Origin of the sequence: Serratia sp. MYb239, from assembly GCF_002966855.1 — a bacterium.
Lineage (GTDB): Bacteria > Pseudomonadota > Gammaproteobacteria > Enterobacterales > Enterobacteriaceae > Serratia_B > Serratia_B rhizosphaerae.
On record NZ_CP023268.1, the window covers coordinates 4756833 to 4872175 of the forward strand.

The following is a 115343-nucleotide window of genomic DNA, read 5'->3' on the forward strand; positions in this document are numbered from 1 at the left end:
GCTGCGCGGCCAACGCGGCCCCAACCGCCATATTCCGATTATCGGCATCAGCGCCCAGACGCCGGAGCTGCTGACGCTGGAGCAACGCGCGCTGTTTGATGATTACCTGATAAAACCCGTGCGGCTGGAAGCGCTGTCCACCGCACTGTCCGCCCTGTTCCTTAAAGGTTAAAACAGCGCTGCAGCGCGGCTTCAATCACATGCAGCCGCACCGGTTTTTCATACGGGCCAAGCACGTCATAATCGCGCATCGCCTTGGCGATTTCTGACTCGCGCAGCCCGGTGCCCAGTTGGCCGGTCAATACCAATACCGGCGCATCCGGGTTATCAGAGGCGCGAATCGCTTCGATGCATTGCTCGGAGGTTTCCTGCCCGATCAGCCAGTCAACCACGTAACCGTCGAACAGGCTGCGGCTCAGCGCCTGTTTGAACGTCTGAACATCGTAAAAAGCAACGGTGTTAAAACCGCGGCTGTTCAGGTATTTGGCCAGTTCATCCGCCGCCTGATGCGAATCATCCAGCACCGCGATGCTTAACCGCTCATCGTCGACATTCGTCGGACGAATCTCGATCAGCTCCACGCAATAGCGGCTGCCGGCCGGCGCCTCATCGGCCCGGTAAATCACCCACTTTTCGTCTTCCTGCTGCGCGACATATTCAGAAAAACGCCCGCCGCTGACTTCGCTGCCGATGTATGCCACGCAAGGAATCGTCATCCCGGCCGGCGAAAAGATGGCATCTCGTGCAATAGTTTGCGCAGGAGGCTCATTCTCCACGTTGATATCCACAATGGCCGCCGGCGTTTCGTCCAGCGCCGCCGCGACGCTGTTGATCTGTTCCAGCGTCCAGGGGCTCTGCCCTTTCAGCTTGCGGTGGGCATGGGAAAAACTTAGCGCCAGAATACGGCTAAGCTCCTTTGCTTGCTGACGTTTACCGATCCCGTGATGAAGAAAGAGTTCTCTGACCCGGTTTGCAATCGACTGCGAATCGAATTTTTGATGATTGTTATCCATTTTTTCCTTCGATTTTTTCTAATTTTTCAGTCGCTTTGACATGTTATCGTGTTCGAACATCATTCAATATTAGCATCATATGCAAGATTAATCTCAAACATTGCTTGACACACCATGTTTTATAGTCAAACATGGTATCAAAAGCTACACACAGCAACACACTATAAAAATAAAACACCAGTACTTATAACCATAACGACACCAGGGAAACTCGTTCAGGTTGCCGGTTCTAAAATACAGTATGCATTAGGACAACGGCACACCGTTCAGAGTAAAAGCCTTTATCGCTAATAATAAAGATGTACCCCCCATTGAACCGGCTCCCATCAGGGGGCCGTTTTTTTATGGGATTTTACCGGTAGGAGAGGAGATTAGGGCAACTTTTCTGCGGAAAAAAACAGGATCGCCGTTGGCGACCCTGTTTTTAAGGATGGATATGCCTGGGATCAGAAGCGCCAGGTGAAACCGGCGTTGACGCTGTTGTCCTGATGACGGTCCGACAGCAACCCGCCGTAGCCCAGCGACAGCGACGCATTCTGGCTCACCGCCACGTCCGCGCTGGCCTTCAGCAGCAGGCCGTCGCGCGATACCGGCACGCTGTTGCTGACGAACGCCGCATCACCGCCGCGGAACTTCAGCCCGGTGCCGCGCTCCAGCTCGCCGTACTGATGCTGCCAGCCCGCCTCGCCGCGCAGCGTCACCGCCGTTTCACGGCTCAACTGCCACTGATGGTCCGCACGCAGGCCCAGCGTCGACACCGTGGCGTCCGTGTGCTGCTTGTCGCCGTGCAGCGCCGCTGCGCCGCCGTCTTCGCTGATGCCGTTGTTCTGGAAGTTGATGTACGCCAGATTGGCGAACGGCTCCAGGTTCACCCATTCGCCCTGCACGCTATAGCCCGCTTCCGCGAACAGCTGCTCGGTGCGCGCGCTGTATTTCGCCGTCGCGCGGTCCGACTGCAGCCCGTAGTTCACCGAGCGCGCCGTATCAAACCGGTGCCAGGTGTAAGACCCACCGGCACGCAGCGCCAAATCGCCGTACTGTTTGCTGCCGTATACCGCCAGGTGGTAGTTGTCGCTGTCCGCATTCGAGCCGTAGCCGCCGTCCAGCGAGGTGCGGGTATAGCCGGTCGCCACACCCAGACGCCAGTCGTCGTAGGCCGAATCCAGACCCAGCAGCACCCCGTAGGTCGAGGCCTGATAGCCGGTGGCGTTCACGTCGCCCGACGCATGGTCCCATGCCCCGACAAACTGCGCCCACGCACCGCCGTCATCCGCCTTGATGTCCTGCGACGTCGCCAGCCCTTCCGCCTGACGCAGGCGGCTGTTCAGCGCATCGCGCAGGTAACGGCTGTCGTTCACCTGCGCCGAGGCGATATCCGCGTGGATCTGCCCCGACAGCTGGCGGAACGCCTGCCGCGCCTGCCCGGCGCTGCCGGAGGCCAGAATGCTTTCATACACCGGGTTGCCCACCGTCAGCGCATCCGCCGCCGCCGCCACCGCTCGCTCGTTCTGCGTGGCCGCCACGCTGGCGAACGCGGTGTCATTACGCGCCACATCCGCCGTCAGCCGGTTGCCCTGCGTGGACAGCGTGGCCGCCAGGAACGGCGAAGTGGTTGTCGCGCCGTCAAACTGGCCGCTGATCCCCTGCTGCGCCTGTAAAATGTCATACTGGCCGATGGCGCTGCCGCCGGCGTCGCCGTTCAGTACGTTCTGCTGATCCAGCAGCATCGCCACTTCGCCGCCGTCGATCTGCGCCGATCCGCCGCTGACGATCCGATCGCTGCTGCCGTCCGCCGCTGCTTCCACCGCGTAGCGCGAGCCGGCGGCAAAGGTCACGTCGTTGGTGACGTTCAGCGTGCCGATCGAGTTGCCCGGCGCCACGACGGCACCGGCGTTGGCGGTGAGTGAACCGATACGGCCCGAGCCGCCGAGCGCCCCGCCGTTCCCTACCGTCACGTCCGACACCAGCGTGCCGTTCACCGCCAGCAGCCCCTGATTGACCAGCGTCGGCCCGCTGTAGCTGTTATTACCGGTCAGGTATAACGAACCGGCGCCCTCTTTGGTCAGGCCGCCATGGCCGGAAATATCGTTCGAATAGACTTCCAGACCACAATGTACATCGTCGCAGATACGCTGATAGCGCGTGCCGCTATCCACTTCCGCCCCCACGCCCGGAATGTTGGCGACAAACTGCGTCGGGCCATAGGCCACGCCATCGGCATCGGGAATGCGGAACGCTTCCGGGATATCCTGCTCGGTGTAGAACATCCCCGGCCCGTTAATCGCCTTGCCGAGGTTAATCATCCCCCAGCCGTACAGCGCGTCAATACCGGGTGCTCCCATATCGGTGGCGGTGGTTTTCAACACATCGGCAATTTGCGCCGTCGACAGGTAAGGGAAACGCTGCAGCAATACGGCAACCGCGCCGGTCACGTGCGGCGTCGCCATCGAGGTACCGTTTTTATTGCCGTAGTCCGACGTCAGCTGCTGTGGATCGGAACCGTTGGCCACCGCGCTGTAAATTTTGCTGCCCGGAGACGCAACGCAGAAGCTGGCGGTGTAACCACAGCGGGATGAGAAGGAACTGAGGGTGTAAGGCACGCTATTGGCCGAGGCATCATCCTGCGCCACGCTGGCGACAGTCAGCCAGTTCGGCGCAATATCCGGCACAAAATAGCCCAACCCGCTGATGACGTCCGGCTGGTTGTAGTTACCGTCGTTGCCCGCGGCAAACAGCACCAGAATATTGTGGCGTGCGGCATCGATCGCCCCCTGATAGCCCGCGCCGGCCAGGCTGCCCAGCAGCGGCTTCACCTGATTGAACTGCTCTTGCGCATCATGGAATTCAAAATGCAGCGCATCCGGATCCTTACCGCCGTCGGACAAGAAATCCGGAATGCTAACGCCCCAGCTGTTATTAATCACCCGTACACCGCTTTCGATCATCGCCTGCCAGCCGGCGTTGGTTACCGCGCCGTCCAGCCCCAGAAACTCGCCGTAGGCCGGACCGTCATTGTCGTTGTCCACGCTGATAATCTGCGAATCAAACGCCACGCCGTGCATCCCCGCACCGTCGCGGTTGGCGGCAGCGATCCCCGCCACATGCACACCGTGATTGCTCAGCGTCTCGCCGTTGTAGAAATGGAAACTGCCGTCGAAATAGAACGGATCGCCGGCGTTAATGCCCGGCCGGTGGGGATCGGTATAGGCGCGAATGCCCTGCGTTACCACATTGATCAACTTGCCGTCGCCGGCAAACTCGGGATGCTGGTTATACACTGGCGTATCCAGAATTCCCACTTTTTGTCCTTTGCCGGTGTAGCCGGCAGCGTAGGCCTGGTCGGCATGAATCGCCCCCAGCCCCCAGTCGGCGTTAAACTCGTCGCTGCGCCAGCTGGCCGGGTCTCCGACTTTCCCCTCGTTTGCCTGTACGCTGCCTGCAGCTAACAGTGAACACAGTAAGGCATTCAGTTTCCATGTCGGCTTTTTCTTTCCTGTAAATGCTTTCATTCCCGTTACCTTTGATATTTGTTCTGCACGTCACATGGGAAATCGGGCCGCCCGAACGGGCGGCCCTGAGTTTAAGGATGGATAGGCATGAGATCAGAAACGCCAGGTGAAGCCGGCGTTGACGCTGTTGTCCTGATGACGGTCCGACAGCAACCCGCCGTAGCCCAGCGACAGCGACGCGTTCTGGCTCACCGCCACGTCGGCGCTGGCCTTCAGCAGCAGGCCGTCGCGCGATACCGGCACGCTGTTGCTGACGAACGCCGCATCACCGCCGCGGAACTTCAGCCCGGTGCCGCGCTCCAGCTCGCCGTACTGATGCTGCCAGCCCGCCTCGCCGCGCAGCGTCACCGCCGTTTCACGGCTCAACTGCCACTGATGGTCCGCACGCAGGCCCAGCGTCGACACCGTGGCGTCCGTGTGCTGCTTGTCGCCGTGCAGCGCCGCTGCGCCGCCGTCTTCGCTGATGCCGTTGTTCTGGAAGTTGATGTACGCCAGATTGGCGAACGGCTCCAGATTCACCCACTCGCCCTGCACGCTGTAGCCCGCTTCCGCGAACACCTGCTCGGTGCGCGCGCTGTATTTCGCCGTCGCGCGGTCCGACTGCAGCCCGTAGTTCACCGAGCGCGCCGTATCAAACCGGTGCCAGGTGTAAGACCCACCGGCACGCAGCGCCAAATCGCCGTACTGTTTGCTGCCGTATACCGCCAGGTGGTAGTTGTCGCTGTCCGCATTCGAGCCGTAGCCGCCGTCCAGCGAGGTGCGGGTATAGCCGGTCGCCACCCCCAGACGCCAGTCGTCGTAGGCCGAATCCAGACCCAGCAGCACCCCGTAGGTCGAGGCCTGATAGCCGGTGGCGTTCACGTCGCCCGACGCATGGTCCCATGCCCCGACAAACTGCGCCCACGCACCGCCGTCATCCGCCTTGATGTCCTGCGACGTCGCCAGCCCTTCCGCCTGACGCAGGCGGCTGTTCAGCGCATCGCGCAGGTAACGGCTGTCGTTCACCTGCGCCGAGGCGATATCCGCGTGGATCTGCCCCGACAGCTGGCGGAACGCCTGCCGCGCCTGCCCGGCGCTGCCGGAGGCCAGAATGCTTTCATACACCGGGTTGCCCGCCGCCAGCGCATCCGCCGCCGTCGCCACCGCTCGCTCGTTCTGCGTGGCCGCCACGCTGGCGAACGCGGTGTCGTTACGCGCCACGTCCGCCGTCAGCCGGTTGCCCTGCGTGGACAGCGTGGCCGCCAGGAACGGCGAAGTGGTTGTCGCGCCGTCAAACTGGCCGCTGATCCCCTGCTGCGCCTGTAAAATGTCATACTGGCCGATGGCGCTGCCGCCGGCGTCGCCGTTCAGTACGTTCTGCTGATCCAGCAGCATCGCCACTTCGCCGCCGTCGATCTGCGCCGATCCGCCGCTGACGATCCGATCGCTGCTGCCGTCCGCCGCTGCTTCCACCGCGTAGCGCGAGCCGGCGGCAAAGGTCACGTCGTTGGTGACGTTCAGCGTGCCGATCGAGTTGCCCGGCGCCACGGTGGCGCCGGCGTTGGCGGTGAGTGAACCGATACGGCCCGAGCCGCCGAGCGCCCCGCCGTTCCCTACCGTCACGTCCGACACCAGCGTGCCGTTCACCGCCAGCAGCCCCTGATTGACCAGCGTCGGTCCGCTGTAGCTGTTGTCGCCGGTCAGCACCAGCGTGCCGATGCCCTGCTTGGTCAGGCCGCCGTGGCCAGAGATATCATTGCTCCAGATATCCAGGCCGCAATGGACGTCATCACACACCCGTTCAGTCGGTTTGCCCCGATCGAGCACCGCGCCGACGCCGGGCAGGTCGACGACGAACTGACCTGAACCATAGGCCACGCCTTTTTCATCCGGCACGCGAAATGCTTCCGGAATATCCTGCTCGGTGTAGAACATCCCCGGCCCGTTAATCGCCTTGCCGAGGTTAATCATCCCCCAGCCGTACAGCGCATCAATACCGGGATCGCCCATATCGGTGGCGGTGGTTTTCAGCACCGATGCCACCTGCGCGCCGGTCATATACGGGAAGCGCTCCATCAGCACCGCGATGCTGCCGGCAACGTGCGGCGCGGCCATTGAGGTGCCGCTGTACTTGGCGTAACCGGTGGTCAGATTGTCCGGGGTCGTACCCTCAATGACCGAACTGTATACCTTCGTCCCTGGTGCCGAAACGCAGAAACTGGCGGTGTAACCGCAACGGGAAGAGAAGGTGCTGATAGCATAATCGCCCGTGCCGTCAGGATCCTGCAGGCTGGCGACCGACAGCCAGTTAGGCGCGATATCCGGCACAAAATAGGCCAGTCCGGCCATGGCATCGGGGTTATTCAGGTTATCGTCATTGCCGGCGGCAAAGATGGTGACGATACCGCTGCGCGCCGCGTCAATCGCCCCCTGATAGGCGCCGCCCGGTTTGGTGCCCAGAATCTGTTTGATCTGCTCGAACTGTTTACGCGCATCGTCGACGGTAAAGTGGGGATAGGCCGGATCGGATCCGCCCTCGGCAAACTTATCGGTGATGCCGATCCCCCAGCTGTTATTGATAATCCTTGCGCCGCTGGCGATCAACGCATCCCAGCCGGCCTTGTATACCGCCCCGTCATTGCCGAGAATAATGCCGTCTTCCGGGCCAGGGTCGCCGTTCTCCGCGCTGATGATTTGCGCATTGAAGGCCACGCCGTGCATTTCTCCGCCGTCACGGTTACCGGCGGCAATACCGCCGACGTGCGTACCGTGTGAACCTAACTCGCCGTCCGACCCTACGCTCGGCGTCCCGTCATAGCGGAAGTCGTCCCCTTTCTTGACCGGAATATAAGGGTCGGTATATTCGCGCACCCCTTGGGTCACCAGGTTGATCACTTTGTCCTGGCTGGCAAACTCCGGGTGCTGGGCATAAACCGGCTGATCGAATATTCCCAGCTTGACGCCTTTACCGGTGTAACCGGCGGCGTAAGCCTGGTCGGCATGAATCGCCCCCAGCCCCCATTCGGCAGTAAATTCATTACTACGCCAGCTGGCCGCATCGCCTGGCCGACCATTTTCCACATAGGAGGCGGCCTGCGCCCCGCTGCCAATCACCGCTAAAAAACAGGCGATGGCGCTTAATTGCATACGCTGCTTCACCGGTGCGGTATACGCCGTCGGCGCCCGCACCGGTTTATTCTCTTTACGTTTACTGTCCATCCCAGATACCGTCCATTGTTGTTTGCAAATGTTTTATTGGTTTTATGTGTTACGTTTCTGTAACACCAAATAAATAAAGCACAACAATGGCCATTTCGCCCGGCAGGCAAAAACGACGGTAAACGCCATTGCGACAAAACATTCCGCTGGCCGGGGAAAGAAAAGGGAGGTGGAAAAGTGAGGGGTACTAATTATCGCATGGCATTAATCTTATTTGGCGGGGAGCGGCTATAAATATAATCGCATGATTATTAGTGAGTTATCAAATGATTTGTGTACAAACTATTTGCCTAAAATAAGATATAAACAGAATATGGCGTTAGTTATTATCAGTAAAAATTATAACTACATAGCCTATTCATTTAGTGAATAATTCTACATTCAACGCCGGCATCACGCTAAAAATGGATTATCCTGCTGGTTATTTTTTGCTGTTGCGCACATCTTCTTCGGCCTGACGAATAATCGCCTTCGCCATCCACTGAGTCACGTCCTGAATACCGCTCAGCTCCAGTCCCCAAATATCTTTCAATACCAGAAAAACTTCTGAACCGTAAATCAGTGAAAAAGCGTGGATCACGCGCTGCAGCGCCTCCGGAGGCAATTTATCCTGCAACGGCTCTACCGCCAATTTCAGCAGGCGTTTACGGTTACCACGCACGAATTTCTCCCCCGGCGTGGCATTGGCCCACTGTTGCAGGGAAAGTTGCAACGCCGCACGCAGCGCGCCTTCGTGCTGCTCCATTTGCGGGTAAGCAAACGCCAGCAACTGCTGAATGCGCAGCAGCGCATCGTCATCATTTGGCTCCCACTGCAAAATCGGCCCCAGACTTTCAGCCACCACGGCGGTAATCAGGGCGCTTTGCGTCGGGAAATAGCGATAAGCGGTAGCGCGGGATACCTGCGCATGAGCCGCCAGTTCGGTAATCGACGGGAACGCGCCGTCATCGTACAGCTCCATCGCGCTGGCAAGCAGCAATTTGCGCGTTCTGGCGCGCGTATGGGTTAGGGGTTCATCCCGCGGTGCGGGAAAAGCGGATAGCGACACATCGACCTCACACAAATCATGCCGGCTCACAGGCGGCATAATGAAAAACCTGACTGGCAGGATCCTGGCCCTTCCAGCGTCGCAAAAGCGAACTATAAATACAAAAAATGAGACCCTCGTCTCATTTATCGTCAAAAAAGGCTTGCATTAATGATACTGCCGTCTCATTATGTATATAAATTCATCGGCTGTATCTTATTGTATCAACATCAGGGTTCCAAATTAATATTATAAGTTATCATTAGAAACAACCAGTTCGGCCCTCATAGCCGACCTTTTTTCAGGAACAGACGATGAGAAATACCCCAACCTTTGTCTATATTGCTACCACAGCAGATACCAAAGGACAAGAGTTGGCGTATGTGCGTGGTTTGATTGACAGCCTCGGTTTACCCACCATCACCGTCGATCTTTCCACTCACAACATGCCCGCACGCTACCCGGCCGACATTTCGGCGGCCGACGTAGCCGCTTTTCATCCGGAAGGCGCAACCGCCGTCTTTTGTCATAATCGTGGTCAGGCGATCGCCGCCATGGCCATTGCTTTCGAACGCTTTATGCTGTCGCGCAACGACGTCGCCGCTCTGTTGGGCATGGGCGGCTCCGGTGGCACAGCCATGATCACGCCGGCAATGCAGCAGCTGCCTATCGGCCTGCCCAAGCTGATGGTCTCCAGTATGGCTGCCGGGGACGTTTCCGGCTACGTCGGCGCCAGCGATATCGCCATGCTGTATTCCGTGACCGACATTGCCGGCCTGAACCGTATTTCACGCAAGGTGCTGGGCAACGCCGCCCACCAGATCGCCGGCGCGGTGCGTTTCCATACCGATGAAGACGTGCTCAGCAAACCCGCCACCGGTTTGACCATGTTTGGCGTGACAACGCCGTGCATCCAGGCCGTGACCCGCGCCATTGAGGCGCAATGGGACTGCCTGGTGTTTCACGCCACCGGCAGCGGTGGACAGGCCATGGAAAAGCTGATCGACAGCCAGCTATTGAATGCGGTGCTGGATCTGACCACCACCGAGGTGAGCGATTATCTGTTCGACGGCGTGCTGGCCTGTAACGAAGACCGTTTTGGCGCTATTGCCCGCACCGGTATTCCCTGCGTGCTGTCCTGCGGTGCCATGGATATGATTAATTTCGGCCATCCCAAAACCATTCCGGCACGCTATGCCGACCGACATTTTTATAACCACAACACCCAGGTGACGCTGATGCGCACCACCGCTGAGGAAAATGCCCATATCGGGCGTTGGATTGGCGAAAAGCTGAACGCCTGCCCGGGGGAAATCCGTTTTGTGGTACCGGAAGGCGGGCTCTCGTCGCTGGATGCGCCCGGCCAACCTTTTTGGGATCCGCTGGCGCTGCGCGCCTTTACCGACGCGCTGGAACAAACTCTGGTGCAGACCACGCGACGCCGGCTGATTAAAACGCCCTATCACATCAACGACGCACGGTTTGCCGACATCGTGGTGGCGCAGTTTCATGACATCACCACGGTGAAAAAAAATCACTAAGGCCATTGTTCTCGCCAGGATGGCGCATGGCAAAAAAATATAAAAAAAGGCCAGAATAATCTGGCCTTGTTATTTTGCACATCACACTATTAATTACTCGGCAGCCTCGTGCTGCGCTTTCATTTTATTCATGTGCTCCATCATTTTCTTTTCGTGTTTCTGATAATTCTCATTGTATTGTTTTTTCTGCTCTGGCGTTAACAGGTTATACATTTTATTTTCGGCCTTGGCGCGCGCCAGCATGCGTTCGGACTGCGCTTTGCTGATAGTGTCAATTTGCGCTTTGGCTTTGGCTTCATCAAAGCTGTCGGAAGCCACTAACGTATGCAGCGCCTGACGCTGCTCTTTCATGCCATGACCGCGATTCTGGTGCGCTTCTTTCATGATGTCGCGCATTTGCTGGCGCTGCTGCTCGGTCAGGTTCAGCCCCGCGAACGGGCCGCCTTTCCCCTTGTGGTGCATCATTTTCATCGGCGCGCTATCTGCTGCCGCGGTGGTGGCGGTATCGGCCGCAAAAGCCATAGAAGCAGAACCCAGCGCCAGGGTAGAGGCAACAAATAAAGCAGTCAGTTTACGCATAATTATTTCCTTAAAATATTCTTTATCAGGAGCGCTGTACTTAACAGGCTCATCGTGTCGTCGGAGATAATAATAGGCTCAAGAATATAGATTAATGCGAAGGAGTGTAAACTTTTTAAAACCAAAAAAGGGTTTATTCATCAATTATGAGCAAATTATGGAGATAGCGTCTGCCCTTTGACAAGATGTATCCCATAACGAAAAAAAGCGGGATAAATAAGGTAACACGCGCTGATTAATTGCGCAGTCTAATTTACCTCAGCGTCTGGTTTTTATCACTTTTAATGTGCGCTACCGCACATGAAGCCCGCAAAAACGCCAATTCCCTTCGTCGGGGTCAAATCCATGGCCGGTTTGGCTATAATGGTGAAGGTTATAGGTTTTTATATAAGGAAAGCGTGACGTAATGCCTACAGGATCCGAGAACACTTCCCAACCGCGCCAAACGGAAGAATCAGCCAAGCCGCTGATCGACATCAAGACCGGGAACCACAAAATTGACAAGGGCATCTCCGGTTTTTCCCGTCTGGTTGAACATATCAAGGCCAGACCGGGCATTGCCCACCTGCTGCGCGCGGCCGAGCGCTTTAATGACCGGCTGGGCAGCCAGTTCGGCGCCGCCATTACCTACTTCTCTTTCCTGTCGCTGATCCCCATTCTGATGGTGTCGTTCGCCGCGGTAGGTTTTGTGCTGGCCTCCAATCAGGACCTGCTGACCGAACTTATCGACAAAATCGTCGGCAGCATCAGCGACCCGACGCTGGCCAATACGCTGAAAAACACCGTCAATACCGCCATCCAGCAGCGCACCACCGTTGGCCTGACCGGTCTGGCGCTGGCGCTCTACTCCGGTATCAGCTGGATGGGCAACCTGCGCGAAGCGATTCGCGCCCAGTCGCGCGACGTCTGGGAGCGTAATCCGCAGGATCAGGAAAAAATCTACTTTAAATACACCCGCGACTTTATCTCGCTGACCGGTCTGGTGGTGGCGCTGATCGTCACGCTGTCGCTGACCTCAATCGCCGGTTCGGCGCAGGCGGCCATCGTGCGCGCGCTGGGGCTGGACGGCATCGACTGGCTGCGCCCGGCGATGACGCTGATTGCGCTGTCCATCTCCATCTTCGCCAACTATCTGCTGTTCCTGTGGATTTTCTGGATGCTGCCGCGCCACAAACCTAATAAGAAAGCGCTGTTCCGCGGCACGCTGATGGCCGCCATCGGCTTTGAAGTGATCAAGTTCGTGATGACCATGACGCTGCCGCAGGTGGCAAAATCTCCGTCCGGCGCGGCATTTGGATCGGTGATCGGCCTGATGGCCTTCTTCTACTTTTTTGCCCGCCTGACGCTGTTTTGCGCCGCCTGGATCGCCACCGCGCAGTATAAGGACGATAAATCACCATCGGCCAAGCCATAACGGCAGCCGGCCAATCGCATGAATATACCGGTCATCAGCCTATGACCGGTTTTTTATGCCAAATAAGCGCGCAGATATCAGAATATAAATCTAACTAACGGCTGACGTTTCAGCCAAAAGCAGCACAACACACTACCCATCTACTTTTCTTTCCGCCTTTTCCAGCCATTCCCACTGCTTTGCCTTATTTTTGTGACGTTAAACTCCACAGATAAACACAAAGGTAAAACTTTAATCTTATTAAGCGTTTATTTCCCGCATTGTACAAAGTTACGCCATTGAAAAGGGGTTTTGCTGTGGCATAAGATGGCCTTTTACATAATGAAAACATAAGAAATAACTATGCAAGCCACCATCACAACATCCGCCGACGCCAACGACGCGTCCGCACCAATCAATTCCCGGGGAAAAGTGCTGGTCGCTTCGCTGATCGGCACCGCTATCGAATTCTTCGACTTCTACATCTACGCCACCGCCGCGGTATTGGTGTTCCCGCATATCTTCTTCCCGCAGGGCGACCCGACCACCGCCACCCTGCAGTCGCTGGCGACTTTTGCCGTCGCCTTCGTCGCCCGTCCGATCGGCTCAGCGCTCTTCGGCCACTTTGGCGATCGCGTCGGGCGCAAGGCTACGTTGGTCGCCTCGCTGCTGACCATGGGCATTTCCACCGTGTTGATCGGGCTGCTGCCGAGCTATGAAACCATCGGCATCTTCGCCCCGCTGCTGCTGGCGCTGGCGCGTTTTGGCCAAGGTCTGGGGCTCGGCGGTGAATGGGGCGGCGCGGCGCTGCTGGCGACCGAAAACGCCCCGCCGCGCAAACGCGCGCTGTACGGCTCCTTCCCGCAGCTGGGCGCGCCGATCGGCTTTTTCTTCGCCAACGGCACCTTCCTGCTGCTCTCCTGGCTGTTGACCGACCAACAGTTTATGGAGTGGGGCTGGCGCCTGCCGTTTATCCTTTCCGCGGTGCTGGTGTTGATCGGCCTGTACGTGCGCGTATCCCTGCATGAAACGCCGGTGTTCGCCAAAGCGGTGAAGGCCGGCAAGCAGGTGAAGATCCCGCTCGGCACCCTGCTCAGCAAACATCTGAAGGTCACCATTCTGGGCACCTTCATTATGCTGGCGACCTATACGCTGTTCTATCTGATGACCGTCTACTCCATGACCTACGGCACCGCCGCACAGCCGCTGGGCCTCGGCTACTCACGGGAAAGTTTCCTGTGGATGCTGATGCTGGCGGTGATCGGTTTTGGCGTGATGGTGCCTATCGCCGGCCTGCTGGCGGACGCCTACGGCCGTCGTAAAACCATGGTGGTGATTACGCTGCTGATGATCGGCTTCGCCTTCCTGTTCCCGACCATGCTCGGCTCTGGCAATCAGGCGCTGGTGATGGCTTTCCTGCTGTGTGGTCTGAGCATTATGGGGCTGACCTTCGGCCCGATGGGCGCGCTGCTGCCGGAGCTGTTCCCGACCGAAGTGCGCTATACCGGGGCTTCTTTCTCCTACAACGTCGCCTCAATTCTTGGCGCGTCGGTCGCGCCCTATATCGCCACCTGGCTGAACGCCAACTATGGCCTGTTCTACGTCGGGATGTATCTGGCGGCAATGGCGACGCTGACGCTGCTTGCCCTGCTTTTGATGAAAGAAACCCGCCACCAGTCGCTGTAACCACCTCAGTGGCCCGCCTCCTGCGGGCCGCTGTTTTCTGTCATCAAAAGCGTTTATCCTGCCTTCTTTATTCCCAATTCGGATACCGATGATGACACTGCGCCGCCGGCTATTACTGCTGTTCATCCTATTGGCGCTGGTCATTCTTGCGCTCTATCTCTGGCTGAAGCCCGCGCATCCCGACGCACTGTGGCGCATCGTCAGCCAACAATGTCTGCCGAATCAGCAGCAGCACAACAACCCGGCGCCCTGCGCGCAGGTCGACCCGCAGCACGGCGCCGTGGTGTTTAAAGATCGTAATGGCCCGTTGCAGTACCTGCTGATGCCGACGGCAAAAATCACCGGCATTGAGAGCCCGGAGCTGCTGACACCGACGGCGCCCAACTTCTTTCTGCTGGCCTGGCAGGCACGCCGCTTTATGGCGGAAAAATACGGTAAACCTATCGACGATGCGGCCATTTCGCTGGCCATCAATTCCGAATATGGCCGCACGCAAAACCAGCTGCATATCCATATCTCCTGCCTGGCGCCGACGGTGAAAAAACGTCTGGCGCAGGCAGAACAAACCTTCACCCCACGCTGGCAGCCGCTGCCCGGCGGGTTGTTGCAACACGACTATCGGGTACGGCGGGTGACGCCAGGCGAGCTGGCACAGCAGGGGGCGTTTCGCCTGCTGGCGAGCGGCGTCGCCGGAGCCAGCCAACAGATGGGGCGCTACGGCCTGGCGATGACCGCCTTGCCAAACGGTGATTTTCTGCTGCTGGCCACCGAGCGCAATCTGCTGAGCCTCAACCTGGCCTCGGCGGAGGAGCTTCAGGACCACGACTGTACGCTGCTGCAGCCGCGTCCCTGAGGCGCAGTTACTTTTTCTTCTTCATCTGCTTGAGCACCTGCCCGCACTGATTGGCATCGGCGCCGTCGCTGGGCGACACCAGCGCCAACAGGGCGGCAGCCGGCGTCACCACCACGCCCAGCGCCACGGCCGCCGCTCCGCGCGCAATCAGCGGCCCGGCTTTCACGCCGGCGTCCGGATGCTTAAAGGTGCCTTTCACATACAGCGGCGAGCGCAGCGTCAGCACGCGCATGCCCTTACTCTCCGGATCGATGGACAGATCCAGCCGTTCGCTGGCGAAGTTGGCGTTGCCGGTAATATTGATGATGGCGTTCTCGGTATCGAACACAAACAGCCGCGGCGCAGCCACGCCGCTACGTATACCGACGTCCGCCGCCGCGCAGTTGATACCCACTTCGTCATCGCCGAAGATCTGCGCCACCAGATAATTACCAACGTTGAGGCCCAGAATCTCCATCAGGCTGCGACTGATCATACCGTCGTTAACCAGCAGACGCAGATCGCCGCTGCTGCTGCCCAACAGCGCCGCCACCGAGTTGCCGCTGCCGGTTAACTTCGCATCGCCGTTCAGTTCTCCCAGGCTGCGCTTCATCGATTCCACATTCGGCAGCAGTTTCTTCAACTGGAAATTGCGGGCGTGCATATCCATCCGCCCACGCATCGGCTGCTTGCTGCCGTCCAGCCGCACGGTTGAATTCAGGTTGCCGCCCGCCACACCAAAGCGCAGCGGGTCCAGCAGAATCACGCCGTTCTCCAGCCGCAGATGGGTGTACAGATCGCTTAACGGCAAGGCATCGCCATGCTCAATACGTTTGGCGGTAAATTTGACGTCGGCGTTCATCACGCCCCAGCTTTGGGTGGCAAACGTTGCGACCGGCAGCGCCTTATCCGCCGGCTGCCGCATTTTCTCGCCGCGGCCGGCCTTGGCTGCATTGCTGTCAGCGCCGATCAGCGGCGCCAGATCGGCGAAGCGCAGCTGTTTAGAGAGCACATTACCGCTCAGGCTCGGCCGTGGCCGGCTGGCGACATAGCGCAGATCGCCGTGGATATCGCTGTCGCCAATCTTGCCGCTGAAATTTTGATAGCGATAAACCGCGCCGCCCTTTTCATGCAAACGGGCCGTCAGATGTCCGTCGGTGGCATACGGCGGCGTATTGGGCAACAGCACGCCGGTCAGGCCATACAGATTGCCCAGACTGTCGCCGGAAAACTTCAGCTGTAGATCCAGCCCGCCGAGATTTAACGGGTCGGTCAAGGTGCCCGCTACCGCCACGCGGGTCGCGCCGGAGCGTATATCAGCCTGCAGCGGGAACGGCAGGCCGGCATTCTGTAACGACAGCATGCCGCCGATCTTACCGCTGCCGCTCAGCGGTTCGCCGTTGTATTTGCCTTTTACCTGCCAGCCGAATACATAGTCCGGCGTAATGACCTGGCCCTCCTCCTTCTTGCCGGTGACCTGGCTAAATGGCAGCGGCTTGCCCAGCGGGTCGATCGTCGCCTGGAAATCCGCCTTCAGCGTAGCGTCCTTAAACGCTATCTGGCCGCGATCGAACACGATATCGTGAATATTCACCGACCAGTCTGACGCCGCGTTCTGGTCATCCTGCCCACCGTCGGCAAGGTTGAATGTCCAGTTATTCTCGCCGTTGGCCAGACGCTGTAACCGTGCGTCGGGCCGCTGCAGCCAGATGCGCGGGATCAGCACCTCTTTATGTAACAGCGCCAGGGGAGCGATGCTGAGTTCGACACGTTGCAGGCTGACCATACGATCGCCGGGAATATTTTCCGGATTGCCCAGTACAATATCTTGCGCATGAATGTACGGCCACGGCACCCAGGCGCGCCAGCCGCCCTCTTCCTTTTTGCGCTGCCAATCCACGCCAAGATCGCCGCGGATGGCAAAGGGCCGCTGCAGCTCGGCAGAGACTTTGTCATTAATCGTCGGCTTAAGACGGTTCCAGTCGAAGGTGGTGATAAAGACCACCAGCGCCACAATCACCAGCAGCACAACGCCGCCGATCCCGCTGATTACTTTTCCCGTTTTGCTCATTGTCAGTTCCCTAATATCCGTTGCGTACGGCCGGTTTGGCGGAGATTGATTGACGGCCGTTCTCCCTAAGCCTAGTTAAGGATGCGGCAGAGTTCACCCTTTCGGCCTGCGCCGTCCATGGCGCACATTAAGCAGCAATAACCGATCGTTTGGCGAACGGCGTAAAAAACAAATTAAAACACCATTTCATTTCTATTGACTCCGCACCCCGCAGCCGTAAGACTGACATAAACCCGCACACCTTTATTCAGGGATTATCATGACTTGCAAAAATATTGCCGTTATCGGCGAATGCATGATTGAGCTATCGCAAAACGGCACCGGACTCAGCCGTGGTTTTGGCGGCGATACGCTCAATACCGCCGTCTATATCGCCCGTCAGACAGAACGGCAGGCGCTTAACGTCCACTATGTCACCGCACTCGGCAACGACAGTTTTAGTCAGGAAATGCTGCGCGCCTGGCGGCAGGAAGAGATCGACACCACGCTGGTACAGCAGCTGGAGAATAAACTGCCGGGGCTGTACGTGATAGAAACCGATGAAACCGGCGAGCGTACCTTCTACTACTGGCGCAACGACGCCGCCGCGCGTTATTGGCTCGACGGCCCGCAGGCCGACGCCATTTGCCGTCGGCTGGCGCAGTTTGATTATCTGTACCTCAGTGGCATCAGCCTGGCGATCCTCTCCTCTGAGGCACGCCGCAAACTGATGGCGCTGCTGCATCAATGCCGCGCCAACGGCGGCCAGGTCATTTTCGACAATAACTACCGCCCACGGCTGTGGCAAAACAGAGAAGAGGCGCAGCAGGCCTATCGCGAGATGCTGTCCTGCACCGATACGGCGTTCCTGACGCTGGACGATGAGGATGCGTTATGGGGGCAAATGCCGGTGGAGCAGGTGGTCAAACGCACCCGCAATTTCGGCGTGCAGGAGATCGTGATCAAACGCGGCGCCGAGGCCTGTCTGGTCTATCTGAACGATGAGGCGCCGCTGGAGGTTGCGGCGGTGAAGCTGGCGCAGGAGCAGGTGATTGATACCACCGCCGCCGGCGATTCATTCAGCGCCGGCTATCTCGCCGTACGGCTGAGCGGCGGTGCGCCGCAGCAGGCGGCGGAACGCGGCCACCTGACCGCCAGCACGGTGATTCAACACCGCGGCGCGATTATTCCACGGGCGGCGATGCCGGTCTGACCGGCCGATAAAGCGGGCATCCGCGTGCCCGCAGGTAAATTTCCCTGATGCTAATGGCGCTCATTTCCAGCATACGTGACTATTTTTATTGTGCTATAGCGCCAGAGTATAAATATTTTCCTGACCGCGATCCTAGCTAGACTAAAGTACAGGTTATGGGTCTTTACTTACGCGGGCGCGATTGCCAACGCCGTATTGAGGTGCGTCATGTCAGGAATATTAGCCGGTGCTGCCGCCGCTGAAGGGAAAATAAGAGACAGGCTGAAACGTGAGCTGCGCCATTTTCATGGCGTAAAATACGCCTACCTGCAGCTTGATAAGCTGCGCGCCGGGCAGTGGTTTCTGACCTCTGACTACCCGGAACCCTGGCTCGATTTCTACCAGAAACATCATTACCCGGCATGCGATCCCGTCGTGCAGGCGAGCCGGCATCAGGTCGCGCCTTTTTCCTGGCAGGAAACCTGCGTCACCACACAAGCCCCGCATTACGAGCATATTTTCAGCCAGTCGCGGCGCTACGACATCATCAGCGGCTGTACCTTTGTCCTGCACGATCACACCGATCACCTCACGCTGCTGTCGCTCAGTACGCCGACGGATAACCGTCACGGCGTACAGCAACTGCTGCGCCATCACCGGCAGCGTCTGCAGATGCTGCTGGTCGATACCCACAGCGCAGCTCTCAACGCGGCGGCTGCCCCGCCGCCGGCGCCCTCAGTCATGTTGTCGCCGCGCGAGAATGAAATCCTATACTGGGCCAGCATGGGGAAAACCTATCAGGAAATTGGCCAGATACTGGGAATTAAAACCGGCACGGTGAAATTTCATGTCGGCAATGCCGTGAGAAAGTTCGGCGTACTGAATGCCAAACATGCAATACGGCTGGGGACTGAGCGGCGCTTAATTACGCCGCCGCAAAGCGTCAGCCCATAAAAAAGCCGGCAATCTCTGCCGGCCTGGTATGTGTGCTGCGACGCTTAGCCTGCGACGGCAATGCGCTTCATATCGGTCATATAACCGCGCAGTTTGCGACCCACCGCTTCGATCGGGTGGTTACGCACCGCTTCGTTCACGTCGCGCAGCTGCGCGTTGTCAACCGCGGTTCCCGCCACAGATTTGCCCAGATCGCCCGCCTGCAGCGTGGTCATAAACTCTTTCAGCAACGGCACGGCGGCGTTGGCGAACAGGTAGTTGCCGTACTCTGCGGTGTCGGAGATAACCACGTTCATTTCATACAGACGCTTACGGGCAATGGTATTGGCGATCAGCGGCAGTTCGTGCAGCGACTCATAGTACGCCGACTCTTCGATGATGCCGGAATCCACCATGGTTTCAAACGCCAGCTCAACGCCCGCTTTCACCATCGCCACCATCAGCACGCCGTTATCGAAGTACTCCTGCTCGCTGATTTTGCCTTCAAACTGCGGCGCGTTTTCAAACGCGGTTTTACCGGTCTCTTCACGCCAGGTCAGCAGCTTCACGTCGTCTTCCGCCCAGTCGGCCATCATGCCGCTGGAGAACGCGCCGGAGATGATGTCGTCCATGTGCTTCTGGAACAGCGGCGCCATGATGGTTTTCAGCTGCTCAGACAGCGCATAGGCACGCAGCTTGGCCGGGTTGGACAGGCGATCCATCATCAGAGTGATGCCGCCCTGCTTCAGGGCTTCGGTGATGGTTTCCCAGCCGTACTGAATCAGTTTCTCGGCGTAAGCCGGGTCGCTGCCTTCCGCCACCAGCTTATCGAAGCACAGCAGCGAGCCCGCCTGCAGCATACCGCACAGAATGGTCTGTTCGCCCATCAGGTCGGATTTTACTTCGGCCACGAAGGAAGACTCCAACACGCCGGCACGGTGGCCACCGGTCGCCGCCGCCCATGCCTTGGCGATCGCCATGCCTTCACCTTTCGGATCGTTTTCCGGGTGTACGGCGATCAGCGTCGGCACGCCGAAACCGCGTTTGTACTCTTCACGCACTTCGGTGCCCGGGCACTTCGGCGCCACCATCACGACGGTGATGTCTTTACGCACCTGCTCACCTACTTCAACGATGTTGAAACCGTGCGAGTAGCCCAGCGCCGCGCCGTCTTTCATCAGCGGCTGCACCGCGCGCACTACGGCTGAGTGCTGTTTGTCCGGCGTCAGGTTAACCACCAGATCGGCCTGCGGGATCAGTTCTTCATAAGTACCCACTTTAAAACCGTTCTCGGTCGCTTTACGCCATGACGCGCGCTTTTCGTCGATCGCTTCCTGACGCAGCGCATATGCCACGTCCAGGCCGGAGTCACGCATGTTCAGACCCTGATTCAGGCCCTGAGCGCCACAGCCGACAATCACCACTTTTTTCCCTTTCAGGTAGCCCGCCTCATCGGCAAATTCGTCGCGCGCCATAAAACGACACTTACCCAATTGCGCCAGCTGCTGACGCAGGTTCAATGTGTTGAAATAGTTAGCCATGGTGCTACTCCAGTTAGATGTTGTGTATTACATGTTATTTTCATTCCCCGCCCTGTCTGTGCGGAGATTCGTTAAACTCAATGTATAACAGGATTTGCGTTGCTTAAATTGATATATTAAGAACATCACGTTGCAGTTTCTGCAACGCCAGCGCTGCGAGCATACTGATATGGACTTACGCGATTTAAAGCTGTTTTTGCATCTGGCGGAGAGCCGCCATTTCGGCCGCACCGCCAAGGCGATGCACGTCAGCCCCTCTACCCTTTCCCGCCAGATACAGCGGCTGGAAGAGGGCATCGGCAAACCGCTGTTTCTGCGCGACAACCGCACCGTACAGCTGACCGACGCCGGCGAATTGCTGAAGGTATTCGCCCAGCAGACGCTGCTGCAGTACCAGCAGCTTAAGCACGCGCTCGGCCAGCACGGTCCGTCGCTCAGCGGCGAGCTGCGCCTGTTTTGCTCGGTGACCGCCGCCTACAGCCATTTGCCGCCGATCCTTGACCGCTTTCGCGCCCAGCATCCGCTGGTTGAAATCAAACTCACTACCGGCGATGCCGCCGACGCGGTGGATAAAATCCAGTCCAATGAGGCAGACCTCGGCATTGCCGGTCGGCCGGAAAGCCTGCCGGGCAGCGTCGATTTCACCAAGATCGGCGAAATTCCGCTGGTGCTGATCGCGCCGGCGCTGCCGTGCGCGGTGCGCACTCAGGCCTTTGCCGAGCAGCCCGACTGGGCCAATATTCCCTTTATCCTGCCGGAACACGGCCCGTCGCGGAAACGCATCGAACTGTGGTTCCGTCGGCAGCGCATCAGCAACCCGCTGATTTACGCCACCGTCGGCGGCCACGAGGCCATCGTCTCGATGGTGGCGCTCGGCTGCGGCATCGCGCTGATCCCCAGCGTGGTGGTGGACAACAGCCCGGAGCCGGTGCGCAACCGTATCTCGCAGTTGGACAATGTCTCGATGGTGGAGCCGTTTGAACTGGGGGTCTGCGTACAGCGCAAACGCCTTGGCGATCCGCTGATCGAAGCGTTCTGGCGCCTGCTGTAGCGCCACGCGACGTTTATAAATCGGCCGGGTCGATCTGCTTCATCGCCTCGACTTTCATCAGCCAGTGGTAAAGCGGCTCCAGCTGCTGAAAAGCCTGCGTCAGCATCGGCGCCAAATCGGCGCTGAACAGCTTTTCCACCTGATGGTCCGAGGCCATCACCGCGAAGGATTTGCGCTGATACCAGTGGGCAATCTCCGCCGCCTGGCCTTTGACCAACGGACGCTTGTAACTCTCCCCCACCAGCTCGAACGGCGGCCGGCAGCAGGCAGCCGCCGCCAGAAACTGCTGCGGCTGCCGCTGCAGCGTATGGCGGAACAGATCCATCGTCGGCTTGTTGGCGCTGTAGTAACCCAACCCGTAGCGCAGCATGTCCGGCCCCAGCTCAAAGAAATATACCGGCGCGTCTTTCCAGTCTTTGCTCGGCCGTTTGAAGGTCAGCCACATGCGGCTGCGATAACGGGATTTATCGTGGGAAAAACGCGTATCGCGGTGAATGCGCGACAGCGTTTTGCCGATCGCCGGCCGGGTCTCAAACTGCGGGTCGATCGCCAGCATCGCCGGCGCCAGCTGCTCCACCAGCCGGCGGAACGGCGTTAACAGCGTTTGTTCGTACAGCGCACGGTGCGCCTCAAACCACGCTTTGTCGTTTTCAATCCGCACCTGCTGCAGAAAGTCCAATCCCTGCTGACTAAATCCGGCAAACGACTGCGTCATGGTTTCTCCTGTTGTTTGCACTATCTGCCGCGACGAATCTCCGCCATCTGCCAACGCCGTTTGACAAACACCCGGCGCCGACTGCGAAAGTAAGCCACATACAGATAAAAAATCGTTCGATGGCTGAAAATAAAACCGCCTGCGGTGCCCGCCAATAGCAACACCACGCTGAAGAAACCAGATACACCCATTCCCCAGGCAAACAACGCGGCCAGCAGCGCAACCGGCAGTAGCAGCAGATAATATTTCAGCAATAGCACGCCGCTGTTTTTACCCTGCGTCAGCTGCAGCAGGATTAACGTCATCCACACCGCCAATATGGCCCCGCTGCCCAACAGCGCCGCCGCCGGCGACACGTCCGTGAGGGCAAACGCCATATCCGCCATCAGGCCCATTACGCCCGCTACGCCCGATGCCAGAGCCATCATCAGCCCCATGGTATTACCAATGCCCGGCGGGGCTAGCCGTTGGCCAGGCGTCAGAAAAAGCTGCTCCAGTTCAGGTTCAATGTCGGCAAACACGGCAGGATCGCGCGCTGCGATCTGCCGCTCCATCTCGCGTCCCTGAGCAATCAGACGGGTAACGATCGCCCTAGCCCTGTAGGAAGAAACGAAACGCCGGGTTATCCGTTTCATCATGGCAGTCGTAGCCCAGCGCCGTCAGATGCTGTTCAAACTCCGGCTCGCTTTGCGCCAGCTCGAAGGCCGCCAACACGCGGCCGAAGTCGGTGCCGTGGCTGCGGTAATGGAACAGGGAAATATTCCAGTGGGTGCCGAGCGTATTCAGGAACTTCAGCAACGCGCCGGGAGATTCCGGGAACTCAAAGCTGTACAGTCGTTCGCGCAGCGGCTTGGAAGGGCGGCCGCCCACCATATAGCGCACGTGCAGCTTGGCCATTTCATCGTCGGACAGATCCACCACCTGATAGCCGCCGGCCGTCAGTTCGCTGGTGATTTCCCGCCGTTCCGCATGGCCGCGCGTTAAGCGCACGCCGACGAAGATGCAGGCGTTGTCGGCATCGGCATAGCGATAGTTGAACTCGGTGACCGAGCGGCCGCCCAGCAGCTGGCAGAACTTGAGGAAGCTGCCCTGCTGTTCGGGGATCGTCACCGCCAGTAAGGCTTCGCGCTGTTCGCCCAGCTCACAGCGCTCAGACACGTAGCGCAGACCGTGGAAATTCAGGTTGGCGCCGGACAGCACGTGCGCCAGCCGTTCGCCCTGAATATCGTGCTGCTGCACGTATTTTTTCAGCCCCGCCAGCGCCAGCGCGCCCGACGGTTCGGCAATCGCACGCACGTCCTCAAACAGGTCTTTTACCGCGGCGCAGATGGCGTCGCTGTCGACGGTGATCACGTCGTCCAGGTATTCACGGCACAGGCGGAAGGTTTCATCGCCGATGCGTTTGACCGCCACGCCTTCGGCAAACAGCCCGACGCGGGTCAAATCCACCGGCTGACCGGCATCCAGCGCCGCCCGCAGGCAGGCCGAATCTTCCGCTTCCACGCCGATCACCTTGATTTGCGGCATCAGCTGTTTGATCAGCACCGCCACGCCGGCTGCCAGGCCGCCGCCGCCGACCGGGACAAACACCCGGTCCAGATGCGCATCCTGCTGCAACAGTTCCATCGCCAGCGTGCCCTGACCGGCGATCACCGCCGGATGGTCGAACGGCGGCACAAAGGTCATGCCCTGCTGGCGGGACAACTCCACCGCTTTCGCCTTCGCTTCGTCAAAATTAGCGCCGTGCAGCAACACCTCGCCGCCGAAGCCGCGCACCGCATCCACCTTGATATCTGCGGTGGCGACCGGCATCACGATCAGGGTTTTAATCCCCAGACGGCTGCCGGACAGCGCCACGCCCTGTGCGTGGTTGCCAGCAGAGGCGGTGATCACGCCACGCGCCTTCTGCTCTTCGTTCAGGCCGGCAATCATCGCGTAAGCACCGCGCAGCTTGAAGCTGTGCACCGGCTGGCGATCCTCACGCTTGACCAGCACTACGTTGCCCAGTCGCGAGGAGAGTTTCTCCATGGTTTGCAACGGGGTGACCTGCGCCACCTCGTAAACCGGCGAGCGAAGCACCGCCCGCAAATATTCCGCCCCGCAGGGGGCCTCTGATAGGGGTTGTGATACCGCCATGCCGCTTAGCCTCCCAGCTTGCTCTTATCGCGTACTGCGCCTTTGTCGGCGCTGGTGGCCAGCGTTGCGTAGGCACGCAGCGCATAAGACACCTGACGTTCACGGGACTTCGGCGTCCAGGCCGCATCGCCGCGCGCCAGTTCGGCTTCGCGCCGCGCCGCCAGTTCGCTGTCCGCCACGTCCAGTTTGATGCCGCGGTTCGGGATATCAATGGCGATCGTATCGCCGTCCTGCACCAGCGCGATCAGGCCGCCGTTGGCCGCCTCCGGCGAGGCGTGACCGATGGACAAACCGGAGGTGCCGCCGGAGAAGCGCCCGTCGGTAATCAGCGCGCAGGCCTTGCCCAGCCCCATAGACTTCAGATAGGTGGTCGGATAGAGCATTTCCTGCATGCCCGGCCCGCCTTTCGGCCCTTCGTAGCGGATGACCACCACGTCGCCGGCCTCGACTTTGCCGCCGAGGATTGCCTCCACCGCGTCCTCCTGGCTCTCATACACTTTGGCCGGGCCGCTGAATACCAGAATTTCCTTGTCGACGCCGGCGGTTTTAACGATACAGCCGTCTTCCGCCAGGTTGCCGTACAGCACCGCCAGCCCGCCGTCCTGACTGTAGGCATGCTCACGGGTGCGGATACAGCCCTCCTGGCGATCGGTGTCCAGCGAGTCCCAACGGCAATCCTGCGAGAATGCCTGCGTGGTGCGAATCCCCGCCGGCCCGGCGGCGTACATGTTCTTCACGTCCTCATCCTGGGTCAGCATCACATCATAGGCTTCCAGCGTTTGCGGCAGCGTCAGCCCCAGGACGTTGCTGACGTCGCGGTTCAGCAAACCGGCGCGATCCAGCTCGCCGAGGATGCCGATCACCCCGCCGGCACGGTGTACGTCTTCCATATGGTATTTCTGCGTGCTCGGCGCCACCTTGCACAGGTGCGGCACCTTGCGCGACAGGCGATCGATGTCCTCCATGGTGAAGTCCACCTCACCTTCCTGCGCCGCCGCCAGCAGGTGCAGGACGGTATTGGTCGAGCCGCCCATGGCGATATCCAGCGTCATGGCGTTCTCAAACGCCGCCTTATTGGCGATATTGCGCGGCAGCGCGCTTTCGTCATCCTGCTGATAGTAACGCTTGGTCAGCTCGACGATGCGTTTGCCCGCATTGAGGAACAGCTGCTTGCGATCGGCGTGCGTCGCCAGCAGTGAGCCGTTGCCCGGCTGCGACAGCCCCAGCGCTTCGGTCAGACAGTTCATCGAGTTGGCGGTGAACATACCGGAGCAGGAGCCGCAGGTCGGGCAGGCGGAGCGTTCAATCTGCTCGCTCTCGGCGTCGCTGACGTTGGGGTTCGCGCCCTGAATCATCGCGTCCACCAGATCCAGTTTGATGATCTGGTCGGACAGCTTGGTTTTACCGGCCTCCATCGGCCCGCCGGAGACGAAGATCACCGGAATATTGAGGCGCAACGCCGCCATCATCATGCCCGGCGTGATTTTGTCGCAGTTGGAGATGCACACCATGGCGTCGGCGCAGTGAGCATTGACCATATACTCCACCGAGTCGGCGATCAGCTCGCGCGAAGGCAGAGAGTAAAGCATGCCGCCGTGCCCCATGGCGATGCCGTCGTCCACCGCAATGGTATTGAACTCTTTCGCCACGCCGCCGGAGGCTTCGATCTGTTCGGCAACCAGTTTACCCAGGTCGCGCAGATGCACGTGGCCCGGCACAAACTGGGTAAAGGAGTTGACCACCGCGATAATCGGCTTGCCGAAATCGGCCTCGGTCATCCCGGTTGCGCGCCACAGTGCGCGGGCGCCGGCCATATTGCGGCCGTGGGTGGTGGTGGCGGAACGTAACTTAGGCATGCTCTTTTCACTCCAATAAATACTGTTTTTATACGGGCGGCGAACGAACCGCCCGTTTATTCCCCGGATACAGCAAAGCGCGGGGCTGTGGTGTTGTCTGTCTGGCGTGGTTTGTTATGGGTTGATCGGATCCAGCCAGCCGTATTTGTCTTCGGTGGCGCCGGTAAACAGGCCAAAGAACGCCTGCTGAATCTGCTTGGTGACCGGGCCACACTTGCCGATGCCGACCTGAATGCCGTCAACGCTGCGCACCGGCGTAATTTCCGCCGCGGTGCCGGACATAAACACTTCGTCGGCCAGGTACAGCGATTCACGCGACAGCACCTGCTCACGCACCTCAATACCCAGATCTTTCGCCAGTTTGATAATGGCGTCGCGGGTAATGCCCGGCAGCGCCGAGGAGGTGAACGGCGGCGTGAACAGCACACCGTCTTTTACTTCAAACAGGTTTTCACCGGCGCCTTCCGAGATGTAGCCATGCACATCCAGCGCGATGCCTTCCTGATAACCGTGACGGCGCGCTTCGCTGCCCACCAGCAGGGAAGAGAGGTAGTTGCCGCCCGCTTTGGCCGCAGTCGGGATAGTATTTGGCGCCACGCGCTGCCAGGAAGAAACCATCGCATCGATACCTTGGTCCAGCGCCTCTTCACCCAGATACGCGCCCCAAGGAAACGCCGCGATAATCACGTCTGTCTTGTAGCCGTCCGGTGGGTTAACGCCCATCCCGACATCACCGACGAAGACCAGCGGACGGATATAGGCGCTGACCAGATTATTTTTACGCAGCGTGGCGCGGCAGGCTTCCATCAGCTCATCCACGCTCTGGGAAACCGGCATGCGGTAGATTTTTGCCGAGTCATGCAGGCGCTGCATATGCTCGCGGTGGCGGAACACCACCGGGCCTTTGTGGGAGTCATAGCAACGTACCCCTTCAAACACCGACGTGCCGTAATGCAAAGCGTGTGACATCACGTGTACTTTAGCCTCGGCCCAAGGAACCATCTCACCATTGAACCAGATATAATCGGCTTTCTTCGTCATTGCTCTTTCCTTCTCGCGTCTTAGGCGCGTATTTGTTGTGATGTGTTGTTGTGTTGCTGGATTTCTACGCAGGAGACATCCATCAATTTATTTAACTGGGATGACAGTAAATCTACCGAGCGCTGGCTGGCAACGGTCAATTCGATATTGACCCGGTCGCTGTTCAGGCCCGACGCCATATTCATAGCACAAACCTGGAAGCCGCGATGACGCACGACACGCAATACGCGTTCTAACATTTCAGGGCGAAAACGGGCCTGGATCGAGAGTTGATGCTGCATCATGATACTTTCTCCAACATGGTTTCGTTGCCGGCGCCCGGCGGCACCAGCGGCCAGACGTTTTCGAGTTCATCAATCGCCACCTGCAGCAGATACGGCCCGTCGCTGTTTAACAGCGCGTCGAGTGCCTCCGCCACCTGGTCTTTACGGGTAATGCGCTGGCCGGGGATACCGAACGCGCTGGCCAGCGTCAGGAAGTCGGGGTTATCGGACAGGTTGGTCTCACTGTAACGGCCGTCAAAAAACAGCTGCTGCCACTGGCGCACCATGCCCAGACGCTGGTTATCCAGCAAAACGATCTTCACCGGCAGTTGCTTACGCTTAATGGTGCCCAGCTCCTGGACGTTCATCATGAAAGAGCCGTCGCCAGACACGCAGATCACCGTATCTTCCGGCCGGGCGATCTGTGCGCCGACCGCGGCAGGCACGCCAAAGCCCATGGTGCCCAGCCCGCTGGAGGTGATGAAGTTTTCCGGCCGGTTGAATGTCATGTGCTGGGCGCTCCACATCTGGTGCTGCCCGACATCGGTGGTCACCACCGCATCGGCCGGCATGCGCTCCGACAGCTGTTTCAGCAATAACGGCGCGTAAATCGGCTGGCCCGGGTGATCGTAGCGCCAGGCGTGCATCGCTTTCAGTTCGCCGACGCGCTGCTGCCACTCGCCGATCGTCAGCGGTTGCTGCAGCGCCGGCAGCAACGCCTTCAGATCGCCCTGCAGCGCAACGTGCGCCTGACGCAGTTTGTTCAGCTCAACGGGGTCGATATCCATATGGATAACTTTGGCGTGCGGCGCAAAGGCGTTCAGCTTGCCGGTCACGCGATCGTCAAAACGTGCCCCGACCGCAATCAGCAAATCACACTCCTGCACCGCCAGGTTCGCCGCCTTGGTGCCGTGCATGCCCAGCATGCCGAGATAATACGGGTGTGCGGCGTCCGGCGCGCCCAGCCCTTTCAGGGTGGCGACCGTCGGCATCTGGGTGGCGGCGATAAATGCGCGCAGCGCCGGCACCGCCTGCGCCATACCGACGCCGCCGCCGACGTACAGCACCGGCTTTTGCGCCTGCGCCAACAGGGCGCTGGCCTGTTCGATGCCATCCATCGGCTGGTCGAATTCGTCGTTAACCGGCATCAGGTGCGGCGGTAAATCCGCCTGCGCCAGTTGGATGTCTTTCGGGATATCAATCAGCACCGGGCCGGGCCGGCCGCTGGCGGCGATGGCAAACGCCTCGGCCATGATGCCCGGCAGCGCGTCCAGCGATTCCACCAGGAAGCTGTGCTTGGTGCAGGCCAGCGACAGGCCCAGAACATCGATCTCCTGAAAGGCATCGGTACCGATCAACGCAGAACCGACCTGCCCGGTGATGGCCACCACGGGCACGGAATCCAGCAAAGCATCCGCCAGGCCGGTGATCAGGTTGGTGGCGCCGGGGCCGGAGGTGGCTATGCAGACGCCGGTTTTACCGGTGGCGCGCGCATAGCCGATCGCCGCCATCGCCGCCCCTTGTTCATGACGGCACAGCAGGTGCTCCACCCCGCCGTCATACAACGCATCGTACACCGGCATGATTGCGCCGCCCGGATAGCCGAATACAGTATCAACCCCCTGTGCACGCAACGCTTGAACCACCCACTGAGCACCATTCATAGTTATTTCCCCGCCTTACTTCGAGAATTGCAGGATTTTGTTCTGTTGTTCACTCTCTGCCCCTCACTTCACTTTTCTCTTGCCAATAAAAAACCCCCGGACCTGACGGTGCGGGGGTTCTCTTGCGATTCCGGCTTGTTTTTTAAGCCATTCTTCGTCCAAGTGCAGCCCCGCACGGTGGGATAATAATCACCACCACGCTAATCACGACTAGGCTAATCACTTGGGCAAACGCTTTCATAATAGGTATGTTCACTGTGCTCGTTTCGAACTAATGTCTACAGAGTTACCATAGTCATACTCGATATGACAATACTTTTTTTGCGTTATTATTCTACGCAATCTGGTCATACCTCGAACAAAGTGCTGTATTTTCAAACGTTAACATGTACAGGCGGCGATTCGGCCGCGCCGGACAACGCCTTGCCGCGCGTGTCTTTACCAAACATCACCAGCAGAGTAATCACGATGGCCACCGTACCGGCGATGATCGCCATCGCTAAACCGTAGTTATGGCCATGGCTTTCCGCGATGCTCGCCTGCAGCGTCGCATTCACCGAGGCAATCAAATTACCCAGTTGATAAACAAACCCCGGCAGTACCGCACGCGTGTTGGCAGGCACCAGCTCATTCAGGTAAGTCGGCACCACGCCCCAGGCACCCTGCACCATAAACTGCATCAGAAACGCGCCGATGCCTAACATCAGCGAACCACTGGCAAACGCCCACAGCGGGATCACCGGCAATGCCAGCAATGCAGCGATGACAATGGCTTTTTTACGGCCGATCTTTTCCGACAGCACGCCAAAAAATACGCCGCCGATAATTGAGGCGATATTGTAGCTAATCGCGATGATACTGACGGTTTTTGGATCGAAACCGTGCTGAACTTTCAAGAACGCCGGGTACATATCCTGCGTGCCGTGAGAGAAGAAATTAAACGCCGCCATCAGCGCGACCAGATAAATACACAGTTTCCAATGCTGCTTCAGCACCGGCAGCAGCGCGGTGCTTTCTTTGCGCTGACGCGCTGCCAGCCACACCGGCGACTCCTGCACGCAATAGTAAATAAACGGCAGCAGCAAGATCGGCGCCGCGCCGATCACAAACATACCGCGCCAGCCCAGCAGCTCGAACAACGTGCCGTACACCACCGCCGCCAGCAAATAACCGAACGGGTAACCCGCCTGAAAAATACCGGACATCAGGCCGCGTGAACGGTCAGGAATGCTTTCCATCGCCAGCGAGGAGGCAACGCCCCAGATGCCGCCCATGGCAACGCCGTACAGCACGCGCAGCAGCAGGAAGATGGTCAGCGAAGGCGCGGCGGCAGACAGCAGCTCAAACACGGAGAAGAACACAATGTTCAGCATCAGGATTGGCTTGCGCCCATATTTTTCCGCCGCTCGGCCAAACAGCAGCGCACCGATCGGCCGTACGGCCAGCGTCAGCAGAATCGCCAGCGTGACCTCTTCCATACCGACGTGGAAAGCCTCGGCAATATCGCTGAGCAGAAAAACCAGAACAAAGAAATCAAAAGCATCTAGCGTCCAGCTGGCAAAGCTGGCGATGGCTGCATTGCGTTGCAACGACGTCCAACCAAACATAACGTTATTCCTACCATAGAGTACAAAGTGAATGGGATTCAACGGCAGTCGCCGCGGAGCGGGTGACGGTCGGGGATTGTGTTGATTAAGTGTTTTTTATTTTAATCAATTGTTAAATACACCCATTAACTCTCTGGTTGCAACTTGGTTAGCCTGCTAATTTGTTGCATCATTCATGGAATTGTTAACCAGTATTGCCACACAACTCGCAAAAACCATGTATCTCAATGAAATAATTAACATTAATCTGAATTAACGACGCAATTTCACCAATCATGCCCTGCATTCGCGGCCAGGGAAGCGCATGCTGCCAGCCTGAGTAAGGAGGCTCTATGTCATTGGCGGTTATTTTTACTCGGGCTACGCTGGGCGTTCAGGCACCGTCGGTGACGGTTGAAGTTCATATCAGCAACGGATTGCCCGGATTAACGTTGGTCGGCCTGCCGGAAACCACGGTCAAGGAAGCAAGAGATCGGGTACGCAGCGCGTTGCTCAACAACGGTTTTACCTTTCCTGCAAAACGCATTACCGTCAATCTGGCGCCGGCGGACTTGCCCAAGGAAGGCGGGCGCTACGATCTGCCAATCGCCCTGGCGATCCTTGCCGCTTCAGAACAGATCCCAACCGATCGGTTGGCAAAACACGAATTTCTCGGCGAGTTGGCGCTGTCTGGCGCACTGCGCGCCGTCAGCGGCGCCATTCCTGCGGCGATTGCTGCGCAGCAAGACGGCAGAGGGCTTATATTGCCCGAGGAAAACGAGGGCGAAGTTGGCCTGCTACCGGATGAGGGAACACGCGTTGCGGCACACCTGCTAGCCGTCTGCGCCTTTCTGCAGGGCCAAGGCGAGCTGGCGCTTGCCGAGCCACCTGCCGCTCTGTTCAACGCCTGCCAGGGCGACCTGCAGGATATTATTGGCCAGGAACAGGCCAAGCGGGCGCTGGAGATCGCCGCCGCCGGCGGGCATAACCTGCTGCTGCTCGGCCCGCCAGGCACCGGCAAAACCATGCTGGCAAGCCGCCTGCCGGGGTTATTACCGCCGTTAACCGACCAGGAAGCGCTGGAGAGCGTTGCGGTGGCCAGTCTGCAGCATCAGTCTGCCGGCAAGCTGCCGTGGCGCCAGCGGCCATTCAGGGCACCGCATCACAGCGCATCCATGGCTGCGCTGGTCGGCGGCGGTTCTCTGCCGCGCCCAGGGGAAATATCCATGGCGCACAACGGCGTGCTGTTCCTTGACGAGCTGCCAGAGTTTGAACGGCGCACGCTGGACGCCCTGCGCGAACCTTTGGAGTCGGGAGAAATTGTCATCTCGCGCGCCAGCGCCAAAGTCTGCTTTCCGGCGCGAATTCAGCTGATAGCCGCCATGAATCCCAGCCCGACAGGCCACTATCAGGGCATGCATAACCGTACCCCGCCGCAGCAGATACTGCGCTACCTGGGGCGACTTTCCGGGCCGTTCCTCGACCGGTTCGACTTATCGATCGAAGTCCCCTTACTGCCACCCGGCACGCTGAGTAAACAACAACAGATAGGGGAAAGCAGCCAGCAGGTGCGCCAGCGGGTCATGGCGGCGCGGGAGCGGCAATTACAGCGTGCCGGCAAGATTAACGCCATTCTCGATAAGCCCGAGGTGGATCGCGATTGCTCACTGAGTGATGCAGACGCGCACTACCTGGAAACGACGCTGCTTAAGCTGGGGCTATCCGTGCGTGCCTGGCACCGCATTCTGAAGGTCGCACGCACGCTGGCCGATTTAGCGGGAGAAAAACATATCGCCCGTCACCATCTCAGCGAAGCGTTAGGCTACCGGAGGATGGAGCGTCTGCTGATCCAGCTACATCGCAGCCTGGAATAAAAAAATGGGGCCGAAGCCCCATTCTTTTTAATCATCGCTGTCGGTGTAATCTTCCACCGCATCAGCCTGTGGCTTACCGCCGGACAGAGTATGGAATTTTTTCGGGCGACGCGTGCGTGCCAGATACTTGGTCCATACTTTTTCCTGCTCGGTAACCGGCTCGCGTTCACCGCGGCACACTGCGACGAACAGCTGTTCTTCTTCAGTGGCTGGCTGGCGTTTCCCTGCATCCAACTCATTGAACGCATAGCCGAAACGCTCTAGCAATTGCGCTTCTTTAATGGTGAAATCGCCGTGACGGGAGAACCCGCGAGGGTAGTGTTTATTATCAAAAAAACGATTAGTCGTGGTGAAACTATCCGCCATCTGACACGCTCCTAATTCTCTTATGGCCGTGCTGTTTATGGCGCGGAGTATTAGATAGGCTTGACAGCGTGTAAAACAAAACATTTAAATCTTAACGACAAAAAAATTTTGGAGAAAGGCGTGGATACCGAATTACTGAAAACCTTTTTGGAGGTCAGTAGAACGCGTCACTTTGGCCGAGCCGCAGAATCTCTGTATTTAACGCAGTCGGCAGTCAGCTTTCGTATTCGTCAGTTGGAAAATCAATTAGGTGCGAATTTATTCACCCGCCACCGCAATAATATTCGTCTGACGCCGGCCGGAGAACGTCTGCTGCCCTACGCAGAAAGCCTGATGAACACCTGGCAGCTGGCCAAAAAAGAAGTTGTACGGTCGCCTCAGCATAGCGAACTGTCGATCGGCGCTAGCGCATCATTATGGGAAGCCTATCTGACTCCGTGGCTGCAGTCGCTTTACCAACAGCGTGAGACATTACAGCTGGAAGCACGCATCGCATTACGGCATTCGTTGGTAAAACAGCTGCACGAAAGACAGCTCGATTTACTGATTACCACCGAGCCGCCCAAAATGGATGAATTAACCAGCCAGCTACTGGGCAACTTTTCGTTACGACTCTTTTCCTCATCGCTACGCGATCGACAGGCGCCAATGCCCTATATCAAACTGGAATGGGGTGCGGATTTCCATCAGCAGGAAAGCCGAATGTTGGACGCGGAGACCGTACCGGTTCTGACTACCACATCTGCGCATCTGACGCGCCAGCTGCTGGAAACCACCGGCGGCTGCGCCTTTTTGCCAAGCCAATGGGAAAAGGAGTATCCGAACTTGATCGCCAACGCAGAAGCGCCAAGTATTACGCGCCCGCTATATGCTGTTTGGCTGCAAAACAGCGATCAACAGCCGCTTATCCGTCAACTGCTAAAAATACCTTTAAATACCGCAGCATGAGGCGCCACAGCCGTTTTAATTTTTCAATGGTAGGGGTAAGTCTGCATCAATCAAAAAGGCCTCTATGGCCTTTTAAGCGGCAATAAAGCCACTCGCCAATTTATAGGCGCATCATCATCGCAAAAAGAGTTAACGTGAAGGAAAAATGGCGGGAGTAAAAAGCAAAAAACCCTTCGCTTGCGCAAAGGGTTTTTAATATGGCAGGGGCGGAGAGACTCGAACTCGCGACACCCGGTTTTGGAGACCGGTGCTCTACCAACTGAGCTACGCCCCTAAATCGTGCTTACCATTATGCCCGCTTGTCAGCAGGCATAATCTAAATAAGTGGCGGAACGGACGGGGCTCGAACCCGCGACCCCCTGCGTGACAGGCAGGTATTCTAACCAACTGAACTACCGCTCCACCGATTCTGTTACGTTGCTTTTTTCAAAGCAGCAAGGCTTCTTCTGAGCCTTGCAATTATCAGGCGTCACTCTGATAACGTTTATTTGATGCCTGGCAGTGTCCTACTCTCGCATGGGGAGACCCCACACTACCATCGGCGCTACGGCGTTTCACTTCTGAGTTCGGCATGGGGTCAGGTGGGACCACCGCGCTATTGCCGCCAGGCAAATTCTGTTTCAATCAACCCGCAACGTTTCCACGCCGCCAGTCAATCCAATCTCGGAACTTCACTGAAAATCAAATCGCGTCTCTAAAACACCTTCGGTGTTGTAAGGTTAAGCCTCACGGTTCATTAGTACTGGTTAGCTCAATGCATCGCTGCACTTACACACCCAGCCTATCAACGTCTTAGTCTTAAACGTTCCTTCAGGGGCCTTAAAGGCCCAGGGAAGACTCATCTTGAGGCAAGTTTCGCGCTTAGATGCTTTCAGCGCTTATCTTTTCCGCACTTAGCTACCGGGCAATGCCATTGGCATGACAACCCGAACACCAGTGGTGCGTTCACTCCGGTCCTCTCGTACTAGGAGCAACCCCTCTCAATCTTCCAACGCCCACGGCAGATAGGGACCGAACTGTCTCACGACGTTCTAAACCCAGCTCGCGTACCACTTTAAATGGCGAACAGCCATACCCTTGGGACCTACTTCAGCCCCAGGATGTGATGAGCCGACATCGAGGTGCCAAACACCGCCGTCGATATGAACTCTTGGGCGGTATCAGCCTGTTATCCCCGGAGTACCTTTTATCCGTTGAGCGATGGCCCTTCCATTCAGAACCACCGGATCACTAAGACCTGCTTTCGCACCTGCTCGAGCCGTCACTCTCGCAGTCAAGCTAGCTTATGCCTTTGCACTAACCTCACGATGTCCGACCGTGATTAGCTAACCTTCGTGCTCCTCCGTTACTCTTTGGGAGGAGACCGCCCCAGTCAAACTACCCACCAGACACTGTCCTCACCCCCGATTAGGGGGCCGAGTTAGAACATCAAACATTAAAGGGTGGTATTTCAAGGTTGGCTCCATGCAGACTGGCGTCCACACTTCAAAGCCTCCCACCTATCCTACACATCAAGGCTCAATGTTCAGTGTCAAGCTATAGTAAAGGTTCACGGGGTCTTTCCGTCTTGCCGCGGGTACACTGCATCTTCACAGCGAGTTCAATTTCACTGAGTCTCGGGTGGAGACAGCCTGGCCATCATTACGCCATTCGTGCAGGTCGGAACTTACCCGACAAGGAATTTCGCTACCTTAGGACCGTTATAGTTACGGCCGCCGTTTACCGGGGCTTCGATCAAGAGCTTCTGGTTACCCATAACCCCATCAATTAACCTTCCGGCACCGGGCAGGCGTCACACCGTATACGTCCACTTTCGTGTTTGCACAGTGCTGTGTTTTTATTAAACAGTTGCAGCCAGCTGGTATCTGCGACTGGCTTCAGCTCCATCCGCAAGGGACTTCACCTACGCGCCAGCGTGCCTTCTCCCGAAGTTACGGCACCATTTTGCCTAGTTCCTTCACCCGAGTTCTCTCAAGCGCCTGGGTATTCTCTACCTGACCACCTGTGTCGGTTTGGGGTACGATTTCGTGTTACCTGGAGCTTAGAGGCTTTTCCTGGAAGCTTGGCATCAACTACTTCTGCACCGTAGTGCATCGTCATCACGCCTCAGGGTTAATAAGCAACCGGATTTACCAGGTCACTCCCCCTACACGCTTAAACCGAGACAACCGTCGCTCGGCTAGCCTAGCCTTCTCCGTCCCCCCTTCGCAGTAACACCAAGTACAGGAATATTAACCTGTTTCCCATCGACTACGCTTTTCAGCCTCGCCTTAGGGGTCGACTCACCCTGCCCCGATTAACGTTGGACAGGAACCCTTGGTCTTCCGGCGTGCGGGTTTTTCACCCGCATTATCGTTACTTATGTCAGCATTCGCACTTCTGATACCTCCAGCATGCCTCGCAGCACACCTTCAACGGCTTACAGAACGCTCCCCTACCCAACAACGCATAAGCGTCGCTGCCGCAGCTTCGGTGCATGGTTTAGCCCCGTTACATCTTCCGCGCAGGCCGACTCGACCAGTGAGCTATTACGCTTTCTTTAAATGATGGCTGCTTCTAAGCCAACATCCTGGCTGTCTGTGCCTTCCCACATCGTTTCCCACTTAACCATGACTTTGGGACCTTAGCTGGCGGTCTGGGTTGTTTCCCTCTTCACGACGGACGTTAGCACCCGCCGTGTGTCTCCCGTGATAACATTCTTCGGTATTCGGAGTTTGCATCGGTTTGGTAAGCCGGGATGGCCCCCTAGCCGAAACAGTGCTCTACCCCCGAAGATGAGTTCACGAGGCGCTACCTAAATAGCTTTCGGGGAGAACCAGCTATCTCCCGGTTTGATTGGCCTTTCACCCCCAGCCACAAGTCATCCGCTAATTTTTCAACATTAGTCGGTTCGGTCCTCCAGTTAGTGTTACCCAACCTTCAACCTGCCCATGGCTAGATCACCGGGTTTCGGGTCTATACCTTGCAACTAGACGCCCAGTTAAGACTCGGTTTCCCTACGGCTCCCCTATTCGGTTAACCTTGCTACAAAATATAAGTCGCTGACCCATTATACAAAAGGTACGCAGTCACACCACGAAGGTGCTCCCACTGCTTGTACGTACACGGTTTCAGGTTCTATTTCACTCCCCTCGCCGGGGTTCTTTTCGCCTTTCCCTCACGGTACTGGTTCACTATCGGTCAGTCAGGAGTATTTAGCCTTGGAGGATGGTCCCCCCATATTCAGACAGGATAACACGTGTCCCGCCCTACTCATCGAACTCACGACCTGTGCATCTTCGTGTACGGGACTATCACCCTTTACTGTGCGACTTTCCAGACGCTTCCACTGACACACAAGCCGATTCAGGTTCTGGGCTCTTCCCCGTTCGCTCGCCGCTACTGGGGGAATCTCGGTTGATTTCTTTTCCTCGGGGTACTTAGATGTTTCAGTTCCCCCGGTTCGCCTCATGCCACTATGTATTCATGACATGATAGTGTGTCGAAACACACTGGGTTTCCCCATTCGGGTATCGTCGGTTATAACGGTTCATATCACCTTACCGACGCTTTTCGCAGATTAGCACGCCCTTCATCGCCTCTGACTGCCTAGGCATCCACCGTGTACGCTTAGTCACTTAACCTCACAACCCGAAGGTGTCTTTCGACATCGTCGCGTTGCTACATTTGAGAGACTCTATGACAGGTTACTCCTCATCCCAAACTTCTACGGGGGACAAGTTTCAGCTGCCATGTTTCAATTTTCAGCTTGTTCCAGATTGTTAAAGAGCAAAATACTTCGCAGCATACTGTTGCCAATATACTCTGAAGTATTGATTTTCGGACTTATATGGTGGAGCTAAGCGGGATCGAACCGCTGACCTCCTGCGTGCAAGGCAGGCGCTCTCCCAGCTGAGCTATAGCCCCATATAATCGCGTGCAATACCTTTGTTATTACCAACTCGTAAAGAGTTAATTCTTTCTTAGGCAAGGCATGCGACCGGGAAGTTTACTTTGGTAAACGACCGAGAGCATAACGCAGCATAAGGAAGAATTTGGTAGGCCTGAGTGGACTTGAACCACCGACCTCACCCTTATCAGGGGTGCGCTCTAACCACCTGAGCTACAAGCCTATAAAGGTATTTCTGCTCGTTACTTTTTCATCAGACAATCTGTGTGGACACTGCACAGTCAGGATATCTTTAGGTAAGGAGGTGATCCAACCGCAGGTTCCCCTACGGTTACCTTGTTACGACTTCACCCCAGTCATGAATCACAAAGTGGTAAGCGCCCTCCCGAAGGTTAAGCTACCTACTTCTTTTGCAACCCACTCCCATGGTGTGACGGGCGGTGTGTACAAGGCCCGGGAACGTATTCACCGTAGCATTCTGATCTACGATTACTAGCGATTCCGACTTCATGGAGTCGAGTTGCAGACTCCAATCCGGACTACGACGTACTTTATGAGGTCCGCTTGCCTTCGCAGGTTCGCTTCTCTTTGTATACGCCATTGTAGCACGTGTGTAGCCCTACTCGTAAGGGCCATGATGACTTGACGTCATCCCCACCTTCCTCCAGTTTATCACTGGCAGTCTCCTTTGAGTTCCCGGCCGAACCGCTGGCAACAAAGGATAAGGGTTGCGCTCGTTGCGGGACTTAACCCAACATTTCACAACACGAGCTGACGACAGCCATGCAGCACCTGTCTCAGAGTTCCCGAAGGCACCAAAGCATCTCTGCTAAGTTCTCTGGATGTCAAGAGTAGGTAAGGTTCTTCGCGTTGCATCGAATTAAACCACATGCTCCACCGCTTGTGCGGGCCCCCGTCAATTCATTTGAGTTTTAACCTTGCGGCCGTACTCCCCAGGCGGTCGATTTAACGCGTTAGCTCCGGAAGCCACGCCTCAAGGGCACAACCTCCAAATCGACATCGTTTACGGCGTGGACTACCAGGGTATCTAATCCTGTTTGCTCCCCACGCTTTCGCACCTGAGCGTCAGTCTTCGTCCAGGGGGCCGCCTTCGCCACCGGTATTCCTCCAGATCTCTACGCATTTCACCGCTACACCTGGAATTCTACCCCCCTCTACGAGACTCTAGTCTGCCAGTTTCAAATGCAGTTCCCAAGTTAAGCTCGGGGATTTCACATCTGACTTAACAAACCGCCTGCGTGCGCTTTACGCCCAGTAATTCCGATTAACGCTTGCACCCTCCGTATTACCGCGGCTGCTGGCACGGAGTTAGCCGGTGCTTCTTCTGCGAGTAACGTCAATGTAATGCCGTATTAAGACACTACCCTTCCTCCTCGCTGAAAGTGCTTTACAACCCGAAGGCCTTCTTCACACACGCGGCATGGCTGCATCAGGCTTGCGCCCATTGTGCAATATTCCCCACTGCTGCCTCCCGTAGGAGTCTGGACCGTGTCTCAGTTCCAGTGTGGCTGGTCATCCTCTCAGACCAGCTAGGGATCGTCGCCTAGGTGAGCCATTACCCCACCTACTAGCTAATCCCATCTGGGCACATCCGATGGTGTGAGGCCCGAAGGTCCCCCACTTTGGTCCGAAGACATTATGCGGTATTAGCCACCGTTTCCAGTGGTTATCCCCCTCCATCGGGCAGTTTCCCAGACATTACTCACCCGTCCGCCGCTCGCCGGCAAAGTAGCAAGCTACTTTCCGCTGCCGCTCGACTTGCATGTGTTAGGCCTGCCGCCAGCGTTCAATCTGAGCCATGATCAAACTCTTCAATTAAAAGCTTGATTCGCTAAGTTAATAGCTGTTGCTCAAAGATTTACTGCATGAATTTTACTTCAGTTAGTCACTCTTCAAGACTTGATATTTTTTTGCATCCGAGGATGCTGGATATCGTCTTGTGAGTGCCCACACAGATTGTCTGATAAATTGTTAAAGAGCATCGCCGGAGATAATTCTCATTGGCGCGGGCTGCGTATACTACGCTTTTCGCCCGGAGAGTCAAGCGTTTATTTCGCTTTCTTCTCGCTGACCCGGCGGCTTGTCAGTCGTTGTTCCCGGTCAGTGGAGGCGCATTATAGGGAGTTCTCAGAACGCCGCAACCCCTAATTTCAAAAAACTTTTCAACCGTTGAACATTTAATCAAAATGGCGTTAAAGCGGCAGTTTTTTCAGCGATTTGAGGCCGTAACCCTGTAAAACGGGCAATAAAGCATCAGTATCTTCATTTAACGCCAGACAGTAGGCAAGATTGTCATCCTGCGTCGATACCAAATTTTCCTGCGTTGAGATCAACCAGGCGGTACGACGGGCAATCGCCGCACCGGAATCCACCAGCCGCGTCCCTTCCGGCAGCACCTGCATCAACTCATCCGCTAATAGCGGGAAGTGGGTGCAGCCCAACACGACCGTGTCCGGCGGTTCGCGCATGCTCAGCCAAGGCTGCAGAATTTTCTTCAGCACCGGCAGCGGCACCTCTTCGCCATGCAGTTTCGCCTCCGCCAGCTCTACCAGCTCGGATGAGCCCAGCAACTCAATTTGGCAGTCGGTGGCAAAGCGGGCGATCAATTCACGGGTATAGGCGCGCTGCACGGTGCCGCGCGTTGCCAGCAGCCCGACGCTGCCATTAACCGTCAAACGGGCGGCGGGCTTGATAGCGGGAACAACGCCCACCACCGGAAACTCGAAGCGTTCACGTAAAGCGGGTAAGGAAACGGTACTGGCGGTGTTACAGGCAATAATCACAATCGCCAGAGGGTGTCGCTGCTGTACTGCGCCGACAATCTCCAGCACGCGTTCAACGATAAATTCCTCGGACTTCTCACCATAAGGAAAGGCCACATTATCGAAAGCGTATATATAGTGGAGATCCGGCAACAGCTGCCGAACCTCCTGATACACCGACAACCCGCCGACGCCGGAATCAAATACCAGCACCGTCGGGCGCGGCGCAGCGATGGAATTAGAAGGTATAGCTTCCGGTGAGGTAGTACTCTCTCCCTGGAGTAGCGTAGCCATATGCCGTCTCATAATCTTTATCAAACAGGTTGGCAATTCTACCACGAACTGTCAGATGTGATGTGACCGGATACGACACCGCGAGATCCCACAGGCTGACGCCGCCGAGCTTCACGCTGCGCGCCGGGTAACCGCTGTAGTCTTTATCGTAACGTTGTCCCAGGTAATGATAGGTCACCGCCCAGTCCAAATCGTATATCTGCCAGTCCAGCTCATACTTTACCTGCTGTTTGGCGCGACGCGGCAGCAACTCATTGGTTTTGGCATTGCGCGCATCCACATAGTCGTAACCCAACTGATGGGTTAACGGACCGGTATCAAACGATGCGGTAGCCTCAACGCCCTTAATTCTCGCCTTGCCGATGTTGTAATAACGGTAAGTCACCGGATCGCTGTCAATCAGGTTATCAACGTCATTACGGTAAGCAGATACATGCCAGCTCACCGGCCCGCTCACCCCTTCAAAGCCGCCTTCCCACTGTTTACTCTCTTCCGGCTTCAGGGAGCCGTTGCCATAAAAGTCGCTGTACAGCTGCCCCATATTCGGCGCTTTAAATGCGGTGCCGTAAGAGGCGATAAACCGGTAGCCTTCCACAAATTCCCACGCGGCACTGGTCTGCCAGGTACCATGCCAGCCAAACTCGCTGTTGTCGTCGCCGCGTACCGCCGCTTCCAGCGTTACCGGGCCAAGCAGCTGCTGGCCGGTCAGGTACAGTCCGGTATTGCGCTGGCTTTTTTCTTCCGTCACCGAGGCGGTGTTCGGTTTGATTTTTTGATTCTGCCAGTCAGCGCCGGCGCTCAGCGTCCCCTGCCCTAGCCGCCATGTATTTCCCCACTGCAGATTGTATTGCTCAACATCATCCAGCCGCGCTGAACTTGCATATTGCCCAAGGCGCGGATCGTAGTTGTAATCTTTGCTGTGGCTGTAACTACCTACCAGTTGGGTGGCGTAAATACCCTGCTGATAGCGCACACCGCTGTCCCAGGTCTGGCTGTACAATTTACGCGTGTCCACCAGCGCCGCGCCGGGTGAATAATAGCCGTCATACGCCGTGCGGTTGTCATAACCATAGCCACGGAAGAAGCCGCTGAGCCGTTCATTAAACTGGTGCTGAACCGAGCCATACAGCGACTTGCTCATAAAGCCATCGCGGTCCTGTTGGCTTTGCAGCCCGGTACTGCCGTAGGCGACAACGTCATACCCTTTGGTATAGGTATAGTTGCCGGCCAGGGTGGCGACGGTATTCTCCCCCAGTGGCTGCTGAGTCGCAGCGTCATAGGCCTGATAGCCGTTGCTGCCAACGCCGGCAGACAGCGTGGTGCCGTTCTTTTCACGGGTGGTGATAATGTTGACCACGCCGCCGATAGCGTCGGAACCGTACACCGCCGAACGCGGGCCACGAATATATTCCACCTTCTGCACCAGCGAGAGAGGAATTTGGCTCAGATCGGAAGAACCGCTGACGCCGGCCTGATTCAGGCGAATACCGTCGATCAGCAGCAGTACATGGCTGGAGTTGGTGCCGCGGATAAACAGTGAACTGTTCTGCCCCATACCGCCGTTCTGCGCGATATCTACCCCCGGCAGACGACGCATCACGTCGGTCAGGCTTTTGGCCTGCCAGCGATCGATATCATTGCGGGTGACCACCGAGGTCGGCGCCAATACGGAAGAAACAGGTTGCGGGAAGCGGTTGGCCGACACCACCAGATTCTCGCCGTTGTTATTGATTGCTGCGTTGTCTTGCGCCCAGACGGAAAAAGCCGTGACGGAGGAAGCCACCGCCAGCAGCGTATTTTTTATCGTTATCATGAGAAAAGCATCCAAACTTAATTGGCGGATGCCGCAGATCCCTGGCCGAGATTCGCGCCGTTCAGGGTAGTTGCGACGTAATACCGGCAGGTCTTCGGGCTTGGGATTTGCCGGTGGCAGAAAACCGCCGACACCGGGCGATGACTTCCCGTCCTGCAGATGGACAGTGTCTGCGTGAATACGCTATCGCCGTGACTTCCCCATACCGCTGCGCGCCAGCTCCGGATTCTCACCGGATTCCCTTTTAACTCGCTGCTTGAGGCCGGACGGCAATGCTACGATCAATGTAAATGGATGTCTAGACTGCCAATCTGGGCAACAACATGACAGCGGACAAAACTGGACTTCACAGCCCAATTCCCTACAATCCCCGCTGATCCAATTTGACTGACGAGAAGACCATGACCCCCGAGAATTTGCCGATTGAACGCTACGACGAGCAGCTGGCGGAAAAAACCAGCCGCCTGAAAACCATGATGTCGCCGTTCGGGGCGCCCGAGCCGGAAGTGTACCGCTCGCCAGTCCAGCACTACCGCATGCGCGCCGAGTTTCGCATCTGGCATGATGAAGACGAGATGTACCACATCATGTTCGATCAGCAGACCAAGCAGCGCATCCGCATCGATCGTTTCCCGGCCGCCAGCGAGCTGATTAACCGCCTGATGCAGGCGCTGATCGCCGCCATCAAACCGGAACCCATCCTGCGGCGTAAGCTGTTCCAGATTGATTATCTCTCCACCCAAAGCGGCAAAATCATCGCCTCACTGCTGTATCACCGCAAACTGGACGAAGAGTGGCGGCAGCATGCGGAGCAACTGCGTGACGCGCTGCGCGCGCAAGGCTTCGACCTGCACCTGATCGGCCGTGCGTCAAAAATGAAGATGATGCTGGATCAGGATTATGTCGATGAAGTGCTGCCGGTCGCCGGCCGCGACATGATCTACCGCCAGGTGGAAAACAGCTTTACCCAGCCCAACGCGGCGATGAATGTGCAAATGCTGGAGTGGGCGCTGGACGTGACCGCCGGCGCCAAAGGCGATCTGCTGGAGCTGTACTGCGGGAACGGCAATTTCTCGCTGGCGCTGGCGCGCAACTTCGAGCGCGTACTGGCCACCGAGATCGCCAAGCCTTCGGTTGCGGCGGCGCAATACAATATCGCCGCCAATCAGATCGATAACGTGCAGATCATTCGGATGTCGGCGGAAGAGTTTACTCAGGCAATGAACGGCGTGCGCAGCTTCAACCGTCTGCAGGGCATTGAATTAAGTGACTATAACTGCGAGACGATTTTTGTCGATCCGCCGCGCAGCGGGCTGGATGACGAGACGGTGAAGATGGTGCAGGCCTACCCGCGCATTCTGTATATTTCCTGCAATCCGGAAACGCTGTGCGCCAATCTGGCGACCCTACAGGAAACGCATCAGGTTACACGTCTGGCGCTGTTCGATCAGTTCCCGTATACCCACCATATGGAGTGCGGCGTACTGTTGGAAAAACGCGCCTGATCGTTATATTGTCGGGCGCTCAGCGGCGCCCGACATCAGCCACGCTTATGACTGCGGGCCGTTCTCAACGTTAAGCGCTTTGCGCGCCTTCAACTTCACGCCCAGCCACAACACCAGCGCTACGCACAGAATCGACGGCAGGAAGTTGGAGCCGATCTGCGGATATTCCGCGCGCACAATGGCGCTATACAGCAGCAGCCCCAGTAAAAAGCAGCCCGCCGCCAGCTTTGGCATACCGTCCGGCATCGCATGGTTAAGATAACGCTGATGCAGGCAGTACACCGCCAGCACCAAAGCAATCAGCGGGAAGACCGAAAACGGCACGACCGAACTAAACAGTGCGGCAAAAGAACCATTAACAGAAAGGCCGGCAACCAATGCCAGCAGTAAGGTGCCATTCTCACGGCCTGGTTTTTCCATTACTTTTCACCTTCTTTTTTATACGTGGGACACAGACGTTTTTTCTTGCTCGCGGCGATACCAGTAGTAAGCGCCTTTAGAGATCATGCGTAGTTGCAGCACCAGCCGCTCTTCCAGCTGGCAGCGCTGCTCAATATCAATATCCAGCGCTTCGGCGCCGGCGCTGAACACGATGGTCACCATTGCCTCGGCCTGCGCTTCGGTAAAGCTGCGCGGCATATGGTTTTCCAGTTCGAGGTAATCCGCCAGTTCGGCAATAAAATGCTGGATTTCACGCGCCACCGCGGCGCGAAATGCCGCAGAGGTGCCGGAACGTTCACGCAGCAACAGGCGAAACGCATTAGGGTTATTGCCGATAAATTCCATAAAGGTGGACACCGACGTGCGGATCACGCTGCCGCCCTTGGCGATGCGCTGACGCGCCTGCCGCATCAGCTGGCGCAGCATCAGGCCGCTTTCATCGACCATCGTCAGCCCCAGCTCATCCACATCGCGGAAATGACGATAAAACGAGGTCGGCGCAATCCCTGCCTCGCGGGAAACTTCCCGCAGGCTCAGGCTGGCGAAACTGCGTTCGGCGCTGAGTTGGCTAAAAGCCGCCTCAATCAGGGAACGACGCGTCCGTTCTTTCTGTTGTGCTCTGACGCCCATATGCATATCCAGATAACTTCCATTCTCTCAGTCTAACGCCGTAAGGGTGGCAATATAGCAAATTTTATTGCAACAGCATTTATACAAACGCGCCCAGCGGCGATGATAGTCGCTCTCTGTCGCACTTTGCCTCAAAAAGCCTAATGGTGATTGGGTGTGCAGCGCTATGATGTTAAGATACCGTTGTAATTTTGTATAAGAATAGGTCCCTCCTACATGCAACAGCACTATCAATTTGACGCCATAATTATTGGCTCGGGCCCTGGCGGCGAAGGTGCCGCTATGGGGTTGGTGAAACAAGGCGCCCGTGTGGCCGTGATTGAGCGGTTCAATAACGTCGGCGGTGGTTGTACCCACTGGGGCACCATCCCCTCAAAAGCCCTCCGCCACGCCGTCAGCCGTATTATCGAATTCAACCAAAACCCGCTCTACAATAATTCCCGTACGCTCAGCGCCACTTTCCCTGACATCCTCCGCCACGCCGACAACGTTATCAATCAGCAAACGCGTATGCGCCAGGGGTTCTATGAGCGCAACCAGTGCAAACTGTTTGCCGGCGACGCCCACTTTATCGACGCCAATACCGTCAGCGTCACTTACCCGGACGGCACGCAGGACACGGTCAGCGCGACGCATATCGTCATCGCCTGCGGCTCGCGCCCTTATCATCCGGCCGGCGTCGACTTTAACCACTCGCGTATTTACGACAGCGATTCCATCCTTGAGCTGAACCACGAACCGCGCCACGTCATTATTTATGGCGCCGGGGTGATTGGCTGCGAATACGCCTCGATCTTCCGCGGCCTGAACGTCAAGGTCGATCTGATCAACACCCGCGATCGTCTGCTGGCGTTCCTCGATCAGGAAATGTCGGATTCACTCTCCTACCACTTCTGGAACAACGGCGTAGTGATCCGCCATAACGAAGAGTACGAGAAAATCGAAGGGGTGGATGACGGGGTTATCGTACACCTGAAGTCCGGCAAGAAAGTGAAAGCGGACTGCCTGCTGTACGCCAACGGCCGTACCGGTAACACCGACTCGCTGGGGCTGGAGAATGTCGGCCTGGATTCAGACAGCCGCGGGCTGCTGAAAGTCAACAGCATGTACCAAACCGCGGTGCCGCATATCTATGCCGTGGGCGACGTCATCGGCTACCCGAGCCTGGCTTCTGCCGCTTACGATCAAGGGCGCATCGCCGCGCAGGCGATCTCCAGCGGTGAAGTGGGCGGGCACCTGATCGACGATATCCCGACCGGGATTTACACCATTCCGGAAATCAGCTCCGTCGGTAAAACCGAGCAGGAACTGACGGCGATGAAAGTGCCGTATGAAGTGGGCCGCGCCCAGTTCAAACACCTGGCGCGGGCGCAGATTGCCGGCATGAACGTCGGCAGCCTGAAGATCCTGTTCCACCGCGATACGCTGGAGATCCTGGGGATCCACTGCTTTGGCGAGCGTGCCGCCGAGATCATTCACATCGGTCAGGCGATCATGGAACAGAAGAATGGAGGTAATACTATCGAGTATTTCGTTAATACTACCTTCAACTATCCAACCATGGCCGAAGCCTACCGGGTGGCGGCACTCAACGGCTTAAACCGCTTGTTTTAACGTCGAGCCGATGTAACTTTGCATATGCTCGCGAATCGCCTCGGCCAGCTGCTCATAACGACTGCGCAGCGGGGAGCCGGGGCGATATACCAGCGCAATGGTGCGTTTCGGCTCCGGTTTATAGCAATCCAGATAGCACACGCCGTCACGCTCGCGTTCCGACGGCACCGCCAGTGAAGGCAGCAGCGTAATCCCGCTGCCAGCGGCCACCATATTGCGCAGCGTCTCCAGACTGGTAGCGCGGAAATGGGTGTCCTCATCCGCACCGGCCTGGAAACAAAAGCCCATCGCCTGATCGCGCAGGCAGTGGCCGTCTTCCAGCATCAGCAGTTTTTCCCCTGACAGATCCGGCATCGCGACGCGCTCACGCTGCGCCCACGGATGATCGGAATAGACCGCCAGCTTCATCGGTTCGTCAAACAGCGGCACTTCAATAAAGGCTTCGGTCTCTTTGACCAACGCCAGAATCGCGCAATCCAGCTTGCCGCTGTCGAGCTGGGCCAACAGCTGCTGGGTTTGTGCTTCGTGCAGATACATTTCCAGCTTCGGGAAGGACTTATGCAGCGTCGGGATAATCTGCGGCAGCAGGTAAGGCCCCACCGTCGGGATCAGACCGATATGCAGCGGCCCGGACATGGTTTCCCCCTGCTGGCTGGCCATCTCCTTTAACACCTTGACTTCACGCAGTACGGTTCGCGCCTGTTCCACCAGCAGCAGACCTGCCTGAGTAAACAGCACTTTACGGCTGGTGCGTTCCAGCAGCATCACGCCCAGTTCATCTTCCAGTTTGCGGATCTGGCCGCTCAGCGTGGGCTGGCTGACATGGCATGAATCGGCAGCGCGCCGGAAGTGGCGGTGCTCGGCCAAGGCGACCAGGTACTCTAAATCACGAATATTCATTGTTTCCCTCCACGCCACGATAGCCCGTGGCGATAGATAAGATAGCAATGAGTGATTAGAACTATCAAGTCCCGGCGTGAATAATGTTCATCAACGAAGCGGCATTGCGTCAGCAAAGAAAAATTATTTTATCTTATGAAGGGGTTACTCTATGTTTACCAGCCAAGAAGGCAAAAAAGTCCCTCAGGTTACGTTCCACACCCGCCAAGGCGACCAATGGGTCGACGTCACCACCAGCGATCTGTTTAAAGACAAGACCGTGGTCGTGTTTTCCCTGCCGGGCGCCTTTACCCCGACCTGCTCTTCCAGCCATCTGCCACGCTATAACGAGCTGTTCAGCGTGTTTAAGCAGCACGGCGTCGACAGCATCCTGTGCGTTTCCGTCAACGACACCTTCGTGATGAACGCCTGGAAGGCGGACCAGCACGCCGAAAATATTACCTTCGTGCCGGACGGCAACGGCGAATTCACCAAAGGCATGAATATGCTGGTTGAGAAAGCCGAGCTCGGCTTCGGCCCGCGTTCATGGCGCTACTCCATGCTGGTGCGCAACGGCGTGGTCGAAAAAATGTTCGTGGAACCCAACAAACCGGGCGACCCGTTTGAAGTGTCTGACGCCGACACCATGCTGAAATACCTGGCACCGGAGTTCAAAGTGCAGGAGTCCATCACCGTGTTCACCAAGCCGGGCTGTCCGTTCTGCGCCAAAGCCAAACAGATGCTGCAAGAGCGCGGCATGCAGTATGAAGAGATCGTTCTGGGCCAGGACGCGACCACCGTCAGCCTGCGCGCCGTCAGCGGCCGCGCCACCGTGCCGCAGGTATTTATCGGCGGCCGTCATATCGGCGGCAGCGACGATCTGGAAAAATTCCTGTCAGTCTGATTAACGATTAATAACAAACCCAGGTAAACATTGGGCGGGCCGGTAAAGTGGCCCGCCTTTTTTATTCTGCGGGGCCTGGACGCATTTGCGTCAGCCTGAATCGCTACCTGTGCGCCCGGCTCGCCGGCTGAAAAACGCAAAAGGCGCAGCATCATGCCGCGCCTTTACGTTGTTCACTAGCCCTGAGCGTTATGCCAGCCGCTGCTTGGCGGCGGCAATGGCGCTGGCGACCTGCTGCGGCGATACGCCGCCTTTCGCCGCGCGTTTATCAAGGCAGGACTGCAGCGACAGCACCGGATAGACGTCATCGCCGATCACGCTGCTGAACTGCTGCAAATCGGCCAGCGGCAACGCTTCCAGCGCCTTGCCCTGACGAATGGCCTCGACCACCGCCTCACCGACGATATGGTGCGCCTCACGGAAAGGCACGCCTTTGGCAACCAGGTAATCCGCCAGTTCGGTGGCATTGGCATAGCCCTGCTCCGCCGCTTCCTGACAGCGCGGACGTTTCACCTGAATACCGTCCAGCACCAGCGCCGCCATCTGCAGGCAGTCCATCCAGGTGTCGAGCGCGTCGAACAGCCCTTCTTTGTCTTCCTGCATGTCTTTGTTATACGCCAACGGCAGGCCTTTTAACGTCATCATCATGCCGGTCAATGCGCCCTGCACGCGGCCGCATTTACCGCGGATCAGCTCCAGCGCGTCCGGGTTTTTCTTCTGCGGCATCAGCGACGAGCCGGACGTCACACGGTCGGAAAGCTCAATAAAGTCCGCTTCGCCGCTGTTAAAGAAGATCAGGTCTTCGGCAAAGCGCGACAGGTGCACCATGCTGATTGAAGCGTTGGACAGCAGTTCCAGCACGTGGTCACGGTCGGAAACGCTGTCCAGACTGTTGCGGGTGGCGGAAGCAAAACCCAGCCAGCCGGCCAGCTGTTCGCGGTCAATAGGATAAGCGGTCCCCGCCAGTGCGCCGCAGCCAAGCGGGCTGACATCCAGCCGTTTCAGCGTATCCTGCAGGCGGCTTTCGTCACGGGCCAGCATTTCTACATACGCCAGGCACCAGTGAGCGAATGTCACCGGCTGTGCGCGCTGCAGGTGGGTATACCCCGGCATCACCGCATCCTGATTGGCTTCGGCAGTTTCCACCAGCGCCTGCTGCAGCTGGACGATCGCCGTCAGCAGATCGCCGACCTGCTGTTTGCACCATAGTTTCAGATCGGTCGCCACCTGATCGTTACGGCTCCGCCCGGTGTGCAGCTTTTTACCCAGATCGCCGACTTTCTCAATCAGCTTCTGCTCCACCCAACTGTGGATATCTTCCGCATCGCTCTGCACGATCGCCAGCGGATCGGCCTGCACTTCCGTCAACAAGGCGTTCAACGCCTGTTCCAGCTGCTGCTGCTCCTGCGCCGTCAGTACGTTGACGGTCGCCAGCGCTTTCGACCAGGCGACGGAGCCGACAATATCCTGCTCCGCCAGACGGTAATCGAAACGCAGTGAGTCGTTTAAGTGTTTGAACCGCTGATCCGCCGCCTGACTGAACCGCCCGCCCCAAAGTGCCATAATCTGCTCCTGAATTTTTTATGCATTCGCTCAGAACATCAGGGGCGCAGCATGCTGCGCCCCGACAAACTCACAACCGCTGACCTTACTTCTGTTCGTTCAACGCACGGATACGTGAAGACAGAGAGAACAGGCGGATAAAGCCGCCGGCATGGCTGTGGTCATAAACTTCGTCTTCGCCAAAGGTGGCGAACTCTTCTGAATACAGGCTGTTGGCCGATTTTTTCTGAACCGCCGTCACCTGGCCTTTATACAGCTGCAGCACCACTTCACCGTTCACCTCTTCCGCCAGCGCTTCGGCAGAAGCCTGGATCGAACGACGCAACGGCGCGAACCAGCGGCCGTCATAAACCACGTAGGACATTTCCAGCCCTAACTGCTCGCGCCATTTGAAGCTGTCGCGATCCAGCACCAGCTGCTCGACGCCGCGCAGCGCCGCAACCATGATGGTGCCTCCCGGGGTTTCATAGCAGCCGCGGGATTTGATGCCGACCAAACGGTTCTCGACGATATCGATCCGCCCCACGCCGTGCTTGGCGCCCAGTTCGTTCAGTTTTTCCAGGCACTGGTACGGCGTCAGTGTTTCACCGTTCACCGCCACCACCCGGCCTTTTTCTACGCGGATGGTGACCTGCTCCGGCCGATCCGGCGCTTCCAGCGGATCGACGGTCCATACCCAGCAATCTTTGTTCGGCGCATTCCACGGGCTTTCCAGCACGCCGCCTTCGGTGGAAATATGCCAGGCGTTTTCATCACGGCTGTAGATTTTTTCCAGCGACGCGGTAGTCGGAATATTACGCTCTTTCAGGTAGTCCAACAGCGCTTCACGGGAACGCAGGTTCCACTCACGCCAAGGCGCCACCACTTTCAGCTGCGGCGCCAGCGCCGTGTAAGTGGTTTCGAAACGCACCTGATCGTTACCTTTACCGGTTGCGCCGTGGCACAGCGCGTCGGCGCCAACCTTCAGCGCCAGCTCAACCTGCGCCTTGGCGATAATCGGACGCGCCATGGAGGTGCCGAGCAGGTAGGTGCCTTCATACAATGCGCCGGTCTGCAGCACCGGATAGACATAATCACGGATGAACTCTTCACGCAGGTCGACCACGTGACACTCGGAGGCGCCGGACTGCAGCGCCTTTTTCTCCACCCCTTCCAGATCGCTGCGATCCTGGCCGATATCCGCCACAAACGCCACCACTTCACAGCCGCCGTAGTTCTCTTTCAGCCACGGAATGATGGCAGAAGTATCCAGGCCGCCGGAGTAAGCCAGCACGATTTTTTTGATATTTTGGTTTTGCATTGTCTTATTCCTATTTCAAATCTGAAGTTAAGCAAGAATCCGGGTGCCGATTGATTCACCGTTGAACAGCGCCGGTAATTTTTCCGCATTGCGCCAGCTGGCGATATCGACCGGGCGGCCAAGGGTGCGGGCAGCGTCCAACGCCGCGTTAACCTTCACCACCATACCATCGGTAATGATGCCCTGTTCGATAAGCTGCTCCGCTTTTTGCGCCGTCATTTCGGCAATGCGCTGGCCCTTGCCGTCCAGAATGCCGCTGACGTCCGACAGCAGGATCAGGTCGGCGCCCAGCGTGGCGGCCAGCGCCGTCGCGGCCTGGTCGGCATTGACATTCATCAGCTCGCCGCCGGCGGTAATGCCGATGGAGCTGACAACCGGCAGATAACCCGCGCCCAGCAGGGTTTGCAGCAGTGCCGGCGACCCCGGCTGCGCGTTGCCCACGTGGCCCAGCTCCGGATCGAGCTGCGTAACCGCAACGCTGTTGCCGTCCGCCAGGCTCAGGCCGACCGCGTTGATTTGGTGCTTAACCGCCCAGGCCAGCAGGGTTTTATTGGCCGTGCCCGCCAGCGCGCCGGTAATAATGTCGATCTGTTCAGCGGGTGTGACCCGCAGGCCGTTTTTCTTCACCACCGGCAAAGACAGCTGCTTCATCAGCTCATCCACCACGCAGCCGCCGCCGTGCACGATCACCAGCGGACGCTGATACTGGGCGCGATAGCTGTCCAGCGCGGTAAACAGACGCTCCAGCGCTTCTTCACTGTCTAATAACACGCCACCTAACTTGATAATTAACGGATTCATCGTTATTTACTCACGCGGACTTAAAGTAATGATTGGGTTTCAGGGAACCCAAAGCGAATATTCAGGCACTGCACCGCCTGAGCGGCCGCGCCTTTTAACAGGTTATCTTCCACCGCTACGACGATCAGGTGCTCGCCCTGCACGGCAAAGCCGATATCGCAGAATGGCAGCCCCACCACCGCCTTCAGCGCCGGCACGCCCTGTTCGTACAGCCGCACCAGCGGCTTGTCGTCATAGGCGGCATGATAGGCGGCGGCGATATCCGCAGCGCTCACGCCGGGCTGCAGCCGGCAGGTAATGGTTTCCAGAATGCCGCGCGGGAAGTTGCCCAAATGCGGGGTGAAGATCACCGGTGCGCCGAGATGTGCGGCGATTTCCGGCTGATGCCGGTGGGTGAAAATTCCATACGGCTGCAGGCTCACTTCGCAAAAGCTGGTGGTGACGCTGGCCTTGCGTCCGGCGCCGCTGACGCCGCTGGTGGCGTTAATCACCGGCCACTGCGTCAGGTTCAGCAACTGGCCGTCGATCAGCGGTTTTAGCGCCAGCTGAGCGGCGGTCGGGTAGCAGCCCGGCACCGCAATCAGCTGCGCCGTTTTGATTTTTTCGCTCTGCCACTCGGCCAGCCCGTACACCGCCTGTTCCAGCCAGCCGGCATGCTGATGCTCAAACCCGTAATATTGCTGATAAAACGCCGCATCCTGCACCCGGAAGGCGCCGGATAGATCAAACACCACACAGCCGGCAGCCAGAAACGCCGGCGCAATGTCATGGCTGACTTCATGGGCGGTGGCGAGGAACACCACATCAATGCCCTGCGCCGCTTGCGCCACGTCCGTCAGCGGCTGCAGCGGTAAATCAACGATGCCTTTCAACTGAGGATGCAGGTCGGAAAGCAATTTTCCTGCATCTGCACTTTGCGCTGAAACCGCTAAAGCGGTTATGTTCATATGTGGGTGGCGATTCAGGTACGCCGTGAGCTCCGCTCCGGCATAGCCGCTGGCACCAACGATCAGCGTGTTCAACATGTGGCCTTTCACCTTCTAAACTTGCCAAGTGGTCGCTTGCGACCCCGGTAACAGGGCTCGACCGCGTTGTTGCGTCGTTCACCCACGTGATTGAGCGTTGATGTTTTTATAAACATCCGGTCCTCGGGTTCCGTTACGCTTTAGTTTACTGTATTTTTATTCAAAATAAATGCATGAATATTGATACTACCCTAACCAAAGGCTGTCAACAGTGAAGATGAAATTACCTCCATTTATTGAGCTGTACCGGGCGCTGATCGCCACCCCGTCGATCAGCGCCACCGATGGCGCTCTCGATCAGAGTAATGAAGCGTTAATCAATTTGCTGGCCGGCTGGTTTAGCGATTTAGGCTTCCGCGTCGACGTACAACCGGTGCCGGACACCCGCAACAAATTCAACCTGCTGGCCAGCATCGGTGAAGGCAGCGGCGGCCTGCTGCTTGCCGGCCACACCGACACCGTACCTTATGATGAAGGACGCTGGACGCGCGATCCGTTCACTCTGACCGAACATGACAATAAGCTGTACGGTCTCGGCACGGCGGATATGAAAGGTTTCTTTGCTTTTATTCTGGATGCGGTGCGCGATATCGACGCCAGCAAACTGACCAAGCCGCTGTATATCCTGGCCACGGCGGATGAAGAAACGACGATGGCCGGCGCACGCTATTTTGCCGCCTCAACCGCCATCCGCCCGGATTTCGCCATCATCGGCGAACCGACGTCGTTACGCCCGGTGCGCGCGCATAAAGGCCACCTCTCCAACGCCATCCGCATCACCGGCCAGTCCGGCCACTCAAGCGATCCGGCGCGCGGTGTTAACGCCATCGATCTGATGCATGAATCGATCGGCCATCTGATGGAACTGCGTAACACCCTGCAGGAACGCTATAACAATCCGGCGTTTGCCGTGCCGTATCCGACGATGAACTTCGGGCATATTCATGGCGGCGATGCGGCAAACCGTATTTGCGCCTGTTGTGAACTGCATCTGGATATCCGTCCGCTGCCGGGCATGACGCTGGAGAATATTAATGAGCTGATGCACAGCGCACTGGCGCCGGTCAGCGAACGCTGGCCGGGCCGGCTGAGCATTGATGAACTGCATCCGCCGATCCCCGGCTACGAGTGCCCGACCGATCACCATCTGGTGGCAGTGATCGAGCAGCTGCTGGGCTCACGCACTGAGGTGGTTAACTACTGCACCGAAGCGCCGTTCGTCCAGGAAGTGTGCCCGACGCTGGTGCTGGGCCCCGGCTCCATCAACCAGGCGCACCAGCCGGATGAATACATTGATACCGCCTTTATTGAACCAACCCGCACGCTGATCGGCCAGCTGGTCGATCACTTCTGCCATCAATAAACCAACGAAATCATAGGGGCAATGACCTATCATGCCCCTTGCTGAAAGGCGTAAGCCTGTGCGTAATTAGCCAGACTGATAAGCCGCAGGCTGTAATTAAATTTCAGAAAAAACGATGATTTTGATGTTTTTTTGCTGAAAATAGTGTCAATTAACCATTGGACAGACACGTGGTGCGATAAAACAGGCTTCCTTTGCCTGACACGTGAAATTTACTTACAACAGATACCTAAATGCATCCGGGGTGGTATCCAGGCATCAGGGACAACAGCCAAAACAGATACATCCCGCACATGAAAGGTATGCAAATACGTACAGATTGGGTCAGGGGTTATATGAACGAACAATATTCGGCAATGCGAAGTAATGTCAGTATGCTCGGCAAATTGCTCGGCGAAACCATTAAAGAAGCGCTGGGCGAGCATATTCTCGATCGTGTTGAAACCATCCGTAAACTTTCCAAATCTTCACGCGCAGGCAATGAGGCGCATCGTCAGGAACTGCTCACTACGCTGCAAAACCTGTCCAACGATGAGCTGCTGCCCGTAGCGCGCGCTTTCAGCCAATTCCTCAATTTAACCAACGTGGCCGAGCAGTATCACAGCATTTCGCCGCACGGCGAGGCCGCCAGCAATCCGGAAGCGATGGCGCAGCTGTTCAGCCGCCTGAAAGGCAAAAAACTCAGTAACAAAGAGCTGTGCGATGCCGTGGATCAACTCTCCATCGAGCTGGTGCTCACCGCCCACCCGACGGAAATCACCCGCCGCACCCTGATCCACAAACTGGTGGAGGTGAATACCTGCCTCAGCCAGCTGGACCACAACGATCTGGCCGACTACGAGCGCAACAAAATCATGCGCCGTCTGCGTCAGCTGGTGGCGCAGTCGTGGCACACCGATGAAATCCGTAAAAACCGCCCTTCGCCGATCGATGAAGCCAAGTGGGGTTTTGCGGTGGTGGAAAACAGCCTGTGGGAAGGCGTTCCGGCCTTCCTGCGCGAATTTAACGAACAGCTGGAAAACGCCATCGACTACCGTCTGCCGGTGGAGGCCGTACCGGTACGCTTTACCTCCTGGATGGGCGGCGACCGTGACGGCAACCCGAACGTCACCGCAGAAATCACCCGCCACGTGCTGCTGTTGAGCCGCTGGAAAGCCTGCGACCTGTTCACCCGCGATATTCAGGTGCTGGTCTCGGAACTGTCGATGACCGAATGTACGCCGGAACTGCGCGAGCTGGCCGGCGGCGAGTCGGTGCAGGAGCCATACCGTGAGATCATGAAGCGCCTGCGCAGCCAGTTGATCGGTTCGCAGACCTATCTGGAAGGCCGCCTGAAAGGCGAACGTATGCTGAAGCCACACGACCTGCTGGTAAGTAACGAGCAGCTGTGGGAACCGCTGTTCGCCTGCTATCAGTCGCTGGTCGCCTGCGGCATGGGCATCATCGCCAACGGCCAGCTGCTCGATACCCTGCGCCGCGTGCGCTGCTTCGGCGTGCCGCTGGTGCGCATCGACGTACGTCAGGAGAGCACCCGCCACACCGAAGCCATCGCCGAACTGACGCGCTATCTGGGCCTGGGCGATTATGAGAGCTGGTCAGAAGCGGATAAACAGGCGTTCCTGATCCGCGAGCTGAACTCCAAGCGTCCGCTGGTGCCGCTGCAGTGGCAACCGAGTGAAGATACGCAGGAAGTGCTGGAAACCTGCCGGGTGATCGCCGAAGCGCCGCAGGGATCCATCGCCGCCTATGTGATCTCCATGGCGCGTACGCCGTCTGACGTGCTGGCGGTGCACCTGCTGCTCAAAGAGGCCGGCTGCCCGTTCGCTCTGCCGGTGGCGCCACTGTTCGAAACCCTGGACGATCTGAACAACGCCGACGACGTGATGACCCAGTTGCTGAATATCGACTGGTACCGCGGCTTTATCCAGGGCAAGCAGATGGTGATGATTGGCTATTCCGATTCGGCGAAAGACGCCGGCGTGATGGCCGCCTCCTGGGCGCAGTACCGTGCGCAGGACGCGCTGATCAAAACCTGCGAAAAAGCCGGCGTCGCGCTGACGCTGTTCCACGGCCGCGGCGGCTCAATCGGCCGCGGTGGCGCGCCGGCCCATGCGGCACTGCTGTCACAGCCGCCCGGCAGCCTGAAAGGCGGGCTGCGCGTCACCGAACAGGGGGAGATGATCCGCTTCAAGTTCGGCCTGCCGGAAGTCACCATCAGCAGCCTGGCGTTGTATACCGGCGCCATTCTGGAAGCCAACCTGCTGCCGCCGCCGGAACCGAAGAAAGAGTGGCGCACCCTGATGGACGAGCTATCCGACACTTCATGCCAGATGTATCGCGGCTACGTGCGCGAAAACCCGGAGTTTGTGCCCTACTTCCGCGCTGCCACGCCGGAACTGGAGCTGGGTAAACTGCCGCTGGGCTCGCGCCCGGCCAAACGCCGGCCGAACGGCGGCGTGGAAAGCCTGCGCGCCATTCCGTGGATCTTCGCCTGGACGCAGAACCGCCTGATGCTGCCAGCCTGGCTGGGCGCCGGCGCCGGTCTGCAGGAAGCAGTGAAGGCCGGCAAGCAGGAGCAGTTGGCAACGATGTGCCGCGACTGGCCGTTCTTCTCCACCCGCATCGCCATGCTGGAAATGGTGTTCGCCAAGGCCGACCTGTGGCTGGCGGAATACTACGATCAGCGCCTGGTGGATGAGTCACTGTGGCCGCTGGGCAAACAGCTGCGCGAGCAGTTGGAAAGCGACATCAAAGTGGTATTGGCCATCGCCAACGATGACAACCTGATGGAAGACCTGCCGTGGATCGCCGAATCCATCGCACTGCGCAACGTCTATACCGATCCGCTGAACGTTCTGCAGGCGGAGCTGCTGCACCGCTCACGTCAGCAAGAAGAAAACGGCCAGCAAGACGCACGCGTCGAGCAGGCATTAATGGTCACCATCGCCGGCGTCGCCGCCGGGATGCGCAATACCGGCTAAGTCATAGGCCTGCCACGTCTCTGACCAATGCCCGCTATTGATATAGCGGGCATTTTTTGTCTGTAGTTATTCAGCCAGGCAGAGGATGCCGTAAAGACTGCAGCGATAAACCCGTGATAAAAAACCTGTTTAATTTATTAAGACATCTAACGGCCTGCTTTCTTCCTTATTCAGTTTAGTAAAAAAGGGCGATTAAATGCCTTCCCTATCAAACCACTATCTGGAGGCATAGTTTATCTAATCAGTGAGGGTTAAAGGGAAACCATGTAAAAAACATTTTCTGGTGTACCCACCACGGGGCATTAGGTTACTATTGCTGGAACAATGGGTTGGAACTATAAGAGGGATAATATGCCACGTAACATTGCCCCCGGTTATTGAATACGGGAAATCGGCCTTTAAAGAATATTCTAAATTTGGATTCAGTACTGCAGGTGGACTTGGAGGAAAGGCAATGATGGCAACCGCAGAAGGGGCCATTCGCATCGGTTTAGGAATAGTAACTGCACCTGCCGCCGGAGCTGGGGGGTTCGCGTGTGCTGCTGTAGGCTCGCTGGCAGGCGGATATCTCGGTAGCCAGTCCGGCGAAGCGTTTATTGATTACCTCCTTAAAGACTAAAATGATAACTGTAATTTCTTATCTTGGAATCGGCTCAGCATGGATATCTATCATCTCCATGGTGTATTTATTCTTTTATTTTTGTAAATAAAAGGCAATTGCTATACAATTATCAATGAATATCTATCCAAAAATTTTTCATTTGGTGCTGCGTACCATTTCCACTCGCTGATGGGGTTCTTTGGTTCGTTTGGGATGTCGTACTACTTTCATTGTTTAAAACACAAAAGAAAACCACTATTTATGCACGACGAAAACGACGCTATCTATAGCTTCCTTGAAGAAATAAACCCTAAAATATCAGCATGGATAGACACTTATTACAGAATCACTGCATTAGCTTTTTCCTTTATTTTACTTTCTTATTTTATGGCAATAATAAAATATATATTTTTGAATTTCATATTAAATAAATAATTCTCAATTTACCCTCCCCGTTACCACACCGCCTGGAGGGATCTGGCGGAATTTTCTACACCAAAATACCGGCTAAGTTGGCAAGCAGGAGGTGCGATGGCACCTCCTTTCCTCGTCTTTCCTACCGAGATAAAAAAGCGCTGTTTATACAGCGCTTTTTTGCATCGTTCATCTATCTATCAGGCCGCCGCTATTGGCCGCACGCCCAGCGTATGGCAAATCGCATAGCTCATCTCGGCGCGGTTCAGGGTATAGAAGTGGAAATCTTTTACTCCTTCGCGGCTGAGGATTTTCACCATATCCATCGCAATATTGGCCCCCACCATCTTGCGCGTTTCCGGATCGTCATCCAACCCGGCGAACATGCTGGTCATCCAGCTCGGCACCCGCACGTTGGTCATGGTGGCGAAGCGCTGCAGCTGCTTGAAGTTGGACACCGGCAGGATGCCCGGCACGATTTCAACGTCAATGCCGGTGGCGACGCAGCGGTCGCGAAAACGCAGGTAACTTTCCACGTCAAAGAAGAATTGGGTAATCGCACGGTTGGCGCCGGCGTCAATCTTACGCTTCAGGTTGATCAGGTCGGCCTGTGCGCTTTTCGCCTCCGGGTGCACTTCCGGATAAGCCGCCACCGAAATATCGAAATCGCCGACATCCTTCAGCAGCGCCACCAGATCGGTTGCGTACATCTCCGGCTTGCCGCTGCCCGGCGGCAGATCGCCGCGCAGCGCCACGATATGACGGATACCGTTGTTCCAGTAATCGCTGGCGATCGCGCTCAGCTGTTCACGTGAGGCGTCAATACAGGTCAGGTGTGGTGCGGCATCGAGGCCGGTGCGGTCCTTAATCCCCTTGATGATGCCGTGGGTGCGATCGCGTTCGCCAGAATTGGCGCCGTAGGTGACCGAGACGAATTTAGGTTTCAGGCTGCTCAGACGATCGATCGACTGCCACAGAGTCTCTTCCATTTCGCTGGTGCGCGGCGGAAAGAACTCAAACGATACGTTAATCTGACCGTTTAATTCGGCCAGGCTCTGGTTCAGCGCTTCCCGCTGGTTTGCGTGAAAAAAACTCATACCTGTCTGCCTCTTGTCGATCGCGGTGTTATCTTAATAAGCGTCTATACGTTTAGACGTCTAGATTGAAAATGCCGGATGTTGGTGAAAGAGTCAACAGAAAAGTGAGGGTAATACGATGATTAATCCTCATCGCCACCGGCGAGAATTTCATGTTAGCCGCGGCTAAAAAAACAAACGGGGCGCTGCAAGCAGCGCCCCGTCGGCATTCAGTAACCTGAAAAAATTACAGCAGCTGCGCCAGCCGGTTGAGATCGGACTGGATCGCACCGGCGGTCACATCGCGCCCTGCGCCCGGCCCGCGAATCACCAGCGGATTATCGCGGTACCAGCGGCTTTCAATCGCAAAGACGTTATCGCACGGCAGCAGCGCGGCCAGCGGATGCTCCGGACGCACGGCCTCCACGCCGACGCGCGCCTTACCGTTGGCATCGAAACGCGCCACGTGACGCAGCACCAGGCCCATCTCGCTGGCGGCCTCAAAGCGCTGCAGCATCTGCTGATTCAGCGCCTCGCCGTTCTCGAAGAACTGATCGACCGAGTCTTGCTCAGTGCCGCTCGGCACCAGCGACTCCACCCGCACCTGATTCGGCTCGAGATCGTAGCCGGCTTCACGCGCCAGAATCACCAGCTTGCGCATCACGTCCTGCCCGGACAGATCAACGCGCGGGTCCGGTTCGGTCAGCCCCTGCTGCCACGCCTGATCCACCAGCTCGGTGAAAGGAACGGTGCCGTCAAACTGCAGGAACAGCCACGACAACGTGCCGGAGAAGATACCGCTGATCGCCAGAATACCGTCGCCGCTGTCACGCAGATCGCGCACCGCATGGTTGACCGGCAGGCCGGCGCCGACGGTGGCGTTGTACAACCAGTGACGGCCGGTTTTGGCGAAGGCGTCGCGAATCTGGCGGTAATTACTGCCGCAGGAGGCGCCCGCCAGTTTATTGGCGCTGATCACGTGGAAACCGTAGCTGGCGAAATCCAGATACTGCTGCGCCAGATCTTCGCTGGCGGTCACGTCCAGCACCACCAGATCGTCGAACGGATGCGCGCGCATCCACAGGAACAGCGATTCTTCATCCAGCTCCTGCGCCTCTTCTTCAAAGAAGGCCAGCGCCCGGCTGGCATCGAGGCCGTCGTAATTCAGCAGGCTGCGGCGGCTGTCCACCACTCCGGCCAACGTGAACTCGAAACCGCTACGGGCGGACAGGTTCTTCTGCTCGCGGGCGAACAGCTCCAGCCAGCGGGAGCCGATATTGCCTTTGCCGAACAGCACCAGGCCAATGCGCTTTTCCGCCCGGAACAGACTTTGGTGCAGCCCCTGGATCAGCGACGCGGTCGGCCCCTGACGCAGTACCGCCACCAGGCTGATGCCGTCTTCCGCCTGCCAGATAAACTCGACCGGCTGGTCCTTCAGCTGCTGGTAGAAACGGTGGCTGTGCAACGGATTCTTGCACACGCCGGCGCCGACCAGCGCCACCAGCGCCAGCCCCTGTCGCAACTGTACATCGCCCGGCAGACCGGCGTCCTGCAGCATGCGCAGCGCGCTGTCGGCCACCTCCGAGGTGTAACACAGCTGAATCAGGTTGCGATCCGGGTGCAGGCCGGTAGACAGCGGCTTGACCTGCGCGCGCTTCAGCACCAATTCCAGTTCTTTTTGCGCCAGCTTGAAATCATGCTGCGGTGCTACCGTCAGCTCAACCAGACAGACGTCATCATGGCTGGTGACAATCTTCGCACCGGTGCCGGAAGCCAGCACCCGCTCAATCCGGGTCGACCCCTGCTCCGGCTGATAGCTGCAGCGCAGTTGCAGGTCGATATCACTGCCGGAAACCGGCTGCAAGGTGCGGGTATGCAGCACCGGCGCCGCCAGGCGCGCCAGCTCGCTGGCTTCGTCCAGCCGCAGCAGCGGCAGCAGGCAGGCGTCTTTCACCTTGCGCGGATCGGCGCTGTACACCCCGGCGACGTCGCTCCAGATGGTTACGCGCTCCGCGCCGGCCAAAGCGCCGATCTGCGTGGCCGAATAGTCACTGCCGTTACGCCCAAGCAGCACGGTTTCACCCGCGTCGTTGCGCGAAATAAAGCCGGTCACTACCAGCCGTTTGCCGGGATGCTGCGCCATCAGCTGCTGCAACAGCGGATAAGAGCGGCCTTCATCCACCTGCGGCTGCGCGGCGCGCTCGGCGCGCAGGAAATCGCGCGCGTCCAGCCAGGCCGCCTGAATATCCTGCTGATTAAGCACTGCAGCCATCAGACGCGCCGACCACACCTCGCCGTGGCCGACCACTTCGGCATAGGTAACGTCATCAACCTGACCGTCCAGCAATACCGCCAGCCGCTCCAGATCGCGCGTAAACTCGGCAATCAACGGGTCAGCAGCCGTAGGCGGCAGCAAACCGCCGATCAGCTCGCTGTGATAACGGCGCAGCGTTTGCTGTACCTGATGTGCAGAAAGTCGATCGCTCTGGCTGAGCTTCAGCCAGCTAATCAGTTGGTTGGTGGTACTGCCCGCCGCAGAAACCACCATCAGATCGCCCGGCTGACTGTACTCCGCCATAATCCCGGCCACCCGCAAATAACATTTCACATCGGCCAGGCTGCTGCCGCCGAATTTGTGCAGTTGACGTCCGCTGACCGGTCCTGCTACCGCAATTGCATTCATGCTTACCTCGTTGCCGCCGCCTGGAAGGCGTGTTCCAGATCGGCAATCAAATCGTCACTGTCTTCAATACCCACGGAAATACGCAGCAGACTGTCGGAAATCCCCGCAGCCGCCCGCGCCTCCGCCGCCATGCCGGCGTGGGTCATGGTCGCCGTATGCGAGATCAGGCTCTCCACCCCGCCCAGCGATTCCGCCAGCGTAAATAAACGCAGCGCCGACAGGAAACGACGCAGCGCCGCCTCATCGCCATCCAGCTCAAAACTGAGCATCGCGCCAAAGCCGCGTTGCTGCCGGCGCGCAATATCATGACCCGGGTTTTCCGGCAGGGAAGGATGATACAGCTTTTTCACCAAGGGTTGCTGCTGTAAATAACGAATTATGGCGGTGGCATTCTCCTGCGCCGCCCTGATACGCGGCGCCAGCGTGCGCATGCCGCGCAGCAGCAGGTAGCTGTCGAATGCGCCGCCGGTGACGCCGATATTGTTCGCCCACCATGCCAGCTCCACCGCCAGGTCGGCGTCTTTGGCGATCACCGCACCGGCAACGACGTCCGAGTGGCCGTTGAGGTATTTGGTGCAGGAGTGCACCACCAGATCCGCCCCCAAGGCGATAGGCTGCTGCAATGCCGGGCTCAGGAAGGTGTTGTCCACCACCGTCAGCGCGCCGGCCGCATGCGCCGCGTCGCAGATGGCGGCAATATCCACCACGCGCAGCAACGGGTTGCTCGGCGTTTCGATCAGCACCAGCTTCGGCTTCTGCGCCAGCGCCTGCTGCAGCGCCGCTTCATCGCCCTGATCGACAAACAGCACCCGGTAGGCGCCGCGCTTGCTCAGGCTGTCGAACAACCGGTAGCTGCCGCCGTAGCAGTCATGCGGCGCCACCAGCAGGTCGCCGGGCTGCAGCAACACGGTGGTCACCAGATGGATCGCCGACATACCACTGCCGGTCATCACCGCACCGGCGCCACCTTCCAGTTCAGCCAGCGCGCGCTGTACCACATCACGCGTCGGGTTGCCGCGGCGGGAATAGTCATGCGCACGCGGCTGGTTGAAGTCGGTGAAGTTATAGGTGCTGGAAAGATGAATGGGCGGGACGACGCAGCCGTACTGCTCGTCATCGTTCAGGCCGCTACGCACGGCAATCGTGGCTGGTTTACGCGTCATAGGAGTCGCTCGGCTCTCAAAGGCGGATGAATGAGGCATAAAGATTAATCGCATGACGAATAGACGTCAATACATCTGGACATCTAAACTTCTTCGCGTATAGATTAAGCAAAGGCATAATACCCGCTAACATTATGTCAGTTTGGTCGGGTAAGAGGCTGGCGCGATAAGCATAGCCCATCACGCTCACGCCGCATCCATCAGTGACTCCGGTCGCGTAATATTGACATTTATTTAGTGAGAACAGTGAAGATCGGGCATAATTGGCCGGTTTTTAGAATATTGTAATCTTTCTGACAATTTTAAGGTGTCCCATGGCTGAGTGGAACGGCGAGTATGTCAGCCCTTACGCTGAACACGGTAAAAAAAGCGAACAAGTAAAAAAAATCACGGTGTCGATTCCGTTGAAGGTCCTGAAAATCCTCACCGATGAACGCACCCGTCGCCAGGTCAATAACCTGCGTCACGCCACCAACAGTGAATTACTGTGTGAAGCGTTCCTGCACGCTTTTACCGGCCAGCCGCTGCCGAATGATGAAGACCTGCGCAAAGAGCGCAGCGATGAAATCCCGGAAGCCGCGAAGGTGTTGATGCGTGAGCTGGGCGTCGATCCCGATACCTGGGAATATTGATGCCATCGGCGGACGCCGGTGACAGAAACAAAAAAGGCGCCGAAGGCGCCTTTTTTATCGGTCGATAAGAAATCTTATTTCTTAACGCCTGGTACGCTGAAGCGCTTGTTGAAGCGGTCAACGCGGCCACCGGTAGCAACGTCACGCTGCTTGCCAGTGTAGAACGGGTGGCATGCGCCACAAACGTCCAGGTTCAGATCGTGGCCCACGGTGGAGCGGATCTTCATGACATTACCGCAAGAGCAGCTTGCAGTAACGAAATCGTATTTAGGGTGGATACCTTCTTTCATGGGGAAACCTCAGTTAAGGCCGTGTCGCTATCCAGCCCTGTTTCGCCAGACACCACACGTGGTTGATGATAATTTATTGGTATCGAATTATACCAAAGGCGGCAAATTATACAGAATAAAATACACCACGCAATCGGATCCGTACATTTGGCCGCCTGCCGTGTAAACTAGCCCCCTCTTTCTCATTTGGATGGACCCTATGCCCGTTGTTCACGTTGCTCTACCGGTTCCGCTGACCCGCACTTTCGATTACCTGCTGCCCCAGGGGCTGCAGCCGGTGGTTGGCGCGCGCGTTTGCGTACCCTGGGGAAAGCAGCGCGCCATCGGCATCGTCACTGGATGTAGCGAAAGCAGCGAACTGCCGCTGGAAAAACTCAAACCGATAGACAGCATTATCGACGGTGATTCGCTGTTTCCCGCCGGCATGTGGCGCATCCTGCGCTGGGCCAGCGACTATTATCACTATCCGCTCGGCGAAGTGCTGTTTCATGCGCTGCCGACCCTGCTGCGCCAAGGTAAACCGGCGGAAACCACGCCGCTGTGGCAGTGGTTCGCGACCGAAACGGGCCGTGTCACGCCGCCGGAAAACCTGAAACGTGCGCCCAAACAGCAGCAGGCGCTCGCCGCCCTGCTGCAGCGCCCGGTGTATCGTCACCAGGTCAGTGAACTCGATCTGACCGACAATGCGCTGCAGGCGCTGCGAGCCAAAGGCCTGGCCGACCTGCGCGCGCAGACTGCAGCGCTGCAGGACTGGCGGCCCGGCTTCAGCGTGCAGGGCGAACGGCTGCGGCTCAATACCGAACAGGCCACCGCCGTCGGCGCCATCCGCAGTGAGGATGAACAGTTCGCCGCCTGGCTGCTGGCCGGGATCACCGGCTCCGGCAAGACCGAGGTCTACCTCAGCGTGCTGGAAAATATTTTGGCGAAAGGCAAACAGGCGCTGGTGCTGGTGCCGGAAATCGGCCTGACGCCGCAGACCATCGCCCGCTTTCGCGAGCGTTTCAACGCACCGGTGGATGTCCTGCACTCCGGCCTGAACGACAGCGAGCGTCTGGCCGTCTGGCTACGCGCCCGCAGCGGCGAAGCGGCGATTGTCATCGGTACCCGCTCGGCGCTGTTTACCCCGTTCGCCCGCCTGGGCGTCATCATTATCGATGAAGAACACGACAGCTCGTATAAGCAGCAGGAAGGCTGGCGCTACCACGCGCGCGATCTGGCGGTGTTCCGCGCCCATGCGGAAAATATTCCGATGGTGATGGGCTCGGCCACGCCGGCTCTGGAGACGCTGCATAACGTACAGCTGGGCAAATACCGGCAGTTAAAACTGACGCTGCGCGCCGGCAACGCCAAACCGGCCGCCCAGCACCTGATTGATCTGAAAGGCCTGCCGCTGAAGGTCGGCCTGTCGCAGCCGCTGCTAAACAGCATGCGCCACCACCTGAAAAACGATAATCAGGTGATGCTGTTCCTCAACCGCCGCGGCTATGCGCCGGCGCTGCTCTGTCACGAATGCGGCTGGATTGCCGAATGTCAGCGTTGCGATCGCTACTACACCCTGCACCAGAATTACCGCCAGCTGCGCTGCCACCACTGCGACAGCCAACGGCCGGTGCCGCACCAGTGCCCGCAATGCGGCTCCACGCATCTGGTATCGGTCGGCGTCGGTACCGAACAGCTGGAAAACGAGCTGGCGCCGCTGTTCCCGGACACGCCGATTACCCGCATCGATCGCGACACCACCAGCCGTAAAGGATCGCTGGAGCAGCACCTGAACGAGATCCACCGTGGCGGCGCACGTATCCTGATCGGCACGCAAATGCTGGCCAAAGGCCACCACTTCCCGGACGTGACGCTGGTGGCGCTGCTGGACGTTGACGGCGCGCTGTTTTCCGCCGACTTCCGCTCCGCCGAGCGCTTCGCCCAGCTGTATACCCAGGTGTCCGGCCGCGCCGGCCGCGCCGGCAAACAGGGGGAGGTGCTGCTGCAGACCCACCACCCGGAACACCCGCTGCTGCAAACGCTGCTACAGCAGGGTTACGACGCCTTCGCCAAACAGGCGTTGAGCGAGCGCAACAGCGTCTTTCTGCCCCCCTACACCAGCCATATCATGCTGCGCGCCGACGATCACGATAATCAGCAGGCGCCGATGTTCCTGCAGCAGCTGCGCAACCTGCTGGAAGCCAGCCCGCTGAAAGACGATTCCCTGTGGGTGATGGGGCCGGTGCCGGCGCTGCAGTCCAAACGCGGGGGACGTTTTCGCTGGCAACTGCTGCTGCAACACCCGTCACGCCGCGTCCTGCAGGCGATCATGAAGAACACGCTGCCGCTGATCGGTACCCTGCCGCAGGCCCGTAAAGTCAAATGGACGCTGGACGTCGATCCTATCGACGGCTGAACACGGAAAAGTCTGATTTCTTTGGCGTTAAGCAAACGTTTACCCTTGAATTTGCGAGCGAACGCGAAAAACTCCCGCTTCATCACATTTTTTATGCAAATTAGGTAACAAAAGCGGTACGTAATCTGTTTAGAATATCGTGAAGATTTCCGCTGGCGGGCTGCACATCCGCAGGACCTGGCGTCAACGCGGAAATGCGCCCTGATACGGCGTCGTTGCCTGGGGTATGGCAGTAATCGCGTTGGCATTGGGCTGACGCAAGGAGAAAGGCGTTGGAACACAAGAAAGAGTTATCCATGGCAACCATGAAAGACGTTGCGGAAATGGCGGGCGTTTCAACGGCAACCGTATCACGTGCGCTGATGAATCCGGAGAAAGTCTCAGCGCCAACGCGTCAGAAAGTGGAACAGGCCGTACTGGCCGTGGGTTACTCTCCGCATGCGCTGTCGCGCAACGTTAAACGCAATGAATCCCGCACCATCCTGGTGATCGTCCCGGATATCTGCGATCCCTTCTTCGCCGATATTATTCAAGGGATCGAGCAGACTGCCGCGCAGCAAGGCTACCTGGTGCTGATCGGCGACTGCGCGCAGCAAAATCAGCAGGAGCGCACCTTCGTTAATCTGATTATCACCAAACAGATCGACGGCATGCTGCTGCTCGGCTCCAATCTGCCTTTTGACGCCAGCAAGGAAGAGCAGCGCAACCTGCCGCCGATGGTGATGGCCAATGAGTTTGCGCCGGAACTGGAACTGCCCACGGTGCACATCGACAACCTGACCGCCGCCTTCGAGGCCGTACATTATTTGCATCAGCTCGGACATACGCGAATCGCCTGTGTCGCCGGGCCGCAGCAGATGCCGCTCAGCGAATATCGCCTGCAGGGTTACATTCAGGCACTACGCCGTAATGGCATTACCGTCGAAAGCGGCTATATTACCCGGGGTGATTTCACTTATGAAGCGGGCGCAGCCGCGCTGAAAACCCTGATGACGCTGCCGAAACCGCCGACGGCGGTCTTCTGCCACAGCGATATCATGGCGATCGGCGTATTGTCGCAGGCGCGTAAAATGGGCCTGAGCGTCCCGGGCGATCTATCGATCGTCGGTTTTGACGATCTGAAAATGACGCAGTATTGCGATCCGCCGTTAACCACGGTGGCGCAACCGCGCTTTCAGATTGGTCAACAAGCCATGTTACTGTTACTGGAGCAGCTGCACGGGCAAAATGTCGCCAGCGGCTCCCGTTTATTGGACAGCGAACTGATCGTCAGAGGCAGCACCGCCGCCCCTAAACGCTAGTCAAATATTTTAGTGTTCAGTAACATGATGAACTTAATTTCTTATAAAGATACAGCGGAAGAATAGTGGCACAGAAAGACTATGTAAGCCGCGGGCGCTCTGGAGCGCGGCGCAAAACCCCCAGCCGTAAAAAAAGCAGTTCTCCGAAGGTGTCCAAAACCGTGGTAGCGCTTGCGGTCGCCTTGTTGGTGATCTTTGCCGGCGGTCTCTACTTTATTACCCATAACAAACCGGACGACGAACCGCTGTCGCCGGCCCACAGCAGCCGTCCTGGCAACGGCCTGCCGCCGAAGCCGGAAGAGCGCTGGCGCTATATTAAAGAGTTGGAAAACCGCCAGACCGGCGTACAAACCCCGACCGAACCGACGGCCGGCGGCGAGGTGAAGTCCAAAACCCAGTTGACGCAGGAACAGCGCCAGCTGCTGGAGCAAATGCAGGCCGATATGCAGCAGCGCCCGACCCAGCTCAATGAAGTGCCGTATAACGATGCAGCCCAGGCGGCGCGTAACAACGCGCAGCAGCAAATGCAGCAGCAGCGTCAACAACAGCAGCAACAACAGCAACAGCAACAGCAGGCGCAACAACAACAGCCGGCAAGCCAGCCGCGCAACCCGTTCAGCAACGGCGCCAGCCAGCCGGCGCAGCAGCCTAAACCGGCGACGCCGCCGGCAGCGAAGACGGAAAGCAAGCCGGAGCAGAAACAGCGCTGGATGGTGCAGTGCGGCTCGTTCCGCGCCGCCGATCAGGCCGAGTCTGTCCGCGCGCGCCTGGCGTTTGAAGGGATTGAAAGCCGCATCACCAACGGCGGCGGCTGGAACCGCGTGGTGCTTGGGCCGTTCAGCAGCCGCGCCGGCGCCGACAAAACCCTTTCCCGTCTGAAGGGCATCGGCATGTCAGGATGCATTCCCCTCTCCGTCAGGGGTTGAAAAGCCGTAATCCTCCCCCATCTATACTCTCAATATGCCCCGTAGCACCTGCGCAAGCAGGCGCTGCGGGGACTTCTTTCAGTCTGCAACGAGGGTCTGCTCGTGACAACAATTGTAAGCGTACGCCGCAACGGCCAAGTCGTCATCGGTGGCGATGGCCAGGCAACATTGGGAAATACGGTGATGAAAGGCAACGTCAAAAAAGTGCGTCGCCTGTACAACGATAAAGTGATCGCCGGTTTCGCCGGGGGCACCGCTGACGCCTTCACGCTGTTTGAGCTTTTCGAACGTAAACTGGAGATGCACCAGGGTCATCTGGTGAAAGCCGCCGTCGAACTGGCGAAAGACTGGCGTACCGACCGCATGCTGCGCAAGCTGGAAGCGTTGCTGGCCGTGGCCGATGAAAACGCCTCGCTGATCATCACCGGGAATGGTGACGTGGTTCAGCCTGAAAATGATTTGATCGCGATCGGCTCCGGCGGCCCGTACGCCCAGTCAGCCGCGCGCGCATTGTTGGAAAATACCGAATTGGGCGCCCGTGAAATCGTCGAGAAATCTCTCGGCATCGCCGGCGACATCTGTATTTACACCAACCACAATCTCACTATTGAAGAACTGCCTTCCAAAGCGTAAGGATCGAATACTATGTCTGAAATGACTCCGCGCGAGATCGTCAGCGAACTGGACGGTTATATCATCGGCCAAAGCAAAGCCAAACGCGCCGTTGCCATCGCCTTGCGTAACCGCTGGCGCCGTATGCAGCTCAACGAGATGCTGCGTCACGAAGTGACCCCGAAAAATATTCTGATGATCGGCCCGACCGGCGTCGGTAAAACCGAAATCGCCCGTCGTCTGGCAAAACTGGCCAACGCGCCGTTTATCAAAGTCGAAGCCACCAAATTCACCGAAGTGGGCTACGTCGGTAAAGAAGTGGATTCCATTATCCGCGACCTGACCGACGCCGCAGTGAAAATGGTGCGTCTGCAGTCAATCGAGAAAAACCGCACCCGCGCCGAAGAGATGGCGGAAGAGCGCATCCTTGACGTGCTGATCCCGCCGGCCAAGAACAACTGGGGCCAGGCTGAAGAGCAGCAGGAGCCGTCCGCCGCACGCCAGTCGTTCCGTAAAAAACTGCGCGAAGGCCAGTTGGACGACAAAGAGATTGAAATCGACCTGGCCGCCGCGCCGATGGGCGTCGAAATTATGGCGCCTCCGGGTATGGAAGAGATGACCAACCAGCTGCAGTCGATGTTCCAGAACCTCGGCGGCCAGAAGCAGAAACCACGCAAGCTGAAGATCAAAGAGGCCTTCAAACTGCTGGTGGAAGAAGAAGCAGCCAAGCTGGTTAACCCGGAAGAGCTGAAAGAGCAGGCGATTGAAGCCGTTGAACAGCACGGTATCGTGTTTATCGATGAGATCGACAAAATCTGTAAGCGCGGCGACTCCTCCGGCCCGGATGTCTCCCGCGAAGGCGTGCAGCGTGACCTGCTGCCGCTGGTGGAAGGCAGCACCATCTCGACCAAACACGGCATGGTGAAAACCGACCACATCCTGTTTATCGCCTCCGGCGCTTTCCAGGTTGCCAGCCCGTCCGATCTGATCCCGGAACTGCAGGGCCGTCTGCCGATCCGCGTTGAACTGCAGGCGCTGACAACCGAAGACTTCGAGCGCATTCTGACCGAACCGAACGCGTCGCTGACCGAGCAGTACAAGGCGCTGATGGCTACCGAAGGCGTGACCATCGACTTCACCGCCGACGGCATCAGCCGTATTGCCGAAGCCGCATGGCAGGTTAACGAAAGCACCGAGAACATCGGCGCGCGTCGTCTGCACACCGTGCTGGAGCGTCTGATGGAAGAAATTTCCTACGACGCGAGCGAGATTAATGGTCAATCCATTACAATTGATGCGGAATACGTGCGCAATCACCTGGATGAGCTGGTTGCGGATGAAGATTTGAGCCGTTTTATCCTATAATCGCTCTATCATTGTCCTGTCAGTCATTAAAATGGGGGGCGTTGCCCCCCATTTTTTTATCTGCAGACACAGCCACTTGACTTGCTGAAGCGAAAAATGAGCTCATCTACCTCCACGACCCCAGCCAGAGCCTGGCTGGAAAGTTTACGACCACGCACCCTGCCGCTGGCTTTCGCCTCCATCGTTGTCGGCTCCGCCATTGCCGCCTGGCAAGGCAGCCTGAAACCCGGCGTCGCGCTGTTGGCGCTGTTAACCGCCGGGCTGCTGCAAATTCTCTCTAATCTGGCCAACGATTACGGCGATGCCGTCAAAGGCAGCGATAAAGAAGACCGCATCGGGCCGCTGCGCGGTATGCAAAAAGGCCTGATTACCCAGGCGCAGATGAAACGCGCGCTGATCGTTACCGTGGTGCTGATCGCCATCGCCGGCTGTTCACTGATCGCGCTGGCCTGCAAAACGCCGAGTGACGTAGCCGGCTTCCTGGCGCTCGGCGCGCTGGCTATCGTCGCTGCCATCACCTACACCGTCGGCAATAAGCCTTACGGCTATCTGGGGCTGGGGGATATCTCGGTGCTGGCGTTCTTCGGCTGGCTGAGCGTGGCCGGCACCTATTACCTGCAGACGCTGCATTTCGACAGCATCGTCATGCTGCCGGCCACCGCCTGCGGCCTGCTGGCGGCGGCGGTGCTGAACATCAATAACCTGCGGGATATCGAAAGCGACCGCGACAACGGCAAAAATACCCTGGCGGTACGGCTGGGGCCGAAGAACGCCCGGCGCTACCATGCCTTGCTGCTGATTGGCGCGGTGCTGTGCTTTGCTCTGTTCACCCTGTTCAATCTGAGCGGTCCGTGGGGCTGGTTGTTTGTGCTGGCGGTGCCGCTGCTGTGGCGCCATGCGCTGCGCGTACTGCGCGATCCTTCACCGGCCGGCATGCGACCGATGTTGGAGCACATGGTCAAGGCCGCCCTGCTGGCGAACATTTTGTTTGCCGCCGGCGTAGCGCTCAGTTAGATAAAAACTGATGATTTTGCCAACAGGGCTCAGAAAGGGATATACTGGTTATTCCAGCGGCAAACAGACATAAAATCCTATGAAATACGATACTTCCGAACTTTGCGATATCTATCATGAAGAGGTCAACGTGGTTGAGCCTCTGTTCTCTAATTTTGGCGGGCGTACTTCATTTGGCGGACAGATCACCACGGTGAAGTGTTTCGAGGATAATGGCCTGCTTTTTGACCTGCTTGAAGAAAACGGCCGCGGCCGTGTACTGCTGGTCGACGGCGGCGGTTCGGTACGCCGGGCGCTGATCAACGCAGAACTGGCGCGTCTGGCGACCCAGAACGAGTGGGAAGGCATTGTGGTTTACGGCGCGGTGCGTCAGGTGGACGATCTGGAAGAGCTGGATATCGGCATTCAGGCCATGGCGGCCATCCCGGTCGGCGCCAACAGCGAAGGCGTGGGCGAAAGCGATATCCGCGTCAACTTCGGCGGCGTCACCTTCTTCTCCGGCGATCATCTGTATGCCGATAATACCGGCATCATTCTCGCGGAAGACCCGCTCGATATTGAATAAGCCGTTACCATGAAAAAGGGCGCCGTCGGCGCCCTTTTCGTTACTGCGGCAAACGGAATCAGACCTCTTCCATTTTGCCCAGCAGCGCGCGCAGGCGATCTTGCCATACGTGCTGTTCTTCTTTCAGTTGCTGATTCTCACGCACCAGTGATTCATGGTTGCCGGCAGCATTCTGCACTTCCTGAGACAGCGTGTTGTTCTTCTCTTTCAGCTCTTCAATTTCCATCTGCAACAGAGTGATGGTATCAATCGCCTGCTGAACTTTTGCTTCCAGTTTTTCAAATACTTCAAATGACATTCTTCAGTCCCCTCATGATAGCAAGGCGTACATCTATTAAACAGCGGCCGCAACACAGGCTGCAGCCGCTGCGAATATGCATCGCGCCAAGTGACACGCGCTTTGGTTAAAAACGCGCCTGTCTCGATAAAACGCTCTTTCGATAAAAACGATTGTAAGTAGCCCGCCTCTTACTGTCTAGCAACATACCGGCTCAACGCGCAGTCTGTTGCAATTTTCCTGCCCCCGCCATCAGCCAAAACTGAAAATGCGCGTATAACAATAAACGCGCGTTAACAATTGTCAGACAAAAACCCGGCCAAATCCGTCGCGAGATGGCTCAGAAAGAACACCTGACAACGCGAATTCGCTCAATTTTATGACGAAGCACACACATTTTGATTTCGCTATTTCTCGTTTATGTTCGTTAACGATAAATTTACATCACGTCCTCAATTTAAAAGAGGATGAGATTAAAAAAACCTGTACCTTAAGGCCGGCAGGCTATCCGCCGAGCCTAAAACCTATAACCCTGCAGGACAACAACATTATGAGCCAAAACACCAGTCCGACATTAAAAGGCCAATGTATCGCAGAATTTCTCGGCACCGGCCTACTGATCTTCTTTGGCGCAGGTTGCGTTGCCGCACTAAAACTGGCCGGCGCCAGCTTCGGCCAATGGGAAATCAGCGTTATTTGGGGCTTCGGGGTCGCCATGGCGATCTATCTGACCGCCGGCATCTCCGGCGCCCACCTCAACCCGGCCGTAACCCTCGCGCTATGGCTGTTCGCCAACTTCAACGGCCGCCGCGTGGTTCCCTTTATCATTGCCCAGGTCGCCGGCGCCTTCTGCGCCGCCGCGCTGGTCTACGGCCTGTACTATAATCTGTTCTTTGATTACGAAACCGCCCACAACATGGTCCGCGGCAGCACAGAGAGTCTGGATCTGGCCGGGATTTTCTCCACCTATCCAAACCCGCATATTTCCGTTGCGCAGGCGTTCCTGGTGGAAACCGTGATCACCGCCATTCTGATGTGCCTGATCCTGGCGCTGACCGACGATGGCAACGGCGTACCGCGCGGCCCGTTGGCGCCGCTATTGATCGGTATTCTGATTGCCGTTATCGGCGCCTCCATGGGACCCTTGACCGGCTTCGCCCTGAACCCGGCGCGTGATTTCGGGCCGAAAATGTTCGCCTACATCGCCGGCTGGGGTAATGTCGCCTTTACCGGCGCACGTGAAATCCCGTACTTCCTGGTACCGATCTTCGGGCCGATTCTCGGGGCCATCCTGGGCGCATTCGGCTACCGTACCTTGATTGGCCGTCACTTGCCTTGCGACGACTGCGTCGAAGAAGAGCAAGGGCAGCCAGCCGCCAAAACGCCGCAGCGTAAAGCGTAATTGGCGCAGTTTAAAATGGTTAACAACAGCAGGACTCAACCATGACCACAGAAAAAAAATTTATTGTCGCTCTCGACCAGGGAACCACCAGCTCACGCGCCGTCGTCATGGATCACGATGCCAATATCGTTGCGGTATCGCAGCGCGAATTTGAACAAATTTATCCAAAGGCCGGCTGGGTAGAGCATGACCCGATGGAGATTTGGGCTTCCCAAAGCTCCACGCTGGTCGAAGTGCTGGCGAAAGCCGACATCAACTCCGATCAAATCGCCGGGATTGGCATCACCAACCAGCGTGAAACCACCATCGTGTGGGAAAAAGAGACCGGTAAGCCTATCTACAACGCCATCGTCTGGCAGTGCCGCCGCACCGCGGATATTTGCGAGCAGCTCAAGCGCGACGGTATGGAAGAGTACATCCGCCAGAATACCGGCCTGGTGGTCGATCCGTATTTCTCCGGCACCAAGGTGAAATGGATCCTGGATCACGTCGAGGGCGCCCGTGAACGCGCCAAGCGCGGCGAACTGCTGTTCGGCACCGTAGACACCTGGCTGGTGTGGAAAATGACGCAAGGGCGGGTTCACGTTACCGATTACACCAACGCCTCGCGCACCATGATGTTCAACATCCACCAGCTCGACTGGGATGAGCGTATGCTGCAGGCGCTGGATATCCCACGCGCCATGCTGCCGAAGGTGCGCCCATCTTCCGAAATTTACGGCCAGACCAACATCGGCGGCAAAGGCGGCACGCGTATCCCTATCGCCGGCATCGCCGGTGACCAGCAGGCGGCGCTGTTCGGCCAACTGTGCGTTCAGCCGGGAATGGCGAAAAACACCTACGGCACCGGCTGTTTCCTGCTGATGAATACCGGCGAAGAAGCGGTCAGCTCCAGCCACGGCCTGTTGACCACCATCGCCTGCGGCCCGCGCGGCGAAGTGAACTACGCGCTGGAAGGCGCGGTATTTATCGGCGGCGCGTCCATCCAGTGGCTGCGCGACGAACTGAAGCTGATCAGCGATGCGGCCGACTCCGAATACTTCGCCAGCAAGGTGAAAGACAGCAACGGCGTCTACGTGGTGCCGGCCTTTACCGGCCTGGGTGCGCCATACTGGGATCCGTATGCACGCGGCGCCATCTTCGGCCTGACCCGCGGCGCGAACAGCAACCACATCATCCGTGCGACGCTGGAATCCATCGCCTACCAAACCCGCGACGTACTGGACGCCATGCAGGCCGATTCCAATACCCGTCTGCAGTCGCTGCGCGTTGACGGCGGCGCCGTCGCCAACAACTTCCTGATGCAGTTCCAGTCCGACATTCTGGGCACGCGCGTAGAGCGTCCTGAAGTGCGCGAATCCACCGCGCTGGGCGCGGCGTTCCTCGCCGGTCTGGCTATCGGCTACTGGAACGATCTGGATGAGGTGAAGAGCAAGGCGGTCATCGAGCGGGAATTCCGCCCGAGCATCGAAACCACCGAACGTAACTACCGTTACAGCGGCTGGAAAAAAGCGGTCGCCCGCGCGCAGGCGTGGGAAGATCACGAATAATTCCGCGCCGGAGTCACGTTATCAATGCGCTGCCGCAAGGCAGCGCTTTTTTTTGCTCCGCCGCGCGCCCCTGCCGCTGTGGTAAACTTATCCGCTCTTCCCCTCTACGCACTGACAGGTTTTGCCATGAAACGTGAATTAGCCATCGAATTTTCCCGCGTCACCGAAGCTGCGGCGTTAGCCGGCTACCAATGGCTGGGGCGCGGCGACAAGAATGCCGCCGACGGCGCCGCCGTGCACGCAATGCGGATTATGCTCAACAAGGTGGCGATCGATGGCCGCATCGTGATTGGCGAAGGCGAGATCGATGAAGCGCCGATGCTGTATATCGGCGAGCAGGTCGGCACCGGTCAGGGCGATGCGGTAGACATCGCCGTCGATCCGATTGAAGGCACACGCATGACCGCCATGGGGCAGTCCAACGCGCTGGCGGTGCTGGCCGTCGGCGATCGCGGCACCTTCCTGCACGCGCCGGATATGTATATGGAAAAACTGGTGGTAGGCCCGGAAGCGCGCGGCGCGATTGACCTTAACCTGCCGCTTGCCGACAACCTGCAAAACGTCGCGGCACGGCTGAACAAGCCGCTGTCGCAGCTGACGGTGATTACGCTGGCCAAACCGCGTCACGACGCCGTTATCGCGCAAATGCAGCAGATGGGGGTCAAAGTCTTCGCCATTCCTGACGGTGACGTCGCCGCCTCCATCCTGACCTGTATGCCGGAGAGCGAAGTGGATGTGATGTACGGCATCGGCGGTGCGCCGGAAGGGGTGATTTCAGCCGCGGTGATTCGCGCACTGGACGGCGATATGCAGGCGCGTCTGTTGCCGCGCCATCAGGTGAAGGAAGACAGCGACGCCAACCGCCGCCTCGGCGAACAGGAACTGGCGCGCTGTAAAGAGATGGGCATAGAGGCGGGCAAGGTGCTGCTGCTGGGCGATATGGCGCGCAACGACAACGTCATCTTCGCCGCCACCGGCATCACCAAAGGCGACCTGCTGGAAGGCATCAGCCGCAAGGGCAATATGGCGACCACGGAAACGCTGCTGATCCGCGGTAAATCACGCACCATCCGCCGCATCCGCTCAACCCACTATCTGGATCGTAAGGACCCGGCGCTGCACCCGTTCCTGCTGTAATCCGTTATGCGGCCAGAGTCCTCTGGCCGCTCACGTTAAGCCGTATGCCCCGCCTGCTGCATACGGTTGGACAGCGGCCACCAGCACAGCAGAATCAGCAGCGCCATGGCGAACATCAGCAGACCCAGGCTGAACTGCCCGGTTTGCGGCAGCATGGACGATAACCAGGTGGCGAGGCCGGAGCCCATATTCTGCATCCCCCCCACCAGCGCGCCAGCGGCGCCGGCCAGATAAGGGAACGGCTCCATCGCCCCGGTGGTCGCCAGCGGGAACAACATCCCGGCGCCAAAGAAAAACAGCGCAGCGGGAACAATCAGCGTCCAGATATTCATCACGCCGAACCAGCCGGGGATCCACATCATCAGGCCCGCCAGCAGGCAGCTCAGCACCGAATGCCACATCAGCTGATGGAAGCTTTTGCCGTCGCGGCCGGCATACCACGCGCCGAAAAAGGCCGCCGGGATCGGCAGAATAAACAGGATGCTGACGGTCAGTCCATTCAGTCCCAGCACGCCGCCCATCAGTACGCCGCAGCTGGCCTCAAACACCGCAATCCCCGCCAGACCGCCGATCAGCATCACCAGATAGCGGCTGAACGACCCGTCCGCCAGCAGCTGACGGAAGCTGGCCAGCATGCGCCGTTTTTCAGTTTGCTCTGGACGGGTTTCCGGCAGCCAGCGAAACATGGCGAAAGCAACGCCCACGCACAGCGCCAGCAGAAACGCATAGCTGGCGCGCCAGCCGAAGACCATCGCCAGCGCACCGCCGATCACCGGCGCCAGCAGCGGGCTGACCAGAATACCCATATTCAGCAGGCTGTTGGCATAGCGCAGCGCGGTGCCGGCATACAGGTCGCGCGGCATGGTGCGCGCCATCACGCCGGCCACTCCGGTGCCCATGCCCTGAATGGCGCTGGCGGCCACCAGCATGGTCAGGCTGTCGGCCAGCAGCGCGCCGGCAGCGCCAACCATAAAAATCGCCATCCCGGCCAGAATCACCGGACGGCGGCCAACGCGATCCGACAGCGGGCCGTAGATCAGCTGTGAAAATCCGTAGGTCAACAGATAAGCCGCCATCACCTGCTGTACGGCGCCGGTGCGCACCGACAAGTCGTGGGCAATATCTGCAATCGTCGGGACATAAATGGTTTGCGCCATCTGACCGACGGCAACCAGCAGGATCAACATCACCAACAGGTGAAAATTCTCTAGTTTTCTCATTCTCTTTGTTAACGTCTTAACTCGCCAAAACCCTGCGCATGGCGGCAATTTTGGCCAGCGTTGCGCAGACATCCTCTTGTTGGCGCATAAACTAACAAATCTATTTTTTTTAGCGAGTCCCCGCCAAATATTGATCCCGATCACACTGGCAGCAAAGTCATCCATTCTCGTAAATTAAACGGTACGTCGCGCATGACGCGGCCGCGAGCAACACGGGCAGGCAAGGCTTTAGCATTTAATCGATAATTGTTTGCATCAACTTGCCATAAGATAAATATCAGACAGCAATAACGACGCCGACCGCGCAGAGTGCTAATTTTATTTGATTTGATGATGGGAGCATGAAGTATGGCTGAATGGGTAAAAGGCAAGGTTACTCATCTGGAACAGTGGACCGATGGGCTGTTCAGTCTCACCGTCGATGCCGCCATCGACCCATTTACCGCCGGCCAGTTCGCCAAACTGGCGTTAGAGATTGACGGCGAGCGCGTGCAGCGCGCCTACTCTTACGTCAACGCGCCCTGCGACCCCAACCTGGAGTTTTATCTGGTTACGGTGCCGGAGGGCAAACTCAGCCCGCGCCTGAACCAGCTGCAGCCGGGTGCGGAAGTGATGGTGACCAAAGAGGCCGCCGGATTCTTCGTGCTGGATGAAGTGCCGGAGTGCGAAACCCTGTGGATGCTGGCGACCGGCACCGCCATTGGCCCTTACCTGTCGATTCTGCAAGAAGGCAAAGGCCTCGAGCGCTTCAAAAACCTGGTGCTGGTGCACGCCGCCCGCTTCGCCCGCGACCTGAGCTACCTGCCGCTGATGCAGCAGCTTCAGCAGCGCTACAACGGCAAACTGCGCATTCAGACGGTGGTCAGCCGCGAGGACGTCGCCGGCTCGCTGACCGGCCGGGTGCCGGCGCTGATTGAAGACGGACGGCTGGAGGCCGCCATTGGCCTGCCGCTGGATGCAGAAACCAGCCATGTGATGCTGTGCGGCAACCCGCAGATGGTGCGCGACACCCAGCAAACGCTGAAGGAACTGCACGGCATGCGCAAACACCTGCGCCGCAAGCCGGGTCATATCACCAGCGAACATTACTGGTGATTAACCGCGGAATTTGACCGGTTCGGCTTCAGGCCCGAAACGGTTGTCGCCGGGCGTACCGACAAAAGCGCCCAGATCGATGGTCATCATGACGATAATCAGCGTCGGGATAAAACGCCCGACGCCCCACTGCCAGATCGGCGCCAGCATCTGCCAGTTCCCCGCCGCCAGCATCCACGCCAAAATCAACAGCAGCGCCCACCAGCCGGACTTATTACGATCGTGCAGCCGCTTGACCAGCACCGCCGCCGTCGGCCACAGCAGCGCCACAATAAAAAACGCAATGCTCTGGATAGCGACCCACTGATAGTTGGCCAGCGTAAACGCCACGGCCATCAGCACCAGCCAGATGCCCATCCAGAGCCAGAAATCACGCCGCGTAATGCGCCCTTTAAACGAAAAACACCACTGCTGTATTGTCATGGAATCCTGCGTTGTTAATCTGCCCATATGCTGTGCGGCAGTGTAACATAGAGGCGGCAGAGACGGCGTTTGTGCCGCCGTGCCACACGCCATTTGGGGCAGCAAACAGATAATCCGGGCGGATCTTTGACAACCTCCCCCGATTACCGCTTTAATCGGAGTCCGATTTGCTATCAACATCGCGAGCTATGCTGAGAAAACTTCCTCTCGTCGCCTGTCTGCTCTCCGCCATGGGCCATGCCTGGGCTGAGCAAGCGCCGGCCGCCAACGATGCGCCTCCCACCGCGCCGTACCTGCTGGCCGGGGCGCCGACGTTCGATCTGACCGTGGCAAAATTTCGCGCCAAGTACAATCGCGACAACCCCAAGCTGCCGATTGGCGAGTTCCGCGCCATTGACAGCAGCGCCGACGACACGCCGTTGCTGACCCGCGCCGCCAGTAAACTCAATGAAAACCTGTATGCCTCCACCGCGCTGGAGAAAGGCACCGGTAAAATCAAAACGCTGCAAATCACCCACCTGCCGCTGCAGGGCAATGAAGAAAAGAGCGCACGCGCCGTCACCGTCAACTATATGGCAGCGTTGATGCGCCAGTTCGAACCGGCGTTGACGGTGGAGCAGAGCATCATCAAGGTGAGCGCATTATTGGAAAAAGGCAAAGGCTCGCGTTTTTACACCCAGCAGGTCGGCGCCATTCGCTATGTGGTCGCCGATAACGGCGAACAGGGCCTGACATTCGCCGTCGAGCCGGTGAAACTGACGCTGGCGGAACCGTGAAACACACGGTGATTAAATGACGAAAAGCAAAGCCATCCGATCCATTCATCTCTATACTGTTGGGCAGGTTGACTGCCGGTCCGGCAGTAGTTATTTATGCCCTTCCTGCCTGAGGCTGCAGCGCTGTAGGCTGCCGCTTCGCTGATGTCGGGCATCGATTCTCACGTTCCCTTGTTGGAGGAAAAATTATGCGTCATCCATTAGTGATGGGTAACTGGAAGCTGAACGGCAGCACGCACATGGTTAACGAGCTGATCGCCGGCCTGCGCAACGAACTGAGCAGCGTAGAAGGCTGCGGCGTAGCCATCGCGCCGCCGGTGATGTACCTGGACCAGGCCAAGCACCAGCTGGCCGGCAGCCGCATCGCACTGGGCGCCCAGAACGTAGACGTGAACCTGGCCGGCGCCTTTACCGGTGAAGTTTCCGCCAACATGCTGAAAGACGTCGGCGCACAGTACATCATCATCGGCCACTCTGAGCGTCGCACCTATCACAAAGAGAGCGACGAAGTCATCGCCGAGAAATTCGCGGTACTGAAAGAAGCCGGCCTGACCCCGGTTCTGTGCATCGGTGAAACCGAAGCGGAAAACGAAGCGGGTCAGACCGAGGAAGTTTGCGCACGTCAGATTGACGCCGTACTGAAAACCCTGGGCGCGCCGGCAATGAAAGACACCGTAATTGCTTATGAGCCAGTTTGGGCCATCGGCACCGGCAAGTCCGCTACTCCTGCACAGGCTCAGGCGGTACACAAATTTATCCGCGATCATATCGCCAAGCACGACGCCGACGTTGCTGCCGGTATCATCATTCAGTACGGCGGTTCCGTGAATGATAAAAACGCCGCTGAACTGTTCGCTCAGCCGGACATCGATGGCGCGCTGGTAGGCGGCGCATCGCTGAAGGCCGACGCCTTCGCCGTGATTGTGAAAGCCGCAGCCGCAGCGAAAAAAGCCTGATAGCGTACGGCTCAGCATAAAAAAACCCCGGCATGCCGGGGTTTTTTATTTTTTACGCCTCAGCGTCTGCTGATCTCGTCAAACTTGCCGCCGCTGGCGAAATGTTCTTTCTGCGCCTTGCTCCAGCCGCCGAAGGTATCATCAACGGTAAACAGCTTCAGTTTCGGGAACTGCTCGGCAAATTTGGCCTCGACGGCGGCATCACGCGGACGATAGTAGTTCTTCGCCGCAATCGTCTGCCCTACCGGGGAGTAGAGATACTTCAGGTAAGCGTTCGCCACGTCCCGGGTGCCGCGCTTGTCGACCACGCGATCCACCACGGAGACGGTCGGCTCCGCCAGGATCGACTCGCTCGGAGTAACGATTTCAAAATTGTCCTTACCCAGCTCCTTTTTCGCCAGTAAGGCTTCATTTTCCCAGGCGATCAGCACGTCGCCAATACCACGCTCCACGAAGGTGTTGGTCGCTCCGCGTGCACCGGAATCCAGCACCTCCACGTTCTTGTAGAGGCTCTTCACAAACGTCTGCGCCTTGGCCTGATCGTTATTATTATGATGCAGCGCATAACCCCAGGCCGCCAGATAGTTCCACCGTGCGCCGCCGGAGGTTTTCGGGTTAGGCGTGATCACGGAAACGCCCGGTTTAATCAGATCCGGCCAGTCGTGGATCTGTTTTGGGTTCCCTTTACGCACCAGGAACACAATGGTGGAAGCATAAGGTGCCGAGTTGTCCGGCAGGCGCTTGATCCAGTTCTTATCAATCCGTCCGCGCGCGGCGATCGCATCCACATCGTAAGCCAGCGCCAGCGTCACCACATCCGCCTCGATGCCGTTGATCACCGACGTGGCCTGCTTGCCGGAGCCGCCATGGGACTGACGCACGGTCACTTTATCACCATGCTGTTGCTGCCAGTGCTGGCTGAAGGCGGCATTGTATTCCTGGTAGAACTCGCGCGTCGGGTCGTACGAAACGTTCAGCAATTGAATATCTTTTGCCAACGCTCCGGCTGTCAGCAACATTAATGTCAGGCCTACACCCCATTTACGCATCGCACGCTCTCCCAAGGTAAATAATCGCCAGCTCAAAACGGCTGATTTAGCGTCAAAGCCTGCCAGAAACTGAGCCGGCAATTAAAGAATAAAAAATTTGGGCCTAGACGATTCTGGAATATGGCAACGACAGCGCAAAAAAAAGCCCCCGCGTACGGAGGCTTGTCTGTCGGCGCTGCCGGGCAGGATCAGTACAGCTTTTTCGCCGTTTCCAGCCAGTCACGCTTGAATGGACGCTTCATGTTCTCAATGGCGTCGATGATGTCATGGTGCACCATCTTCTCATTCTGGATACCGACGCAGCGGCCGCCGTACCCTTTCAGCAGCAGTTCGATGGAGTAAGCCCCCATGCGCGAAGCCAGAATACGGTCATAGGCCACCGGCGAGCCGCCGCGCTGAATATGGCCCAGCACGGTAGCGCGGGTTTCACGCTTGGTTTCCTGCTCAATGTAGGCCGCCAGTTCGTCAATGTCGCAGATGTGCTCGGTAATCGCCACGATCGCGTGCTTTTTGCCTTTGGTGATACCGGCCTTGATTTCACACACCAGATCGTCACGGTTAAATTCGATCTCCGGCAGGACAATAAACTCACAGCCGCCGGCAATTGCCGCCGCCAGCGTCAGGTCGCCGCAATAGCGCCCCATCACTTCCACGATTGAAATACGCTGATGTGAGGTTGAGGTATCGCGCAGGCGGTCAATCGCTTCCACCACGGTTTCCAGCGCGGTGAAATAACCGATGGTGTAGTCGGTGCCGGCCACGTCGTTATCGATGGTGCCCGGCAGGCCGATGCATGGAAAACCTTCTTCCGTCAGGCGCTTCGCCCCCATATAGGAGCCGTCGCCGCCGATCACCACCAGCGCATCAATGCCGTGTTTCTTAAGGTTTTCAATCGCCTTGGCGCGTACGTTTTCATCTCTGAATTCCGGAAAGCGGGCCGACCCAAGGAAGGTGCCGCCACGGTTGATCATGTCGGACACGCTGTAACGGTCCAACTGCTCCATGCGATCTTCGTACAAGCCAAGGTAGCCGTCGTAAATACCAAAAACTTCCAGACCTTCCGTAAGCGCGGCGCGTACAACGCCACGGATCGCCGCGTTCATACCCGGCGCATCACCGCCACTCGTCAGTACACCGATTTTCTTGATCATGACTACCTCTGAACTTGTAGATGCAATTTCTTAAGAACTTTGTCGTCTTTGCCGATTGGCCTTTCGCGTTTCCGGTTGCAGCAACCCCGCCTACGAATTTTATTGCCGAATATTATAACAAAATCACCAAGCTGAATTGATTCAGGTCACGCTAAATTCAGGTAAAAAATTAACAACGCACACTGAGCTAATTTTACATTTTCCTCATGAGAGCCGGCACGATTGCGATACGTTAATTATAGCTCCCAACGCCCCTGCCGCCCCGCAGGCACCACGGAACACGGATCCTGGTGGATGATGACATCCGCGCCGGGAAAACGGTGCAATAACGCCTTTTCCACTTGTTCAGCCAAAATATGCGCCTGCATCAGCGGCAAATTATCTTCCATTTCCAGATGCAGCTGAATAAACCGGGTAGGCCCAGACTGACGGGTACGCAAGTCATGCGCCCCTTTAATACCCGGCCATGCGGAAACCACCTCGATAATGGCGCGCCGCTCATCATCCGGCAATGCGCGATCCAGCAGCGACTGCACCGCTTCGTAGCCCATCCGCAACGCGCTATAAAGAATGTAAACACCGATACCCAGCGCGAATAATGCATCCGCCCGCTGAAAACCGTACCAGCTTAGCCCAAGCGCTATAAGAATAGCACCATTCATCATGACATCTGACTGATAATGCAGCATATCTGCACGCACCGCCTGACTGCGGGTTTTGCGCACTACCCAGCGCTGGTAGGTAACCAGCAGCAAAGTGCTCAGCAAGGCGATGATCGTCACTACAATGCCGACGGCAGGCGCGCGCAACGTTTCAGGCGCATAAAGATGCTGGAAGCCGGTCAGGAACAAAAACAGCGCGGAACCGGAAACGAACATGCTCTGCGCCAGCGCCGCCAGCGATTCGGCCTTGCCGTGACCAAAGGTATGTTCCTCATCCGCCGGCTGCAGCGCATAGCGCACCACCAGCAGGTTGGTCAGCGAAGCAGCAATATCGACCAGGGAATCCACCAGCGCCGCCAACAGGCTCACCGACCCGGTGATGTACCAAGCGACGATCTTTATCAGCAACAGGGTTGATGCCATCACGGTCGCGGCCACGGCAGCAGACTTCACCAGGCGCGCATATTGCTGTTCCATAACCTATCCCGATTCACTATCCAGTGGGGTGAGTATAACGGAATGTCGGGTAAAAAATCCCCGCCGTCAGGGTGGTGAACCTTGCCGGACAACGAAAATGTTCCTGATATAACGCCTCGTGAATTCTGGGCAAAAAAAACCCCCTCATCATGAGGGGGGAAGACAGGGATGGTGTCTATGGCAAGGAAAAACAGGGTACTACTCAGTCGCACTCACTTCTGGGCAGAAGCTTGCTGCAAACCAGAAAGTTGTTGCTCCATCTGCTGCATACGCTGCTGATGCTTCTGGTCTAAAACACTTTTTTGCTGTGGCGTCAGTAAGTTATACATTTGGTTGCGCACCCGGGCCATTTCGACCTGGCGCTTCACTTGTTCCTGAGCCACCTTCTCCGCCTGTGCATACACGGCGGCTTCATCAAATTTGTTTGCCGTCACCAGCTTATGCATTGCTTCCATTTCAGCTACATTGACACCAGGCAGGTCGTGACGGGCCTGGCGCATTAAATCGCGCATTTGCTGACGTTGCTTTTCAGTCAACCTGACGCCATCAAACATATGATGCTGGCCGGGGTTGCTGGTTGCTGCATCATGCGTGGAAGGCGATATGGCGTCAGCGGCGATGGCGGAACCTGATGCCAACATGGATGCCATGACTAATGCGGTCACCTTACGCATTTTCACTCCTCGTTCATTCCGCTTTGCGAGTCAACGAGGAGCAGTGTATCGCTGCAGCTGCAAACATCCGTCAGGGCATGTAAAACTACGTAAAGTCATGGAATGCCAACAGTTGATGACGTATTTTGCGTCAGGAGGTAAATCATAATGAACAAGATTCTGTTAGTTGACGACGACCGCGAGCTGACCTCGCTGCTGAAAGAACTGCTTGAGATGGAAGGCTTTAACATCGTCGTGGCCCATGACGGCGAACAGGCGTTGTCGCTGCTGGACGGCTCCATCGATCTCTTACTGCTGGACATCATGATGCCGAAGAAAAACGGCATCGATACGCTGAAAGAGCTGCGCCAGCACCATCAGACCCCGGTAATTATGCTGACCGCCCGCGGCAGCGAGCTGGATCGGGTGCTGGGCCTGGAGCTCGGCGCCGACGACTACCTGCCGAAACCGTTCAACGATCGCGAACTGGTTGCGCGCATCCGTGCCATTTTACGCCGCTCTAACTGGAGCGAGCAGCAGCAAAGCGTCGACAGCGGCGCGCCGACGCTGGACGTCGATGGCCTGCAGCTGAATCCGGGCCGTCAGGAGGCCAGTTTCGACGGCCAGGTGCTGGAGCTGACCGGCACCGAATTTACCCTGCTGTACCTGCTGGCGCAGCATCTCGGCCAGGTGGTCTCGCGCGAACTGCTGAGCCAGGAAGTGTTGGGCAAACGTCTGACGCCGTTCGACCGCGCTATCGATATGCATATCTCCAACCTGCGGCGCAAGCTGCCGGACCGTAAAGACGGCCATCCATGGTTCAAAACCCTGCGCGGCCGGGGCTATTTAATGGTATCTGCAACATGATCAACAGTTTGACGGCACGCATCTTCGCCATTTTCTGGTTCACATTGGCGCTGGTGCTGATGTTGGTGCTGATGGTGCCCAAGCTCGACTCCCGCCAAATGACCTCGCTGCTGGACAGCGAGCAGCGGCAGGGGTTGATGCTGGAGCAACACGTCGAGGCCGAGCTGCAGCAGGACCCGGCCAACGACCTGATGTGGTGGCGCCGCCTGTTCCGCGCCATCGACAAATGGGCGCCGCCGGGCCAGCGTCTGATTCTGGTGACCAGCGAGGGTCGGGTGATTGGCGCGCAGCGTAACGACATGCAAATCGTGCGTAACTTTATCGGCCAGTCTGACAATGCCGATCACCCCAAGAAGAAAAAATATGGTCGCGTCGAGCTGGTCGGCCCCTTCTCGGTGCGCGATGGCGAAGACAACTACCAGCTTTATCTGATCCGCCCGGCCAACAGCCCGCAGTCCGACTTTATCAACCTGATGTTTGACCGCCCGCTGCTGCTGCTGATCGTCACCATGCTGATCAGCGCCCCGCTGCTGCTGTGGCTGGCCTGGAGCCTGGCGAAGCCGGCGCGCAAGCTGAAAAATGCCGCCGATGACGTGGCGCGCGGCAATCTGAAACAGCACCCGGAGCTGGAATCAGGCCCGCAGGAGTTTCTGGCGACCGGCGCCAGCTTTAACCAGATGGTCAGCGCGCTAGAACGTATGATGACCGCGCAGCAGCGCCTGATTTCCGATATCTCTCACGAGCTGCGCACGCCGCTGACCCGTCTGCAGCTGGCGACCGCGCTGATGCGCCGCCGCCACGGCGAGGGGCACGAGCTGGCGCGCATTGAGACCGAAGCGCAGCGGCTGGATTCGATGATCAACGATCTGCTGGCGCTGTCACGCGGCCAACAGAAAACCGAGCTGGCGCACGAGTTGCTGAAGGCCAACGAACTGTGGGCCGATGCGCTGGACAATGCCGGCTTTGAAGCGGAACAGATGGGCAAGCAGCTGACGGTCACCTCGCCGCCTGGCCCCTGGACGCTATTCGGCAACGCCGGCGCCCTGGACAGCGCGCTGGAGAACATCGTACGTAACGCCCTGCGCTATTCGCATACGCGCATTGAGGTGGCGTTCAGCGTCGATAATCAGGGCATCACCATTGTGGTTGACGATGACGGCCCCGGCGTCAGCGCGGAAGACCGTGAGCAAATCTTCCGTCCGTTCTATCGCACGGATGAAGCGCGCGACCGCGAATCCGGCGGTACCGGCCTGGGGCTGGCGATCGTCGAGGCGGCCATCGCCCAGCACCGCGGCTGGGTCAAGGCGGAAGACAGCCCGCTCGGCGGTCTGCGCCTGATCCTGTGGCTGCCGCTGCACCAGCGTAAACCTGCGCGCGATCATTAACCACAGCGCACCCGCTAGCGACAGTACCCCGCAATGTTTGCTATTCTGCGCCCCTCGTCATGAGGGGCTTTTTACATGTTGAACATTGTCTTATTCGAACCCGAAATTCCGCCCAATACCGGCAATATCATTCGCCTGTGCGCCAACACCGGCTTTCAGCTGCACCTGATTGAACCTCTGGGCTTCCCGTGGGACGACAAACGCCTGCGCCGCGCCGGGCTGGATTACCATGAATTCACCAACATTAAGCGCCATGCCGACTACGCGGCATTCGTCGCCAGCGAAAATCCTCAAAGGCTGTTTGCGTTGACCACCAAAGGCACGCCGGCGCACAGCTCGGTCAGCTATCAGCCGGGCGACTATCTGCTGTTCGGCCCGGAAACCCGCGGCCTGCCGGCCGATATTCTGGATGCCCTGCCCGCCGGGCAAAAAATCCGCATTCCCATGCAGGCGCAAAGCCGCAGCATGAATTTATCCAATGCGGTGGCGGTGGTGGTGTATGAAGCCTGGCGACAGCTGGATTACGCCGGTGCACTGCTCAAGCAGTAACGCGGCGGGCAATAAAAAGGCCGCACTGTCGGCGGCCTCTGGCGGGAATGGGTACGGCAGCGATCAGATGCCGTCGCCGTATTCAAAGCCGTGATTCGTACCGTTGAAGTACTGATCCATATCCATTGACGGCTTGTCGCTTTCCGGGCGCCCCACGATACGGGCCGGCACGCCGGCAGCGGTCGTGTGCGGCGGCACCGGGCGCAGCACGACGGAGCCGGCGCCGATTTTCGCACCTTTGCCCACTTCGATGTTGCCAAGGATTTTCGCGCCGGCGCCAATCATCACCCCTTCACGGATTTTCGGGTGGCGATCGCCGCTGGTTTTGCCGGTACCGCCCAGCGTGACCGACTGCAGGATGGAGACGTCGTTTTCCACCACCGCCGTTTCACCGATCACGATGCCGGTGGCATGGTCGAGCATGATGCCGCAGCCAATTTTCGCCGCCGGGTGAATATCAACGCCGAACGCGACGGAGATCTGGTTTTGCAGATACACCGCCAGCGCCTGACGCCCTTCGTTCCACAGCCAGTGGCCGATACGGTAAGACTGCAGCGCATGGAAGCCTTTGAGATACAGCAGCGGCGTAGAATATTTGTCCACCGCCGCATCGCGCAGCCGCACCGCCAGAATATCACTCGCCGCCGAGGCGATCATCTGCGCGTCGGAACGGTAGGCGTCTTCCACCACTTCCCGCACGGCAATCGCCGGCATGATCGGATTCGCCAGTTTATTCGCCAGAATATAGCTGAGCGCGCTGCCCAGATTTTCATGTTTCAGCAACGTCGCATGGAAAAAGCTAGCCAGCATCGGTTCACAATCAGCCAGCGCTCGCGCTTCCGCTTTAATGTTGCTCCAAACCTGCTCTAACTCATCTGACGACATTGTTTTCCTCTCTGGCTCTGACTTGCAAAACAAACCGCCTCGCCGCATGCGGCAAGGTAATACGTGATAATACAGACGCCCCTTTCAGGGCGCGTCCTCTGGCCCAACGCCATGAGCCGTTAACATCAGGCGCTGTGCTTTTCGTCCTTGCGCGTACGCCCCAGCAGGCTTACCGCCGCTTCGCGGGCATTTTTATCGCAATACAGCACCTGGTAAATCTGTTCGGTAATCGGCATTTCCACGCCGTGACGCTGTGCCAGCGCCAGCACCTCTTTGGTATTGCGGTAGCCTTCGACCACCTGACCAATACTGTCCTGCGCGGCTTTCACGTTCATGCCCTGCCCCAGCATAATACCGAAGCGGCGATTGCGCGATTGATTATCCGTGCAGGTTAACACCAGATCGCCCAGCCCCGCCATGCCCATAAAGGTGGCCGGATCGGCGCCCAGCGCCGCACCCAGACGGCTCATCTCCGCCAGGCCGCGGGTAATCAGCGCGGTGCGCGCATTGGCGCCAAAGCCGATGCCGTCGGACATGCCGGCGCCGATGGCTATCACGTTTTTTACCGCTCCGCCCAGCTGCACGCCGATAAAGTCCGGGTTGCTGTAAACACGGAAGCTTTTGCCGCAGTGCAGTAGCTGCTGCAAATCATCGGCAAACTGTTCGTCGGTCGCCGCCAGGGCAATGGCCGTCGGCAGCCCCGCCGCCAGCTCTTTGGCGAATGTCGGTCCGGAAACCACCGCCAAAGGCACCGCATCGCCCAGCGCATCACGCGCTACGTCCTGCAGCAAGCGTCCGGTTTCCGCCTCCAGCCCCTTGGTGGCCCACACAATACGTGCGTCCACCCGCAACAGCGGTTTCAGCTGGCGCAGTACGTCGCCGAAGACGTGGCTCGGCACCACCACCAGCACATCGCGGCTGGCCGCCAGCGCGCGCGCCAGATCGGCCTCGAGCAGCAGATTATCAGGGAAAGGCACATCAGGGAGAAACGCCTGATTGCAACGCTCGCGCTGCATTTTGGCGATGGTGTCGGGGTTATGCCCCCACAGCACGACGGGGTGGCCGTTACGCGCCAGCGTAATGGCTAATGCGGTGCCGTACGAGCCGGCACCGATAACGGTCATTGAAGCATTGACTGTTTTCATCAGGCATCCTGATGTGGTTCGGCACCTTCGCCCTCTGCCTGCTGCTGCAGATAGTTCATGAACAGCGCATCGAAGTTGACCGGTGCCAGGTTCAGCTGCGGGAAAGTACCGCGGGATACCAGGCTGGTGATGCACTCGCGCGCATACGGGAACAGAATGTTCGGGCAGTACGCGCCCAGGCAGTGCGCCAGCTGAGTGCCGTCAATGCCGGCAACGGAGAAAATGCCCGCCTGCTGAACTTCACACAGGAATGCGGTTTCTTCACCCAGAGATGCCGTCACGGTAACACGCAGCACGACTTCATACACGTCGTCCGCCAGTTGGCTGGATGCGGTATCAAGATCAAGTTTAACTTCCGGCTGCCATTCCTGCTGGAAAACCTGCGGTGCATTCGGTGCTTCAAAAGAGATGTCTTTGGTGTAGATACGTTGGATCTGGAAAGCCATCTCGGTGCTGTTTTGTTCTGACATGTCGATAATACCCTTGGTTAAACGTCCTTATTGATACTCAGCAATATTGATGTGAACTATGGCCGGTCGCTTAAAGCAGCGGATCCAGACCACCTTGCGCATCAAGTGCATATAAATCATCGCAGCCGCCGATATGCTGGCCGTCGATGAAAATTTGCGGCACGGTGGTTCGCCCACTGCGCGCAATCATCTCTTCACGTTTTACGTTATCGCCGTCGATGGCGATCTCGTTGAACGCGGCGCCTTTGCTGTTCAGCAGCGCCTTGGCGCGATGGCAGAACGGGCAGGTCGCCTTGGTGTAGATGTCGATATTAGCCATGGAAGCCACCTCTACGACGTTAAAACGTGATTATTTACCGCGCACCAGCGGCAGGTTATCGCCGCTCCAGCCGGCAACGCCGTCTTTTAGCGTGCTGACGTTGGCGAAACCGGCGGCGCTCAGGCTTTCCGCCGGCGCGCGCGACGTGGTGCCGTTGGCGCAGGTTACGATAATAGGCTGGGATTTGTGTTTTTCCAGCTCGCCCAGGCTGCCGCTTTTGATTTCGCTCGCCGTCAGGTTGATGGCATTGGCAATGTGCCCCTTGCGGAAATCTTCACGGCTGCGGGTGTCGACCACCACGGCATTTTCTTTGTTAATCAGACGGGTAGCTTCGCCACGAGTGATATCTTTAACCTTGGAGAAACGGCTTTTGAAGGTCATCACAATCACCGCAACCAGCAGGGCGATCCAAGCCAGGCTCAGTATGGGATGCTTGCTAACGAATGGCATAATTTCTTGCAGCATGAGGCGTAACAACTCTCGTTAGTTAAGGGAAAAATAAGTCAAGGCTCCAGAGTATACCTGCCGAATGCGTCAATTACAGCCAATTAGCATACGCGATTGCAGAAACTGCGGACGCCGCCGGGAAATTATCTCCCTCACGACAAAAAGTGGCCGGTTGTTCGCCGTAAGTTTGATCTCTTTGGGCTCTTTACGCGCAGCCATCCGCTACTATCACCCCCTTTTCAGGCTGACATATTTACAGCAACGAGGTTAATACAATGTCGAGCAACAAAAAGCCCATGGTGCTGGTGATTCTGGATGGTTACGGCCATCGTGAAGAGCAGCAGGACAACGCCATTCTCAACGCCCGCACGCCGGTGATGGACCAGCTGTGGCAACAGCGGCCGCATACGCTGATCGCCGCCTCCGGGCTGGACGTCGGCCTGCCTGACGGCCAGATGGGCAATTCGGAAGTGGGCCACGTCAACCTTGGCGCCGGCCGCATCGTCTACCAGGATCTGACCCGGCTGGACAAAGCGATCGCCGACGGCGAGTTCTACGCCAACCCGGTGCTGACCGCGGCGGTGGATAAAGCTGCGCAGGCCGGCAAAGCGGTGCATATTATGGGATTGCTGTCGCCGGGCGGCGTCCACAGCCATGAAGAGCATATTCTGGCGATGGTGAAGCTGGCCGCACAACGCGGCGCCAGCGCCGTGTACCTGCACGCATTCCTGGACGGCCGCGACACGCCGCCGCGCAGCGCCGATGCCTCCCTGCAGCGTTTTAGCGCGGCGTTCGAGCAGTTGGGCGTCGGCCGTATCGCCTCCGTCATCGGTCGCTATTTCGCCATGGACCGCGACAACCGCTGGGACCGCGTGCAGCTGGCCTACGACCTGCTGACCGACGCCAAAAGCGAGTTTAACGCCGACAGCGCCGGCGCCGCGCTGCAGGCCGCCTACGCCCGCGATGAAAACGACGAGTTCGTCAAACCCACGGTCATTCAGGCCGCCGGCGAAGCCAGCGCCGCCATGCAGGACGGCGATGCGCTGATTTTCATGAACTTCCGCGCCGACCGCGCGCGCCAGATCGCCCGCGCCTTTGTCGACGCCGATTTTAACGGTTTCCCACGCGCCAGAGTGGTGCAGTTCGCCGATTTCGTGATGCTGACCGAATACGCCGCCGATATCGACACCGCCTGCGCCTATCCGCCGACAGCGCTGACCAACACCTTTGGCGAATGGCTGATGAAGCACGACAAAACCCAGCTGCGCATCTCCGAAACCGAAAAATACGCCCACGTCACCTTCTTCTATAACGGCGGCGTGGAACAACCGTTCGCCGGTGAAGATCGCATTCTGATTAACTCGCCGCAGGTAGCGACCTATGACCTGCAGCCGGAAATGAGCTCGGCGGAGCTGACCGAGAAACTGCTGGGCGCCATTCACAGCGGGAAATATGACGCCATCATCTGCAACTACCCCAACGGCGATATGGTCGGCCACACCGGCGACTATGACGCCGCGGTCAAGGCGGTGGAAACCCTGGACAACTGCATCGCACAAATTGTCAAAGCGGTGGAAAGCGTCGACGGACAGCTGCTGATCACCGCCGACCACGGCAACGCCGAACAGATGCGCGACCCGCAGACCGGCCAGGCGCACACCGCGCATACCAGCCTGCCGGTGCCATTAATTTACGTCGGCAAACCGGCGCACGCGGTCAACGGCGGCAAGCTTTCCGACATTGCGCCAACCATGTTGGCGCTGATGGGAATGAAAATCCCGCAAGAGATGACTGGTAAGCCGCTGTTCATCGTGGAATAATCCTACTCCATGAGGGAGAAGGCGTATTTTGCACTATCAAGGGTAACCCGAGGCGCAAAAGCCGGCAGCCAGCTGCTGCCGCAACGCGTTGCACCACGGAAGTTGACCACACTGTGCGCCAGCGTGTTGTACGCTGGCGTCTTGCTGTTGCCGTTATCCGGCCATGCCGCCGACGACAACAAAAGCCAGCTTAAAGACATCCAGCAAAGCATCGCTGAGAAAGAAAAAGCGGTTAAACAACAGCAACAACAGCGCAGCAGCCTGCAGGACAAACTCAAGCAGCAGGAAAAAACCATTGCGCAGGCCAGCCGTTCCCTACGTAGCACCCAAAGTACGCTAAATTCTCTGGGCAAAGACATCTCCGGTCTTAACGCCTCTATCGCCAAGCTGCAAAAGCAGCAGACCCAACAGCAAAATATCCTGTCCAAACAGCTGGACGCCGCATTCCGTCAAGGGCAGCACAGCGCCGTACAGCTGATCCTGAGCGGTGAAGAGAGCCAGCGCAGCGAGCGCATCTTGGCTTACTTCGGCTATCTGAACGATGCGCGTCAGGAAAATATCGAAGAGCTGAAGCAAACCCGCGCGGAGCTGGCGCAGCAAAAAACCACGCTGGTCGCCAAGCAAAAGCAGCAAAAGTCCCTGCTGAGCGAACAGCAGGCCCAACAGCAGAAGCTGGAGCAGGCGCGCAGCGCGCGTAAGAAAACCCTGAGCGCACTGGAAAGCTCGCTGGAAAAAGATCAGCAGCGCCTGAGCGAACTGCGTCAGAACGAAAGCCGCCTGCGTGACAAGATTGCCCGCGCCGAACGCGAAGCCCGCGCCCGCGCCGAGCGTGAAGCGCGTGAGGCCGCCCGCGTACGCGAGAAAGTGCGCAAGAAAGAGCAGCAGGCGAAGAAAACCGGCACCCGCTATAAACCTAGCGAAAGCGAACGCTCCCTGATGGCGCGTACCGGCGGCCTGGGACGTCCGAACGGGCAGGCCTACTGGCCGGTGCGCGGCAGCACCCTGCATCGCTTCGGCGAACAGCTGCAGGGCGAGTTACGCTGGAAAGGGGTAGTCATCGCCGCGCCGGAAGGCAGTGAAGTCAAGGCGATCGCCGACGGTCGCGTACTGATGGCCGACTGGCTGCAAGGCTATGGCTTGGTAGTCGTGGTCGAGCACGGTAAGGGTGATATGAGCCTGTACGGCTATAACCAGAGCGCGTTGGTGAACGTGGGTGCGCAGGTGCGCGCCGGCCAGCCTATCGCCTTGGTGGGTACCAGCGGGGGTCAGGGAACGCCGTCGCTCTATTTCGAAATTCGTCGCCAGGGTCAGGCCGTTAACCCACTGCCGTGGTTGGGAAGATAGATTTGCGCTACCTCAAAACACGAAGCGCCGTACTGATTGGTTCCCTGTTGCTGGCCGCGGCCGCTCAGGCTGGCAAACTGGCGATTGTGATCGATGACGTCGGCTACCGGCCTCATGAAGAAAACGCCGTGTTGCAAATGCCGCTGCCAATCTCGGTGGCGGTACTGCCCAATGCCCCCCATGCCCATCTGATGGCGACCCGCGCCCATGCGCAGGGCCGCGAGGTGCTGATCCATATGCCGATGGAGCCGCTCAGCAAACAGCCGCTGGAGCGCGATACCCTGCGGCCGTCCATGAGCAACGACGAGGTGCAGCGCATCATCCGCAATGCGGTGAACAACGTGCCGTATGCGGTAGGGATGAACAACCATATGGGCAGCGCCATGACCTCCAGCCTGCCGGCCATGCAGAAGGTGATGCAGGCGCTGGAAAGCTATAACCTGTACTTCCTCGACAGCATGACCATCGGCAACAGCCAGGCCACCCGCGCCGCAGCGGGTACCGGGGTCAAGGTGATCAAGCGGCGGGTATTCCTCGACGACACCGCCAGCGAAAGCGATATCCGCCACCAGTTCAACCGCGCCATTGCGCTGGCGCGCCGTAACGGCTCCACCATCGCCATCGGCCACCCTCGACCGGCCACGGTAAAAGTGCTCAAACAAATGCTGGCGACGCTGCCCGCCGATATCGTGCTGGTCAGGCCGAGTTCACTGCTGAACGCACCGCAGGGCGGCAGCGCTATGCCGCCGAGCAAACCGCCGCGTCCGACGCAGCCGAAAAACCCGTTCAACAACGGTATCAAGCAGTGCAAGGTGAAAGCGCCGAAGGAGCAGGAAAAAGTACATGCCGGCACGGCGCTGGCCGTGATTGGCGAAAGCATCGCCCAGTCGCCGGTGGTGACCTTTATCAAACAGCACTGGCCAAGCTGGCCGCGCGCGTCAGAGAAGCAGTCATAATCCAGGGCGGAGCGTGCTCCGCCCTGTCGTCAGCACATCAATCCCAGCTCAGCACCACTTTCCCGGATTGCCCGGAACGCATGGCGTCGAAGCCCTGCTGGAATTCGTCAATCGAGAAACGGTGGGTAATGATCGGCGTCAAATCCAGCCCGGACTGGATCAGCGCGGCCATCTTATACCAGGTTTCAAACATTTCACGGCCATAAATACCTTTAATAAACAGCCCCTTGAAAATCACCTGATTCCAATCGATCGACATATCGGAAGGCGGAATCCCCAGCATGGCGATGCGACCGCCGTGATTCATGGCGTTCAGCAGCGTACGGAAGGCCGGCGGCGCGCCGGACATCTCCAGGCCGACGTCAAACCCTTCGGTCATACCCAGCTCGTTCATCACGTCGCTCAGGTTTTCCTGACTGACGTTCACCGCGCGGGTAACGCCCATCTTGCGCGCCAGCTCCAGGCGATACTCATTCACATCGGTAATCACCACGTTGCGGGCGCCTACGTGCTTACATACTGCCGCCGCCATAATGCCGATCGGCCCGGCGCCGGACACCAGCACGTCCTCGCCCACCAGATCGAACGAGAGCGCGGTATGCACGGCATTGCCGAACGGGTCGAAAATTGACGCCAGCTCATCGGAGATATTGTCCGGGATCTTGAAGGCGTTAAACGCCGGGATCACCAGATATTCGGCAAACGAGCCGGGGCGGTTGACGCCCACGCCCACGGTGTTGCGGCACAGGTGCGTACGGCCGCCGCGGCAGTTGCGGCAGTGGCCGCAGGTGATGTGTCCTTCGCCGGATACGCGATCGCCGATATTAAAGCCTTTTACTTCCTGGCCAATCGCCACCACTTCGCCCACGTATTCGTGGCCAACCACCATCGGTACCGGAATGGTGTTCTGTGACCACTCATCCCAGTTATAGATATGCACATCGGTGCCGCAGATCGCGGTTTTGCGAATTTTGATCATGACGTCGTTATGCCCCAGCTCCGGCTGTGGCACATCGGTCATCCAAATCCCTTCTTCCGCTTTCAGTTTAGACAGTGCTTTCATGGTTTTACCTTATGCAATAACGCCAAGATCTTTGCCGATACGCGTAAATGCCTCAACGGCGCGTTCAATTTGCTCCGGTGAATGGTCGGCGGACATTTGGGTACGGATGCGCGCCTGATTTTTCGGCACCACCGGATAGAAGAAACCTGTTACGTAAATGCCTTCCTTGAGCAGCGCATTGGCGAAATCCTGCGCCAGTTTCGCATCTCCCAGCATTACCGGGATGATGGCGTGATCGGCGCCGGCCAGGGTAAAACCGGCTGCGGTCATTTTTTCGCGGAACAGACGGGCGTTGCTCCACAGGCGGTCGCGCAGCGCATCGCCCTCTTCCAGCAGTTCCAGCACTTTAATCGACGCGGAAACGATCGCCGGCGCCAGCGAGTTGGAGAACAGGTACGGGCGCGAGCGCTGACGCAGCCACTCCACCAGCTCTTTTTTCCCCGCGGTGTAGCCGCCGGAAGCGCCGCCCAGCGCTTTACCCAGGGTGCCGGTGATAATGTCGACGCGCCCCATCACCTCGCAATACTCGTGCGTGCCGCGGCCATTGGCACCGACAAAGCCTACCGCGTGAGAGTCGTCCACCATTACCAGCGCCTGATATTCATCCGCCAGGTCGCACACGCCTTTCAGGTTGGCAATCACGCCGTCCATCGAGAACACGCCGTCGGTGGCGATCAGGATATGACGCGCGCCGTCGGCCTTCGCCTGCTTCAGCTGCGCTTCCAGTTCGCTCATATCGTTGTTGGCATAGCGGTAGCGTTTGGCTTTACACAGGCGCACGCCGTCGATGATAGAAGCGTGGTTCAAGGCATCGGAAATAATGGCGTCTTCCGGCCCCAGCAGGGTTTCAAACAGGCCGCCGTTGGCGTCAAAGCAGGAAGAGTAAAGAATGGCATCTTCCATACCGAGGAAGTCAGCCAGCTTCTGTTCCAGCTGTTTATGGCTGTCTTGCGTGCCGCAGATAAAGCGCACCGACGCCATACCGAAGCCGTGGCTGTCCATGCCGGCTTTCGCGGCCTCGATCAACGCAGGATGGTTCGCCAAACCAAGGTAGTTGTTGGCGCAGAAATTGATAACGTGGCTGCCGTCCGCCACGGCGATATCGGCCTGTTGCGCGGAGGTGATAATACGTTCCTGCTTAAACAAACCTTCGGCACGGGTGGCGGCAAGTTGTTGTTCCAACTGCTGATAAAACGACGCAGACATTCTGTTATCTCCAGGATTGGCTCATTTTCAACATATTTTACTGATTTGTAACCGGACTGACGATAATACGCCGGAGAGAATATGAAAAATGCAGCAGATATCACGGCAGCGCCCGGGCAACCGCCACCGTGGTTCCTTCTAAGGATTATCGGAGCCCATCCGATGTTTGCAACGATATGAAATGCTATTATAGGCGTCATATAGCGTGGGGTATTGTGCCCCACTAGGCAGAATAAACAGGGGTAAGCCCAATGATTATCGTCACTGGCGGCGCCGGCATGATCGGCAGCAACATCGTTAAGGCACTGAATGACAAAGGGTATCGTGACATTCTGGTTATCGATAACCTGAAAGACGGCACCAAATTCGTCAATCTGGTCGATCTTGATATTGCCGACTATATGGATAAAGAAGATTTTATCGCCAGCATCGTCGCCGGCGACGACTTCGGCGATGTTGAGGCGGTGTTCCACGAGGGCGCCTGCTCCGCCACCACCGAGTGGGACGGCAAGTACATGATGGATAACAACTATCAGTACTCCAAAGATCTGCTGCACTATTGCCTGGATCGCCAGATTCCTTTCCTGTACGCCTCTTCCGCCGCCACCTACGGCGGCCGCAGTGAAAACTTTATCGAAGAGCGTCAGTACGAGCAGCCGCTGAACGTTTACGGCTACTCCAAATTCCTGTTCGACCAGTACGTGCGTGAAATTCTGCCGGAGGCCGACTCTCAAATCTGCGGCTTCCGCTATTTCAACGTTTACGGCCCGCGTGAAGGCCACAAAGGCAGCATGGCGAGCGTGGCCTTCCACCTCAACGGCCAGATCGGCCGCGGCGAGAACCCGAAACTGTTCGCCGGCAGTGAAAACTTCAAGCGCGACTTCATCTACGTCGGCGACGTGGCAGCGGTCAACCTGTGGTTCTGGCAGAACGGCGTCTCTGGCATCTTCAACTGCGGCACCGGCCGGGCGGAAACCTTCCAGGCGGTGGCCGACGCGGTGGTGGACTTCCACCAGAAAGGCGCGGTGGAATACATTGAGTTCCCGGAAAAGCTGAAAGGCCGCTATCAGGCTTATACCCAGGCCGATCTGACCAATCTGCGTGCTGCGGGTTATAACGCCTCGTTTAAAACCGTGGCCGAAGGCGTCAAAGAGTACATGGCCTGGCTCAACCGCACCGCTTAAGCTGAAGGGAATCTGCACGGTATGAAAATACTGGTTATCGGCCCTTCCTGGGTTGGCGATATGATGATGTCGCAAAGTCTTTACCGCACCCTGAAGGCCGAGTACCCGTCAGCAGAGATCGACGTCATGGCTCCGGCCTGGTGTCGCCCGCTGCTGGCGCGGATGCCGGAAGTCAATCAGGCGCTGGCGATGCCCCTCGGGCATGGCGCGCTGGCGATCGGCGAGCGTCGCCGCCTTGGCCACACGCTGCGCGCCAATCGTTACGATCGCGCCTATGTACTGCCGAATTCGTTTAAATCCGCCCTGGTGCCGTTCTTCGCCCAGGTGCCGCTACGTTGCGGCTGGCGCGGCGAGATGCGCTACGGCCTGCTGAACGATATCCGCGTATTGGATAAAGCCGCTTTCCCGTTAATGGTCCAACGCTATGTGGCGCTGGCCTATGATAAACAGCGTATTCACAGCGCCACAGATCTGCCGCAGCCGCTGTTATGGCCGCAGCTGCAGGTCAGCGATGAAGAGATAGCCGAGACTACCGCCTCCTTTAATCTGACCGACGCCCGTCCGTTGATTGGTTTCTGCCCCGGCGCGGAATTCGGCCCGGCCAAGCGCTGGCCGCATTATCATTACGCCCGGCTGGCGCAGATGCTGATCGACCAGGGCTATCAGATCGCCCTGTTCGGCTCAGCCAAAGACCACGAGGCCGGCGAGCAGATCCGCACGGCCCTGGCGGACGCGTCGCGCGGCCACTGTATCAACCTGGCCGGCGAAACCCAGCTGGAACAGGCGGTTATCCTGCTGGCCTCCTGTCAGGCGGTGGTCAGCAATGACTCCGGTTTAATGCACGTTGCAGCGGCGTTGAACAAACCGTTGATAGCCTTATACGGGCCGAGCAGCCCGGACTTCACTCCGCCGCTGTCGGACAAGGCCAAGGTGATCCGCCTGATTAGCGGCTATCACAAGGTGCGCAAAGGCGATGCCGACCAAGGCTATCATCAGAGCCTGATCGATATTCAGCCGCAACAGGTGTTAGACGCGTTAATGCCGCTACTGGCCGACAGCGAGGAATAACCATGCAGGTGTTGATCGTCAAGACCTCGTCCATGGGGGATGTACTGCATACGCTGCCGGCGCTGACGGATGCGATGAACGCCATCCCCGGCATTCGTTTCGACTGGGTGGTAGAAGAAGGTTTCCGCCAGATCCCCACCTGGCATCCGGCGGTGGATCGGGTGATTCCGGTCGCCATTCGCCGCTGGCGCAAAAACTGGTTCGGCAGTGAAACCCGTCAACAGCGCTGCGACTTTAAACGTCAGCTGCAAGAACGCGATTATGATGTGGTGATCGATGCGCAGGGTCTGATCAAAAGCGCCGCGCTGGTGACCCGCGTCGCCAAAGGCAGCAAGCACGGTCAAGACTGTAAAAGCGCGCGCGAACCGTTTGCCAGCTGGTTTTACAACCATCGTCATTACATTGATAAACAGCAGCACGCGGTAGAGCGTACCCGCGAGCTGTTCGCCAAAAGCCTCGGCTACGCCAGGCCCGAAACCTATGGCGACTATGCCATCGCCGCCCGTTTTCTCAGCCAGCCGCCGGCGGATGCCGGGCAATACCTGGTGTTTCTGCATGCCACCACCCGCGATGAGAAGCACTGGCCAGAAGAAAACTGGCGCGAGCTGATCTCGCTGGTTGCGCCAACCGGGCTGCGCATCAAGCTGCCATGGGGCGCCGAACACGAACACCAGCGCGCGCTGCGCCTGGCGGAAGGCTTCCCGCATGTCGAGGTGCTGCCGAAACTCAGCCTGGAGCAGGTTGCGCAGGTGCTGGCCGGCGCTAAAGGCGTGGTGTCGGTGGATACCGGCCTCAGCCATCTGGCCGCCGCGCTCGATCGGCCGAACATTACGCTGTTCGGCCCGACAGATCCGGGATTGATCGGCGGTTATGGGCAAAATCAGCAGTCGCTGATTTCCCCGGAAAAGAAAATGTCCACCATCAATGCCGATCTGGTTTGGGCAACATTGCAAAAGGCTCTTTGATGAAGAAGCTGCACATTATTAATCTGGAAAAAATGGGTGGTGTCGAACGCCTGTTTTTACAGTACATCAACGATACAACCGACGGCAGCAATGCGGTTATCTGCATCAGCAATGAAATCGGCACGGAAATACGCCAAAAAATGCCGCAGCAAAAAGTAACTTTTGCCAATCGCCTGATCAACGCCTTATCCTTCCGCTGCCCGCAATTTCTGCGCAAATATTTGTTGAAGTGGAAAGTTGAACGGGCTGACGCCGATGTGATCATCGTCTGGGATTTAATCCCTGGATTGGCGGCAAAGCCCAAGCGTGGCAAACTGGTGTATTACGATCACGGCTGCTCCTGGCGTTATGCAAAGAACAACAAAACCCTGCGCTTTTTCTCCATGCTGGATGGCGTCATTTCCGCGTCTCAGGCTTCAAAGCGCGTCATGGAACTGCGTTTTAACCTCCCCTGCCCCAACCCGGTGGTGATCAACCGCATCAAAACGCCGGCAGGCATCAGTAACGAACCGAAAACGCTGAGTCAACCGGTCAGGATCGGCACGGCTTCACGTCTGGTGACATTAAAAGGCATCAGCGTCTCGCTGCTCATGCTGCAGGAACTGCTGCGCCGCGGCCATAATGTCACGCTGGAGATAGCCGGAAAAGGTCCTGACAGGCCAGCCTTTGAAGCGCTGGCGCAGCGCCTGCAGTTAGGCGATCGCGTCACATTCAGCGGTTTTCAGCACAATGTGGCCGATTTCTTCAACCGCACCCATATCTATATGAGCACACCGATCACCGAACCTTTCGGGCTGTCCTGCATGGAATCGCTTTATTTTGGCGTACCGGTAATATTCCCGATGGTGGACGGTCAGCCCGAGGCGGTAAAAGACGGTTATTGCGGCATTGGCTTAACGCCTTCCGTCACCATAGAAGAGCACCGAAAACTGACGGGCATCGAGGTCGATTTCCCTCACGATGTTTACGACCCGCTCACTGACCGGCTAGTAACGCCCAAGCTGCTGTCACATATTGACTGCGCCGATGCTGTGGAAAAAATGTTGGTTCAATCTCATTACGAACAGCTAAGCAAAAATTCAAAACGTTATCCGGCTGAGCATTTTAACTATGCCATGTTCAAATCAGATTTTGACAGCACCTTGCAGTCATTTGTTATGTAATACCCGAGTAGGAACCTCAAAATAATGTCAAAAGAAAAAATACCGCACCCTGCTTTTAGTTATCTTATCTATTTAGGATGCGCTATCGCTTTTTGTACCATACCTTTTGGTTCAACAACTGGGCGAAATATTTTCTATATTTCCAGCTACATAGCATTTATTGCCTTCTGCTTAAACTTCCGTTACCTCACCAGCAACAAAAAGAATCTGGTGCTGCCCGGCCTGTTTTTAGGCGTAGGTTTAGCCAGCGTGCTCTGGGTGGCAGCCTTTAAACAGCCTGGTGAATTTATTGATCTTTATCGTTCTTATACGTCAACCGGCAAGCTGCAGATCGCAACGGCGTTTATCCTGCTATACGCCTTGAACGAACCGCTATGCATGCAACGCGCGTTTATTGCCGTCGCGTTGATAACCGGGATCGCGGTCAATATTTACTCACTATACCAGGGACTGTTTCTGGATATATCGCGCGTAGAGCTCAACTTTGACCGGGCCACAGTTGTCGCCTACCTGATCACTGCTATAAATCTGGTCATGCTGCAGGCGATCCTGATGCTGAAATGCCGCTATCGTCTCTGGTTATATATCCTGGCGTTTATGTTGACCTATTCTACCGTGATATTAACGGGAACTCGTGCAGCCATGTTGGTTTATCCTGTGGTGGTCGGCATTTCCATTCTGGCAACCAAGGACCTGCTCTCCCGTCGGAACAAACTTGCCCTTGTCACCGCCGTGCCGATATTGCTTATCGTTAGCGGATTGGTGTTTAAACCCCAGATAGAACAACGTATTGCTGATTTTAAAACCAACTTGCAGTTAATCGATCAGCCGCAGATAGATAACTCGATCATTTCGCGCATTTCCATGCAAATTGTGAGCCTGAAAGCAGGGACCGCAGCGCCACTGGGTGAGTCGGCAGAAAAACGTGGGGATGCTATCCGCAATATCATCGCTCACGAACCGCAATTATACGGCGTCACGCCTTATATCAACGTCCATATGCATAATGAACTACTGGAAACCTATTCAATCAAAGGCGTGTGGGGCGTCTTGTTGTTGCTGTCACTCTATATCAGTCTATTTATCTCCGCCTTCAGACCCCACAGAAATGCGCTGTTGCTGGGAGTCACGGCCAGCCTGTTTGTGTACGGATTGAGTGATGTGATTTTCTTCAGTACCGAATGCACCGTTATATTTTGTTTGGCGATCATTGCCAGTGTATTGTCAGGGAAGAAAAAGGCCGCTATAAAGGTTAAACCATGAGCGCTTATCCATACTTACTCAGCGTAATTGTTCCCTTTTATAATAACGCTGATTTTATCGTCGACAGCCTACGTTCTCTGTTGAACCAAGTGACTGATGACGTAGAAATCGTAATTATTGATGATGGTTCGACAGATGATTCCGTTCAGCGCGTCACACAGCTCCTTGAGGGGCAAACAGCCCACCATGCAACGCTGATTTGTCAACCAAACGGCGGGATAGCCCATGCGAGAAATGTTGGGCTGGCTAACGTCCGTGGCCGCTATGTGACGTTCCTTGACGGCGATGATTTACTCAGCAGCGACTACTGGCAGATATTGCGGCCGCTACTGCTGGCTGACCAGTACGATATTATTGATTTTAATTATCAGAAATTTTCAGAGACCGTCCCCACCCACCCGCAGGGGAAAAAGACTGAAATTTATGGTTATGATTTTAAAAATCAAGGGCTAGCATGCCTTATGCCGTTGTTTACCCGTTCAATGTGGCACCTGTGGAGCAGAGTCTACCGCCATACTCTGCTGGAAGGAGAGTCATTTGCGACCGGGCGACGCTATGAAGACGTTATCTTCACTCCTTTTTTATACTTCAAGACCCGCAAGATAGCGCATATTGAGCAGGTGCTTTATTTCTATCGTGACAACAATTTAGGGATTACCCGTAACCATAGCGAAAAAGATATTGCAGATTTGCAGTTCGCTATGAGTAAAATGACGGACTACGCTCTACAGCATCAACACAACTCGCAAATACGACCGCTCGCGGCTTTGATGATCGCTAACTGTTTCTGTGAAATAAAAAATATCACCAAAAAAATCCACGGTTGTTATCGTTACAGCCCGGAACTGCGAAATGCCCTCCAGCGTGCGGCTAAAGTGTGCCAGGGTACGAAGGTCCCCAGTAAAAAAGTCTGCCAAATGCGCTACCCATACATCGACGAGCTATTGTCAAAGGTGCGCATTGGGCTCAAGAAACACTAAGATCGGGCTTTATCAGCCAAGGGACAAATGTTCCACCACTTCTTGGTAGACGCGCGACGGCTGAATCACCCCCATCGGGCTTTCAGCCTCCAAAGGCAGGGTATAACCGGTTCGTGACGCATGCACGATACGGTGCAATTCAAGATCCTGAATCGGGCCGGTCGTGCGCGGATCGGCGGTAACAAACAGGCTGATGGTTCTCACCTTCAGAGCAATAGCTAAGTGCAGCGGCCCGGTATCCCCGGTAACCAGCAGATGGAAACCGCTCAGCAACGTCAGCAACTGCCGCAGCCCGGTTTTCCCAATGCGGTTATCCACGTGCGTACGCGTTTTATCCTGAACCTGCTGCAAAAACTGCTGTGCTTTTCCATCGTCAAAAGGTGCGCCAATCAGCACAATCCGCACGTTATCATGCCGAGCGACCAGCTCATCCGCCAGCTTTACAAAATGAGAAACCGGCCAACAGCGTGATTCTGTTGAGGCGCCAAGTTGAAAACCGATAGTGCAGTATTCCGCGCTCTTTTCCTCTGCGGGAAACGGCGCCAAAACTTCCATCGTCGGATCATCAGAGCGGCAGCCCAATACCGAAATCAACTCCAGCTTGCGCCGGATAAAGTGGCCGTAATAGTCGAAAACATAGTTAGTCAGCCACTCTTCCAGACCACAAATACCATTGCGGTAATTATCGCGGATAATGTACTTGGCGCCGGCCAGCACCGCACTGATAACATCATAAGGTTGGTGGGAATGCAGTATTAACGCCAGGTCAGGCGGATATTCACGCAGAGACGTTAACAGCGGCCCCATGCTTTTAAATTTGCTGTCCCAATATACCACGCGGTCAATATAGCGGCCGTTCTCCACCAGCTCCTGGTTCTTTTTATGCACCACCAGCGTAATATGGGCTTCAGGATACCGCTCTCGTACGGCGCGAATTGCCGGCGTATTAAACATGAAATCGCCGAGCGCAGTGGTAGAGTAAATCACGATCTGGGCAAACTGCATGTCGGGATCAAAAGTGGCTTTATCTTGAAAACGGCCGCGCTTTGCGACGTATTTTCGTAAAAACCAGTTAGCAGCCTTTATTTTCCATTTCTTAGACATTTCAATTCACTTTCAGTTGATAATACTCAGCCAACGTCATACCGACCGTATGTTGCTGCAACCAGGCAAAAAGCTGTTCCAAATCACGATACAGCGCCTCAATATCCTGCTCATTTTTGAACGTCGGGCTGCCGCCGGGCATAAACTCCGAGGAGTGCAGCATAAACTCAATGTAATCATTACCTTCCGCCAAAGAGAGTTCAGCAACCCGCTTCATCTGCGCCAGATTATTGCCGCTCGGACGCAGCCAGTGCACCGACGGTGAGCGCCGCTTGCCGCGCAGGCGATCGTAACCCTGCTTAATCGCGTTCATCGCGCCAGAATGTTTGTATTGAATGCTCATCGGCACTTCCAGCAGGCCGGACTGGCCCGGCCGCGCAATATTTTGCGGATCGATAAAGTAGGCGTGTGACGGAAACGCGCGGTAATCAGTGCCGCCGTTGCCCTGCGGGTTGCCCGGCGAATACTGCCAGTTGACCCGTGGCGTGACCGAACAGTCGACCTGATAGCCAAATTCCAGCAGCAGCTCGGCGTAATACTCGTTGAAAGCCCAGCGCCCGGCGCGGTGGCTCAGCATTTTAGTCTGGAAGGCATCTTCCAGCAGCTTGGTCATATGGTCGACCTTGGCGCGGATTTGGTCAGCCGGATACTCAATCAGATAAGGCTTATGCCGCCAGTCATCATCGGTCAGCGGCGTCAGCGGCGGGCTGTTCCAGGCGTGCAGATGCATACCCACTTCGCCGGTGCCGCGCGCAATCACATCACGGGCAAATTCGACGTATTGCGGGTCGACCGCCATTTCATAATTGGTGAGATAAACCGGTTTAAACGCATATTTCTCACACAGCGCCTGAAAGCGAGGTAAAAAGCGGGTATTGTCAGTCGTAATACGATCGTGGTTCTGCCACAGGTTGTCGCCTTCAGTATCTATCGTGATGAGAAATGCCGGTTTAGTCATAAATATCGCGCCTGATATCAATAATATACAAACATGTTACGCAGCCAGCCTGCCGTGAGCAAACGACTTCGCCGTCAGGTTTGGACAACGGCGCAACGGATTTGTCTCGTTTATCGTGCTATTTTTCCACGATTCGCAAGAAAAATCCGCAACAGTAGCCACATGCGAGAGGGTCATTTAGAATCATTCGCTGGTTTCCCATATAGCGAATCACGATGAACGACGCGTCAGCACCGATCCCAGCAACATCGATACAGCGTATTTTAGTTATTAAGCTGCGCCACCACGGCGATATGCTGCTGACCACGCCGGTCATCAATACGCTAAAAGCTAACTACCCGCAGGCGCAGATAGACGTGCTGCTGTACCAGGAAACGCAGGATATGTTAGCCAGCAACCCGGCAATATCACGGATATTCGCCATTGACCGCCAGTGGAAAAAACAGGGCGCCAAGGCTCATATGGGCCATGAATGGCGCCTGATCCGCCAGTTGCAGGCGCAACGTTACGATCTGGTGGTGAACCTGGCCGACCAATGGCGCAGCGCGCTGATTACGCGCCTGACGGGCGCACGCATCCGTTTGGGCTTTGCTTTCCCCAAACGCCGTGGTTTTCTCTGGCAGCATTGCCATACGCAACTCGTCTCCGTCGAAACCCATGGCACCTTGCATACGGTGGAGCAGAACCTTTCTTTGCTGCAGCCGCTTGGTCTGCCACTCAGCGATACGCAGGTCACCATGAGCTATGCCGAGCAGGATTGGCAGAGCAGCGAAACGCTGCTGCGGCAGCACGATGTACCGCATGACTATATCGTCGTGCAGCCCACCTCGCGTTGGTTCTTTAAATGCTGGAGCGAAGAGAAAATGGCGGCGGTCATCACGGCCCTGCAGGCCGATGGCCACACGGTGGTCATTACCTCCGGCCCCGATGAGAAAGAGCGTAAAATGGTGAACAACATTCTGGCGCACTGCCCCAAACAGGGCGTTGTGTCGCTGGCAGGACAGCTCACCCTGCGGCAACTGGCGGCAATCATCGATCACGCCAAGCTGTTTATTGGCGTAGACTCCGTGCCCATGCATATGGCCGCCGCGCTGAAAACGCCCTGCATCGCGCTGTTTGGCCCGTCCAAGCTGACGTTCTGGCGCCCATGGCAGGTTATCGGCCAGGTTATCTGGGCCGGCGACTACGGGCCATTGCCCGATCCGGACGCGGTTAACACCGGTACCGATGAGCGTTACCTTAACCTTATTCCTACAGACGCGGTGATTACTGCCGCGCGGAGCCAGCTTTCATGACCGCATTGCGTTTGGCGATTGTTCGTCAAAAATACCGCCCGGACGGCGGGGCTGAGCGTTTTGTCTCCCGTGCTTTAGAGGCGTTGGAACAGCAGGACCTCGAACTCAACGTCATCACCCGCGAATGGCAGGGCGACGCCAACCCAAACTGGCATATTCACCTGTGTGACCCGTTCAAACTCGGGCGCATCAGCCGGGAGCGCGGCTTTGCCGAAGCGGCGCGCGCGCTGTGGCAAAAAGAACGGTTCGATCTGGTGCAAAGTCATGAGCGCATCGCCGGCTGCGATATTTACCGGGCCGGCGACGGCGTGCACCGCCGCTGGCTGCTGCAGCGTGCGCGCCTGCTGCCGGAGTGGCGCCGTAAATGGCTGTTCTCCAACCGTTACCACCGCTACGTGATGTGCGCCGAACGGGCGATGTACGCCGCGCCCGAACTGAAGGCAGTGATCTGCAACGCAGAAATGATTAAACAGGAAATCATCGACGATTTTGGCGTTCCCGCCGATAAGATCAAAGTGATTTACAATGCTATCGATAACCAGAAGTTCCTGCCCGCCGACGACGCACAGCGGCTGCTGCTGCGCCAGCAATACCAGATTCCGCAGCAGGCGCACTGCCTGATCTTCGTCGGCTCCGGTTTCGAACGCAAAGGCCTGGCGGCGGCGATCCGCGCCGTGGCGGCTACCGACAGTTATCTGTTGGTTGTGGGCAAAGACAAGGCGGAAAAGCGCTACCGCGCGCTGGCTCAATCGCTAGGCTGCAGCGATCGCATCCGCTTTATGGGCGTGCAGAAACAGACGCTGCCTTTCTATCAGGCCGCCGATGGCCTGCTGCTGCCCACGCTGTATGACCCATTCCCCAACGTTATTCTGGAAGCTATGTCATGCGGCCTGCCGGTGATCACCAGCACCACATGCGGTGGAGCGGAGTTTATCACCGCCGGACAAAATGGTTTTGTGTGTGATGCGCTGGATGTCGCGGCGTTAACCGCCGCAGTACGCGATTTACCGCGGCAGGCACTGGGGTCATCCATGGGTGAAGCAGCCCGACAGCGCATTATGCCGGCAACGCCGGCGAGCCTGTCCGAGCAGCTGATTTCGCTGTATAACCAAATTCTGGATTGATTATGCGTATTCTGATGATTATCGATGGCTTGCCCGGCGGCGGTGCAGAAAAAGTCGTGTTAACGCTGTGCCAGGGCATGCAGCAACTTGGTCATAGCGTCAGCCTGATTTCACTGCGGGACGTCTGTAACTATCCCATTCCTTCCGGCATCGACTATCAAGTCGTGCCGGACAACTGCCGTAAACCCTGGCGCAAGCTGACGGAACTATCCCGCCGTGCCGCACAGCTGGATCGCGCCGTTATCGCTAACGAGCAGCAGCATGGCGTCTATGACCTGATTTTCTCCAACCTGCATAAAACGGATCGTATCGTCAGCCGTAGCAAGAGACTTAACAACGAACGGTTATGGTTTTGTATTCACGGCATACTCTCCACCTCATACCTCGGCCACCGTACCGGGCTGGACCGCTGGCTCAAGCAGCGTAAGATCGCCAACGTCTACCAGCAGCGCAATATCGTCGCCGTTTCACGCGCGGTCGGCGACGATCTCCAAAACAATCTGCCGGTTCATCCGCAACGCCTGGCCGTCATCAACAATCCATTTGATATCGCCGCCATAGAATCGCTGGCGTCACAGCCGTGTGAGCTGGCTGGCCAGCAGTATTTGGTGCACGTCGGACGCATTCATCCGCACAAACGCCACGACCGGCTGCTGAAAGCCTATGCGCTTTCAGGTATCGAAGCACCATTGGCGTTAATCGGCACCGGTAATGAAAATGAAGTGGAAAAAATCAAACGGCTGGCGATTGAGTTAGGCATCGAGCAACGCGTTCTGTTCTTGGGATTTCAGGAGAACCCCTACCCGTTTATCAAACACGCGGCACAGTTAGTACTCAGTTCAGACAGCGAAGGGTTTGGTAATGTGCTGGTAGAAGCGCTGCTATGCGGTACCCCGGTCGTCAGTACCCGATGCCCTGGCGGCCCAACGGAAATCTTGGAAAACGCTGGAATGCCCCAGGCGCTGGCAGATTTAAATGAGCAATCTCTGGCTGAAAAAATGGTGCAGACCTATCGCCAACCGCCGGAGATCGATCACCAGCAGTTATTACGTTACGGCCTGCACCCCATTTGCGCACAGTATCTGGCTTTGGCGCAGTAAATTAAAGGGAGGGACCCGCACCTCCCTTCTCAACTACTGCAGCGCCCGAATCTGCTGCCACACCTCATCGACCGTCACGTCGGCGCACTCACCCGATTCCGTTTGCAAAATAGCGTATTTACCCGACCACGGGTGCCAGGAATCCTTGTCGGTATCGCCGAAGAATACCACCTGCGTGCTGTTTACCGCCGCCGCCAGATGCATCTGCCCGCCGTCGCTGCACAACACCAGGTCACAGCGCTCAAACGCGGCCAGCAGCTCACGTACCGACGCCGTCGGGTACAGCGCAACGCGCTGACTGTCGCACTGCGCCAGCAGTTGCTGAGCGCGCTGCTGGTCGCCGATATCATCCGGCGCCAGCGTACCCTGTGGCGACCAGAATATCAGCACCGAATTACGCGGGTCATCGGTCAAGCGGCGAATAATCTCGGCATAGCGCTCCAGCGGCCAGCGCCGGTTGGCCATCCGGCTGCTGATATGCACCGCATAAATATGTTCCGCTTGCGGTAATAGCGCCTGTATACGCTGCTGCGCCTGCTGCTGCTCTTGGGCGCTTAAATAAGCCCGCACGGGTGGAATGGCTATTTGCCGTTCAGCGATCGCCGACAAATAGCTAAAGGTATGTTCCACCTGGTGTTTACCGTGGAAATCCGCCGGTTTGAACGGCCGGGTTATTTCCGGCGTACCGAGATCGGCGCCGATAATATGTTTGCCGCCCGCCATTTTCGCCAGTCGCAGGCTGTACTTGCAGGGGACGGGATTCGCCAGAATCACCGCATCGAATTTTATCTTCCGCAATTTCAGGAATATCAGCAGGCGCTCGAAATACACCCCCAGCGTCGTTTCATTCTTCGCTTTGTGCTTTGCCTTTTTATAGACAAAAACCTTCTCAATATGCGGGTTATTTTTTACAACGTCCTGGCTGATTTTGTTAATTAGCAAATAGAGCTTTGCATCTGGATACGCAATTTTTACGCCTTCAATCAAAGGGAGGGTGCAAACAAGATCGCCAATGTTATCGCGGCGAATAATTAAAATATTTTTCATATCAACCCTATCGACGAAACCACCCGTCTGTTGTCTGAAACTGGTGCCCGAAGCCACCAAATTAGCGCCTTTCCCTGCCGATTATGGTACTATTCCGAATAACCCATAAAAATGAAATTGATAGAATGTTGCTGCGTTTATATCAGGTACTCCTCTACCTCATTCAGCCCCTGATCTGGCTTCGCTTATTGCTGCGCAGCCGCAAAGCGCCGGCCTACCGCAAGCGCTGGGCCGAACGCTATGGTTTCTGCGCCGGGAAAGTGGTTCCCGACGGCATCATGCTGCATTCCGTTTCCGTCGGCGAAACGCTCGCCGCCATTCCTTTGGTGCGCGCCCTGCGCCACCGCTACCCCTCTTTACCGATTACTGTGACCACAATGACCCCAACAGGTTCAGAGCGTGTCCAGTCCGCCTTCGGCAAAGATGTACATCACGTCTACCTCCCCTACGATCTGCCCGGTTCCATGCACCGTTTCCTCGACCAGGTTAACCCGAAGCTGGTCATCATCATGGAAACCGAACTGTGGCCAAACATGATCAACGCGCTGCATCAGCGCCAGATCCCGCTGGTGATCGCCAATGCACGCCTTTCTGCCCGTTCCGCCGCCGGCTATAAAAAGATCGGCGGTTTTATGCGCGATATGCTGCGCCGCATTACGCTTATCGCCGCACAGAATCAGGAAGACGGCGACCGCTTTATCGAGCTAGGGCTGAAGCGCTCTCAATTAACCGTCACCGGCAGCCTGAAGTTTGATATTTCCGTTACCCCGGAGCTGGCTGCCCGGGCCGTTACGCTGCGCCGCCAATGGGCGCCGCGGCGTCCGGTATGGATAGCCACCAGCACGCATGAAGGGGAAGAGACCATCTTGCTGGCGGCGCACCGTAAGCTGCTGGAAAAACATCCCGACCTGCTGCTGATTCTGGTGCCGCGCCACCCGGAACGCTTCCAGACCGCCAAAGATTTAACGCAAAAGGCCGGCTTCAGCTACACCACCCGCAGCAGCGGCGAAATTCCCTCCAGCAGCACCCAGGTGGTGATCGGCGATACCATGGGCGAACTGATGCTGCTGTACGGCATTGCCGATCTGGCCTTCGTCGGCGGCAGCCTGGTGGAGCGTGGCGGACATAACCCGCTGGAAGCCGCAGCGCATGCCATTCCGGTGCTGATGGGCCCGCATACCTTTAACTTTAAGGATATTTGCGGCAAGCTCTCCCAGTCTGAAGGGTTGATTACCGTCACCGATACCGATTCTCTGGTTAAAGAAGTGGATACGCTGCTGACCGACGAGGATTATCGCCGCTACTACGGCCGTCACGCCGTTGAAGTGCTGTATCAGAACCAAGGCGCGCTGCAACGCCTGCTGCATCTGCTGGAGCCTTATCTGCCGCCCCGGAGCCACTGATGGAAAACCGCAAAAGCCTGTCGGTCGTGATGATCGCCAAAAATGAAGCCGCGCTGCTGCCGGATTGTCTGCAGTCGGTCAACTGGGCGGATGAGGTCATCGTACTGGACTCCGGCAGCCAGGATGATACGGCGGCCATTGCCGAAAGCCTTGGCGCCAAAGTCTTCATCAACCGTAACTGGCAAGGCTTCGGCAAACAGCGCCAGCTCGCGCAAAGCTACGCCAGCTGCGATTACGTGTTGATGATCGATGCCGACGAACGTGTTACGCCAGAATTGCGCCGCGCCATCGAACAGGTGCTGAACGCCGCGGATGACGACCAGATTTACAGCCTGGGACGGCGTAATCTGTTTCTTGGCCGTTTCATGCGCCATAGCGGCTGGTATCCAGACCGCGTCAATCGTCTGTATGCGCGTGAACGCTACCGCTATAACGACGACCTGGTGCACGAGTCACTCAATACGCACGGCGCGCGCATCGTCCCGTTACAGGGCGATTTATTGCACCTGACCTGCCGTGATTTCTTCACCTTCCAGCGCAAACAACTGCACTACGCACAGGAGTGGGCCAACCAGCGCCACGCCGCCGGCAAACGCTGTGGTTACCTCTCCATACTCACCCATACGCTTGGCGCCTTCTGCAAGACCTGGCTGCTGCGCGCCGGCTTTCTTGACGGTAAACAGGGGTTGCTGTTAGCCGTGGTTAACGCGCAATATACCTTCAACAAGTACGCCGCACTGTGGGCGTTGGGCCGCAACTACTCAGAGAAGTAAATCATGACCCGTAAAGCCATCTACCCCGGAACTTTCGATCCCATGACCAACGGCCACCTGGATCTGGTGACCCGGGCGTCAATGATGTTCGATCGCGTGATTCTGGCCATTGCCGCCAGTCCGAGCAAAAAACCGTTGTTTACGCTGGATGAGCGCGTCGAACTGGCGACGCAGGTAACCGCGCATCTGGATAACGTGGAAGTCTTGGGCTTCAGCGAGCTGATGGCGCATTTTGCCGAACATCAAAACGCCAATATTCTGGTGCGCGGGCTGCGGGCGGTATCGGATTTCGAATATGAATTACAGCTGGCCAATATGAACCGCCACCTGATGCCCCAGTTGGAAAGCGTCTTCCTGATGCCGTCAGAAGAGTGGTCGTTTATCTCCTCTTCGCTGGTCAAAGAGGTGGCGCGCCACGGCGGCGACATCTCTCCATTCCTGCCGGATGTCGTCACCAAGGCGCTGCTGGAAAAGCTGGCGTCCAACTAATCCTTAATGCTGGCAGCCGCGGCAAAAGAAGGTGCTGCGCTGCCCGTGCTTCGCGCTCTCAATCGGCGTACCGCACACGCGGCAAGGCTCGCCGGTGCGTCCGTAAACCTGTAATTCCTGTGCAAAATATCCCGGTTTCCCGTCCGATTGCAGAAAATCACGCAGCGTGGTTCCGCCCTGTTCAATCGAGCGCTGCAACACGGCCTTGATTGTTTTCGCCAGCAGTTCGGCCTCTGGCAAACTCAAAGATCCTGCGGGACGGTCAGGAAGGATCCCGGCGGTAAACAGCGACTCGCTGGCATAGATATTTCCAACGCCTACCACCAGCTTGTTGTCCATCAGCCAGGGTTTAATCAGCGTGCGCTTATTGCGTGACTTATCAAACAGGTATTGGCCGTCAAAGGCATCGCCAAGCGGTTCCGGCCCCAGGTGAGCCAACACGTTACTGGTTGCCAGGTCTTCACACCACAGCCAGGCGCCAAAGCGACGCGGGTCGGTATAGCGCAGAATCATACCGTTGCTCATCACCAGATCGACGTGGTCATGCTTGCCGGCTTCGACCTCTTCCGCCAGCACACGCAGGCTGCCCGACATGCCGAGGTGCACAATAATCCAGCCGGCATCCAGTTCAATCAGCAGGTATTTGGCGCGACGCTGGACGCTGCGCACCGGCCGATCGCTTAACGCCAGGATCTGCTCAGAGACCGGCCAGCGTAAACGCGCATTGCGCACCACCGCATACTGGATGCTGTGCCCGACAAGATACGGTTCAATACCGCGGCGACTGGTTTCAACTTCTGGTAATTCTGGCACGGCGCGCTCCTCTCGCATTCGGTTGCCCTACGACGTCCAGATTACTGCCTGGCGGCGGCTCTGTGAATCCCCGCAGCAGAACAGCGGCTGACGCACGGCCAAATACGGAGGGCAAAAAGCAAAAAACCCGGCCGAAGCCGGGTTTTACTTAATCCACTAAACTAAGAATTACTTAATTTTAGCTTCTTTGTAGACTACGTGCTGACGGACAACTGGATCGAATTTCTTCAGTTCCAGTTTTTCCGGCTTAGTACGCTTGTTCTTCGTGGTGGTATAGAAGTGACCAGTACCAGCAGAAGAAACCAGCTTGATCTTCTCGCGAACACCTTTAGCCATGATTCAGTTCCTTTCCTTAATACTTCTCACCACGGGCACGCAGATCGGCCAGAACCGTCTCAATACCCTTCTTATCAATAATACGCATACCTTTAGCAGATACACGCAGAGTTACAAAGCGCTTCTCAGCCTCAACCCAAAAACGGTGTGAGTGCAGGTTTGGCAGAAAACGGCGTTT

The 115343-nt window shown here is 57.4% G+C and carries 98 protein-coding genes, 4 tRNA genes, 3 rRNA genes and 1 riboswitch (2 of these 106 cut by a window edge); of the genes, 48 read left to right on the plus strand and 57 right to left on the minus strand.

All coding sequences use genetic code 11. The features are described from left to right. Positions 1 to 172, plus strand: partial view of an ATP-binding protein gene (locus CLM71_RS22775; protein ID WP_105233006.1) — the end only. The gene continues 1613 nt to the left of window position 1, outside the view; the window shows 172 of its 1785 coding nt (coding positions 1614-1785); its start codon lies off the left edge, out of view; it ends in the stop codon at positions 170 to 172. Here CLM71_RS22775 and CLM71_RS22780 read toward each other — a convergent pair. The 4 genes from CLM71_RS22780 to CLM71_RS22795 all read right to left on the minus strand — a co-directional run bounded on the left by CLM71_RS22780 (position 162) and on the right by CLM71_RS22795 (position 8807). Next, positions 162 to 1013: a helix-turn-helix domain-containing protein gene (locus CLM71_RS22780; RefSeq protein WP_105233007.1), complete on the minus strand. Its 852-nt coding sequence runs from the start codon at positions 1011 to 1013 to the stop codon at positions 162 to 164. The two genes, CLM71_RS22775 and CLM71_RS22780, sit on opposite strands and share 11 nt — an antisense overlap. Before the next feature lie 446 nt (positions 1014 to 1459). Continuing rightward, positions 1460 to 4522, minus strand: a complete 3063-nt coding sequence (locus CLM71_RS22785; RefSeq protein WP_105233008.1) for an autotransporter outer membrane beta-barrel domain-containing protein — start codon at positions 4520 to 4522, stop codon at positions 1460 to 1462. 93 nt (positions 4523 to 4615) lie between these two features. Further along, a complete protein-coding gene (locus CLM71_RS22790; protein WP_105233009.1) occupies positions 4616 to 7720 on the minus strand; it encodes an autotransporter outer membrane beta-barrel domain-containing protein in 3105 nt (1034 codons plus the stop codon). Positions 7721 to 8141: 421 nt separating this feature from the next. Then, positions 8142 to 8807 (minus strand): TetR/AcrR family transcriptional regulator, encoded by a 666-nt coding sequence (locus CLM71_RS22795; protein WP_255427320.1) that lies wholly within the window; start codon positions 8805 to 8807, stop codon positions 8142 to 8144. 254 nt (positions 8808 to 9061) lie between these two features. Here CLM71_RS22795 and CLM71_RS22800 point away from each other — a divergent pair, with 254 nt between their 5' ends. Then, positions 9062 to 10288: a Tm-1-like ATP-binding domain-containing protein gene (locus CLM71_RS22800; protein WP_105233010.1), complete on the plus strand. Its 1227-nt coding sequence runs from the start codon at positions 9062 to 9064 to the stop codon at positions 10286 to 10288. Between the two features lie 93 nt (positions 10289 to 10381). Here the strand turns inward: CLM71_RS22800 and spy are convergent, their stop codons facing one another. After that, a complete protein-coding gene (spy, locus tag CLM71_RS22805) occupies positions 10382 to 10867 on the minus strand; it encodes an ATP-independent periplasmic protein-refolding chaperone Spy (RefSeq protein ID WP_105233011.1) in 486 nt (161 codons plus the stop codon). A gap of 406 nt (positions 10868 to 11273) precedes the next feature. Between spy and yhjD the strand changes: the two genes are divergently transcribed. The 3 genes from yhjD to CLM71_RS22820 all read left to right on the plus strand — a co-directional run bounded on the left by yhjD (position 11274) and on the right by CLM71_RS22820 (position 14799). Next, positions 11274 to 12281, plus strand: a complete 1008-nt coding sequence (gene yhjD / locus CLM71_RS22810) for an inner membrane protein YhjD (RefSeq protein ID WP_105233012.1) — start codon at positions 11274 to 11276, stop codon at positions 12279 to 12281. A 342-nt stretch (positions 12282 to 12623) separates the two neighbouring features. After that, positions 12624 to 13946, plus strand: a complete 1323-nt coding sequence (locus CLM71_RS22815; RefSeq protein WP_105233013.1) for an MFS transporter — start codon at positions 12624 to 12626, stop codon at positions 13944 to 13946. 88 nt (positions 13947 to 14034) lie between these two features. Continuing rightward, positions 14035 to 14799: a CDP-diacylglycerol diphosphatase gene (locus tag CLM71_RS22820; RefSeq protein WP_105233014.1), complete on the plus strand. Its 765-nt coding sequence runs from the start codon at positions 14035 to 14037 to the stop codon at positions 14797 to 14799. A 7-nt stretch (positions 14800 to 14806) separates the two neighbouring features. Here CLM71_RS22820 and CLM71_RS22825 read toward each other — a convergent pair whose 3' ends face one another. After that, entirely contained in the window at positions 14807 to 16849 is a 2043-nt protein-coding gene (locus CLM71_RS22825; protein WP_105233015.1) for an AsmA family protein, read from the minus strand. Positions 16850 to 17108: 259 nt separating this feature from the next. Here CLM71_RS22825 and CLM71_RS22830 point away from each other — a divergent pair, with 259 nt between their 5' ends. Together CLM71_RS22830 and CLM71_RS22835 are read left to right on the plus strand one after the other, a co-directional pair. Continuing rightward, positions 17109 to 18041: a sugar kinase gene (locus tag CLM71_RS22830; RefSeq protein WP_105233016.1), complete on the plus strand. Its 933-nt coding sequence runs from the start codon at positions 17109 to 17111 to the stop codon at positions 18039 to 18041. A gap of 207 nt (positions 18042 to 18248) precedes the next feature. After that, entirely contained in the window at positions 18249 to 18974 is a 726-nt protein-coding gene (locus CLM71_RS22835; RefSeq protein ID WP_105233017.1) for a LuxR family transcriptional regulator, read from the plus strand. Between the two features lie 44 nt (positions 18975 to 19018). Here CLM71_RS22835 and ilvC read toward each other — a convergent pair whose 3' ends face one another. Then, a complete protein-coding gene (ilvC, locus tag CLM71_RS22840; protein ID WP_105233018.1) occupies positions 19019 to 20494 on the minus strand; it encodes a ketol-acid reductoisomerase in 1476 nt (491 codons plus the stop codon). Positions 20495 to 20663: 169 nt separating this feature from the next. On the opposite strand from ilvC, the gene ilvY reads away from it, so the two are divergent. Further along, positions 20664 to 21545 (plus strand): HTH-type transcriptional activator IlvY, encoded by an 882-nt coding sequence (gene ilvY, locus CLM71_RS22845; protein WP_105233550.1) that lies wholly within the window; start codon positions 20664 to 20666, stop codon positions 21543 to 21545. Between the two features lie 13 nt (positions 21546 to 21558). Here the strand turns inward: ilvY and CLM71_RS22850 are convergent, their stop codons facing one another. From CLM71_RS22850 to CLM71_RS22890, 9 genes are all read right to left on the minus strand, one after another. Further along, positions 21559 to 22260, minus strand: a complete 702-nt coding sequence (locus CLM71_RS22850) for a DUF2461 domain-containing protein (RefSeq protein WP_105233019.1) — start codon at positions 22258 to 22260, stop codon at positions 21559 to 21561. 20 nt (positions 22261 to 22280) lie between these two features. Then, on the minus strand, positions 22281 to 22898 hold the full coding sequence (locus tag CLM71_RS22855) for a hypothetical protein (RefSeq protein ID WP_234008602.1): 618 nt from the start codon (positions 22896 to 22898) through the stop codon (positions 22281 to 22283). Next, the gene (ilvA, locus tag CLM71_RS22860; protein WP_105233021.1) at positions 22852 to 24396 is read right to left on the minus strand and encodes a threonine ammonia-lyase, biosynthetic; all 1545 of its coding nucleotides are present in this window, start codon (positions 24394 to 24396) and stop codon (positions 22852 to 22854) included. Before ilvA ends, CLM71_RS22855 begins: the two co-directional genes overlap by 47 nt. 5 nt (positions 24397 to 24401) lie before the next feature. Next, positions 24402 to 26252 (minus strand): dihydroxy-acid dehydratase, encoded by a 1851-nt coding sequence (ilvD, locus tag CLM71_RS22865; RefSeq protein WP_105233022.1) that lies wholly within the window; start codon positions 26250 to 26252, stop codon positions 24402 to 24404. A 114-nt stretch (positions 26253 to 26366) separates the two neighbouring features. Further along, positions 26367 to 27293 (minus strand): branched-chain amino acid transaminase, encoded by a 927-nt coding sequence (locus CLM71_RS22870; protein WP_105233023.1) that lies wholly within the window; start codon positions 27291 to 27293, stop codon positions 26367 to 26369. Positions 27294 to 27313: 20 nt separating this feature from the next. Further along, positions 27314 to 27577 carry an acetolactate synthase 2 small subunit gene (gene ilvM / locus CLM71_RS22875; protein WP_105233024.1) on the minus strand — a complete coding sequence of 88 codons (264 nt, stop codon included), beginning with the start codon at positions 27575 to 27577 and terminating at the stop codon, positions 27314 to 27316. Then, positions 27574 to 29220: an acetolactate synthase 2 catalytic subunit gene (ilvG, locus tag CLM71_RS22880; protein WP_105233025.1), complete on the minus strand. Its 1647-nt coding sequence runs from the start codon at positions 29218 to 29220 to the stop codon at positions 27574 to 27576. Before ilvG ends, ilvM begins: the two co-directional genes overlap by 4 nt. A 142-nt stretch (positions 29221 to 29362) precedes the next feature. Continuing rightward, the gene (gene ilvL, locus CLM71_RS22885; RefSeq protein WP_015962288.1) at positions 29363 to 29461 is read right to left on the minus strand and encodes an ilv operon leader peptide; all 99 of its coding nucleotides are present in this window, start codon (positions 29459 to 29461) and stop codon (positions 29363 to 29365) included. A gap of 133 nt (positions 29462 to 29594) precedes the next feature. Then, positions 29595 to 30827, minus strand: a complete 1233-nt coding sequence (locus CLM71_RS22890) for an MFS transporter (protein ID WP_105233026.1) — start codon at positions 30825 to 30827, stop codon at positions 29595 to 29597. Positions 30828 to 31159: 332 nt separating this feature from the next. Between CLM71_RS22890 and CLM71_RS22895 the strand changes: the two genes are divergently transcribed. Beyond that, positions 31160 to 32680 (plus strand): YifB family Mg chelatase-like AAA ATPase, encoded by a 1521-nt coding sequence (locus CLM71_RS22895; protein WP_105233027.1) that lies wholly within the window; start codon positions 31160 to 31162, stop codon positions 32678 to 32680. A gap of 27 nt (positions 32681 to 32707) precedes the next feature. Here the strand turns inward: CLM71_RS22895 and CLM71_RS22900 are convergent, their stop codons facing one another. Continuing rightward, positions 32708 to 33046 carry a DUF413 domain-containing protein gene (locus CLM71_RS22900; protein WP_105233028.1) on the minus strand — a complete coding sequence of 113 codons (339 nt, stop codon included), beginning with the start codon at positions 33044 to 33046 and terminating at the stop codon, positions 32708 to 32710. A gap of 120 nt (positions 33047 to 33166) precedes the next feature. On the opposite strand from CLM71_RS22900, the gene hdfR reads away from it, so the two are divergent. Beyond that, positions 33167 to 33994, plus strand: a complete 828-nt coding sequence (hdfR, locus tag CLM71_RS22905) for an HTH-type transcriptional regulator HdfR (protein WP_105233029.1) — start codon at positions 33167 to 33169, stop codon at positions 33992 to 33994. A 198-nt stretch (positions 33995 to 34192) separates the two neighbouring features. Here hdfR and CLM71_RS22910 read toward each other — a convergent pair. From CLM71_RS22910 to btuB, 9 genes are all read right to left on the minus strand, one after another. Beyond that, a tRNA-Trp gene (locus CLM71_RS22910) sits at positions 34193 to 34268 on the minus strand. A 51-nt stretch (positions 34269 to 34319) separates the two neighbouring features. Further along, positions 34320 to 34396 (minus strand) — tRNA-Asp (locus CLM71_RS22915). Positions 34397 to 34487: 91 nt separating this feature from the next. Next, positions 34488 to 34603, minus strand: a 5S ribosomal RNA gene (gene rrf / locus CLM71_RS22920). A 106-nt stretch (positions 34604 to 34709) separates the two neighbouring features. Next, positions 34710 to 37617, minus strand: a 23S ribosomal RNA gene (locus tag CLM71_RS22925). Between the two features lie 207 nt (positions 37618 to 37824). Beyond that, positions 37825 to 37900 (minus strand) — tRNA-Ala (locus CLM71_RS22930). Positions 37901 to 38029: 129 nt separating this feature from the next. Beyond that, positions 38030 to 38106 (minus strand) — tRNA-Ile (locus tag CLM71_RS22935). A gap of 74 nt (positions 38107 to 38180) precedes the next feature. Next, a 16S ribosomal RNA gene (locus CLM71_RS22940) occupies positions 38181 to 39722 on the minus strand. The 16S, 23S and 5S rRNA genes sit together here with 4 tRNA genes alongside, the layout of an rRNA operon. Positions 39723 to 40096: 374 nt before the next feature. Continuing rightward, complete coding sequence (murI, locus tag CLM71_RS22945; protein WP_105233030.1) at positions 40097 to 40960, minus strand: glutamate racemase; 864 nt, start codon at positions 40958 to 40960, stop codon at positions 40097 to 40099. After that, entirely contained in the window at positions 40905 to 42773 is a 1869-nt protein-coding gene (gene btuB / locus CLM71_RS22950; protein ID WP_105233031.1) for a TonB-dependent vitamin B12 receptor BtuB, read from the minus strand. Before btuB ends, murI begins: the two co-directional genes overlap by 56 nt. Before the next feature lie 67 nt (positions 42774 to 42840). Next, positions 42841 to 43055, minus strand: a riboswitch (cobalamin riboswitch). A gap of 119 nt (positions 43056 to 43174) precedes the next feature. Here btuB and trmA point away from each other — a divergent pair. Next, positions 43175 to 44278, plus strand: coding sequence for a tRNA (uridine(54)-C5)-methyltransferase TrmA (trmA, locus tag CLM71_RS22955; protein WP_105233032.1), 1104 nt, complete (start codon positions 43175 to 43177; stop codon positions 44276 to 44278). A gap of 45 nt (positions 44279 to 44323) precedes the next feature. Here trmA and CLM71_RS22960 read toward each other — a convergent pair whose 3' ends face one another. After that, positions 44324 to 44698 carry a YijD family membrane protein gene (locus tag CLM71_RS22960; protein ID WP_105233033.1) on the minus strand — a complete coding sequence of 125 codons (375 nt, stop codon included), beginning with the start codon at positions 44696 to 44698 and terminating at the stop codon, positions 44324 to 44326. Positions 44699 to 44716: 18 nt separating this feature from the next. Continuing rightward, on the minus strand, positions 44717 to 45349 hold the full coding sequence (gene fabR, locus CLM71_RS22965) for an HTH-type transcriptional repressor FabR (protein ID WP_015962297.1): 633 nt from the start codon (positions 45347 to 45349) through the stop codon (positions 44717 to 44719). Between the two features lie 216 nt (positions 45350 to 45565). Between fabR and sthA the strand changes: the two genes are divergently transcribed. Next, positions 45566 to 46963, plus strand: coding sequence for a Si-specific NAD(P)(+) transhydrogenase (gene sthA / locus CLM71_RS22970; protein ID WP_105233034.1), 1398 nt, complete (start codon positions 45566 to 45568; stop codon positions 46961 to 46963). Here sthA and oxyR read toward each other — a convergent pair. Beyond that, positions 46946 to 47863, minus strand: coding sequence for a DNA-binding transcriptional regulator OxyR (gene oxyR / locus CLM71_RS22975; RefSeq protein WP_105233035.1), 918 nt, complete (start codon positions 47861 to 47863; stop codon positions 46946 to 46948). The genes sthA and oxyR overlap by 18 nt on opposite strands. A 151-nt stretch (positions 47864 to 48014) precedes the next feature. Here oxyR and CLM71_RS22980 point away from each other — a divergent pair, with 151 nt between their 5' ends. Continuing rightward, entirely contained in the window at positions 48015 to 48746 is a 732-nt protein-coding gene (locus CLM71_RS22980) for a glutathione peroxidase (protein ID WP_105233036.1), read from the plus strand. A gap of 189 nt (positions 48747 to 48935) precedes the next feature. Here the strand turns inward: CLM71_RS22980 and argH are convergent, their stop codons facing one another. From argH to argC, 4 genes are all read right to left on the minus strand, one after another. Beyond that, the gene (gene argH, locus CLM71_RS22985) at positions 48936 to 50309 is read right to left on the minus strand and encodes an argininosuccinate lyase (RefSeq protein WP_105233037.1); all 1374 of its coding nucleotides are present in this window, start codon (positions 50307 to 50309) and stop codon (positions 48936 to 48938) included. A gap of 85 nt (positions 50310 to 50394) precedes the next feature. Further along, positions 50395 to 51609: an argininosuccinate synthase gene (locus CLM71_RS22990; protein ID WP_105233038.1), complete on the minus strand. Its 1215-nt coding sequence runs from the start codon at positions 51607 to 51609 to the stop codon at positions 50395 to 50397. A 27-nt stretch (positions 51610 to 51636) separates the two neighbouring features. Further along, the gene (gene argB, locus CLM71_RS22995) at positions 51637 to 52410 is read right to left on the minus strand and encodes an acetylglutamate kinase (RefSeq protein WP_105233039.1); all 774 of its coding nucleotides are present in this window, start codon (positions 52408 to 52410) and stop codon (positions 51637 to 51639) included. Positions 52411 to 52430: 20 nt separating this feature from the next. Continuing rightward, positions 52431 to 53435, minus strand: a complete 1005-nt coding sequence (gene argC / locus CLM71_RS23000) for an N-acetyl-gamma-glutamyl-phosphate reductase (RefSeq protein ID WP_105233040.1) — start codon at positions 53433 to 53435, stop codon at positions 52431 to 52433. Positions 53436 to 53652: 217 nt separating this feature from the next. On the opposite strand from argC, the gene argE reads away from it, so the two are divergent. The 3 genes from argE (at position 53653) to CLM71_RS23015 (ending at position 58398) form a co-directional block, all read left to right on the plus strand. Beyond that, the gene (gene argE, locus CLM71_RS23005) at positions 53653 to 54798 is read left to right on the plus strand and encodes an acetylornithine deacetylase (protein WP_105233041.1); all 1146 of its coding nucleotides are present in this window, start codon (positions 53653 to 53655) and stop codon (positions 54796 to 54798) included. Positions 54799 to 55133: 335 nt separating this feature from the next. Then, positions 55134 to 57779, plus strand: coding sequence for a phosphoenolpyruvate carboxylase (gene ppc / locus CLM71_RS23010; RefSeq protein WP_105233042.1), 2646 nt, complete (start codon positions 55134 to 55136; stop codon positions 57777 to 57779). 454 nt (positions 57780 to 58233) lie between these two features. Next, complete coding sequence (locus tag CLM71_RS23015) at positions 58234 to 58398, plus strand: hypothetical protein (RefSeq protein ID WP_187043904.1); 165 nt, start codon at positions 58234 to 58236, stop codon at positions 58396 to 58398. Positions 58399 to 58994: 596 nt separating this feature from the next. Here the strand turns inward: CLM71_RS23015 and metF are convergent. The 3 genes from metF to metB form a co-directional block, all read right to left on the minus strand. After that, a complete protein-coding gene (metF, locus tag CLM71_RS23020; RefSeq protein WP_105233043.1) occupies positions 58995 to 59891 on the minus strand; it encodes a methylenetetrahydrofolate reductase in 897 nt (298 codons plus the stop codon). A gap of 226 nt (positions 59892 to 60117) precedes the next feature. Then, entirely contained in the window at positions 60118 to 62553 is a 2436-nt protein-coding gene (locus CLM71_RS23025) for a bifunctional aspartate kinase/homoserine dehydrogenase II (protein ID WP_105233044.1), read from the minus strand. A 2-nt stretch (positions 62554 to 62555) separates the two neighbouring features. Continuing rightward, complete coding sequence (gene metB, locus CLM71_RS23030; RefSeq protein WP_105233045.1) at positions 62556 to 63716, minus strand: cystathionine gamma-synthase; 1161 nt, start codon at positions 63714 to 63716, stop codon at positions 62556 to 62558. Between the two features lie 314 nt (positions 63717 to 64030). Between metB and metJ the strand changes: the two genes are divergently transcribed. After that, positions 64031 to 64348, plus strand: coding sequence for a met regulon transcriptional regulator MetJ (metJ, locus tag CLM71_RS23035; protein WP_006317756.1), 318 nt, complete (start codon positions 64031 to 64033; stop codon positions 64346 to 64348). Positions 64349 to 64422: 74 nt separating this feature from the next. Here metJ and rpmE read toward each other — a convergent pair whose 3' ends face one another. Beyond that, positions 64423 to 64638 (minus strand): 50S ribosomal protein L31, encoded by a 216-nt coding sequence (rpmE, locus tag CLM71_RS23040; protein WP_015962314.1) that lies wholly within the window; start codon positions 64636 to 64638, stop codon positions 64423 to 64425. Between the two features lie 199 nt (positions 64639 to 64837). Between rpmE and priA the strand changes: the two genes are divergently transcribed. The 7 genes from priA to rraA all read left to right on the plus strand — a co-directional run bounded on the left by priA (position 64838) and on the right by rraA (position 72816). Next, the gene (gene priA / locus CLM71_RS23045; protein ID WP_105233046.1) at positions 64838 to 67033 is read left to right on the plus strand and encodes a primosomal protein N'; all 2196 of its coding nucleotides are present in this window, start codon (positions 64838 to 64840) and stop codon (positions 67031 to 67033) included. A gap of 272 nt (positions 67034 to 67305) precedes the next feature. Then, on the plus strand, positions 67306 to 68334 hold the full coding sequence (cytR, locus tag CLM71_RS23050; protein WP_105233047.1) for a DNA-binding transcriptional regulator CytR: 1029 nt from the start codon (positions 67306 to 67308) through the stop codon (positions 68332 to 68334). 65 nt (positions 68335 to 68399) lie between these two features. Then, positions 68400 to 69260, plus strand: coding sequence for a cell division protein FtsN (ftsN, locus tag CLM71_RS23055; protein ID WP_105233048.1), 861 nt, complete (start codon positions 68400 to 68402; stop codon positions 69258 to 69260). Between the two features lie 102 nt (positions 69261 to 69362). Then, positions 69363 to 69893, plus strand: a complete 531-nt coding sequence (gene hslV, locus CLM71_RS23060) for an ATP-dependent protease subunit HslV (protein ID WP_015962318.1) — start codon at positions 69363 to 69365, stop codon at positions 69891 to 69893. A gap of 12 nt (positions 69894 to 69905) precedes the next feature. Further along, positions 69906 to 71237: an HslU--HslV peptidase ATPase subunit gene (gene hslU / locus CLM71_RS23065; protein WP_105233049.1), complete on the plus strand. Its 1332-nt coding sequence runs from the start codon at positions 69906 to 69908 to the stop codon at positions 71235 to 71237. A 96-nt stretch (positions 71238 to 71333) separates the two neighbouring features. Continuing rightward, a complete protein-coding gene (locus tag CLM71_RS23070) occupies positions 71334 to 72251 on the plus strand; it encodes a 1,4-dihydroxy-2-naphthoate polyprenyltransferase (RefSeq protein WP_105233050.1) in 918 nt (305 codons plus the stop codon). Positions 72252 to 72330: 79 nt separating this feature from the next. Next, entirely contained in the window at positions 72331 to 72816 is a 486-nt protein-coding gene (rraA, locus tag CLM71_RS23075) for a ribonuclease E activity regulator RraA (RefSeq protein WP_105233051.1), read from the plus strand. 58 nt (positions 72817 to 72874) lie between these two features. On the opposite strand, the gene zapB is transcribed toward rraA, so the two are convergent. Next, positions 72875 to 73114, minus strand: coding sequence for a septal ring assembly protein ZapB (gene zapB / locus CLM71_RS23080; RefSeq protein ID WP_015962322.1), 240 nt, complete (start codon positions 73112 to 73114; stop codon positions 72875 to 72877). Between the two features lie 529 nt (positions 73115 to 73643). Here zapB and CLM71_RS23085 point away from each other — a divergent pair. From CLM71_RS23085 to glpX, 3 genes are all read left to right on the plus strand, one after another. Beyond that, on the plus strand, positions 73644 to 74495 hold the full coding sequence (locus tag CLM71_RS23085; RefSeq protein WP_105233052.1) for an MIP/aquaporin family protein: 852 nt from the start codon (positions 73644 to 73646) through the stop codon (positions 74493 to 74495). Positions 74496 to 74536: 41 nt separating this feature from the next. After that, complete coding sequence (gene glpK, locus CLM71_RS23090; protein ID WP_105233053.1) at positions 74537 to 76045, plus strand: glycerol kinase GlpK; 1509 nt, start codon at positions 74537 to 74539, stop codon at positions 76043 to 76045. A gap of 126 nt (positions 76046 to 76171) precedes the next feature. Beyond that, complete coding sequence (glpX, locus tag CLM71_RS23095) at positions 76172 to 77182, plus strand: class II fructose-bisphosphatase (protein WP_105233054.1); 1011 nt, start codon at positions 76172 to 76174, stop codon at positions 77180 to 77182. A 35-nt stretch (positions 77183 to 77217) separates the two neighbouring features. Here the strand turns inward: glpX and emrD are convergent, their stop codons facing one another. Continuing rightward, on the minus strand, positions 77218 to 78402 hold the full coding sequence (gene emrD, locus CLM71_RS23100) for a multidrug efflux MFS transporter EmrD (protein ID WP_105233055.1): 1185 nt from the start codon (positions 78400 to 78402) through the stop codon (positions 77218 to 77220). Positions 78403 to 78750: 348 nt separating this feature from the next. Here emrD and fpr point away from each other — a divergent pair, with 348 nt between their 5' ends. After that, positions 78751 to 79497, plus strand: a complete 747-nt coding sequence (gene fpr / locus CLM71_RS23105) for a ferredoxin--NADP(+) reductase (protein WP_105233056.1) — start codon at positions 78751 to 78753, stop codon at positions 79495 to 79497. On the opposite strand, the gene CLM71_RS23110 is transcribed toward fpr, so the two are convergent. Next, entirely contained in the window at positions 79498 to 79920 is a 423-nt protein-coding gene (locus tag CLM71_RS23110; RefSeq protein WP_105233057.1) for a DUF805 domain-containing protein, read from the minus strand. Positions 79921 to 80108: 188 nt separating this feature from the next. On the opposite strand from CLM71_RS23110, the gene CLM71_RS23115 reads away from it, so the two are divergent. Together CLM71_RS23115 and tpiA are read left to right on the plus strand one after the other, a co-directional pair. Next, the gene (locus CLM71_RS23115; protein WP_105233058.1) at positions 80109 to 80696 is read left to right on the plus strand and encodes a DUF1454 family protein; all 588 of its coding nucleotides are present in this window, start codon (positions 80109 to 80111) and stop codon (positions 80694 to 80696) included. A 188-nt stretch (positions 80697 to 80884) separates the two neighbouring features. After that, a complete protein-coding gene (gene tpiA / locus CLM71_RS23120; RefSeq protein ID WP_015962330.1) occupies positions 80885 to 81652 on the plus strand; it encodes a triose-phosphate isomerase in 768 nt (255 codons plus the stop codon). Between the two features lie 59 nt (positions 81653 to 81711). Here tpiA and CLM71_RS23125 read toward each other — a convergent pair whose 3' ends face one another. The 4 genes from CLM71_RS23125 to cpxP all read right to left on the minus strand — a co-directional run bounded on the left by CLM71_RS23125 (position 81712) and on the right by cpxP (position 85665). Further along, complete coding sequence (locus CLM71_RS23125) at positions 81712 to 82701, minus strand: sulfate ABC transporter substrate-binding protein (protein WP_105233059.1); 990 nt, start codon at positions 82699 to 82701, stop codon at positions 81712 to 81714. 188 nt (positions 82702 to 82889) lie between these two features. After that, the gene (gene pfkA / locus CLM71_RS23130; RefSeq protein WP_105233060.1) at positions 82890 to 83852 is read right to left on the minus strand and encodes a 6-phosphofructokinase; all 963 of its coding nucleotides are present in this window, start codon (positions 83850 to 83852) and stop codon (positions 82890 to 82892) included. 236 nt (positions 83853 to 84088) lie between these two features. After that, on the minus strand, positions 84089 to 84991 hold the full coding sequence (gene fieF, locus CLM71_RS23135; protein ID WP_105233061.1) for a CDF family cation-efflux transporter FieF: 903 nt from the start codon (positions 84989 to 84991) through the stop codon (positions 84089 to 84091). Between the two features lie 212 nt (positions 84992 to 85203). Next, positions 85204 to 85665, minus strand: a complete 462-nt coding sequence (cpxP, locus tag CLM71_RS23140) for a cell-envelope stress modulator CpxP (protein WP_105233062.1) — start codon at positions 85663 to 85665, stop codon at positions 85204 to 85206. 147 nt (positions 85666 to 85812) lie between these two features. Between cpxP and cpxR the strand changes: the two genes are divergently transcribed. The 3 genes from cpxR to trmL all read left to right on the plus strand — a co-directional run bounded on the left by cpxR (position 85813) and on the right by trmL (position 88445). Further along, positions 85813 to 86511, plus strand: a complete 699-nt coding sequence (cpxR, locus tag CLM71_RS23145) for an envelope stress response regulator transcription factor CpxR (protein ID WP_015962335.1) — start codon at positions 85813 to 85815, stop codon at positions 86509 to 86511. Continuing rightward, positions 86508 to 87896, plus strand: coding sequence for an envelope stress sensor histidine kinase CpxA (gene cpxA / locus CLM71_RS23150; protein WP_105233063.1), 1389 nt, complete (start codon positions 86508 to 86510; stop codon positions 87894 to 87896). Before cpxR ends, cpxA begins: the two co-directional genes overlap by 4 nt. 75 nt (positions 87897 to 87971) lie before the next feature. Continuing rightward, entirely contained in the window at positions 87972 to 88445 is a 474-nt protein-coding gene (trmL, locus tag CLM71_RS23155) for a tRNA (uridine(34)/cytosine(34)/5-carboxymethylaminomethyluridine(34)-2'-O)-methyltransferase TrmL (RefSeq protein WP_105233064.1), read from the plus strand. 63 nt (positions 88446 to 88508) lie between these two features. On the opposite strand, the gene cysE is transcribed toward trmL, so the two are convergent. The 5 genes from cysE to CLM71_RS23180 form a co-directional block, all read right to left on the minus strand. Beyond that, positions 88509 to 89330: a serine O-acetyltransferase gene (gene cysE / locus CLM71_RS23160; RefSeq protein ID WP_105233065.1), complete on the minus strand. Its 822-nt coding sequence runs from the start codon at positions 89328 to 89330 to the stop codon at positions 88509 to 88511. A 125-nt stretch (positions 89331 to 89455) separates the two neighbouring features. Beyond that, entirely contained in the window at positions 89456 to 90475 is a 1020-nt protein-coding gene (gene gpsA, locus CLM71_RS23165) for an NAD(P)H-dependent glycerol-3-phosphate dehydrogenase (RefSeq protein WP_105233066.1), read from the minus strand. Beyond that, the gene (gene secB / locus CLM71_RS23170) at positions 90475 to 90945 is read right to left on the minus strand and encodes a protein-export chaperone SecB (RefSeq protein ID WP_105233067.1); all 471 of its coding nucleotides are present in this window, start codon (positions 90943 to 90945) and stop codon (positions 90475 to 90477) included. Before secB ends, gpsA begins: the two co-directional genes overlap by 1 nt. 70 nt (positions 90946 to 91015) lie before the next feature. Then, positions 91016 to 91264: a glutaredoxin 3 gene (gene grxC / locus CLM71_RS23175; RefSeq protein ID WP_015962341.1), complete on the minus strand. Its 249-nt coding sequence runs from the start codon at positions 91262 to 91264 to the stop codon at positions 91016 to 91018. A 30-nt stretch (positions 91265 to 91294) separates the two neighbouring features. Beyond that, the gene (locus CLM71_RS23180) at positions 91295 to 91729 is read right to left on the minus strand and encodes a rhodanese-like domain-containing protein (RefSeq protein WP_105233552.1); all 435 of its coding nucleotides are present in this window, start codon (positions 91727 to 91729) and stop codon (positions 91295 to 91297) included. Between the two features lie 257 nt (positions 91730 to 91986). Between CLM71_RS23180 and gpmM the strand changes: the two genes are divergently transcribed. From gpmM to CLM71_RS23195, 3 genes are read left to right on the plus strand one after another with little or no spacing between them, the layout of a single operon-like run. Continuing rightward, positions 91987 to 93531: a 2,3-bisphosphoglycerate-independent phosphoglycerate mutase gene (gene gpmM / locus CLM71_RS23185; protein WP_105233068.1), complete on the plus strand. Its 1545-nt coding sequence runs from the start codon at positions 91987 to 91989 to the stop codon at positions 93529 to 93531. 9 nt (positions 93532 to 93540) lie between these two features. Then, positions 93541 to 94875: a murein hydrolase activator EnvC gene (gene envC / locus CLM71_RS23190; RefSeq protein WP_105233069.1), complete on the plus strand. Its 1335-nt coding sequence runs from the start codon at positions 93541 to 93543 to the stop codon at positions 94873 to 94875. A gap of 2 nt (positions 94876 to 94877) precedes the next feature. Next, the gene (locus tag CLM71_RS23195; RefSeq protein WP_105233070.1) at positions 94878 to 95831 is read left to right on the plus strand and encodes a divergent polysaccharide deacetylase family protein; all 954 of its coding nucleotides are present in this window, start codon (positions 94878 to 94880) and stop codon (positions 95829 to 95831) included. 37 nt (positions 95832 to 95868) lie between these two features. Here the strand turns inward: CLM71_RS23195 and tdh are convergent, their stop codons facing one another. Further along, positions 95869 to 96894, minus strand: a complete 1026-nt coding sequence (gene tdh / locus CLM71_RS23200) for an L-threonine 3-dehydrogenase (protein WP_105233071.1) — start codon at positions 96892 to 96894, stop codon at positions 95869 to 95871. Between the two features lie 9 nt (positions 96895 to 96903). Next, on the minus strand, positions 96904 to 98100 hold the full coding sequence (gene kbl, locus CLM71_RS23205; protein WP_105233072.1) for a glycine C-acetyltransferase: 1197 nt from the start codon (positions 98098 to 98100) through the stop codon (positions 96904 to 96906). A gap of 251 nt (positions 98101 to 98351) precedes the next feature. Between kbl and rfaD the strand changes: the two genes are divergently transcribed. Genes rfaD through CLM71_RS23235 form a run of 6 tightly spaced genes read left to right on the plus strand, consistent with a single transcriptional unit; the run spans position 98352 to position 104723 of the window. After that, on the plus strand, positions 98352 to 99284 hold the full coding sequence (gene rfaD / locus CLM71_RS23210) for an ADP-glyceromanno-heptose 6-epimerase (protein WP_105233073.1): 933 nt from the start codon (positions 98352 to 98354) through the stop codon (positions 99282 to 99284). 21 nt (positions 99285 to 99305) lie between these two features. Then, positions 99306 to 100352 (plus strand): ADP-heptose--LPS heptosyltransferase RfaF, encoded by a 1047-nt coding sequence (gene rfaF, locus CLM71_RS23215; protein WP_105233074.1) that lies wholly within the window; start codon positions 99306 to 99308, stop codon positions 100350 to 100352. Positions 100353 to 100354: 2 nt separating this feature from the next. After that, positions 100355 to 101317 (plus strand): lipopolysaccharide heptosyltransferase RfaC, encoded by a 963-nt coding sequence (gene rfaC, locus CLM71_RS23220; RefSeq protein ID WP_105233075.1) that lies wholly within the window; start codon positions 100355 to 100357, stop codon positions 101315 to 101317. Continuing rightward, the gene (locus CLM71_RS23225) at positions 101317 to 102480 is read left to right on the plus strand and encodes a glycosyltransferase (protein ID WP_105233076.1); all 1164 of its coding nucleotides are present in this window, start codon (positions 101317 to 101319) and stop codon (positions 102478 to 102480) included. The genes rfaC and CLM71_RS23225 overlap by 1 nt, the downstream gene beginning before the upstream one ends. A gap of 24 nt (positions 102481 to 102504) precedes the next feature. Next, the gene (locus CLM71_RS23230) at positions 102505 to 103743 is read left to right on the plus strand and encodes an O-antigen ligase (RefSeq protein ID WP_172606323.1); all 1239 of its coding nucleotides are present in this window, start codon (positions 102505 to 102507) and stop codon (positions 103741 to 103743) included. Further along, positions 103740 to 104723, plus strand: coding sequence for a glycosyltransferase (locus CLM71_RS23235; protein ID WP_105233078.1), 984 nt, complete (start codon positions 103740 to 103742; stop codon positions 104721 to 104723). The genes CLM71_RS23230 and CLM71_RS23235 overlap by 4 nt, the downstream gene beginning before the upstream one ends. 12 nt (positions 104724 to 104735) lie before the next feature. On the opposite strand, the gene CLM71_RS23240 is transcribed toward CLM71_RS23235, so the two are convergent. Both CLM71_RS23240 and CLM71_RS23245 read right to left on the minus strand, forming a co-directional pair. Beyond that, on the minus strand, positions 104736 to 105827 hold the full coding sequence (locus CLM71_RS23240) for a glycosyltransferase family 9 protein (RefSeq protein ID WP_105233079.1): 1092 nt from the start codon (positions 105825 to 105827) through the stop codon (positions 104736 to 104738). A gap of 1 nt (position 105828) precedes the next feature. Continuing rightward, positions 105829 to 106785 carry a polysaccharide deacetylase family protein gene (locus CLM71_RS23245; RefSeq protein WP_105233080.1) on the minus strand — a complete coding sequence of 319 codons (957 nt, stop codon included), beginning with the start codon at positions 106783 to 106785 and terminating at the stop codon, positions 105829 to 105831. A gap of 215 nt (positions 106786 to 107000) precedes the next feature. On the opposite strand from CLM71_RS23245, the gene rfaQ reads away from it, so the two are divergent. The 3 genes from rfaQ to CLM71_RS23260 are packed head-to-tail and all read left to right on the plus strand — an operon-like array spanning position 107001 to position 110304. Next, a complete protein-coding gene (gene rfaQ / locus CLM71_RS23250; RefSeq protein ID WP_105233081.1) occupies positions 107001 to 108080 on the plus strand; it encodes a putative lipopolysaccharide heptosyltransferase III in 1080 nt (359 codons plus the stop codon). Next, positions 108077 to 109204, plus strand: coding sequence for a glycosyltransferase family 4 protein (locus CLM71_RS23255; RefSeq protein ID WP_105233082.1), 1128 nt, complete (start codon positions 108077 to 108079; stop codon positions 109202 to 109204). The genes rfaQ and CLM71_RS23255 overlap by 4 nt, the downstream gene beginning before the upstream one ends. Before the next feature lie 2 nt (positions 109205 to 109206). Further along, positions 109207 to 110304 (plus strand): glycosyltransferase, encoded by a 1098-nt coding sequence (locus CLM71_RS23260; RefSeq protein WP_105233083.1) that lies wholly within the window; start codon positions 109207 to 109209, stop codon positions 110302 to 110304. A gap of 33 nt (positions 110305 to 110337) precedes the next feature. On the opposite strand, the gene CLM71_RS23265 is transcribed toward CLM71_RS23260, so the two are convergent. Beyond that, positions 110338 to 111351, minus strand: a complete 1014-nt coding sequence (locus CLM71_RS23265; protein WP_105233084.1) for a glycosyltransferase family 9 protein — start codon at positions 111349 to 111351, stop codon at positions 110338 to 110340. A 125-nt stretch (positions 111352 to 111476) separates the two neighbouring features. Here CLM71_RS23265 and waaA point away from each other — a divergent pair, with 125 nt between their 5' ends. Genes waaA through coaD form a run of 3 tightly spaced genes read left to right on the plus strand, consistent with a single transcriptional unit; the run spans position 111477 to position 114016 of the window. Further along, a complete protein-coding gene (gene waaA, locus CLM71_RS23270) occupies positions 111477 to 112754 on the plus strand; it encodes a lipid IV(A) 3-deoxy-D-manno-octulosonic acid transferase (RefSeq protein ID WP_105233085.1) in 1278 nt (425 codons plus the stop codon). Continuing rightward, a complete protein-coding gene (locus tag CLM71_RS23275; RefSeq protein ID WP_105233086.1) occupies positions 112754 to 113527 on the plus strand; it encodes a glycosyltransferase family 2 protein in 774 nt (257 codons plus the stop codon). Before waaA ends, CLM71_RS23275 begins: the two co-directional genes overlap by 1 nt. Positions 113528 to 113530: 3 nt before the next feature. Beyond that, entirely contained in the window at positions 113531 to 114016 is a 486-nt protein-coding gene (gene coaD, locus CLM71_RS23280) for a pantetheine-phosphate adenylyltransferase (RefSeq protein ID WP_105233087.1), read from the plus strand. 3 nt (positions 114017 to 114019) lie between these two features. Here coaD and mutM read toward each other — a convergent pair whose 3' ends face one another. From mutM to rpmB, 3 genes are all read right to left on the minus strand, one after another. Further along, positions 114020 to 114829 (minus strand): bifunctional DNA-formamidopyrimidine glycosylase/DNA-(apurinic or apyrimidinic site) lyase, encoded by an 810-nt coding sequence (gene mutM, locus CLM71_RS23285; RefSeq protein ID WP_105233554.1) that lies wholly within the window; start codon positions 114827 to 114829, stop codon positions 114020 to 114022. Positions 114830 to 114997: 168 nt separating this feature from the next. Continuing rightward, a complete protein-coding gene (gene rpmG, locus CLM71_RS23290; protein ID WP_002442576.1) occupies positions 114998 to 115165 on the minus strand; it encodes a 50S ribosomal protein L33 in 168 nt (55 codons plus the stop codon). A gap of 16 nt (positions 115166 to 115181) precedes the next feature. Beyond that, positions 115182 to 115343, minus strand: partial view of a 50S ribosomal protein L28 gene (gene rpmB, locus CLM71_RS23295; RefSeq protein WP_015962363.1) — the 3' portion only. It continues 75 nt past the right edge of the window; only the last 162 of its 237 coding nucleotides appear in the window; its start codon lies beyond the right edge, outside the window; it ends in the stop codon at positions 115182 to 115184.

Coding starts and splice junctions, on each gene's coding strand:
- metJ (WP_006317756.1), top strand. CDS start 64,031: ATGGCTGAGTGGAACGGCGAGTATGTCAGCCCTTACGCTGAACACGGT.
- CLM71_RS22980 (WP_105233036.1), top strand. CDS start 48,015: ATGTTTACCAGCCAAGAAGGCAAAAAAGTCCCTCAGGTTACGTTCCAC.
- CLM71_RS22820 (WP_105233014.1), top strand. CDS start 14,035: ATGATGACACTGCGCCGCCGGCTATTACTGCTGTTCATCCTATTGGCG.
- envC (WP_105233069.1), top strand. CDS start 93,541: ATGAGGGAGAAGGCGTATTTTGCACTATCAAGGGTAACCCGAGGCGCA.
- ilvY (WP_105233550.1), top strand. CDS start 20,664: ATGGACTTACGCGATTTAAAGCTGTTTTTGCATCTGGCGGAGAGCCGC.
- argC (WP_105233040.1), bottom strand. CDS start 53,435: ATGTTGAACACGCTGATCGTTGGTGCCAGCGGCTATGCCGGAGCGGAG.
- sthA (WP_105233034.1), top strand. CDS start 45,566: ATGCAACAGCACTATCAATTTGACGCCATAATTATTGGCTCGGGCCCT.
- pfkA (WP_105233060.1), bottom strand. CDS start 83,852: ATGATCAAGAAAATCGGTGTACTGACGAGTGGCGGTGATGCGCCGGGT.
- emrD (WP_105233055.1), bottom strand. CDS start 78,402: ATGAGAAAACTAGAGAATTTTCACCTGTTGGTGATGTTGATCCTGCTG.
- coaD (WP_105233087.1), top strand. CDS start 113,531: ATGACCCGTAAAGCCATCTACCCCGGAACTTTCGATCCCATGACCAAC.
- spy (WP_105233011.1), bottom strand. CDS start 10,867: ATGCGTAAACTGACTGCTTTATTTGTTGCCTCTACCCTGGCGCTGGGT.
- rraA (WP_105233051.1), top strand. CDS start 72,331: ATGAAATACGATACTTCCGAACTTTGCGATATCTATCATGAAGAGGTC.
- CLM71_RS22785 (WP_105233008.1), bottom strand. CDS start 4,522: ATGAAAGCATTTACAGGAAAGAAAAAGCCGACATGGAAACTGAATGCC.
- argE (WP_105233041.1), top strand. CDS start 53,653: ATGAAATTACCTCCATTTATTGAGCTGTACCGGGCGCTGATCGCCACC.
- CLM71_RS22960 (WP_105233033.1), bottom strand. CDS start 44,698: ATGGAAAAACCAGGCCGTGAGAATGGCACCTTACTGCTGGCATTGGTT.
- CLM71_RS23230 (WP_172606323.1), top strand. CDS start 102,505: ATGTCAAAAGAAAAAATACCGCACCCTGCTTTTAGTTATCTTATCTAT.
- CLM71_RS23265 (WP_105233084.1), bottom strand. CDS start 111,351: ATGAAAAATATTTTAATTATTCGCCGCGATAACATTGGCGATCTTGTT.
- btuB (WP_105233031.1), bottom strand. CDS start 42,773: ATGATAACGATAAAAAATACGCTGCTGGCGGTGGCTTCCTCCGTCACG.
- argH (WP_105233037.1), bottom strand. CDS start 50,309: ATGGCACTTTGGGGCGGGCGGTTCAGTCAGGCGGCGGATCAGCGGTTC.
- CLM71_RS22890 (WP_105233026.1), bottom strand. CDS start 30,827: ATGTTTGGTTGGACGTCGTTGCAACGCAATGCAGCCATCGCCAGCTTT.
- waaA (WP_105233085.1), top strand. CDS start 111,477: ATGTTGCTGCGTTTATATCAGGTACTCCTCTACCTCATTCAGCCCCTG.
- CLM71_RS23225 (WP_105233076.1), top strand. CDS start 101,317: ATGAAGAAGCTGCACATTATTAATCTGGAAAAAATGGGTGGTGTCGAA.
- rfaF (WP_105233074.1), top strand. CDS start 99,306: ATGAAAATACTGGTTATCGGCCCTTCCTGGGTTGGCGATATGATGATG.
- glpK (WP_105233053.1), top strand. CDS start 74,537: ATGACCACAGAAAAAAAATTTATTGTCGCTCTCGACCAGGGAACCACC.
- grxC (WP_015962341.1), bottom strand. CDS start 91,264: ATGGCTAATATCGACATCTACACCAAGGCGACCTGCCCGTTCTGCCAT.
- rfaC (WP_105233075.1), top strand. CDS start 100,355: ATGCAGGTGTTGATCGTCAAGACCTCGTCCATGGGGGATGTACTGCAT.
- ilvD (WP_105233022.1), bottom strand. CDS start 26,252: ATGCCTAAGTTACGTTCCGCCACCACCACCCACGGCCGCAATATGGCC.
- tpiA (WP_015962330.1), top strand. CDS start 80,885: ATGCGTCATCCATTAGTGATGGGTAACTGGAAGCTGAACGGCAGCACG.
- CLM71_RS23070 (WP_105233050.1), top strand. CDS start 71,334: ATGAGCTCATCTACCTCCACGACCCCAGCCAGAGCCTGGCTGGAAAGT.
- trmA (WP_105233032.1), top strand. CDS start 43,175: ATGACCCCCGAGAATTTGCCGATTGAACGCTACGACGAGCAGCTGGCG.
- CLM71_RS22900 (WP_105233028.1), bottom strand. CDS start 33,046: ATGGCGGATAGTTTCACCACGACTAATCGTTTTTTTGATAATAAACAC.
- CLM71_RS23235 (WP_105233078.1), top strand. CDS start 103,740: ATGAGCGCTTATCCATACTTACTCAGCGTAATTGTTCCCTTTTATAAT.
- ppc (WP_105233042.1), top strand. CDS start 55,134: ATGAACGAACAATATTCGGCAATGCGAAGTAATGTCAGTATGCTCGGC.
- CLM71_RS23125 (WP_105233059.1), bottom strand. CDS start 82,701: ATGCGTAAATGGGGTGTAGGCCTGACATTAATGTTGCTGACAGCCGGA.
- tdh (WP_105233071.1), bottom strand. CDS start 96,894: ATGAAAGCACTGTCTAAACTGAAAGCGGAAGAAGGGATTTGGATGACC.
- fieF (WP_105233061.1), bottom strand. CDS start 84,991: ATGGAACAGCAATATGCGCGCCTGGTGAAGTCTGCTGCCGTGGCCGCG.
- ilvG (WP_105233025.1), bottom strand. CDS start 29,220: ATGAATGGTGCTCAGTGGGTGGTTCAAGCGTTGCGTGCACAGGGGGTT.
- cpxA (WP_105233063.1), top strand. CDS start 86,508: ATGATCAACAGTTTGACGGCACGCATCTTCGCCATTTTCTGGTTCACA.
- CLM71_RS23255 (WP_105233082.1), top strand. CDS start 108,077: ATGACCGCATTGCGTTTGGCGATTGTTCGTCAAAAATACCGCCCGGAC.
- CLM71_RS22800 (WP_105233010.1), top strand. CDS start 9,062: ATGAGAAATACCCCAACCTTTGTCTATATTGCTACCACAGCAGATACC.
- CLM71_RS23180 (WP_105233552.1), bottom strand. CDS start 91,729: ATGCTGCAAGAAATTATGCCATTCGTTAGCAAGCATCCCATACTGAGC.
- CLM71_RS22850 (WP_105233019.1), bottom strand. CDS start 22,260: ATGACGCAGTCGTTTGCCGGATTTAGTCAGCAGGGATTGGACTTTCTG.
- ilvA (WP_105233021.1), bottom strand. CDS start 24,396: ATGGCGGTATCACAACCCCTATCAGAGGCCCCCTGCGGGGCGGAATAT.
- priA (WP_105233046.1), top strand. CDS start 64,838: ATGCCCGTTGTTCACGTTGCTCTACCGGTTCCGCTGACCCGCACTTTC.
- cysE (WP_105233065.1), bottom strand. CDS start 89,330: ATGTCGTCAGATGAGTTAGAGCAGGTTTGGAGCAACATTAAAGCGGAA.
- gpmM (WP_105233068.1), top strand. CDS start 91,987: ATGTCGAGCAACAAAAAGCCCATGGTGCTGGTGATTCTGGATGGTTAC.
- CLM71_RS23015 (WP_187043904.1), top strand. CDS start 58,234: ATGATGGCAACCGCAGAAGGGGCCATTCGCATCGGTTTAGGAATAGTA.
- rpmE (WP_015962314.1), bottom strand. CDS start 64,638: ATGAAAGAAGGTATCCACCCTAAATACGATTTCGTTACTGCAAGCTGC.
- murI (WP_105233030.1), bottom strand. CDS start 40,960: ATGGCTACGCTACTCCAGGGAGAGAGTACTACCTCACCGGAAGCTATA.
- rfaD (WP_105233073.1), top strand. CDS start 98,352: ATGATTATCGTCACTGGCGGCGCCGGCATGATCGGCAGCAACATCGTT.
- CLM71_RS22990 (WP_105233038.1), bottom strand. CDS start 51,609: ATGCAAAACCAAAATATCAAAAAAATCGTGCTGGCTTACTCCGGCGGC.
- CLM71_RS22780 (WP_105233007.1), bottom strand. CDS start 1,013: ATGGATAACAATCATCAAAAATTCGATTCGCAGTCGATTGCAAACCGG.
- oxyR (WP_105233035.1), bottom strand. CDS start 47,863: ATGAATATTCGTGATTTAGAGTACCTGGTCGCCTTGGCCGAGCACCGC.
- argB (WP_105233039.1), bottom strand. CDS start 52,410: ATGAATCCGTTAATTATCAAGTTAGGTGGCGTGTTATTAGACAGTGAA.
- CLM71_RS22855 (WP_234008602.1), bottom strand. CDS start 22,898: ATGATGAAACGGATAACCCGGCGTTTCGTTTCTTCCTACAGGGCTAGG.
- CLM71_RS22830 (WP_105233016.1), top strand. CDS start 17,109: ATGACTTGCAAAAATATTGCCGTTATCGGCGAATGCATGATTGAGCTA.
- ilvM (WP_105233024.1), bottom strand. CDS start 27,577: ATGATGCAGCATCAACTCTCGATCCAGGCCCGTTTTCGCCCTGAAATG.
- secB (WP_105233067.1), bottom strand. CDS start 90,945: ATGTCAGAACAAAACAGCACCGAGATGGCTTTCCAGATCCAACGTATC.
- metF (WP_105233043.1), bottom strand. CDS start 59,891: ATGAGTTTTTTTCACGCAAACCAGCGGGAAGCGCTGAACCAGAGCCTG.
- CLM71_RS23025 (WP_105233044.1), bottom strand. CDS start 62,553: ATGAATGCAATTGCGGTAGCAGGACCGGTCAGCGGACGTCAACTGCAC.
- CLM71_RS22790 (WP_105233009.1), bottom strand. CDS start 7,720: ATGGACAGTAAACGTAAAGAGAATAAACCGGTGCGGGCGCCGACGGCG.
- CLM71_RS23085 (WP_105233052.1), top strand. CDS start 73,644: ATGAGCCAAAACACCAGTCCGACATTAAAAGGCCAATGTATCGCAGAA.
- CLM71_RS22895 (WP_105233027.1), top strand. CDS start 31,160: ATGTCATTGGCGGTTATTTTTACTCGGGCTACGCTGGGCGTTCAGGCA.
- CLM71_RS22795 (WP_255427320.1), bottom strand. CDS start 8,807: ATGCCGCCTGTGAGCCGGCATGATTTGTGTGAGGTCGATGTGTCGCTA.
- glpX (WP_105233054.1), top strand. CDS start 76,172: ATGAAACGTGAATTAGCCATCGAATTTTCCCGCGTCACCGAAGCTGCG.
- CLM71_RS22825 (WP_105233015.1), bottom strand. CDS start 16,849: ATGAGCAAAACGGGAAAAGTAATCAGCGGGATCGGCGGCGTTGTGCTG.
- CLM71_RS22815 (WP_105233013.1), top strand. CDS start 12,624: ATGCAAGCCACCATCACAACATCCGCCGACGCCAACGACGCGTCCGCA.
- CLM71_RS23275 (WP_105233086.1), top strand. CDS start 112,754: ATGGAAAACCGCAAAAGCCTGTCGGTCGTGATGATCGCCAAAAATGAA.
- zapB (WP_015962322.1), bottom strand. CDS start 73,114: ATGTCATTTGAAGTATTTGAAAAACTGGAAGCAAAAGTTCAGCAGGCG.
- rfaQ (WP_105233081.1), top strand. CDS start 107,001: ATGAACGACGCGTCAGCACCGATCCCAGCAACATCGATACAGCGTATT.
- metB (WP_105233045.1), bottom strand. CDS start 63,716: ATGACGCGTAAACCAGCCACGATTGCCGTGCGTAGCGGCCTGAACGAT.
- yhjD (WP_105233012.1), top strand. CDS start 11,274: ATGCCTACAGGATCCGAGAACACTTCCCAACCGCGCCAAACGGAAGAA.
- CLM71_RS23260 (WP_105233083.1), top strand. CDS start 109,207: ATGCGTATTCTGATGATTATCGATGGCTTGCCCGGCGGCGGTGCAGAA.
- CLM71_RS22870 (WP_105233023.1), bottom strand. CDS start 27,293: ATGACGAAGAAAGCCGATTATATCTGGTTCAATGGTGAGATGGTTCCT.
- cpxR (WP_015962335.1), top strand. CDS start 85,813: ATGAACAAGATTCTGTTAGTTGACGACGACCGCGAGCTGACCTCGCTG.
- CLM71_RS23240 (WP_105233079.1), bottom strand. CDS start 105,827: ATGTCTAAGAAATGGAAAATAAAGGCTGCTAACTGGTTTTTACGAAAA.
- CLM71_RS22835 (WP_105233017.1), top strand. CDS start 18,249: ATGTCAGGAATATTAGCCGGTGCTGCCGCCGCTGAAGGGAAAATAAGA.
- trmL (WP_105233064.1), top strand. CDS start 87,972: ATGTTGAACATTGTCTTATTCGAACCCGAAATTCCGCCCAATACCGGC.
- CLM71_RS23245 (WP_105233080.1), bottom strand. CDS start 106,785: ATGACTAAACCGGCATTTCTCATCACGATAGATACTGAAGGCGACAAC.
- kbl (WP_105233072.1), bottom strand. CDS start 98,100: ATGTCTGCGTCGTTTTATCAGCAGTTGGAACAACAACTTGCCGCCACC.
- gpsA (WP_105233066.1), bottom strand. CDS start 90,475: ATGAAAACAGTCAATGCTTCAATGACCGTTATCGGTGCCGGCTCGTAC.
- CLM71_RS23110 (WP_105233057.1), bottom strand. CDS start 79,920: ATGACAATACAGCAGTGGTGTTTTTCGTTTAAAGGGCGCATTACGCGG.
- fabR (WP_015962297.1), bottom strand. CDS start 45,349: ATGGGCGTCAGAGCACAACAGAAAGAACGGACGCGTCGTTCCCTGATT.
- fpr (WP_105233056.1), top strand. CDS start 78,751: ATGGCTGAATGGGTAAAAGGCAAGGTTACTCATCTGGAACAGTGGACC.
- CLM71_RS23115 (WP_105233058.1), top strand. CDS start 80,109: ATGCTGAGAAAACTTCCTCTCGTCGCCTGTCTGCTCTCCGCCATGGGC.
- hslU (WP_105233049.1), top strand. CDS start 69,906: ATGTCTGAAATGACTCCGCGCGAGATCGTCAGCGAACTGGACGGTTAT.
- ilvL (WP_015962288.1), bottom strand. CDS start 29,461: ATGAAAGCGTTTGCCCAAGTGATTAGCCTAGTCGTGATTAGCGTGGTG.
- ilvC (WP_105233018.1), bottom strand. CDS start 20,494: ATGGCTAACTATTTCAACACATTGAACCTGCGTCAGCAGCTGGCGCAA.
- rpmG (WP_002442576.1), bottom strand. CDS start 115,165: ATGGCTAAAGGTGTTCGCGAGAAGATCAAGCTGGTTTCTTCTGCTGGT.
- cpxP (WP_105233062.1), bottom strand. CDS start 85,665: ATGCGTAAGGTGACCGCATTAGTCATGGCATCCATGTTGGCATCAGGT.